This window comes from uncultured Marivita sp. (genome assembly GCF_947488135.1).
Taxonomy (GTDB): domain Bacteria; phylum Pseudomonadota; class Alphaproteobacteria; order Rhodobacterales; family Rhodobacteraceae; genus Marivita.
The window spans coordinates 1-113810 of sequence record NZ_CANKYW010000008.1; the positions used below are offsets into that span (position 1 = coordinate 1).

113 protein-coding genes (1 of these 113 running past the window's edge) are annotated in these 113810 nt (G+C 62.5%); 73 read left to right on the top strand and 40 right to left on the bottom strand.

Features of this window, described 5'->3' with window-relative positions:
• Positions 1–30: 30 nt before the first annotated feature.
• The 8 genes from denD to Q1B16_RS18395 all read left to right on the top strand — a co-directional run bounded on the left by denD (position 31) and on the right by Q1B16_RS18395 (position 7432).
• On the top strand, positions 31–996 hold the full coding sequence (gene denD, locus Q1B16_RS18360) for a D-erythronate dehydrogenase (RefSeq protein WP_299792869.1): 966 nt from the start codon (positions 31–33) through the stop codon (positions 994–996).
• 85 nt (positions 997–1081) lie between these two features.
• Positions 1082–2050, top strand: coding sequence for a TRAP transporter substrate-binding protein (locus Q1B16_RS18365; protein WP_299792362.1), 969 nt, complete (start codon positions 1082–1084; stop codon positions 2048–2050).
• Positions 2051–2116: 66 nt separating this feature from the next.
• Positions 2117–2623, top strand: a complete 507-nt coding sequence (locus Q1B16_RS18370) for a TRAP transporter small permease (protein WP_299792365.1) — start codon at positions 2117–2119, stop codon at positions 2621–2623.
• Positions 2620–3900 carry a TRAP transporter large permease gene (locus tag Q1B16_RS18375; protein ID WP_299792368.1) on the top strand — a complete coding sequence of 427 codons (1281 nt, stop codon included), beginning with the start codon at positions 2620–2622 and terminating at the stop codon, positions 3898–3900. Before Q1B16_RS18370 ends, Q1B16_RS18375 begins: the two co-directional genes overlap by 4 nt.
• Before the next feature lie 4 nt (positions 3901–3904).
• Positions 3905–4780 (top strand): L-threonate dehydrogenase, encoded by an 876-nt coding sequence (ltnD, locus tag Q1B16_RS18380; RefSeq protein WP_299792371.1) that lies wholly within the window; start codon positions 3905–3907, stop codon positions 4778–4780.
• Complete coding sequence (gene otnK / locus Q1B16_RS18385) at positions 4780–6009, top strand: 3-oxo-tetronate kinase (protein WP_299792375.1); 1230 nt, start codon at positions 4780–4782, stop codon at positions 6007–6009. Before ltnD ends, otnK begins: the two co-directional genes overlap by 1 nt.
• Positions 6006–6653 carry an aldolase gene (locus tag Q1B16_RS18390; protein WP_299792378.1) on the top strand — a complete coding sequence of 216 codons (648 nt, stop codon included), beginning with the start codon at positions 6006–6008 and terminating at the stop codon, positions 6651–6653. Before otnK ends, Q1B16_RS18390 begins: the two co-directional genes overlap by 4 nt.
• Positions 6653–7432 (top strand): TIM barrel protein, encoded by a 780-nt coding sequence (locus tag Q1B16_RS18395; RefSeq protein ID WP_299792872.1) that lies wholly within the window; start codon positions 6653–6655, stop codon positions 7430–7432. Before Q1B16_RS18390 ends, Q1B16_RS18395 begins: the two co-directional genes overlap by 1 nt.
• Positions 7433–7446: 14 nt before the next feature.
• On the opposite strand, the gene Q1B16_RS18400 is transcribed toward Q1B16_RS18395, so the two are convergent.
• The gene (locus tag Q1B16_RS18400) at positions 7447–9012 is read right to left on the bottom strand and encodes an inorganic phosphate transporter (protein ID WP_299792381.1); all 1566 of its coding nucleotides are present in this window, start codon (positions 9010–9012) and stop codon (positions 7447–7449) included.
• 65 nt (positions 9013–9077) lie between these two features.
• Between Q1B16_RS18400 and Q1B16_RS18405 the strand changes: the two genes are divergently transcribed.
• From Q1B16_RS18405 to Q1B16_RS18420, 4 genes are all read left to right on the top strand, one after another.
• Positions 9078–9215, top strand: coding sequence for a hypothetical protein (locus tag Q1B16_RS18405; RefSeq protein WP_299792384.1), 138 nt, complete (start codon positions 9078–9080; stop codon positions 9213–9215).
• Entirely contained in the window at positions 9212–11026 is a 1815-nt protein-coding gene (locus Q1B16_RS18410) for a Na/Pi symporter (RefSeq protein WP_299792387.1), read from the top strand. Before Q1B16_RS18405 ends, Q1B16_RS18410 begins: the two co-directional genes overlap by 4 nt.
• A gap of 70 nt (positions 11027–11096) precedes the next feature.
• Positions 11097–11345, top strand: coding sequence for a hypothetical protein (locus Q1B16_RS18415; protein WP_299792390.1), 249 nt, complete (start codon positions 11097–11099; stop codon positions 11343–11345).
• Positions 11346–11459: 114 nt separating this feature from the next.
• Positions 11460–12944: a fused MFS/spermidine synthase gene (locus tag Q1B16_RS18420; RefSeq protein WP_299792393.1), complete on the top strand. Its 1485-nt coding sequence runs from the start codon at positions 11460–11462 to the stop codon at positions 12942–12944.
• Between the two features lie 70 nt (positions 12945–13014).
• Here the strand turns inward: Q1B16_RS18420 and Q1B16_RS18425 are convergent, their stop codons facing one another.
• Both Q1B16_RS18425 and Q1B16_RS18430 read right to left on the bottom strand, forming a co-directional pair.
• Complete coding sequence (locus tag Q1B16_RS18425; protein WP_299792396.1) at positions 13015–13842, bottom strand: sulfite exporter TauE/SafE family protein; 828 nt, start codon at positions 13840–13842, stop codon at positions 13015–13017.
• Between the two features lie 142 nt (positions 13843–13984).
• On the bottom strand, positions 13985–14671 hold the full coding sequence (locus tag Q1B16_RS18430; RefSeq protein WP_299792399.1) for a fumarylacetoacetate hydrolase family protein: 687 nt from the start codon (positions 14669–14671) through the stop codon (positions 13985–13987).
• A gap of 179 nt (positions 14672–14850) precedes the next feature.
• Here Q1B16_RS18430 and Q1B16_RS18435 point away from each other — a divergent pair, with 179 nt between their 5' ends.
• The 10 genes from Q1B16_RS18435 (at position 14851) to Q1B16_RS18480 (ending at position 24972) form a co-directional block, all read left to right on the top strand.
• Positions 14851–15540, top strand: coding sequence for a FadR/GntR family transcriptional regulator (locus Q1B16_RS18435; RefSeq protein WP_299792403.1), 690 nt, complete (start codon positions 14851–14853; stop codon positions 15538–15540).
• Positions 15541–15729: 189 nt separating this feature from the next.
• The gene (locus Q1B16_RS18440; protein WP_299792406.1) at positions 15730–16722 is read left to right on the top strand and encodes a 4,5-dihydroxyphthalate decarboxylase; all 993 of its coding nucleotides are present in this window, start codon (positions 15730–15732) and stop codon (positions 16720–16722) included.
• A 1-nt stretch (position 16723) separates the two neighbouring features.
• Positions 16724–17509, top strand: coding sequence for a sulfite exporter TauE/SafE family protein (locus Q1B16_RS18445; RefSeq protein ID WP_299792409.1), 786 nt, complete (start codon positions 16724–16726; stop codon positions 17507–17509).
• Between the two features lie 84 nt (positions 17510–17593).
• Positions 17594–18589, top strand: a complete 996-nt coding sequence (locus Q1B16_RS18450; protein ID WP_299792412.1) for a tripartite tricarboxylate transporter substrate-binding protein — start codon at positions 17594–17596, stop codon at positions 18587–18589.
• Between the two features lie 74 nt (positions 18590–18663).
• Entirely contained in the window at positions 18664–19176 is a 513-nt protein-coding gene (locus Q1B16_RS18455) for a tripartite tricarboxylate transporter TctB family protein (protein ID WP_299792415.1), read from the top strand.
• Positions 19169–20683: a tripartite tricarboxylate transporter permease gene (locus tag Q1B16_RS18460; protein ID WP_299792418.1), complete on the top strand. Its 1515-nt coding sequence runs from the start codon at positions 19169–19171 to the stop codon at positions 20681–20683. Before Q1B16_RS18455 ends, Q1B16_RS18460 begins: the two co-directional genes overlap by 8 nt.
• Positions 20680–21939: a hypothetical protein gene (locus Q1B16_RS18465; protein WP_299792421.1), complete on the top strand. Its 1260-nt coding sequence runs from the start codon at positions 20680–20682 to the stop codon at positions 21937–21939. The genes Q1B16_RS18460 and Q1B16_RS18465 overlap by 4 nt, the downstream gene beginning before the upstream one ends.
• On the top strand, positions 21936–22415 hold the full coding sequence (locus Q1B16_RS18470) for an OsmC family protein (protein WP_299792424.1): 480 nt from the start codon (positions 21936–21938) through the stop codon (positions 22413–22415). The genes Q1B16_RS18465 and Q1B16_RS18470 overlap by 4 nt, the downstream gene beginning before the upstream one ends.
• Positions 22412–22867 carry a (2Fe-2S)-binding protein gene (locus tag Q1B16_RS18475; RefSeq protein WP_299792427.1) on the top strand — a complete coding sequence of 152 codons (456 nt, stop codon included), beginning with the start codon at positions 22412–22414 and terminating at the stop codon, positions 22865–22867. The genes Q1B16_RS18470 and Q1B16_RS18475 overlap by 4 nt, the downstream gene beginning before the upstream one ends.
• Positions 22864–24972 carry a molybdopterin cofactor-binding domain-containing protein gene (locus Q1B16_RS18480; RefSeq protein ID WP_299792430.1) on the top strand — a complete coding sequence of 703 codons (2109 nt, stop codon included), beginning with the start codon at positions 22864–22866 and terminating at the stop codon, positions 24970–24972. Before Q1B16_RS18475 ends, Q1B16_RS18480 begins: the two co-directional genes overlap by 4 nt.
• Before the next feature lie 9 nt (positions 24973–24981).
• On the opposite strand, the gene Q1B16_RS18485 is transcribed toward Q1B16_RS18480, so the two are convergent.
• The 4 genes from Q1B16_RS18485 to Q1B16_RS18500 are packed head-to-tail and all read right to left on the bottom strand — an operon-like array spanning position 24982 to position 28358.
• The gene (locus tag Q1B16_RS18485) at positions 24982–25371 is read right to left on the bottom strand and encodes a carboxymuconolactone decarboxylase family protein (RefSeq protein WP_299792433.1); all 390 of its coding nucleotides are present in this window, start codon (positions 25369–25371) and stop codon (positions 24982–24984) included.
• Between the two features lie 33 nt (positions 25372–25404).
• On the bottom strand, positions 25405–26922 hold the full coding sequence (locus Q1B16_RS18490) for a tripartite tricarboxylate transporter permease (RefSeq protein WP_299792436.1): 1518 nt from the start codon (positions 26920–26922) through the stop codon (positions 25405–25407).
• Between the two features lie 27 nt (positions 26923–26949).
• The gene (locus tag Q1B16_RS18495) at positions 26950–27381 is read right to left on the bottom strand and encodes a tripartite tricarboxylate transporter TctB family protein (protein ID WP_299792438.1); all 432 of its coding nucleotides are present in this window, start codon (positions 27379–27381) and stop codon (positions 26950–26952) included.
• The gene (locus Q1B16_RS18500; RefSeq protein WP_299792441.1) at positions 27378–28358 is read right to left on the bottom strand and encodes a tripartite tricarboxylate transporter substrate-binding protein; all 981 of its coding nucleotides are present in this window, start codon (positions 28356–28358) and stop codon (positions 27378–27380) included. Before Q1B16_RS18500 ends, Q1B16_RS18495 begins: the two co-directional genes overlap by 4 nt.
• A 173-nt stretch (positions 28359–28531) precedes the next feature.
• On the opposite strand from Q1B16_RS18500, the gene Q1B16_RS18505 reads away from it, so the two are divergent.
• Together Q1B16_RS18505 and Q1B16_RS18510 are read left to right on the top strand one after the other, a co-directional pair.
• On the top strand, positions 28532–29503 hold the full coding sequence (locus Q1B16_RS18505; protein ID WP_299792444.1) for a hydroxymethylglutaryl-CoA lyase: 972 nt from the start codon (positions 28532–28534) through the stop codon (positions 29501–29503).
• On the top strand, positions 29500–30687 hold the full coding sequence (locus tag Q1B16_RS18510; protein WP_299792447.1) for a CoA transferase: 1188 nt from the start codon (positions 29500–29502) through the stop codon (positions 30685–30687). Before Q1B16_RS18505 ends, Q1B16_RS18510 begins: the two co-directional genes overlap by 4 nt.
• A 9-nt stretch (positions 30688–30696) precedes the next feature.
• On the opposite strand, the gene Q1B16_RS18515 is transcribed toward Q1B16_RS18510, so the two are convergent.
• Entirely contained in the window at positions 30697–31581 is an 885-nt protein-coding gene (locus Q1B16_RS18515; protein WP_299792450.1) for a LysR family transcriptional regulator, read from the bottom strand.
• Between the two features lie 241 nt (positions 31582–31822).
• Here Q1B16_RS18515 and Q1B16_RS18520 point away from each other — a divergent pair, with 241 nt between their 5' ends.
• The 4 genes from Q1B16_RS18520 to Q1B16_RS18535 all read left to right on the top strand — a co-directional run bounded on the left by Q1B16_RS18520 (position 31823) and on the right by Q1B16_RS18535 (position 36204).
• On the top strand, positions 31823–32788 hold the full coding sequence (locus Q1B16_RS18520; RefSeq protein ID WP_299792453.1) for a glycine betaine ABC transporter substrate-binding protein: 966 nt from the start codon (positions 31823–31825) through the stop codon (positions 32786–32788).
• 73 nt (positions 32789–32861) lie between these two features.
• On the top strand, positions 32862–33917 hold the full coding sequence (locus Q1B16_RS18525) for a betaine/proline/choline family ABC transporter ATP-binding protein (protein WP_299792455.1): 1056 nt from the start codon (positions 32862–32864) through the stop codon (positions 33915–33917).
• Positions 33914–35455, top strand: a complete 1542-nt coding sequence (locus tag Q1B16_RS18530; RefSeq protein ID WP_299792458.1) for an ABC transporter permease subunit — start codon at positions 33914–33916, stop codon at positions 35453–35455. The genes Q1B16_RS18525 and Q1B16_RS18530 overlap by 4 nt, the downstream gene beginning before the upstream one ends.
• A complete protein-coding gene (locus Q1B16_RS18535; protein ID WP_299792461.1) occupies positions 35452–36204 on the top strand; it encodes an alpha/beta fold hydrolase in 753 nt (250 codons plus the stop codon). Before Q1B16_RS18530 ends, Q1B16_RS18535 begins: the two co-directional genes overlap by 4 nt.
• Before the next feature lie 11 nt (positions 36205–36215).
• On the opposite strand, the gene Q1B16_RS18540 is transcribed toward Q1B16_RS18535, so the two are convergent.
• Genes Q1B16_RS18540 through Q1B16_RS18550 form a run of 3 tightly spaced genes read right to left on the bottom strand, consistent with a single transcriptional unit; the run spans position 36216 to position 39401 of the window.
• Positions 36216–37733: a malonyl-CoA synthase gene (locus Q1B16_RS18540; RefSeq protein WP_299792464.1), complete on the bottom strand. Its 1518-nt coding sequence runs from the start codon at positions 37731–37733 to the stop codon at positions 36216–36218.
• A complete protein-coding gene (locus Q1B16_RS18545) occupies positions 37733–39010 on the bottom strand; it encodes a malonyl-CoA decarboxylase (RefSeq protein ID WP_299792467.1) in 1278 nt (425 codons plus the stop codon). Before Q1B16_RS18545 ends, Q1B16_RS18540 begins: the two co-directional genes overlap by 1 nt.
• A 4-nt stretch (positions 39011–39014) precedes the next feature.
• Complete coding sequence (locus Q1B16_RS18550) at positions 39015–39401, bottom strand: YciI family protein (RefSeq protein ID WP_299792469.1); 387 nt, start codon at positions 39399–39401, stop codon at positions 39015–39017.
• 92 nt (positions 39402–39493) lie between these two features.
• Between Q1B16_RS18550 and Q1B16_RS18555 the strand changes: the two genes are divergently transcribed.
• The 6 genes from Q1B16_RS18555 to Q1B16_RS18580 all read left to right on the top strand — a co-directional run bounded on the left by Q1B16_RS18555 (position 39494) and on the right by Q1B16_RS18580 (position 44991).
• Positions 39494–40378 carry a fumarylacetoacetate hydrolase family protein gene (locus Q1B16_RS18555; protein WP_299792472.1) on the top strand — a complete coding sequence of 295 codons (885 nt, stop codon included), beginning with the start codon at positions 39494–39496 and terminating at the stop codon, positions 40376–40378.
• Between the two features lie 20 nt (positions 40379–40398).
• Complete coding sequence (locus Q1B16_RS18560) at positions 40399–41040, top strand: malonic semialdehyde reductase (RefSeq protein WP_299792475.1); 642 nt, start codon at positions 40399–40401, stop codon at positions 41038–41040.
• Positions 41041–41151: 111 nt separating this feature from the next.
• The gene (locus Q1B16_RS18565; RefSeq protein ID WP_299792479.1) at positions 41152–42225 is read left to right on the top strand and encodes a C4-dicarboxylate TRAP transporter substrate-binding protein; all 1074 of its coding nucleotides are present in this window, start codon (positions 41152–41154) and stop codon (positions 42223–42225) included.
• Positions 42226–42257: 32 nt separating this feature from the next.
• A complete protein-coding gene (locus Q1B16_RS18570) occupies positions 42258–42809 on the top strand; it encodes a TRAP transporter small permease (RefSeq protein ID WP_299792482.1) in 552 nt (183 codons plus the stop codon).
• Positions 42806–44110, top strand: a complete 1305-nt coding sequence (locus Q1B16_RS18575) for a TRAP transporter large permease subunit (RefSeq protein ID WP_299792485.1) — start codon at positions 42806–42808, stop codon at positions 44108–44110. Before Q1B16_RS18570 ends, Q1B16_RS18575 begins: the two co-directional genes overlap by 4 nt.
• A gap of 11 nt (positions 44111–44121) precedes the next feature.
• Positions 44122–44991: a dioxygenase gene (locus Q1B16_RS18580; RefSeq protein WP_299792488.1), complete on the top strand. Its 870-nt coding sequence runs from the start codon at positions 44122–44124 to the stop codon at positions 44989–44991.
• Positions 44992–45009: 18 nt separating this feature from the next.
• On the opposite strand, the gene Q1B16_RS18585 is transcribed toward Q1B16_RS18580, so the two are convergent.
• The 3 genes from Q1B16_RS18585 to Q1B16_RS18595 all read right to left on the bottom strand — a co-directional run bounded on the left by Q1B16_RS18585 (position 45010) and on the right by Q1B16_RS18595 (position 47529).
• On the bottom strand, positions 45010–45690 hold the full coding sequence (locus Q1B16_RS18585; RefSeq protein ID WP_299792491.1) for a GntR family transcriptional regulator: 681 nt from the start codon (positions 45688–45690) through the stop codon (positions 45010–45012).
• Between the two features lie 283 nt (positions 45691–45973).
• Positions 45974–46657 (bottom strand): fumarylacetoacetate hydrolase family protein, encoded by a 684-nt coding sequence (locus Q1B16_RS18590; protein WP_299792494.1) that lies wholly within the window; start codon positions 46655–46657, stop codon positions 45974–45976.
• A gap of 158 nt (positions 46658–46815) precedes the next feature.
• Positions 46816–47529: an FCD domain-containing protein gene (locus Q1B16_RS18595; RefSeq protein WP_299792497.1), complete on the bottom strand. Its 714-nt coding sequence runs from the start codon at positions 47527–47529 to the stop codon at positions 46816–46818.
• A gap of 206 nt (positions 47530–47735) precedes the next feature.
• Between Q1B16_RS18595 and Q1B16_RS18600 the strand changes: the two genes are divergently transcribed.
• The 11 genes from Q1B16_RS18600 to Q1B16_RS18650 all read left to right on the top strand — a co-directional run bounded on the left by Q1B16_RS18600 (position 47736) and on the right by Q1B16_RS18650 (position 60770).
• On the top strand, positions 47736–48557 hold the full coding sequence (locus Q1B16_RS18600; RefSeq protein WP_299792500.1) for a fumarylacetoacetate hydrolase family protein: 822 nt from the start codon (positions 47736–47738) through the stop codon (positions 48555–48557).
• A gap of 60 nt (positions 48558–48617) precedes the next feature.
• Complete coding sequence (locus Q1B16_RS18605; RefSeq protein ID WP_299792503.1) at positions 48618–49646, top strand: ABC transporter substrate-binding protein; 1029 nt, start codon at positions 48618–48620, stop codon at positions 49644–49646.
• Positions 49643–50452 carry an ABC transporter ATP-binding protein gene (locus Q1B16_RS18610; RefSeq protein WP_299792506.1) on the top strand — a complete coding sequence of 270 codons (810 nt, stop codon included), beginning with the start codon at positions 49643–49645 and terminating at the stop codon, positions 50450–50452. Before Q1B16_RS18605 ends, Q1B16_RS18610 begins: the two co-directional genes overlap by 4 nt.
• On the top strand, positions 50449–51315 hold the full coding sequence (locus Q1B16_RS18615) for an ABC transporter permease (protein WP_299792509.1): 867 nt from the start codon (positions 50449–50451) through the stop codon (positions 51313–51315). The genes Q1B16_RS18610 and Q1B16_RS18615 overlap by 4 nt, the downstream gene beginning before the upstream one ends.
• Positions 51308–52381 (top strand): Ldh family oxidoreductase, encoded by a 1074-nt coding sequence (locus Q1B16_RS18620; protein ID WP_299792512.1) that lies wholly within the window; start codon positions 51308–51310, stop codon positions 52379–52381. The genes Q1B16_RS18615 and Q1B16_RS18620 overlap by 8 nt, the downstream gene beginning before the upstream one ends.
• Positions 52382–52730: 349 nt before the next feature.
• Complete coding sequence (locus Q1B16_RS18625; RefSeq protein ID WP_299792515.1) at positions 52731–56141, top strand: endonuclease/exonuclease/phosphatase family protein; 3411 nt, start codon at positions 52731–52733, stop codon at positions 56139–56141.
• A gap of 398 nt (positions 56142–56539) precedes the next feature.
• Positions 56540–57712, top strand: coding sequence for a plasmid partitioning protein RepA (gene repA / locus Q1B16_RS18630; protein ID WP_299792518.1), 1173 nt, complete (start codon positions 56540–56542; stop codon positions 57710–57712).
• Positions 57712–58665: a plasmid partitioning protein RepB gene (gene repB / locus Q1B16_RS18635; protein WP_299792521.1), complete on the top strand. Its 954-nt coding sequence runs from the start codon at positions 57712–57714 to the stop codon at positions 58663–58665. The genes repA and repB overlap by 1 nt, the downstream gene beginning before the upstream one ends.
• A gap of 180 nt (positions 58666–58845) precedes the next feature.
• Complete coding sequence (gene repC, locus Q1B16_RS18640) at positions 58846–59982, top strand: plasmid replication protein RepC (RefSeq protein WP_299792524.1); 1137 nt, start codon at positions 58846–58848, stop codon at positions 59980–59982.
• Positions 59983–60242: 260 nt separating this feature from the next.
• Positions 60243–60464, top strand: a complete 222-nt coding sequence (locus tag Q1B16_RS18645; RefSeq protein WP_299792527.1) for a type II toxin-antitoxin system CcdA family antitoxin — start codon at positions 60243–60245, stop codon at positions 60462–60464.
• Positions 60465–60476: 12 nt separating this feature from the next.
• Positions 60477–60770 (top strand): CcdB family protein, encoded by a 294-nt coding sequence (locus Q1B16_RS18650; protein WP_299792530.1) that lies wholly within the window; start codon positions 60477–60479, stop codon positions 60768–60770.
• A 31-nt stretch (positions 60771–60801) separates the two neighbouring features.
• Here Q1B16_RS18650 and uxuA read toward each other — a convergent pair whose 3' ends face one another.
• From uxuA to ugpC, 10 genes are all read right to left on the bottom strand, one after another.
• The gene (uxuA, locus tag Q1B16_RS18655; protein WP_299792534.1) at positions 60802–61950 is read right to left on the bottom strand and encodes a mannonate dehydratase; all 1149 of its coding nucleotides are present in this window, start codon (positions 61948–61950) and stop codon (positions 60802–60804) included.
• The gene (locus Q1B16_RS18660) at positions 61943–62686 is read right to left on the bottom strand and encodes a ribonuclease activity regulator RraA (RefSeq protein WP_299792537.1); all 744 of its coding nucleotides are present in this window, start codon (positions 62684–62686) and stop codon (positions 61943–61945) included. Before Q1B16_RS18660 ends, uxuA begins: the two co-directional genes overlap by 8 nt.
• A 4-nt stretch (positions 62687–62690) precedes the next feature.
• Positions 62691–63605: a sugar kinase gene (locus Q1B16_RS18665; protein WP_299792540.1), complete on the bottom strand. Its 915-nt coding sequence runs from the start codon at positions 63603–63605 to the stop codon at positions 62691–62693.
• Positions 63606–63615: 10 nt separating this feature from the next.
• Positions 63616–63927, bottom strand: a complete 312-nt coding sequence (locus tag Q1B16_RS18670) for a cupin domain-containing protein (RefSeq protein WP_299792542.1) — start codon at positions 63925–63927, stop codon at positions 63616–63618.
• Between the two features lie 12 nt (positions 63928–63939).
• Complete coding sequence (locus Q1B16_RS18675; RefSeq protein ID WP_299792545.1) at positions 63940–64683, bottom strand: glucose 1-dehydrogenase; 744 nt, start codon at positions 64681–64683, stop codon at positions 63940–63942.
• A gap of 18 nt (positions 64684–64701) precedes the next feature.
• Entirely contained in the window at positions 64702–67023 is a 2322-nt protein-coding gene (locus Q1B16_RS18680; protein ID WP_299792548.1) for a DUF4962 domain-containing protein, read from the bottom strand.
• Between the two features lie 82 nt (positions 67024–67105).
• Positions 67106–68668: an extracellular solute-binding protein gene (locus Q1B16_RS18685; RefSeq protein WP_299792551.1), complete on the bottom strand. Its 1563-nt coding sequence runs from the start codon at positions 68666–68668 to the stop codon at positions 67106–67108.
• Positions 68669–68697: 29 nt separating this feature from the next.
• Complete coding sequence (locus Q1B16_RS18690) at positions 68698–69579, bottom strand: carbohydrate ABC transporter permease (protein WP_299792554.1); 882 nt, start codon at positions 69577–69579, stop codon at positions 68698–68700.
• Positions 69580–69593: 14 nt separating this feature from the next.
• Positions 69594–70607 (bottom strand): sugar ABC transporter permease, encoded by a 1014-nt coding sequence (locus tag Q1B16_RS18695; RefSeq protein WP_299792557.1) that lies wholly within the window; start codon positions 70605–70607, stop codon positions 69594–69596.
• A gap of 4 nt (positions 70608–70611) precedes the next feature.
• Positions 70612–71688: a sn-glycerol-3-phosphate ABC transporter ATP-binding protein UgpC gene (gene ugpC, locus Q1B16_RS18700; protein WP_299792560.1), complete on the bottom strand. Its 1077-nt coding sequence runs from the start codon at positions 71686–71688 to the stop codon at positions 70612–70614.
• Positions 71689–71847: 159 nt separating this feature from the next.
• On the opposite strand from ugpC, the gene Q1B16_RS18705 reads away from it, so the two are divergent.
• From Q1B16_RS18705 to Q1B16_RS18750, 10 genes are all read left to right on the top strand, one after another.
• A complete protein-coding gene (locus Q1B16_RS18705) occupies positions 71848–72540 on the top strand; it encodes a GntR family transcriptional regulator (protein ID WP_299792563.1) in 693 nt (230 codons plus the stop codon).
• Between the two features lie 66 nt (positions 72541–72606).
• Complete coding sequence (locus Q1B16_RS18710) at positions 72607–73980, top strand: MATE family efflux transporter (RefSeq protein ID WP_299792566.1); 1374 nt, start codon at positions 72607–72609, stop codon at positions 73978–73980.
• Positions 73981–74020: 40 nt separating this feature from the next.
• A complete protein-coding gene (gene kduI, locus Q1B16_RS18715) occupies positions 74021–74851 on the top strand; it encodes a 5-dehydro-4-deoxy-D-glucuronate isomerase (RefSeq protein WP_299792569.1) in 831 nt (276 codons plus the stop codon).
• Positions 74848–75603 carry a 2-dehydro-3-deoxy-D-gluconate 5-dehydrogenase KduD gene (kduD, locus tag Q1B16_RS18720; protein ID WP_299792572.1) on the top strand — a complete coding sequence of 252 codons (756 nt, stop codon included), beginning with the start codon at positions 74848–74850 and terminating at the stop codon, positions 75601–75603. Before kduI ends, kduD begins: the two co-directional genes overlap by 4 nt.
• Positions 75600–76742: a Gfo/Idh/MocA family oxidoreductase gene (locus Q1B16_RS18725; protein WP_299792575.1), complete on the top strand. Its 1143-nt coding sequence runs from the start codon at positions 75600–75602 to the stop codon at positions 76740–76742. Before kduD ends, Q1B16_RS18725 begins: the two co-directional genes overlap by 4 nt.
• Entirely contained in the window at positions 76739–77965 is a 1227-nt protein-coding gene (manD, locus tag Q1B16_RS18730) for a D-mannonate dehydratase ManD (RefSeq protein WP_299792578.1), read from the top strand. Before Q1B16_RS18725 ends, manD begins: the two co-directional genes overlap by 4 nt.
• Positions 77965–79023: a Gfo/Idh/MocA family oxidoreductase gene (locus tag Q1B16_RS18735; RefSeq protein WP_299792581.1), complete on the top strand. Its 1059-nt coding sequence runs from the start codon at positions 77965–77967 to the stop codon at positions 79021–79023. Before manD ends, Q1B16_RS18735 begins: the two co-directional genes overlap by 1 nt.
• A gap of 314 nt (positions 79024–79337) precedes the next feature.
• Positions 79338–80582 (top strand): ATP-binding protein, encoded by a 1245-nt coding sequence (locus Q1B16_RS18740; protein WP_299792584.1) that lies wholly within the window; start codon positions 79338–79340, stop codon positions 80580–80582.
• Between the two features lie 63 nt (positions 80583–80645).
• Positions 80646–81713, top strand: coding sequence for a 2-oxoglutarate and iron-dependent oxygenase domain-containing protein (locus tag Q1B16_RS18745; RefSeq protein ID WP_299792587.1), 1068 nt, complete (start codon positions 80646–80648; stop codon positions 81711–81713).
• Between the two features lie 6 nt (positions 81714–81719).
• Positions 81720–82364 (top strand): LysE family translocator, encoded by a 645-nt coding sequence (locus tag Q1B16_RS18750; protein ID WP_299792590.1) that lies wholly within the window; start codon positions 81720–81722, stop codon positions 82362–82364.
• A gap of 50 nt (positions 82365–82414) precedes the next feature.
• On the opposite strand, the gene Q1B16_RS18755 is transcribed toward Q1B16_RS18750, so the two are convergent.
• The gene (locus Q1B16_RS18755; RefSeq protein WP_299792593.1) at positions 82415–83308 is read right to left on the bottom strand and encodes a LysR family transcriptional regulator; all 894 of its coding nucleotides are present in this window, start codon (positions 83306–83308) and stop codon (positions 82415–82417) included.
• Positions 83309–83413: 105 nt separating this feature from the next.
• Here Q1B16_RS18755 and Q1B16_RS18760 point away from each other — a divergent pair, with 105 nt between their 5' ends.
• From Q1B16_RS18760 to Q1B16_RS18785, 6 genes are all read left to right on the top strand, one after another.
• The gene (locus tag Q1B16_RS18760) at positions 83414–84439 is read left to right on the top strand and encodes a D-cysteine desulfhydrase (protein ID WP_299792596.1); all 1026 of its coding nucleotides are present in this window, start codon (positions 83414–83416) and stop codon (positions 84437–84439) included.
• 6 nt (positions 84440–84445) lie between these two features.
• Positions 84446–85648, top strand: coding sequence for an aminotransferase class I/II-fold pyridoxal phosphate-dependent enzyme (locus Q1B16_RS18765; protein ID WP_299792599.1), 1203 nt, complete (start codon positions 84446–84448; stop codon positions 85646–85648).
• Positions 85648–86388: an amino acid racemase gene (locus Q1B16_RS18770; protein ID WP_299792602.1), complete on the top strand. Its 741-nt coding sequence runs from the start codon at positions 85648–85650 to the stop codon at positions 86386–86388. Before Q1B16_RS18765 ends, Q1B16_RS18770 begins: the two co-directional genes overlap by 1 nt.
• Before the next feature lie 39 nt (positions 86389–86427).
• A complete protein-coding gene (locus tag Q1B16_RS18775) occupies positions 86428–87384 on the top strand; it encodes a glycine betaine ABC transporter substrate-binding protein (RefSeq protein WP_299792605.1) in 957 nt (318 codons plus the stop codon).
• 100 nt (positions 87385–87484) lie between these two features.
• Positions 87485–88522 carry a glycine betaine/L-proline ABC transporter ATP-binding protein gene (locus Q1B16_RS18780; RefSeq protein WP_299792609.1) on the top strand — a complete coding sequence of 346 codons (1038 nt, stop codon included), beginning with the start codon at positions 87485–87487 and terminating at the stop codon, positions 88520–88522.
• A complete protein-coding gene (locus Q1B16_RS18785; RefSeq protein WP_299792612.1) occupies positions 88515–90101 on the top strand; it encodes an ABC transporter permease subunit in 1587 nt (528 codons plus the stop codon). The genes Q1B16_RS18780 and Q1B16_RS18785 overlap by 8 nt, the downstream gene beginning before the upstream one ends.
• Positions 90102–90115: 14 nt before the next feature.
• Here Q1B16_RS18785 and Q1B16_RS18790 read toward each other — a convergent pair whose 3' ends face one another.
• Positions 90116–90847, bottom strand: a complete 732-nt coding sequence (locus Q1B16_RS18790; protein ID WP_299792615.1) for an AraC family transcriptional regulator — start codon at positions 90845–90847, stop codon at positions 90116–90118.
• Between the two features lie 87 nt (positions 90848–90934).
• Here Q1B16_RS18790 and Q1B16_RS18795 point away from each other — a divergent pair, with 87 nt between their 5' ends.
• Complete coding sequence (locus tag Q1B16_RS18795) at positions 90935–91471, top strand: peroxiredoxin-like family protein (protein ID WP_299792617.1); 537 nt, start codon at positions 90935–90937, stop codon at positions 91469–91471.
• Between the two features lie 69 nt (positions 91472–91540).
• On the opposite strand, the gene urtE is transcribed toward Q1B16_RS18795, so the two are convergent.
• The 7 genes from urtE to Q1B16_RS18830 all read right to left on the bottom strand — a co-directional run bounded on the left by urtE (position 91541) and on the right by Q1B16_RS18830 (position 99451).
• Positions 91541–92248 (bottom strand): urea ABC transporter ATP-binding subunit UrtE, encoded by a 708-nt coding sequence (urtE, locus tag Q1B16_RS18800; RefSeq protein WP_299792620.1) that lies wholly within the window; start codon positions 92246–92248, stop codon positions 91541–91543.
• Positions 92238–92978 carry an urea ABC transporter ATP-binding protein UrtD gene (urtD, locus tag Q1B16_RS18805; protein WP_299792623.1) on the bottom strand — a complete coding sequence of 247 codons (741 nt, stop codon included), beginning with the start codon at positions 92976–92978 and terminating at the stop codon, positions 92238–92240. Before urtD ends, urtE begins: the two co-directional genes overlap by 11 nt.
• A complete protein-coding gene (urtC, locus tag Q1B16_RS18810) occupies positions 92975–94231 on the bottom strand; it encodes an urea ABC transporter permease subunit UrtC (RefSeq protein ID WP_299792626.1) in 1257 nt (418 codons plus the stop codon). The genes urtD and urtC overlap by 4 nt, the downstream gene beginning before the upstream one ends.
• A 97-nt stretch (positions 94232–94328) precedes the next feature.
• Positions 94329–96287 carry an urea ABC transporter permease subunit UrtB gene (gene urtB / locus Q1B16_RS18815; RefSeq protein ID WP_299792629.1) on the bottom strand — a complete coding sequence of 653 codons (1959 nt, stop codon included), beginning with the start codon at positions 96285–96287 and terminating at the stop codon, positions 94329–94331.
• A gap of 88 nt (positions 96288–96375) precedes the next feature.
• Positions 96376–97662 (bottom strand): urea ABC transporter substrate-binding protein, encoded by a 1287-nt coding sequence (urtA, locus tag Q1B16_RS18820; protein ID WP_299792632.1) that lies wholly within the window; start codon positions 97660–97662, stop codon positions 96376–96378.
• 296 nt (positions 97663–97958) lie between these two features.
• Positions 97959–98426 (bottom strand): hypothetical protein, encoded by a 468-nt coding sequence (locus tag Q1B16_RS18825; RefSeq protein ID WP_299792635.1) that lies wholly within the window; start codon positions 98424–98426, stop codon positions 97959–97961.
• Between the two features lie 86 nt (positions 98427–98512).
• Positions 98513–99451 carry a hydrogen peroxide-inducible genes activator gene (locus tag Q1B16_RS18830; protein ID WP_299792638.1) on the bottom strand — a complete coding sequence of 313 codons (939 nt, stop codon included), beginning with the start codon at positions 99449–99451 and terminating at the stop codon, positions 98513–98515.
• A gap of 116 nt (positions 99452–99567) precedes the next feature.
• Here Q1B16_RS18830 and katG point away from each other — a divergent pair, with 116 nt between their 5' ends.
• Positions 99568–101745 (top strand): catalase/peroxidase HPI, encoded by a 2178-nt coding sequence (katG, locus tag Q1B16_RS18835; RefSeq protein ID WP_299792641.1) that lies wholly within the window; start codon positions 99568–99570, stop codon positions 101743–101745.
• 306 nt (positions 101746–102051) lie between these two features.
• Here the strand turns inward: katG and Q1B16_RS18840 are convergent, their stop codons facing one another.
• The 6 genes from Q1B16_RS18840 to Q1B16_RS18865 form a co-directional block, all read right to left on the bottom strand.
• A complete protein-coding gene (locus tag Q1B16_RS18840; protein WP_299792644.1) occupies positions 102052–102501 on the bottom strand; it encodes a DUF411 domain-containing protein in 450 nt (149 codons plus the stop codon).
• A 3-nt stretch (positions 102502–102504) separates the two neighbouring features.
• Positions 102505–103416, bottom strand: coding sequence for a sterol desaturase family protein (locus Q1B16_RS18845; protein ID WP_299792647.1), 912 nt, complete (start codon positions 103414–103416; stop codon positions 102505–102507).
• 48 nt (positions 103417–103464) lie between these two features.
• Positions 103465–104127, bottom strand: coding sequence for a VTT domain-containing protein (locus Q1B16_RS18850; RefSeq protein WP_299792650.1), 663 nt, complete (start codon positions 104125–104127; stop codon positions 103465–103467).
• Between the two features lie 3 nt (positions 104128–104130).
• Entirely contained in the window at positions 104131–104508 is a 378-nt protein-coding gene (locus Q1B16_RS18855; RefSeq protein WP_299792653.1) for a DUF6010 family protein, read from the bottom strand.
• A 169-nt stretch (positions 104509–104677) separates the two neighbouring features.
• Complete coding sequence (locus Q1B16_RS18860; RefSeq protein ID WP_299792656.1) at positions 104678–105106, bottom strand: ion channel; 429 nt, start codon at positions 105104–105106, stop codon at positions 104678–104680.
• A gap of 98 nt (positions 105107–105204) precedes the next feature.
• The gene (locus Q1B16_RS18865; protein WP_299792659.1) at positions 105205–105678 is read right to left on the bottom strand and encodes a rhodanese-like domain-containing protein; all 474 of its coding nucleotides are present in this window, start codon (positions 105676–105678) and stop codon (positions 105205–105207) included.
• A gap of 188 nt (positions 105679–105866) precedes the next feature.
• Here Q1B16_RS18865 and Q1B16_RS18870 point away from each other — a divergent pair, with 188 nt between their 5' ends.
• The 10 genes from Q1B16_RS18870 to Q1B16_RS18915 all read left to right on the top strand — a co-directional run bounded on the left by Q1B16_RS18870 (position 105867) and on the right by Q1B16_RS18915 (position 113662).
• Entirely contained in the window at positions 105867–106589 is a 723-nt protein-coding gene (locus Q1B16_RS18870) for a response regulator (protein ID WP_299792662.1), read from the top strand.
• Between the two features lie 11 nt (positions 106590–106600).
• A complete protein-coding gene (locus Q1B16_RS18875) occupies positions 106601–108055 on the top strand; it encodes an ATP-binding protein (RefSeq protein ID WP_299792665.1) in 1455 nt (484 codons plus the stop codon).
• Positions 107991–108296: an SHOCT domain-containing protein gene (locus Q1B16_RS18880; protein ID WP_299792670.1), complete on the top strand. Its 306-nt coding sequence runs from the start codon at positions 107991–107993 to the stop codon at positions 108294–108296. The genes Q1B16_RS18875 and Q1B16_RS18880 overlap by 65 nt, the downstream gene beginning before the upstream one ends.
• Before the next feature lie 370 nt (positions 108297–108666).
• A complete protein-coding gene (locus tag Q1B16_RS18885; protein WP_299792674.1) occupies positions 108667–109125 on the top strand; it encodes a cytochrome c in 459 nt (152 codons plus the stop codon).
• Entirely contained in the window at positions 109125–109454 is a 330-nt protein-coding gene (locus tag Q1B16_RS18890; RefSeq protein ID WP_299792678.1) for a hypothetical protein, read from the top strand. The genes Q1B16_RS18885 and Q1B16_RS18890 overlap by 1 nt, the downstream gene beginning before the upstream one ends.
• Before the next feature lie 43 nt (positions 109455–109497).
• Complete coding sequence (locus tag Q1B16_RS18895) at positions 109498–110091, top strand: cytochrome c (protein ID WP_299792681.1); 594 nt, start codon at positions 109498–109500, stop codon at positions 110089–110091.
• A 2-nt stretch (positions 110092–110093) separates the two neighbouring features.
• Positions 110094–111011, top strand: coding sequence for a cytochrome c (locus tag Q1B16_RS18900; protein WP_299792684.1), 918 nt, complete (start codon positions 110094–110096; stop codon positions 111009–111011).
• Positions 111012–111055: 44 nt separating this feature from the next.
• Positions 111056–112450, top strand: coding sequence for a multicopper oxidase family protein (locus tag Q1B16_RS18905; protein WP_299792687.1), 1395 nt, complete (start codon positions 111056–111058; stop codon positions 112448–112450).
• Positions 112447–112929, top strand: coding sequence for a cytochrome c (locus Q1B16_RS18910; RefSeq protein WP_299792690.1), 483 nt, complete (start codon positions 112447–112449; stop codon positions 112927–112929). The genes Q1B16_RS18905 and Q1B16_RS18910 overlap by 4 nt, the downstream gene beginning before the upstream one ends.
• A 1-nt stretch (position 112930) precedes the next feature.
• Entirely contained in the window at positions 112931–113662 is a 732-nt protein-coding gene (locus Q1B16_RS18915; RefSeq protein WP_299792693.1) for a DsbA family protein, read from the top strand.
• A gap of 41 nt (positions 113663–113703) precedes the next feature.
• Here the strand turns inward: Q1B16_RS18915 and Q1B16_RS18920 are convergent, their stop codons facing one another.
• Positions 113704–113810, bottom strand: partial view of a heavy-metal-associated domain-containing protein gene (locus Q1B16_RS18920; RefSeq protein ID WP_299792696.1) — the 3' portion only. It continues 94 nt past the right edge of the window; 107 of the gene's 201 nt are visible here — the last part of the coding sequence; the start codon falls outside the window, past its right edge — the gene reads right to left on this strand; it ends in the stop codon at positions 113704–113706.

Sequence of the window (113810 nt, forward strand, 5' to 3'; positions counted from 1 at the left end):
TCTGGCCGCGTCCAAATGAAAGATTCCGACATGCACGTTCTCATCATCGGCGCCGCTGGCATGATTGGACGCAAGCTGGCCGAACGCATCGCCGCAACGGGCGCGTTGGGCGGCAAACCGGTGAATGCGATGACGCTTGCGGATATCGCGGAGCCGCAGGTCGCGCCCGATTTCTCCGGCACGCGCACCGCGCTGGCAGCCGACTTGACGGACCCCGGCACCGCCGACAGCCTGATCGCGGACCGCCCCGACGTGATCGTGCATGTGGCCGCCATCGTGTCGGGCGAGGCGGAAGCCGATTTCGACAAGGGCTACAGCATCAACCTCGACGGCACGCGCGCCTTGTTCGACGCGATCCGCGCAATCGACGGCTACACGCCCCGTGTGATCTACGCGTCGTCGCTGGCGGTGTTCGGCGCGCCGTTCCCGCCGAAGATTCCCGACGATTACCACCTGACCCCGTTGACAAGCTACGGCACGCAAAAGGCGATCGGGGAACTGCTGCTCAACGACTATTCGCGGCGCGGGTTTCTCGACGGTGTTGGCATCCGCTTTCCCACCATCTGCATCCGCCCCGGCAAGCCGAACAAGGCGGCCTCCAGTTTTTACTCCGGCATCCTGCGCGAGCCTTTGAACGGGCAAGAGGCGGTGCTGCCCGTGGGCACCGATGTGCGGCATTGGTTCGCCAGCCCGCGGTCCGCTGTTGGTTATATCGACCATGCGGCGACACTGGACACGACGCAGTTGGGCGCACAGCGCAACATGACCATGCCGGGGGTGTCGGCCACCGTGGGCGATCAGATCGAAGCGTTGCGCGCCGTCGCCGGAAACGAAGCGGTGGCGCTGATTAGGCACGAACCCGACCCGATGGTATCCGCCATCATCTCGGGCTGGCCCCGCGATTTCGTCACCGCGCGCGCCTGCGATCTGGGCTTCCGCGCCGAAGAGAATTTCCGACAGATCATCGAGGTCTATCTGGAAGACGAGATGGGCTGACACGCCCTGCCCCGTGCCGGGCCTGACGGCACATCGAACATCCTGCGTTTCGCGCAGGCCGAAAACAAACTGGGAGGAGACCCAAATGAAACACACCTTTACCGCCCTCACCGGCGCCCTTGTCCTTGCGGCAGGCGTCGCATCGGCCCAGCAGAACATCGTCGTGGGCCATTCCCTGTCGCCCGAGTCGCATTACGGCGTCGGCGCGCAGGCGTTCATCGACACGCTGACCGAACTGTCGGGCGGCGAATTCACCGGCAGCCAGGCGCCCGCGGGTCAGCTTGGCGGCGAACGCGACATGATCGAAGGGCTGCAAATCGGTTCGATGGACGTGGTCATCACCTCCACCGGCCCGCTTGGCAACTTCGTGCCCGAGGTCTACGCGCTCGACCTGCCGTTCCTGTTCCGCGACTACGATCACGCGCGCAAGACGCTTGACGGAGAGATCGGCCAGGAGCTTCTCGAGAAGATCAACGAGAACCAGCTTGTCGGCCTTGCCTGGACGGAAAACGGCTTCCGCCACGTGACCAACTCGCAGCGCCCGGTGCGCACACCCGAGGACCTTGAGGGACTGAAGCTGCGCACGATGGAGAACCGCGTGCACATGGAAGCCTTCTCGGAAATGGGCGCGTCGCCCACCCCGATGGCCTTCCCCGAGCTTTTCACCGCGCTTCAGCAAGGCGTTGTCGACGGGCAGGAAAACCCCGTCACCGTCATCACCGCATCGAAGTTCTGGGAAGTTCAGGGCCATGTGTCGCTGACCGGCCACGTCTATTCCCCGGCAGTCGTTCTCGCCTCGCCGATCCTGATGGACGGCCTGACCGAGGAACAGCGCGGCTGGTTCTACGAAGCCGCCAAGGCATCCGCTGCCGCCACGCGCGCCGAGGTCAACCGCCTCGAGGATGCGGGCGTCGCGCTGCTGCGTGAAAACGGGATGGAGGTCATCACCGATATCGACAAGGCCCCCTTTGCCGCCCTCGCGGAGCCGGCCTACGCGGTCTACACCGACCAGTACGGCACCGAGATGGTCGATCGCATCAAGGCGGTCGAGTAAGGCATCCTTCGGCAGGCGGCCCACCCGCCTGCCGATCCTTTGCGGTCCTGACCAAAAGGCAGTTTCATGCGTCTTTTCCTGCGCTTCGAGGATTTCACCACGGGGCTTGCCCTGCGCCTGTCGATCACCTTCCTCGTGATTGCGGCGTCCCTCGCGCTGTTTCAGGTGATCACACGCTTCGTCTTCGGCGCGCCCTCGACATGGTCCGAGGTCATCACCCGCTCCGCGATGATCTGGTCGGTGTTCCTTGGCGTCGCGGTGGCGTTCCGGCACGGCGCGATGATCTCGGTCGACATCATCCAGAACAGCCTGCCGCCGCGCCTTGGTCTGGGCGTGTTCCTTTTTGCCAATCTCGGCTCTGTGATATTTTTCTCGATCCTCTTCTGGCAGGGCTACCTGATGACCCTGCGCGTGGTCCCGCAAAGCCTTGCCGCGCTGGAAATCTCCATCGCCTGGGTCTACGCCGCGCTGCCGGTCGGGTCGGTGTTCATCCTGATCGCCGTTCTGGCTTCCATGATCCGCGCCGTTCAGGGGGATTGGCTGATCGCCCGTAATGCCGAGGCAGAGCAATGAACGCCGCCCTCGGTCTCTCGCTCGCCCTCCTCTTCGTCATCGGCGTGCCCATCGCCGTGGCCATCGGCCTTGCCTCGGTCATCGGGATCGAGGCGCAGGGCCGCCTGCCGCTCTTGCTCGTGGCACAGCGCATGTTCACCGGCATCGACAGCTTCCCGCTCATGGCGATCCCGCTTTTCATCCTCGCGGGCAACCTCATGTCGGCGGGCGGCATCTCGCACCGCCTCGTTGAACTGGCGAAATCGCTGGTCGGCGGCATCCAGGGCGGGCTGGCCTGCACCTGCGTGCTGACCTGCATGCTCTTCGCGTCGGTCTCGGGCTCGTCCGTCGCCACCACATTCGCCATCGGCGCGATCCTCATTCCCGCGATGGTCAAGCACAACTACCCCCGCCCGCTTGCCGCGTCGATCCAGGCATCCTCGGCGGAACTGGGCGTGCTGATCCCGCCGTCGATCCCGCTCATCCTTTATGGCGTGTCCACCGACACCTCCATCGGCAAGCTCTTCATCGCGGGGCTTGGCCCCGGCTTCGTCGTCGCCGGATCGCTCATGGCGCTGGTGCTGGTGATCTGCCGCGTGCGCGGCATCGGCATGGAGGACGGACGCGACCGCGCGAGCGTCGGCAAGGCGTTTGTGTCGGCCATGCCCGCGCTGCTCATCCCCGTGGTGATCCTCGGCGGCATATACTCCGGCATCTTCACCCCGACCGAGGCCAGCGCCGCCGCCGTGGCCGCAGCCCTCATCGTCGGCATGGCGATGTACCGGGAAATCAAATTCGCGGACTTGCCGGAGATCCTCAAGAAGACCGTGATCTCGACCTCGGCGATCATGATCATCATCTCGGCTGCCGCGCTCTTTTCCTTCCTCATCGCACGGTCGGGTCTGCCGAACGAGATTGCGGCGTGGTTCAAGGATATGTTCGACAGCCGTATCGCGTTCCTGTTGGCCATCAACATCCTTCTGCTGATCGTCGGCATGTTCATCGAGACCTCTGCCGCGATCCTCGTGCTGGCGCCGATCCTAACCCCCATCGCCATCGCCTATGGCGTCGATCCGGTGCATTTCGGCCTGATCATCGTGGTCAACCTCGCGCTGGGGATGATCACCCCGCCCTTAGGCGTGAACCTCTTTGCCGCCTGCGCCGTGGCGAACCTGCGGGTCGAAAAGATCATCCCGCAGCTGATCTGGTTCGTCCTGACCGTCTTCGCGGCGCTGATGGTCATCACCTATGTCCCGGCGATCACGCTCTGGCCGGTCGAGCTTGTTTTTGGAGAATAATCGCATGAACGTCCTCTTTGCCGGATTGGGCTCGATGGGCCTTGGCATGGCGCAAAGCCTTTTGCGCGCGGACCACACAGTTCAGGGTGTCGATCCGAACAGCACCCGCGTCGACATGCTGTGCGCCGACGGTGGCGTTGATGATCTCGAACAGGCCGACGCGCTGGTCAGTGCCGTTCTCAACGCCGACCAGACCCGCGCGGTGCTGTTCGGCCCGGACGGACTGGCAGATCACCTACGCCCCGGCGGTGTGATCCTCTCCTGCGCCACCGTCGCCCCCGCGTTTGCCCGCGAGATGGAGGCCGAAGCGCAGGCGCGCGGTCTGCACTATCTCGACGCGCCGATTTCCGGAGGCGCGGCCAAGGCAGCCGAGGGTCGCTTGTCGATCATGGCCGCCGGGTCCGCCGATGCGTTCGAGGCGTCCGAACCCTTGCTCGACGCGATGGCCGAAACGGTGCACCGGCTGGGCGATAGCGCAGGCGCGGGATCGGCGATGAAGGCGGTCAACCAGCTTCTTGCCGGCGTGCATATCGCCGCGATGGGTGAGGCGATGGCCTTTGCCGCCTCGCAGGGGTTGGACCCAGCCAGGGTCGTCGATGTGATCTCGGTATCCGCCGGAACGTCGTGGATGTTCGAGAACCGTGCGCCGCATGTGGTCGACGCCGACTACGCACCCCGGTCCAAGGTCGACATCTGGCCGAAGGACCTCGGCATCGTTACCGACGTCGCTTCCGATGCGGCCCTTCCCCTTCCTGTCACGCAAACGGCGCTTTCCCAATTCCGCGCCACCTCGCAGGCTGGCATGGGCGACGAGGATGACGCGGCCATCGCGAAATACGTCGCGCGGCGGGGCGGCGTGAAATTACCGGGGGACGACTGATGCTTCTGGGCTGTATCGGCGACGATTTCACCGGCTCCAGCGATCTGGCCAATACGCTGGCCAAGCAGGGGATGCGTACGGTGCAATATACCGGCGTGCCGGATCGCCCTGCGGATGACGATGTGCAGGCCGGTGTCGTCGCGCTGAAATCGCGCTCCATCGACCCTGACGAGGCGGTTCGGCTCTCACTCAAGGCGCTCGACTGGCTGCGCGCGCAGGGATGTCAGCAGATTTTCTTCAAGTATTGCTCCACCTTCGACAGCACGCCCGAGGGCAATATCGGCCCCGTCGCCGACGCTCTGGCCGAGGCGTTGGATGCAGAAAAGGTCATCGTCTGTCCCGCCTTTCCGGGTGCGGGGCGTTCGGTTTATCAGGGCTATCTGTTCGTCAAGGACAGGCTGCTGAACGAAAGCGGGATGGAGAACCATCCGCTCACCCCGATGACCGACGCCGATTTGCGGCGTCTTATGGCGACACAGAGCCGTTATCCGGTGGGTCACATCCCGGCGGAGACGGTGTTCCAAGGGCGCGAGGCCATTGCCGACGCGATGCGCGCTGCGCCCGAGCGGATGTTGATCGTCGATGCCCTGCGCGACGCGGATCTCATGGAGATCGGCGCGGCGGCGAAGGGCCACCCACTTGTCACCGGCGGATCGGGCGTGGCGCTTGGCCTGCCCGCGAATTTCGGCTGCACGCCCGCGCCTGTTGAGTGGCATGGGCAAAGCGGCAAGGCGGCGATCCTGTCCGGCTCGTGCTCCACCGCCACGCGCGGGCAGATCGCGCATCACCTCAAGGCGCATCCGGGTCTGAAGATTGATGCCGCAGAAGTCATCGACGGCACGCAGACCGCTGAACAGGTGGCGCGATGGCTGGTGGAGACCGACGGCCTGCCGCTGGCCTATAGTTCCGCCGATCCGGACGAGGTACGCCGCACGCAAGAGGCGCATGGCCGGGAGGAATCCGCCCATGCGCTCGAGACCTTTTTCGGCGATGTCGCGCGGCATCTTGTGGAGATGGGCGTCACCCGCCTTCTGACCGCAGGCGGCGAAACCTCGGGCGCGGTGGTCGAGGCGCTGGCGCTCGACACGCTGCGCATCGGGCCCGAGATCGACCCCGGCGTGCCCGCCCTGCGCGCCAGCGACAATCTGGTTCTGGCGCTGAAATCCGGCAATTTCGGCAGCGAGGATTACTTCGAAAAAGCCGCGACCCTGTTGGAGCGGGACGCATGAGCGATACCAAACTCCGCGACCAGATCTGCCTGCTGGCGAAATCCCTGTTCGACCGGGGCCTGACCCACGGCAGCACCGGCAACATCTCGGCCCGTACCGAGGATGGCGGGCTGCTTGTCTCGCCCACCGGGACCAGTTTCGGCCGTCTCGATCCCGCGCGTTTGTCGCGGTTCGATGCGAACGGCACGCTGATCGACGGAGACCCGCCGACCAAGGAAATGCCGCTACACACCGCCTTTTACGACACCCGCAGCACCGCGGGCGCGGTGGTGCATCTTCATTCCTGCCATTCCGTCGCGTGGTCGATGATGCCCGATGCCGACGAGGACAATTTCCTGCCGCCGCTCACGCCCTATGCAATAATGAAGCTGGGCCGCGTGAAGCTCCTGCCGTTCTTCCTGCCGGGCGATCCCGCGATGGGCAAGGCGGTGCGCGGGCTTGCGGGCAAGCGCAGCGCGGTGATGCTGGCCAATCACGGGCCGGTGGTGGCGGGCAAGGATGTGGAAGCCGCCTGCAATGCGGTCGAAGAGCTCGAGGAGACCGCGCGCCTTGCGATGATGTTGCGCGGTGTGAACGCGCGGGGGCTGACCGACGCGCAGGTGCAGGCCGTCGTCACGAAATTCAACGTGGAGTGGGACGCATGATCCGCCTGTCCGCAAACCTTGGTTTTCTGTTCACCGAATTGCCCCTGCCCGACGCCATCCGCGCCGCCAAGCAGGCCGGGTTCGACGCGGTGGAGTGCCACTTTCCGTACGAAACGGACGCCGGAACCGTACGGTCCGCGCTTCTTGAGACCGGCTTGCCCATGCTTGGCCTCAACACATGGCCCGGCGACCGGGATGCGGGCGATTTCGGGCTGGCCGCCCTGCCCGACCGAATGGAAGAGGCGCGCACAGAGATCGCCCGCGCGGTGGACTATGCCGCGGCAACCGGCACCCGTGCGGTGCATGTCATGGCAGGCCGCACCGATGGGAGCGAGACCGCCGAAGCGTGCTTTCGCGACAATCTCGCCCACGCCTGTGATCTGGCAGCCAAGCATGAGATCACCATCCTAATCGAACCGATCAATACGCGCGACGTGACGGGCTATCATCTCTCGGGCACCGATCATGCCGAACGCATCCTCGACGCACTGGACCGGCCGAACCTCAAGATCATGTTCGATTGCTACCACATGCAGATCATGCAGGGCGATCTGGGCACCACGATCCAGCGACTGCTGCCGAAGATCGGCCATATCCAGATCGCCGCCGTCCCCGACCGGGGCGAACCCGACCGGGGCGAGGTCGATTACGGGTGGCTCCTGTCGGACCTCGCACGCTTGGGCTATGACGGCTTCGTCGGCGCAGAGTACCGCCCGCGCGGGGGAACGCGGGAGGGTCTGGGCTGGATGACCGCGTTGCGGGGGTCCGGCACGGCGTAAAACTGACCCGTGCGTCAGGGCAGCATCATGCCCCGGATCATGAAGAAGAACATGGCCGACAAGATCGCGGCGATGGGGACGGTGATGATCCACGCCGTCGCGATGCGCAGCAGCAGGTTGCGTTTCACCAGTTCGACACGGTGCACGCGCCCGAGGCCGCGTCGTTCCTGTTTGCCAAGCAACCGGTCCGCCGCAGCCTGCGCCTTCATCTCGCGCAGCATGTCGCCCTTGGTGGCGACATCCGCCGCTTCGAATTCCGCCAGAAACGCATCTACCGCGTCCGGGTCGCTGTCGGCATGATGGTCGCGGATATCGTCGAGCATGCGCGCGTAGCTCGACTTGATGTATTCGCGCAAGAAGCCGACGCCGAATACGCCACCCACGGCGATATGGGTCGAACTGACCGGCAGACCGAGCTGCGATGCGATGATGACGGTGATCGCGGCGGCCATGGCGATGCAGAAGGCGCGGGTCTTGTCGAGCTCGGTGATCTCGCTGCCGACGGTGCGGATCAGTTTCGGCCCGTAAAGCGCCAGCCCCAACGCGATCCCGATCGCGCCCACCGCCATGACCCAGATGGGAATCCCGGCCTTGGTCGAGATCTCTCCCTGGGTGATGGCTTCGTTGATCCCGGCAAGCGGCCCCACCGCATTTGCCACATCGTTCGCGCCATGCGCAAAGCTCAGAAGGGCTGCGGCGAAGATCAGGGGCACGGTGAAAAGGTCGTTCACACTGGCTTTGTGGTTTTCCAGCTTCGCCGTCGCGCGGGCGATGTGCGGTCGCATCACGACATAGACCGCAACGGCCACAACCACCCCGATCAGCAGAGCCATCGGGAAGGACACGGCGACGATCTTCTTGACGCCTTTCAGCATCAGGTAGGTCGAAAACGCCCAGGCCATGACCGCGACCAGCACCGGCACCATGCGGTTGGCCGCCGTCAACACATCGCGCTTGTAGGTGATCGTGCGCTTGATGAGAAACAGAAAGCCCGCCGCGATCAGTCCACCCATCAGGGGCGAAATCACCCAGCTTGCCGCGATCTGGCCCACCACGGACCAATCCGCGATATTCCAGCCCGCCGCTGCGATCCCGCCGCCAAGAACGCCTCCGACGATGGAATGCGTGGTGGAGACCGGCGCACCAACGGCGGTCGCGAAATTGAGCCAGACCGCCGCCGCCAGAAGTGCCGCGATCATGATCCAGATGAACGTGTCCCGATCCGCCACCAGATCGGGGTCGATGATCCCGCTCTTGATCGTTCCTACGACATCGCCACCCGCAACCAGCGCGCCGCCGGCCTCGAAGAAGGCGGCGATGAAGATCGCCCCGGTCAGGGTGATGGCGTGCGATCCGACGGCGGGACCGACATTGTTCGCCACGTCATTGGCGCCGATATTCATGGCCATGTAGCCGCCGATCATTGCGGCGGCGACCAGAAGGATGCCGTCGATACCCCCGTCCGTCCGGACGATGGTGAACAGCATGATGCCGACGATGAAAAGCAACGCCGTGCCAAAGCGGAACAATTCGTCCCGGTTCCGCTGCGCGGCGTTTTCGATTTTTTCCGTTCTCAACACGACATGGTCCCCCCGGGCTTTTGCGCGATCGAAGGCTGATCATCACAGACCGGCGAAAACCGCGAATGAGCCATGTCAAAGACAGCCCTTTCGACCGCCGGTATGTCATGGAATTGCAACACTCCGAGGATCCGGCAGAGGTGGCAGGACAAAGCGTAGAGATCGTCGCGCATAAACACGCCCGGGCGTTCCCGTCGCCATGACACGCATTTACCTGCCCATCGTCATCGGAGCGCTTTTGCTGACCTTCTGGGTCAGCCCCGACGCGCAGGAGATCGCGGCGGGGGTTGCGATCTTTCTTTTCGGGATGCTGATGCTCGAGGACGGGTTCAAGCTCTTCGGCGGTGGCGCGCTGGAGCGAATCCTCGAACGCGCCACCGGGTCGACGCTTCGGGCGATTTCGTTCGGGATCGCGTCGACCACGCTCTTGCAGTCCAGCTCTTTGGTGTCGGTCATCACCATCTCGTTTCTGAGCGCGGGTCTGATCTCGCTCATCGGCGGTGTCGGCATCATCTTCGGCGCCAATATCGGAACGACGACAGGCGCATGGCTGGTTGCGGGGCTTGGGCTGAAGATCGACATCGCGGCCTACGCGATGCCGATGATCGCGCTCAGCGTCATTCTGGTGTTTCAGAAATCCAAACCCCTGCGCGGCATCGGATATGCGCTGGCGGGGCTCGGTTTCCTGTTTCTCGGCATCCACCACATGAAAGAGGGCTTTGACGCCTTCAAGGACCAGATCGACCTGACACGGTTCGCGCTGACCGGGCTTCTGGGTCTCTTCGTCTATTCCCTTATCGGCACTGCCGCCACGGTGGTCATGCAATCGAGCCATGCCACGATGGTCCTGATCCTCACGGCGCTGTCCGCCGGGCAAATCAGTTACGAAAACGCGCTGGCGCTTGCCATCGGGGCGAATATCGGCACGACGATCACCGCGATCCTCGGCTCTCTCGGCGCGAATTTTCAGGGCAAGCGCTTGGCGCTCGCGCATCTGATCTTCAACACAGTGACCGCGCTGGTCGCGCTGGTGCTTATCGTCCCGCTGCGCGACGCGGTGGATTGGGTCAGCGATCTTGTCGGGATCGCGCCCGGCGACTACGCGATGAAACTCGCGGTGTTCCACACGATATTCAATGTGCTGGGCGTCGCGCTGATGCTGCCGGTGCTCAATCGGCTGATCACGTTTCTCGAACATCGCATCGTCGAACCCGTACCGGACGTGAGCCGCCCGCGTTACCTCAACGAGGCGGTGGACGAATTCCCGCAGACGCTCGAGATCGCGCTGCGCAAGGAAGTGTTGCACCTTTATGAAAACGCAGTCGAGTTGATCCTGCACGGTCTCAACCTGCATCGGGACGAGGTGTTCGCCACCGACAATGTCGCCGATCTGGTGCGGCACAGCCGAACGCCGTTCGAGCTCGATCTCGACGAAAGCTATGAGCGGCGCGTGAAAACGCTTTATGCGGGCATCGTGGAGTTCACGACGCGCGTGGGCGACAAGCGGGTCGATCAGGATATCGCCGAACGGGTCTACGCGCTTCGCGATGTGGCCAGCGATATCGTGCAGGCGGTGAAATCCGTGAAACATCTCCGCAAGAACATCCTGCGCTACACGGTGCGCCGCCAGGGCGCCACGACCGAGCTTTACGACGAATTGCGCACCGAGATCGCGCGCATCACCATCGAAATCCGGAAGCTTGGCCTGACCGAACCCGAGAACCGCAGCGCGCTCTGGCTCGATCAGGAGCGCGCGCAGATCGAGGACGACGCTCGCACAACGTCGCAGCGCGTCGATGCTCTGATCCGCAAGGGCGCGCTCAACGCCACCGCCGCCACGTCGTTCATGAACGATTCCGGCTACGCCTACGGCGCGATGCGTGATCTGATCGAAGCGGCGCGCAGCTACTACATCGAACGCGAAAGCGCGATGGCCGAGGTGGAACGCCTGCTGTCGCTCGACGAGGAAGAACTCAGCGAAGCGGTTACAGAACACGCGAAGGACCCGGGATGACGACCGGTGTCATGGCGATGTTGCGAAATATGTTCAAGCTGGCCGCGGCAACACGATTGGAGAAGCGAAGATGGGTCTGAAAAAGCTGGCCGCGAAAGTCGAGGACTACAACGCGCGTCTCGAAAGCGGGAAGGCGAGCAAGATCAAGCCAAGCCACGTGGAGAAGGTCTTGCAAAAGCTCCGCGTGAAGGCGGCGGAGTTGGAGGCCGAAATCGCCTCCGCCCCTTCTGCCGACAAGAAAGACCGGCTCGAGGGCAAGCTCGCCATCGCGCGAACCCATATCGACCGCGCGGAATGGTTGCTGAAAGAGCTGGCGTAGCACCAGTGATCCCCCGCCCCCGCTCCTGATCCACCTCGCAGAATAGTGCGTGGCATCTCGGCGCGAAGCGTGGCAGGCACAGCGCGACCCCGGGACGACGACAAGGAGAGTAGAATGCGGTTCTGGATCATCATCGGTCTGATCCTTGTGCTGTCCGCGCTCGGCCTCACCTACGAGATTGCCGCAGGCCGTGTTCTGGCGCCGTTCTTCGGCACGTCCCTGCTGACATGGACCACCGTCATCGCGACCATCCTTGCGGGGTTCTCGCTTGGCAGTGCGCTTGGCGGTCTCATCGCCGAACGGGAACGTCCGGCCGCCGCCAAGGCGGTGCGCAAGGCGCTGGTCGCGACGGCGATCCTGATGGCGTTGTCGCCCAGCGTTCTGGGGCTGATCTACGCCATGGGCGCGCGGAACACCGGCGGGATGCTTCTGGCGGTGTTTGTCGCCTTTTTCCCGGCGTCGGTCCTTGTCACCTTGCCCTCGCCGTTCCTCGCCAAGCTTGCGGTCGAGGCCAGACCGGGGCGGGAAGGGTCGTCGCTCGGGCTGGTTCTGGCTGCGGGATCGCTTGGCGCGATCGTGGGCGCGATCCTCGCGGGGTTCGTCGCGCTGCCGCTGGTCGGCTCGGTTGCCACTTTCGCCGGGTGCGGGGCCGCTGCGTTGCTTTGCGTGGCGTTGATCCGGGATGCGCCACCCGACGACGGAAGCCGTGGACAGCGCACGGATCGGCCCCGGCACACCGGACCGAACGTCCCCATCGGCGTGGCGGGGCTTGTGGTCGTGGCGAGCGTCGCCAGCGGTTCGGTCTGCCGCTACGAGTCGGGCCTATCCTGCATCGACGTCGTGACCCGGGGCAGCACCGTCTACCTCTATTCCGACCGCACCCAGCAAGCCGCCGAGCGGGCACGGCCGGACACGGACGCACCCGATGCGTCGCGACCGCTGGTGATGCCCTATACCAGATGGATCTGGGACCGCATGGACCGCGATCTGGATGCTGATCCGTCGGTCCTTTTCATCGGAGGCGGCGGCTACACCTTGCCGACCAAACTGTTGGAGACGCGTCCCGAGGCGCAGGCCATCGCGGTCGAGATCGACCCGCTGATCACGCGCGTGGTTCAGGAGAACCTGCCCTGGGCCGGCGCGATGATCGCGCGTGCGGGCTTTGACGCGACCACCGGAGGCGATGGTCGCCTGGGCATCGTTCACGCCGACGGGCGGGTGTATCTCAATGAAACGACACGACGCTTCGACGCCGCCGTGATGGACGCGTTCTCATCCGGGTCCGTTCCGGCACATCTGGCGACGATGGAGACCTATGAACGGCTCCATGCGATTGTCGACGGGCCTGTCTACGTGAACCTGATCGACGCGCCGGACGGTCCCCTCGTGCGTGGCATCCACGCGATCCTGAGTGACCTTTATCCCCATGTCGAAACCGTCCAAAGCCCGATCAGCCAGCGCGGTCTTGCCAATATCGTGCTGGCCGCATCTCCGACCCCGCTTGCCCCACTGGACGACCTGCCGACCGACTACGAAACGGTCGAGGTCACGCCGGACCGTGCCTTCACCGATGATCGCGGCTGGGTCGGCCATAGGTGAGGTGAGGCCGTCCAGGAACCGGCGTGACCCTTAGGACCGCCAATGCGGACACGACACGTCGTGCGATGCGTCATCCCGCAACGATGGCGTAGACGAACCGCAGGCAGACAATCGCGAGAAATGACCCGAAGGCGAGCTCGAGGGCCCTGCCGGACATGCCATGCGCCATGCGCACGCCGAGGTTGGCCGTCAGGATGGTCGTCGGCACGAAGAGGCTCACGCCAATCAGCGACACGAAACCGATGGCGTCGGGTGGCAGTCCGGGCTGTCCCCACCCCGCCAAAATATAGCCGATGGCACCAGGCACCGAGATCAGCACGCCGATCCCGGCCGAGGTGGCAACGGCCTGATGGATCGGGCGTCCGTGCAACGACATGATGATGTTGGAGATTTGCCCGCCGCCGATCCCCATAAGCGAGGCGAGAAACCCGATCAGCCCTCCGTATACCCGCAGCAGCGGCCCGGTCGGCAAGTCAGGGGCAAGGTCCCATAGCTTGGTGCCCGAGATCAGCTTGATTGCATTGATCCCCGCAACAAGGACAAAGACGATCTGAAACACCACCGCTGGCGCGTATCTCGCGATCACGGCGCCGACCAAGACGCCAAGCACGATCGGCACGGCCCAGGCCCGGAGCAGCGCATCGTCCACCGCGCCACGGGACCGGTGGCTGAGCCAGGATCGGATCGAGGTCGGGATGATGATCGCCAGAGAGGTGCCGACAGCAAGCGGCATCCGCGTTTCATCGGGCACGTCGAGCACGCCGAAGACCTCGTACAGGACCGGCACGATCAACGCACCTCCTCCGACCCCGAACAGCCCGGCGAGGATCCCGGTCAACGCACCGGCCACGAGAAGCGTCGCCGCGATGAGAAGAAAATCGGGGGAGAGGAGGTCCATCAGGAGCGTTCCTTGGTTTCGGAAAAAGATCGCACGACATGCGCCACGGGGCGCAATGCGTGACCGTATCTGGCGGCGCGACGTATGGGTGCCTCCGGCCGCAAGGCCGGGGGCTGTCCCAATCCGCGCGCGACGGGTTGTGTTACGTGACGGTGACGGTCAGGGTTCCCAGCCCGTCGATGCTCAGCTCCATCGTGTCGCCCTTGGACACGGGGCCGACGCCGGACGGTGTGCCGGACAGGATGACATCGCCGGGGGCCAGTTCGAAATATTCGGACAGGTAGGAGATCATTTCCGGCACCTTCCAGATCATCTGGTTCAGATCGCCTTCCTGACGAACCTCTCCGTTGACCTTGAACTCCAGATGACCCTCGCTCGGATGTCCGACTTCAGAGACCGGATGGATCGGACCACAGGGCGCGGAACGCTCGAACGCCTTGCCGATCTCCCACGGGCGACCCGCTTTTTTCGCGATCCCCTGAAGGTCGCGCCGCGTCATGTCGAGCGCGAGGCCGTAGCCGAACACATGATCCAAAGCCTTGTCGACCGGGATGTTGGTGCCGCCCGTCTTCAGCGCCACCAGCATCTCGGCCTCGTGGTGCACATCCGAGGTGTGCGGCGGGTACGGAAACCTGCCGGAGGTGTCGAGGTTGTTGGGGTTCTTCTGGAAGAAAAACGGATCTTCGCGGTCCGGATCATGCCCCATCTCGATCGCATGTGCAGCGTAGTTCCGGCCGATGCAATAGATGCGGCGCACCGGGAAAACCGCGTCCTGTCCGGCCACGGGCAAAGCCGTCACGGGCGGTGTTTCGATTGCGTATTGGGTCATGCGTCACTCCGGGTTCTTCGAACATTCAACCGTGCTGTAGCCCAGCCAAATCGGTAAATCAATCGCGACCAACATGGGGAATACAAGAAAATCGTTGATTGATCGCCCAATTTGGGCTTAATTATCGCATGTTTCGCGCCGCATTGGCGCATATTGGTATACCAATAAAAGGTTTGGTCATGTTGATGAATGCCGTATCGGTCGAAGCGGACGACGTCGTCGCCAAGCTTCGGTCCTATATCGAGGAAGGTGGCTACAAACCTGGCGACCGCCTTGAATCCGAACGCGACTTGATCGTGCGGCTTGACGTGACCCGCGCCCGGTTGCGCAAGGCATTGGACACTCTGGAACATGAAGGCGCGATCTGGCGGCACGTGGGCAAGGGCACGTTCATCGCGTCGCCCAATGCGGGATTCGGGCTGGGCGATCTGGCGGGGCTCAGTCAGGAAGTGACCCCGGTTCAGCTGATGCGCGCGCGTCAGGCGCTGGAGCCGGCGATCGCCCGCGAAGCCGCGCTGCACGCCACATGGGACGCGATACGCCAGTTGAAACAGTGCCGCGACCGCGCCGTAGACGCGCCCAACTGGGACGAATACGAGGCGCAGGACGACAACTTTCACAGGACCTTGGCCGAAGCGACGGACAATGTCCTGCTGCTGTCGCTGTTCGATCATCTGAATGCCGTGCGCCGGGCCGTGGCGTGGAACACCGTGGTGCGGAGTTCCGACCGCCCGGCCCGCACGCATTCAAGCTTTGCGGAACACGACGCCATCGTGGCGGCCATCGAAGCGCGCGATCCGACCGCAGCACATGCAGCGATGCGGACGCATCTGGGCTCGGTCGCCGCGCGGCTGTTCGGGGAGGCGTGAACTTACAACCAGTGTGACGGGGAAGAGGAAAGAGAAGCACACGCCATGTCGTAACAAACGTGTCTCGGGGAGGAGGACGATGTTGACCAAGAGTGTATCGGTTCAAGCGGCGTCACGGGGATCAGACATCTGGTCCCGGTCGGTCGGACTGCGAACAGCGTTGCACGCCGCCGAAGGAGACCCGCGGGCGTGAGCAACCTGAACCTGACACTTGCCACATGGGACCACGACCGCGTCATGGCGTTGCATGACGGGCGCGTGACCATTCCGGGTGTCACGCTGGAAAGCCACATCCATCCGACGTCCAAGCTTTTCCCTTGGGCCGTGCAGGAGGCGCGGTTCGACATCACCGAGATGTCGGTGTCGAGCTACGTTCTGCAACTGTCGCGCGGTGGGTCGGATTACACGGCGATCCCGGCGTTCGTCAGCCGCGCGTTCCGGCACAGCGGGTTCTTTGCCCGCGCCGGTTCAGGCATCGAAAGCCCGGCTGATTTCGCAGGACACAAGATCGGCGTGCCCGAATACCAGATGACCGCCGCCCTCTGGATGCGCGGTATTTTGGCGGATGAATACGGCGTGGCGTGCGACGACATCCACTGGCGCACCGGCGCGTTGGACGAAGGCGTGCGGCGCGAGCGGCTTGAACTTGCGCTGCCCGAAGGCATGGTGGTCGAACCGATCACCGAAGGCGACACGTTGCAGGACATGCTTCTGCGCGGTGAAATCGACGGGTTGCTCGCCCCGAAGCCGCCCAAGGCGTTTCTGGAGGGCAATCCCGATCTTGTGCGCCTCATCCCCGATTTCGAGGCTGCGGAACAGGCGTACCATCGCAAGACCGGGTTCTTTCCCATCATGCACCTGATCGGCATCCGCAAGACCATCGCCGAGGAAAACCCCGACCTGCCCCGCGCGCTGTACAATGCATTCGTCGAATCCCGCGATATCGCGATGGCGCGGCTCAGGTCGGTCTGGCTTGGCAATGCGAACCGCATGACGCTGCCGTGGCTCAATTCCGCGATGGAGCGGACGCTGGCCAGCATGGGGCCGGATTACTGGAGCTATGGCTGCACCGCCAACATGGCCGAGATCGACGCGATCTGCCGTTATTCGCTGGAGCAGCACCTGTCCGCCGCCCCGGTTGATCCGATATCATTGTTTCACCCATCGGTTCTGGACACCTGAGATGATGGAGATGTGGCACGCAGGACTGGGATGGCCGACCGCGACGACACTGCTCGCGGTCAGTTTCGCCAGCTCGTTCATCACCATCGCCTTCGGCATCGGCGGCGGTGCGGTGATGCTGGCGGTGCTGGCGACACTACTGCCTGCCGCGGCGATCATTCCGGTGCATGGGCTTGTGCAGCTTGGTTCCAACGCGGGCCGCGCCGTCATCATGACGCGCTACATGCGGTTCGACCTGCTGGGCCCTTTCGCGATCGGCGCGCTGATCGGGATCCTTTTGGGCGGATCGCTGGTGATCCAGCTCGAGGCGGGCTGGATCCAGGTCGGTGTGGGGCTCTTCATCCTGTGGTCCGTGGTGTCGAAACCACCCGAATTCCTGCGCCGGTCCGGCATGATCACCGGCGTGTTTTCTAGCTTTCTGACGATGTTCTTCGGCGGCACCGGGCCGTTCGTGGCCACCTATGTGCGGGCGCAGGATCTGGACCGTCACGCCCATGTCGCGACCCACGCGATGTTCATGACGCTGCAACATTTGCTCAAGACTGTGGCCTTCGGCATCCTTGGCTTTGCCTTCAGCGTCTGGGCCGGGCTGATCATCCTGCTGATCGCGGCCGGTGTTCTGGGAACGCTCGCCGGCAAGGTGATGCTGTCGCGGATCGACGACCGGCGGTTCCGGATCGTGCTGAAGATCGTGCTCACCATTCTGGCCGCCCGGCTGATCTATGCCGGGGCCACCGATATCTATTACGCCAGCGCCGCACCGGCGCCGACAGGAGGAGTTGACTAACCCGCCGGGAACCGCGCGATCCCTGCGGATGACCAATAGACGCGCAAGAGACCTTGAACATGAAACTGGGAGGAGACCATGTCCATGAAACCGATGATCACCCGCCGTACGCTGCTGGGAACCGGGGCTGCCGCAACGGCCCTGACCCTGGCCACACCCGGCCTTGTCCGGGCCAACACGTTCCCGGAACGCAATATCAACGTCTACGTCCCGACCTCTGAAGGCGGCGGGGCCGACCGGAACTTCCGCGCGTTTTCCAGCGTGTGGAAAGAAAAGCTCGGCACGGATTTCGAACCGGGCTTCTACCCGGGCGCTTCGGGCCGCGTCGGCTACGAGATCTACATGGGGAAAGCGGATCCTGACTGCTACAACCTGATCTTTGGCAACATGGGTCCGGAAGTCCTGAACTGGGCGATGCAGGCCCCGAGCTTTGACGTGAACGATTACTTCTACTTCGGTCAGGTCGACAAGGACCCCTGCTGTCTGTTCGTCGGTGCGGAAAGCCCGCTGCAAACGATGGACGACATCATCTCGGCCGCCAAGTCGCGCCGCCTGAATGTCGGAACCAGCCGCATGGCGCACCCGGCGTCCATCGGCCTGCTCGCGCTTGGCGACAAGCTGGGCATCGACTTCAACCTGATCCCGCTTCAGGGCGGCAAGGGCACCGTCGCCGGTGCCGTGACGGGCGAAGTGGATTTCTCGGTCCTGACATCGGGGTCGGTGATCGCGGCGGGCGACAGCGTCAAGACGCTGCTGGTCTTCGGCGACAATATCGTGGGCGAGGCGCTCGACAATGCGCCGAGCATCAACGACGCCTACGACATGGACCTGCCCGAAATGCTGTCGGCGCGCGCGTTCGGCATCCACCGGAAAGCGGCGGAGGACCATCCGGACCGGTTCGAGATCCTGACGACCACCTTCAAGGAGACCTTCGACGATCCGGCCCTGATGGAAGCCTATGTCGCCAACAACGGCACGCCGGAATACCTGCAATATGCAGGTGTCGAGGAATGCGAGGCGTTCAAACAGTCGATGCTCGAACTCGGTGAGCGCTACAAGTCGCTGCTCAGCGGCGCGTAACCGCCACCCGACCGGCAGCGCACAGGCCGCTGCCGGTCACACCGCATCCGAATTGCAGACAGGACGGCGCACTCATGGCTTCAGACCCTTACAAACCGCCACGTCAAATCGGCGGAGAGCTGGTTATTCCCATCATCGCGGTGGGCTTCACGTTGTATTTCTTCTCGACCATCTGGAACTCGCCCTGGACGGCGCAGGTCAGCGCCTTCATGGTCGGAGGCATCCTGCTTCTGGTCTGCGCCATCTTCTTCGTGCGCAGCATCATCTGGCTGCGGCGGGGTGAAGGCACACTCGGGTTCAGCAACCTTTTCACGATAGACGACATCCGCACCGGTCGCATCGGGCTTCTGGTCATGACGATCGCCTACGTGATGTTCATCGACTATCTGGGCTTTACGCTCATGACCTTCCTCTTTCTGGCGATCAGCATGTTGATCCTCGCCAAGGGTCGGAATCCGGTCTTCATCACGCTGATCTCGGGGGTGATGGCGTTGACCGGATGGGCGGTCTTCATCTGGGCCTTCGACACCCGCTTTCCACGCGGATGGTTCGAGACGACGATGAAAGCGGTGTTGACCAATGGATAGCAGCACAGCGTCGATCCTGACCGAGGTCTTTTTCGAGACCATCGGCTATTGGTACATCATCGTACCCACCATCTTTCTCGGGCTGATCGTCGGCGGGATTCCCGGCTTTTCGGCCGCGAACACCATCATCATCCTGATGCCTCTGACACTGGCGCTCGACCTGCAATCGGGGCTGGTGTTCATGATCTCTCTCTATTGCGCGGCGCGCATGGGGGCGGGCATTCCCGCGATCCTCGTGAACATCCCCGGCACCGCCGGAGCCGCCGCAACGCCGCTTGACGGCTATCCGATGGCCAAGCAGGGCAAGGGTCAGCAGGCGCTGGCGATCTCGTTTGTCGCGTCCTGTATCGGCGGTCTCCTGACCACGGTCGTGGCATTGGCGGCCATGCCGATCCTCGCGCGCGTCGGGTTCTACATGCACTCGGTCGAGATGATCGTGGTCATGCTTTTCGGCATCTCCCTGATCGCCTCCATCGCGGCGCAGGACATGGTGAAGGGCCTGATCGCGGGCTTTCTGGGGCTGATGATCGGCTCCATCGGCACGGACGTGGTCTATGCCACGCCGCGCGGCACGTTCGGGTTCCTCGAACTCTATGACGGGGTTCCGCTGATCCCCGCGCTTGTCGGCCTCTTCGCCGTGTCCGAGGCCTTCGTCATCATCGAAAAGCGCGTGATCGTGAACCACGACAACGAACCGAAAGCGCCCAACTGGACCGACACGTTCGATGGCGTCCGCATCGCGCTCAAGCGGTGGGTGCACATCGTCTGGACGTCGATCATCGGTCTGGTCATCGGCGTGATCCCCGGCGCGGGTGCGTCGATCGCGAGCTTCGTCGCCTACCAGCAGTCGCGCAGTTTCTCCAAGACACCCGAGCTTTACGGCACCGGCCACCCCGAGGGCCTGATCGCCCCGGAAGCGGCCAATAACGGCGTGACCTCCGGCACATTGGTGCCGCTTCTGGTGCTGGGTATCCCGGGCGGGGCCACGGCGGCGATCATGCTGGTGGTGATGCAGTTCCACGGCGTCAGCTTCGGCCCGTCGCTGTTCGAAAACCAGCCCAAGGTCGGGTACGGCATGTTCATGGCGATGGCGGTCAGCTACGTCATCATGTTCCTGACGATCCTGCCGCTCTCGCGCTACATGAGCCACGTCACCACGATCCCGACGATCTATCTTGCGCCCATGATCATCGCCTTCACGCTGGTCGGTGGTTTCGTGCCGCGCGAATACATGTTCGACATGTATCTCGCCCTGGCCTTCGGCGTGTTGGGCTACGTCGCACGGCGCACCGGATACCACGTCGCCGCGATCCTGATCGGGGTCATCCTTGGGCCGCTTCTGGAAAAGTACTTCCTCTGGTCGCTCAAGAAATCCGACGGCGACATCATGGTCCTGTTCTCGTCCACGCTGGGCAACATCCTTTGGGTGGCCTTCGCGATGTCGATCATCCTGCCCATCGTTTTCAACATGCGGCGTAAACGCAAACTCGAGGTCCCTGCCGAATGAAACGTGAAGTCGAATACGAACTGGCGCGCAATATCCGCCAAGTGGCCCATCTGGACATCGAGGGCGGCGGCGAAGTCACCGTGCAGGGTGGCTACGCCTTTGTCGGTCACATGAAGCCGCCGAAAGGCACGTCGATCATCGACATCTCCGACCCGGCCAATCCCAAGGTGGTGTCGCATGTCGAACCGCCCGATGAGTGGTCACACACCCACAAGGTCAAGGTGGTCGGCAACATCATGATCACCAATGTCGAACAGGACCGGCGGCATTTCCTGCGCAAGGGCGAGAAGATCGCGGGCTTGCGGGCCGAGGGTCTTTCGGATGCCGAGATCGCGGAGCGTCTGGGGGTCGAGATTTCGGACATCCCGGTTCTCGAAGAGGCGCTGGAGCGCGGCTATTCCAGCGGCGGCTTCCGTGTGTGGGATGTCTCTGACAAGACCGCGCCAAAGCTCTTGTCCTACGTCAAGACGCATGGTTTCGGGGTGCACCGCTTCGATATGGACGCCAACTACGCCTATATCTCGACCGAGATGGAAGGCTATGTCGGCAATATCCTCGTGATCTACGACCTGGCCGACCCGACCAACCCCACCGAAGTCTCGCGCTGGCATATGCCGGGGCAGCACGTGGCGAACGGCGAAACACCCACCGGCAAGGGCTACAGCCACCGTCTGCACCATGCGATGCGCTGCGGGGACGAGCTTTGGGCGGCGGTCTGGCATGCCGGGTTCCGGGTGCTCGACGCCAGCGACATCACCAAGCCGACCGTCAAGGGCACCTACCGCTTCCCCGAGGCCATTCCCGAGCCGACCCATACGGTGATGCCGCTCGAGCAGAAGATCGACGGCAAGCGGTTTGCCATCGCCATCGACGAAGAACACGGCCACCTTCCCGGACGGCTGCACGGCTTTCTCTGGGTCGTGGACGTCACTGACCTGTCCAAGATGGAACCGATCGCCGCCTGGGACCTGTCGGAACGGTTCTGCCCCTGGGTCAGCGAAGACGGCGTGCGCTTCGGCGCGCACCAGTTCCGCGAAAAGCTCGACAGCACGCTGATCTACGCGACGTGGTTCGCCGGCGGTCTGCGCGTGCTTGACGTGGCCGACCCTTACCTGCCTGTCGAAGTGGCGCATTACATGGTGCCCGGCGCCAGCGGTGCGGCCCCACAATCCAACGATGTCGATGTAGATGACAGAGGCCTGATCTACGTTCTCGACCGAAACCGTGGCATTGATATTCTGGAGATGACCCTGTGAGCGATACCGACCTTCTTCCCCCCAGCGTGGACCCGAACACCAAGGCCCTCGGCATCCGCCGCGTCAGCGCCCGGAACGAAGCCTCGACCCGGTCGGTCATGATGGTGCGGGATCACATCGTCATCACCGATGAGAAAGAGTCGAACACCGGGCCAACGCCACTGGAAATGACCTTGTCCTCCTTGCTGGGCTGCGAAGGCGTCATCATCAACCGCTGCGCAGAGGCGATGAAGTTCGAATACACCGCCGTCGACATGGACGCCGATGGTGAGGTCGACCAGCGCGGCAGCCGTGGTGTGCAGGGCGTGCGTCCGTATTTCAACTGGGTCAAGCTGCGCATCCGCGTCCACACCGAAGAAACGCAGGAACGGTTCGAACGGCTGACGCGCAATGTCGAATATCGCTGCCCGGTGATGAACCTGTTCAAATCGGCGGATGTGGACGTCCAGATCAAATGGGAGCGTGTCGCGCCGTGACGCTGTCGCTGACGATCAACGGAACACGGTACGACATTGCTTCTGACCCGGACACGCCTTTGGTCTTTGTCCTGCGCGACGAGCTGAAGCTCAAGGGCACCAAGCTGGGCTGCGGGTTGGAGCAATGTGGGGCCTGTGCGGTGATGGTCGACGGCAAGGTCGTCTTGTCCTGCGTGAGCCCGGTCGAGGTGTTCGAGAGTCAGGAGATCACCACCATCGAAGGCATCGCCGACACCGAGATCGGTCAGCGCGTGCAGCAGGCGTTTGTCGCGGAAACGGCTGCACAATGCGGCTACTGCACCTCTGGTCTGGTGGTGGCGGCCGCGGCGCTTCTGTCGGACGACCCGGCACCGGATAGCGACGCCACCAAAGAAGCACTGACTCCACATCTGTGCCGCTGCGGATCACACCCGCGCGTGCTGCGCGCCATCGAACGGGCCGCCACGACATGAGCCTCGATGCCTACCCTCTTGTCTCGGACTGGCTGACGCCGGAGGCGGATCGCCTGCTGATCCACACCGGGAAGGTCGATATCGGCCAGCGGATTTCGACCGCTCTCGTGCGGATCGTTCAGGAAGAACTGGCGCTGCCCCTGTCGCAGGTGGCGATTGCCCCCGTCCGCACCGGCCACGCGCCGGATGAAGGCATCACCTCGGGCAGCAATTCGGTCGAGCAATCGGGCCGCGCCGTGGCCTCTGCCGCCGCGACCTTGCGGGCGCGTGTGGTGGCGCTGGCGGTCGAACAGCAAGGCGGCGATGCGGCGGATTGGGTGCTGGAGGATGGCTTTGTCCATCGCCCCTGCACCAACATTCGCCTGAGCCTGATCGACCTTGCCCGCGACCTGCCGCCTGACCTGCCCATTGATCCCGACCTGCCGCGGCACATCCCCGAGCAACCGCCGAAACCGGACATGCGCGGCATCACCGAGATGGTGACTGGGCGCTTCACCTTCCTGCACGATCTTGACCTGCCCGGCATGTGGCACGCCCGCCGCATCAGCCCGCCCCACGCAAAGGCGACGCTGCAAGAGATCGACCGGGCAGCCATCGACAAGGCCGAAGCGAAAGGCATGAAGGTCGTTCGCGACGGTAGCTTCATCGCCGTGGCCGGTCCGCGCGAATGGGATGTCGTGAAGGCGGCACGCAGCCTTGGGCTGGCCTGCACCTGGGATTTGGGCGGAGGCTTCCCCGAAACCGATGTCTTTGCGCATTTGTCCGCTGAAAATGCCGAACGCTTCCCGGTGGTCGACGGCACGCCGCAAACCGCCCCCGTCCCTGCCCCGCTCGACGCGCCGGATCTGAGCGCACGGTTCGAGCGCCCCTACCAGATGCACGGCGCGCTGGCGCCGTCGGCGGCCTTGGCCGAGTGGACGGGCGAGCGGCTCATCCTCAAAAGCCACAGCCAGGGCATCTATCCGCTGCGCGAGGCCATCGCCGACAGCCTTGGCCTGTCCGCTGATCAGGTCGAAATCACCCATGTCCCCGGCTCTGGCTGCTACGGCCACAATGGCGCGGACGATGCTGCGTTCGAGGCGGCGCTGATCGCGATGGCGCAGCCGAACACGCCGATCCTGCTGAAATGGAGCCGCGAGGACGAGCACGCGTGGGAGCCGTTCGCCCCCGCGATGGCGGTTCAGGTCGATGTAAAACTGGCGGACGGGCGCATCGCCGCGTTCTCTGCCGAAGCGCATAGCGACACCCATCGCGGGCGACCCCGCCCCGGTCCGAACCGCGCGGGGCCTGCCAAATTACTTGCCAACCGGTTCCGCGCCGAGGCGATGGATCCTTACGTTTCGCCTCCGAACATGGGCACCCATGCGGGGATGCACCGCAATCTGGATCCGATCTACGCCTTCCCGGAAAAGCGGCTGGTCAAAAACCTCGTGCGGGGCTTGCCACACCGCACGTCGGCCATGCGTTGCCTTGGCGCCGTGACCAATGTCTTTGCCATCGAATGCTCGATGGACGACCTTGCCACGCAATGCGGGATGGACCCCATCGCGTTCCGGCAGGCGCATCTGACCGATCCCCGCGCCTCAGCCGTGTTGCAGGAACTCGCCCGCCGCCTTCAGGACCGCGGGCCAAAGCCTGACGGCACCGGGCGCGGCATCGCCTATGCCCAGTACAAGAACGCCATGACCCGCGTCGGTATCGCCGTCGACGTGATAGTGACCGACGCCGCCGAAGTCCGTCTGGACCATGCGATCATCGTCGCAGATTCAGGCCGCGTGGTCGATCCCGATGGCCTGAAAGCCCAACTCGAAGGCGGGTTCATGCAGGCGGCCAGTTGGGCGCTTTGCGAGGAGGTCACATGGGACCGCGACGGGATCACCTCGCGCGACTGGGACAGCTACCCGGTGCTCCGCTTCGACAATGTGCCGGTGATGGATGTTGTAATCCTCGAAGGACAGGACCACCCGTCCGTCGGGGCTGGAGAAGCCTCTCCCGGCCCGACTGTCGCCGCCATCGCGAACGCCATCCACGACGCCGCCGGTCTCAGGCTCAGGCGCATGCCGTTCAACGCCGACGCTTTGACGCAAGCGGCGCTTGAGATGTGAGACTGTGATCTAGAGCAATCCCTGCTCTGTCAGAACTTTGCGCGCGCTCCGCAGGCAGTCATGGGCCTGCGGAACACCGCAATAAATCGCCACGACATGACAGATGGCGCGGATTTCTTCAGCCGTGACGCCGTTATTGATCGCGCCACGGCAGTGCAGTTCCCATTCATGCATCTTGCCCAAAGCACCCAGCATGGCGAGGTTCATCATGCTGCGGGTCTTGGCGTCGATGGCGTCATCGCCCCAGCCGAACCCCCAACACCACGCGGTCATCGCCTCCTGGAACGGTCGCGTCAGATCGTCGGCGCTGTCGAGGCTTTGCTGCACATACTCCGCACCAAGCGTCGCTTTGCGCCGCTCCAGCCCCTTGTCGAAGAGATCCTCGTCAAACGTGCCCATGCGCTGTCCTTTCCTGTTGGGTCGCGCCGCGGATCAGCCCTCGGTCATGCGTTCCGCCTGCGCCTGCTTGTGGTCCCGCACCGCGAGCCAGACCGACAGGATGAGGAACCCGGCTGTCATGATATAAAGCGTGATCGAGATCGGGCTGGCGATCAGGATGCCCCAATCCCCGTCCGAGATCGACATGGCGCGGCGCAGGTTGCGCTCCATGTCGCCACCGAGCAGCAGGCCCAGGACCAAAGGCACAAGGCTCACATCGAGCTTGCGCAGCAGGTAGCCAAGCACACCGAAGAAGACCATCATCTCGAGATCGAAGACCGAGTTCGAAATGCCGTAAACCCCCACGAACGTCACCGCCGCCACGATGGGCATGAGCGCCCATGTCGGGGTCATCATCAGCCGGGTGAACACGCCGATCATTGGCAGGTTCAGTACCAGAAGCGCGATATTCGCCATGTAGAGCGACGCGACGAGGCCCCAGACCAACTCTGGCTGGCGTTCGAAGAGCAAGGGCCCGGGCTGCACGTTCAACGAAATCAGCATCGCCAGCAGAACCGCCGTCGTGCCCGACCCCGGCACGCCCAGCGACAGCATCGGGATCAAGGCGCCCCCGGCGGCGGCGTTGTTGCCCGATTCAGGCGCCGCTACGCCGCGTGGATCGCCCTTGCCAAAGGTGCCCTTCTTGTTCGATGTCTGCTTTTCGGTCACGTAGGCCATGAACGATCCGAGCGAAGCGCCCGCGCCCGGCAAGACTCCCGCGACGAAGCCGACGCCGGAGCCGCGCAGCATGGCCCAGCGGGTTTTCCAGATCACACCCCATTGCGGCAGCCAGCTTCCCACCGGGATCGCCTTGGTACGGTCCTTCACGGTTTTTTCCAGCAGCATCAGAATCTCGGAAATCGCGAAGAGGCCCACCAGCGCCACGATGGGTTCGATCCCGTCGAACAGGTGATAATTCTCGAAAGTATAACGCGGCACGCCGGAAATCGGGTCGATGCCCACGGTGGCCAGCAACAGCCCGATCAGCGCCGACAGCAACGTCTTGCGCGGATCGACGCCCGCGATGCCGCCGATGGTGGCGAAGGCGAGGATGTAGAGCGCGAAATAGTCCGCAGGCCCGAAATGGATCGCCGCACGCGCCAAGAGCGGCGCAAAGAGCGACAGGCCGATCACCGCGATGGTGGCGCCGACAAAGGACGCGACACCCGAGATCGCCAGCGCGTTCGCCGCCTGCCCCTGCACCGCCATTGGGTAGCCGTCGAGCGTAGTCATGATCGCCGGTTCGTCGCCCGGAATGTTGAGAAGGATGGAACTTATCCGCCCGCCATACATGCAGCCGAAATACACCGCCGAGAGCAGGATCATCGACGATGTCGGATCGAACCCGAAGGCGAAGGTCAGCGGGATCAACACCGCCACCCCGTTCACCGGACCAAGCCCCGGCAACGCCCCAAGAAGCGTACCGACGAAACAGCCCATGAGCAGCAAGCCGATATTGAGCGGCGTCATCGCGACGGCAAAACCACCGGCCAGAAGCGACAGGGTTTCCATGATGTCTCCTTATGTGCCCGTGCGGGGCTAGCCGAACAGCGTTCCGAGGAAATCGAGAGGCAATCCCAGCACCTGGTCGAACAGCGCCCAAAGCGCCGGTGCCATGAGGGCGCCCAGAAGCGTTGCCTTCCACGCAGCACCGCCCAGGATGATCCCGATCAGCGCGATCAAGGCGAAAGTGGCCAGCGGAAAGCCCAGCGGTTGCAGCAGGATCGTGTACCCCACCAGAACCGCCAGCGCCGCCGCCTGCCGCCACATCCGCTGCGGAGCAGGCCATTCGGCCTGCCCCGTCGGAAACACGACGAGCGATGCGGACAGGATCATCATCGGAATACCGACGATCACCGGAAAGACGGACGGGCCCAGCACATCACCGAAGGTGATGACATAGTCCCCCGCCTGCCAGGTGTAGAGCGCCGCGACCACGAAGATCACGACGCCCATGATCCGTGTGCTCATTGAATGATGCCGATATCGCGCGAGATGTCTTCCATGATCTGCGCCTGTTCACGCACGAAGGTCTCGAACTCGTCGCCACCGCGCCAGATCGGCACGAGACCGGATTCGGTCGCCGCTGTCTGCCACTCTTCGGAATTGTAGAGTGTTTCGAGCTTCTCGACCCAGGCCGCGTATTCTTCGTCGGTGACCTCACCGCCGGTGTAAAGCCCGCGCCAGTTGTAGCCGGTCACATCGATGCCCTGCGACGCGGCGGTCGGGATGTCCGGGAAGGCCGGGATCGGTTCGTCCGACAGAGCCGCGAGGATGCGGATGTCACCGGATTCCACGAAGCCCGCGATTTCGCCCATGTCGGTCGAGACAACGTCGATCTGTCCGCCCATCATCTGCGTGACCGCATCGGTGCCACCGTCGAACTGCACCCAGCGCAGGTCGGACAGGTTTTCGAGCCCGGCAGCATCGGCCACCATCAGCAGGCGGATGTGATCCCAGCCACCGGCACCGGACGATCCGGCAGTCACGATCGAGGTCGGGTCGTTGACCATGATCTCGTTCAGCTCGGCCAGGCTTTGGATCGGGCTTTCATCGTCCACCGCGATCACGCCGACATCGGCCCCCAGCATCGCCAGATAGCGCATCGAATCCAGCGGCGCGGGATAGCGGCCCTGTGCGATCTGCGTGATGCCCACTGTGGACGTCGCGACGATCAGCTCGGCATCGGCGGGACGCTCGGATGCGACCATCGCGAAGGTCACGGCCCCGACGCCGCCCGGCATGTTCGTGACCTGAACGTTGCCATCCACGAGATCGAGCTCGGTCAGGATACGGCCAATGGTGCGGCAGGTGAAATCCCAGCCGCCGCCGGGGTTCGAGGGCGCGATGCACTCGGTCGCCGTGGCCGGAGCGGCCGTCAGGGTCAGCGCCGTGGCTGTCACCATCGCGGCACCCAGCTTGGCGGAAATCAGTCTTTGAAAAAACATCGGTTTGTACCTCCCAGTTAAACCTCCACCGAAAGGATGCGATTTTCGCACCTTTTTCAAGGCCCTTGCGCGCGATCGTCCCGGTGCGCGAAAATCCGGCGTGCACGGGGCCCCTTGCAATGGCGAATTCCCTCGGGGCAGAGTGCCGCTTGCCGAAGACGAAAGGACAGGCCATGGCCAAGACCGCCCTCCCCGCGACCACGCCGGTGCCCGATGGCGCCCGCATCACTGTGTGCGAGGTCGGCCCGCGCGACGGGTTCCAGATCGAGTCCGCCTTCATCCCGACCGACCGCAAGATCGCCATCGTCAACGCGCTCTTCGCATCTGGCTTGCGGCACATGCAGGTCACGTCCTTCGTCAGCCCCCGCGCCGTGCCGCAACTGGCCGATGCCGAAGAGGTGCTGGCCGGGATCGACCGGCCCGAGGGTGCGGTGATCACCGCGCTGATCCCGAACTTGCGCGGGGCAGAGCGGGCGGCGGCCTGCGGCGTCGACGCGGTGCACACGGTCGTGTCGGCCTCCGAGACGCACAACCTCAAGAACGTGAACCGCTCCGTCGCCACATCGCTCAAGGATTTCGAGGCGGTGTTCACCTTGCTCGACAAGGCGGGCGTGGCCATCGAAGGCGGCATCGCCACCGCCTTCGGCTGTCCGTTCGAGGGCGAGGTGCCGCCGGAACAGGTCGCCCGGATCGCCAAGCGGTATCAGGAGCTTGGTGCGAAATCCGTGGGGCTTGGCGACACCACCGGCATGGCGACGCCCAAGACCGTGCGCGCCGCCATCCGTGCGATCCGGACCGAGGCACCGGGGCTTGGCATCGGGCTGCATTTCCACAACACGCGCGGCGTGGGCCTTGCCTGCGTCATGGCCGGTCTGGCCGAGGGTGTCACGCATTACGACGCCTCTGTCGGCGGTCTGGGCGGGTGTCCCTTTGCGGCGGGTGCCACCGGCAATATCTGCACCGAGGATCTGGTCTACCTGCTCAACGAAAGCGGCTATGACACGGGCATCGACCTCGACCGCCTGATCGACGCGGCAAAGCTGACGCAAGAGATCATCGGCCGCGACCTACCCGGTCAGGTCATCAAGTCCGGCCCCCGCCTGCGCCGCTTCGATCCCGGTCTGACGGCGACGGCCGCAGGATGACCGATTTGCCCCTGTCGGGCGTGCGGGTCATCGACCTCACGCGCATCCTCTCCGGTCCGTTTTGCTCCATGCTGCTGGGCGATCTGGGCGCGGATGTCATCAAGATCGAAGCCCCCGGCGGCGATCACGTGCGCGGCCAGGGTGAAAAGATCGACGGGTTGTCGTGGTATTTCGCCAGCTTCAACCGCAACAAACGCTCTGTCGTGCTCGACCTGCGCGACCCCCAGGGACGCGCGGTTCTGGAGCGGCTTTTGACCGATGCCGACATCCTGACCGAGAATTTCCGCCCCGGCGTGCTGAACGAGATGGGCCTCAGCGCAGAGCGTCTGGCCGAGATCAACCCGACCCTCATCGTGGTCAGCGTGAACGGCTACGGATCGACCGGGCCTTACGCGGATCGCCCCGCATTCGATTTCATCGCACAGGCCATGTCGGGCTACATGAGCACCAACGGCACGCTTGAATCGGGCCCCTTGCGCACCGCGCCGCCGATGACCGACCTGATCGCGGGGCTTTACGCCGCCCTTGGGGCCGTCGCCGCCCTGCGCGGGCGCGAGGCGGGCGGCCCGGCGCAGCGGGTCGAGGCGTCGATGATGATGTCCATGATGTCGATGCTGGCCTACCTGTCGGCCAACGCGCTGGCGACGGGCATCGATCCGGTGCCGACGGGCAATGACCATCCCATCGCGTCGCCCTACGGCCTCTTTCGTACGCAGGATGGGGATATCGCCGTCGCACCGTCGACCGTGCCGATCCTGCGGCGCTTCCTGACCGAGCTTGGGCTGGCCCACTTGCTGGACGAGCCGCGTTTTGCCGACAACGCCGCCCGCCTCGAGAACCGGACAGAGATGAACGCGCTGATCAATGCAGCACTCGCGAAGGACACGCAGGAAAACTGGATCAGCCGTTTGAACAGCGCGGGCGTGCCCAGTGGCAAGGTCCAAAGCCTGACCGAGGCCCTGGCCGATCCCCAAGTCGCCGCACAGGAGATGGTAATGGATGTGCCGCATCCGGGGCATGGCACGGTGCGCATGACCGGCTTTCCGATGAAGTTTTCGGAAACGCCGCTCGCCCTGCGCCACCCTGCCCCCGATCTGGGCGCGCAGACCGACGCCGTGCTGACCGATGCGGGGTTCGACGCCGACACCATCGCAACGCTGCGCCGGGATGGCGTGATCGGCTGACCGCGCGCTTTACAAGGCGTCCCAAAGCTTCACGGTCGACCGGTCGAATTGCGATGGGTTGGCATACGCGACGATTGACAAAGGCGTGCGCCAGGCATCGCCTCCGACGGGGACGACCTGCCCACTGGCCAGCTCTTGCTGGATCGCGGTTTCCGGCATCCAGGCAAAACCGCTTCCCGCCATGAGCCTGCGTTTTACCGCTTCGACCAAGCCATCGACATAAACGGTTTCCGCCGTGAACCGTTTGCGGCCGATCGTATGCTCCACGACCATGCCGAGAAAGCTGGAATGCTCATAGGCGAGGTACGGGATCGCGTCTTGGGAAGGGTCGTCCAAAGCCCATCCATGATCGCGGACCGCCTGCGCCGTCGCCACCGGGATGAGGTGATCGATCATCAGCTCTTTGCTGGCGAAGGCGGTCTCGTCGATCGTGGGCGACACGGAGCTGTGCGCATAGCACAGCATGATGTCCACCGCCCCTTCCATCAAAAGCTCGCAACAGGTGCTGAGCGAATCCGAGATCACCCGCGTGCGCAGGTCCGGCATGTCGGCCTGAAACGCGTCGATCCGATGCGCGAGGTAATGCACAGAAATCGTGTGCAGCACAGAAAAGCGGGTGAAGCGATGCTCCCCCCGGTCGGACTCGCGCAGCGTCTGCCGCGCCTCAGCCAGTTGCGAAATCGCCGCCTTGGCGATCGGCAGGAACTGCTGGCCCGCCTCGGTCAGCTGCACCGGATAGGTGGCGCGGTTGACCAAGGGCATCCCAACCCAGCTTTCCAGCGCCTTGATCCGACGGCTGAACGCCGATTGAGTGATGTTTCTTTCATCAGCCGCCCGCGTGAAGTTCTGCGACCGCGCAAGACAGTCGAAATCGCGCAACCAGTTCAGATCCATCTAACACCTCTGGAAACAAGGGCTTTTTCGGCACCTTACCCATAATCATGCAAAATCGGAATAGTTTGATGAAATGTTTGAATTGGCGCGGTGCGCGAATCTGTTCCTACGCTTGACGCATGGGCACCCGCGTACCGAACCCACCCTCATCGCGCGAGATGCCAGTGAAGCCGCGACAAGAACGGCGCACCGGAAAAATGACAGGCCACGGCACGTGGCCGGAACCAACAGAGGAAACACCATGAAAACCATATTGAAGTCTCTAAGCCTCGCCACGGCGGTCAGCGTCTTCGCCCTGCCCGCGCTTGCCTCCGAAGAGGTCAAGATCGGCGTCCCGTCCTGGACCGGCGCACAGGCAATCGCGCATGTTCTGGGCGAAGTCGTCACCTCGCGCATCGGCGGGCAGGTCGAATATGTCCCCGGCAACAACGCCACGATCTTTCAGGCGATGGACCAGGGCAAGGGCGATATCGACGTGCATCCCGATGTCTGGCTGCCGAACCAGGAGAGCTTTACCAAGCAATATGTCGATGAGGCGGGCACCGTGACGCTGTCGTCGAACCCCTACCAAGGCAACCAGGGGTTCTGTGTCTCCAAGCAGTTCGGCGAAGCCAACAACATCACCGACATCGCCGATCTTGGCCGTCCCGACATCGCCGCGCTGATGGACAGCGACGGCAACGGCAAGGGCGAGCTTTGGATCGGTGCGCCGGGCTGGGCCTCGGCCAACGTGAACGAGGTCAAGGTCCGCGACTACGGTCTGCTTGATTTCATCGAACCCATCCGCGCCGAGGAAGCGGTGAAGACCGCGCGCATCAAGGACAGTATCGCCAAGGGTGAAGGCTATGCCTTCTATTGCTACGAGCCGCACGCGGTGTGGTTCATGTTCGACGTGATGATGCTCACCGAACCGACATTCGACGAAGCGAAATACGTCATGGTGCAGCCGTCGGATGACCCCAACTGGTACGAAAATTCGATGGTCGCCACCAAGGACGCACTGAAGGACGTGCAAATCGCGTGGTCCAATTCGCTCGAAGAGCGGTCCCCGGCGATTGCGGAATTCTTCGCCAATTTCAGCCTGAACGCCGAGGACGTGAGCCAACTCGCTTTCGAGATCAGCGCGAACGGCCGTGACCCGGCAGAGGTGGCCGCCGAATGGGTCAACGCCAACAGCGACCGCGTCGACGGATGGCTCGGCCTCTGATCGCCCGGTCCTGACCAAAGGGGCATCGGTGAAACCGCCGATGCCCGCCAATCCCCTGACAAGGCGTGGGCTCATGAATGACGACACCGTCATAGAGATATCCAATGTCTGGAAGATTTTTGGCGCCAAGCCCGAGCTTGCGCTGAAAGCCATCCACGACCGCGGGCTGACCAAGGCCGAGGTGCTGGCCGAATTCAACGCGGTTGTCGGTGTGGCCGATGTCAGCCTCGACGTGAAGCGCGGTGAGATTTTCTGCATCATGGGGCTGTCGGGCAGCGGCAAGTCCACGCTTGTGCGCCACTTCAACCGCCTGCTCGAGCCGACCTCCGGCAAGATCGAGATCGAAGGCACCGACGTCATGGCGCTTGGGCCCAAAGAGTTGCAAACCTTCCGCAACCGCAAGATCGGCATGGTGTTCCAGAACTTTGCGCTGATGCCGCACCGATCGGTGCTCGACAACGTTGCCATGCCGCTGGAAATCCGGCAGGTCGCCAAGAACGAACGGATGCGCCAGGCGGCGGCGATCCTCGATATTGTCGAACTGGGCGCGTGGGGATCGAAATTCGCGCATGAACTTTCGGGCGGGATGCAGCAACGTGTGGGCCTTGCCCGCGCGCTTGCAGCGAACCCGGACGTGCTTTTGATGGACGAGCCGTTCTCGGCGCTCGACCCGTTGATCCGGCGGCAGTTGCAGGATGAATTCATCCGCCTGAGCAAGATCCTCAAGAAATCGACCGTCTTCATCACCCATGATCTGGACGAAGCCGTCCGCATCGGCGACCGCATCGCGATCATGCGCGATGGCAAGATGGTTCAGATGGGCACCGCCGAAGACATCGTGATGCACCCGGCGGATGATTACGTGGCCGATTTCGTCGCCGGCATTTCGCGGCTCAAGGTGGTGCATGCCCATGCGGTGATGCAGCCGTTGGCCCCCTATCTCGCCAAGAATGGCCCCCTGCCCGCAGATGCGCCGCGGGTGAGCGAAAAGGAAACGCTCAGCAACCTGATCACCCTCGCCATTAACTACACCAGCGCGATCCTTGTCGAGGACGCAGGTCAGGACGTGGGCGTGATCACCCGCGCCGATCTGTTGCGCACCGTGATCGAAGGGACGGAAGTGTCATGAACAAGATGGACATCAACCCGCTCGAAGACACCGAAAGCGATGCCGCCCTCGCCTACGCCGAGGAACGGCGCGAAAACATCCGTACCTTCGTCCGCACCAATCCGGACTACTATATCGCGAATTTCGACAAGATCGGCGCGTCCTCCCGCTTTACCCCAACGTTCAACCTCATGGCCGGGCTCTTCGGTCCGATCTGGTTCGGCGCGCGCGGGCTCTGGTCCTGGGCGCTGCCGTTCCTGATCCTTGAAGCCTTGGCCTTCGTGCAGATCGCACGCGGCCTCTTCGGCGATCTTGCGGCGGATGCGATGGCGCGCATCGCCTCCATCGAAGGCACGCTGGATCTGCGCCGCCAGCAGCTCGCCGCCGCGATCGAAAGCGGATCGGACCGGGTCGATGCGTTTCGCCGGACGGTGGAGTCGCTGGAAGCCAATATCGGCGGCATCCGCGACGAGGCTGACGCGCTGGCCGCGCAAGGCCCGACAATCGTGCTGACCGGCATCGTCATTCTGATCCTGGCCAAAGCGGCACAGGCAACCGTCGCCAATTGGGCGCTCGAAGCGCGGTTCTCCGAATGGATGTCGGATCGGTCGATCCGGTCGGGGCTGCCGGTCTCGCATATCGTCTTCAGCGCGATCTTCATGATCCTGATCGTGGCGACAGCCATGCTCCACTACAGCTTCCCGGGGCGCTATTCACTGCTCAGCGCCTTCCCGACCGATCCCGATATCCGCCTGACCAGCATCACATGGGTCGAGGATTTCATCGCGTGGTGCGTGCGCAACTCAGAAGCGTTCTTCGAAGGTCTGACCTTCGGCATCCGCACGCTTCTCGACGCGCTCGAGATCATTCTGGTGCAGACGCCGTGGATCGTGATCGCCAGCCTGATCATTCTGCTCACATGGCTTACCGCCGGGCTGCGAACGGCGATCTATTCCGGAGCATTCCTGGCGTACATGGGCCTGCTCGGTTTCTGGGAAGCCGCAATGACGACACTGGCCTTGCTGGGCACTGCCGCCTGCCTGTCCATCGCCATCGGCATCCCGCTTGGCATGTTCGCCGCGCGGCGGCCCCGGTTCTATGCGTTCATCCAGCCGATCATGGACTTCATGCAGACCATGCCCGCCTTCGTGTTCATGGTCCCGGTCATCGCCTTTTTCGGCGTCGGCAAACCCGCCGCCGTGGTCGTCACGATGATCTTCGGCGGCACGCCCGTGGTGCGTCTGACCGTGCTCGGCCTGCGCGGCGTGCCCGAAAGCGTGCGCGAGGCGGCGATCAGTTTCGGCGCGAACAAGTGGTATCTGCTGACCAAGGTGGACCTGCCGCTGGCCAGCCCGTCGATCCGGGCAGGCATCAACCAGACAATCATGCTGTCGCTCGCCATGGTGGTGGTCGCCTCGCTCATCGGCGCCAAGGGGTTGGGCGAGGACGTGCTGGAGGCGCTGCAATACGCGAATGTCGGTCAAGGCATCCTTGCCGGGTTCGCGATCCTCTTCTGCGCCATGATCCTGGACCGCATTGTGCAGGGCGCCCGAAAATGACGCCGGTGGTTTTCGTCCACGGCTTCATGGGCGGCAGCCGACAATGGACCGCACTCACCGCGTCCTTGCGCGGCACTGTCGATGTGATCGCGGTGGACCTGCCGGGGTTCGGAGAAAACGCCGACCTCGAAGCGCCCGACAGCATCGCGGGCTTCGCCCGCTGGGTGATCGACGCTCTCAGCGCGCAGGGCATCCACCGGTTCCACCTGCTCGGCCACTCGATGGGCGGCATGATCGCGCAGGAAATCGCGGCGACGGTGCCGGATCGAGTCTCGCGGTTGGTTCTTTATGGCACGGGGGCCACAGGCGTTCTGCCTGGCCGGTTCGAGACCATCGAGACGTCGAAATGGCGCGCGCAGTCGGATGGACCGCGCAAGACCGCGCGCCGCATTGCCGCCACCTGGTTTCTCGATCGCGAAGCCTCTCCCGCGTTCGAGGACTGCGCCGCCATCGCCGAACGCAGCAGCCTCCAGGCGATCACGGCGGGACTCGACGCGATGCAATCGTGGTGCGGCGTGTCCAATCTCGCATCCATCAAGGCCGCGACGCTGGTGGTCTGGGGCGACCATGATCGCACCTACCCGTGGCGACAGACCGAACAGCTCTGGATGTCGATCCGCAACAGCGGGCTGGCGGTGCTTCCCAATTGCGCCCACGCCGCGCATCTGGAAAAGCCCGAGATCTTCAACGGCATCCTGCGCGATTTCATGACCGCAGAGGTCGCCCAGCCCCAGCCCGTGGGTGGCTGATCGAAACGGAGCTACCCCGCCGCAACAGCCCCGGCGTAGTGATCCCGCAAGACGTTTTTTTGCACCTTGCCCATCGTGTTGCGCGGCAGGGCGTCGATGATTTCGTAACGGCGCGGGTGCTTGAACCGCGCCAGCTTATCCGCGACCTCGTTTTCCAGCGCCTCAACGGTCGGTGCATGCCCCGGCACCATCACCACGGCGGCGATGATGGCTTCGCCGAAATCGGCATCCGGGACGCCGAACACAGCCGATTCCTCGACCCCGTCGATGTCGTTCAGAACGTCCTCCACCTCTTTCGGGTAGACGTTGTAACCTCCGGTGATGATCAGGTCTTTGGACCGACCGACAATCGACAAATAGCCGTCCTCGCTGAACTGACCCAGATCGCCGGTAATGAAGAACCCGTTTTCGCGCAGCTCGGCGGCAGTCTTGTCGGGCATTTGCCAGTAACCCTTGAAGACGTTCGGCCCCCGCACCTCGATCATGCCGACCTCGCCCTGCGGAAGCGGCTGGCCCGTTTCGGGATCGGTCACGATCACCTCGACCCCCGGCAACGGCTTTCCAACCGTGCCCGCCCGGCGGTCGCCATCATAAGGGTTGGAGGTGTTCATGTTGGTTTCGGTCATGCCGTAGCGTTCGAGGATGCGATGCCCGGTGCGCTGGGTGAAGGCGATATGCGTCTCGGCCAGCAGCGGCGCACTGCCCGACACGAACAGGCGCATGTTCGACGTCATTTCTCTGGTCAGCCGGTGATCGGCCAGCAGACGGGTGTAGAAGGTCGGAACGCCCATGAGCATCGTCGCCTCGGGGACCGCCGCGAGGATCGCATCGGTGCTGAAACCGGGCATGAAATGCACGCAGGCCCCCGCATAAAGCGAAGTATTGAGCGCCACGAAAAGCCCATGCGTGTGAAAGATCGGCAGCGCGTGGATCAAGGTGTCGGCATCGGTGATGCGCCACAGCTCTGTCAGCGCCTTGGTGTTGGACAGCAGGTTGTCATGGGTCAGCATCGCGCCCTTCGACCGCCCCGTTGTCCCCGAGGTGTAGAGCAGCGCCGCCAAATCATCCGGCCCGCGCGGCACGGTGTCGAACGTGGTGGGCTTGTCCGGCACCGAGGCCATCAACGTCCCCTGCCCCGCCGCATCGAGCGTCAGGAGAATGGCCCCGGCCCTGTCGGCGATCCCGGTCAGCGTCTCCACCGAGGCCGGATCGCAGACCACGATCCGCGGCGTCGCGTCCTCCACGAAATAGGCCACCTCGTCCCGCTTGTAGGCGGTGTTGAGCGGTAGAAACACGCCCCCCGCCTGAAGCGTCGCGGCATAGAGTGCGACCATCTCAACGCATTTCGGCGCTTGCACCACCACGCGATCACCGGGTGTGAGGCCTGCGTCCCGCAACACATGCGCGATCTGGGCGACAAGACCCACAAAGGCGGCATAGCTGATCGCGGGGGCATCATCCCGCTTCAGGAAACAGGCGTCATTGTCCGCGTGACGGGCGATAAGATGATCGTAGACGTGGTTCGCCATCAGGCCTGGATCCTTCGTTTCTTCTGGGCCGCCGCCGTCTCGCCCTTGAAGCCCGGGCTTTTCGAGATGGCACGCTCCTGAACGAACCGCTCGTGGTTCTGCTCGATCAGGTTCAGATCGTATTCGTAATTCACCATCGCACCGGCCGATTGCCGAAGGCCGTTTTCCGACATATCGGCGGCACCGTGCACAGCGTAGATCTGCGCGCCATTGCCAAGGTGAAAGCGCGCTACCGGGTCACGCGGTGCGCCGTCCGGGGTTTTTGCCGACAGCAGATACCGCACTGCTGCCGTGCGGATCTCGTCGGGCGTGGCGGCGCCCTCGCGGATCGCGGCGTAATCCGGGGCGTCCTGTTCCTTGATCCACGCCATCAGGCCCGGAATCGGCGACAGCGTGACGTAGGTCTCCAGGCCCGGCAGTTCCTGCCGCAACTCGGCCACCACCTGTTTGATCAGAAGGTTGCCGAAGGATATCCCCTTGAGCCCCGCCTGGCAGTTCGAGATGGAATAGAAGACGGCGACCTTGGTGTCATGCGCCCGGCGCGTTTCACGGTCCTCGGTCAGCACGCTCTGGATCGACTCCGGCACCGATTGGGTGAGCGCCACTTCCACGAAGATCAGCGGCTCGTCCGGCATGGCCGGATGGAAGAACGCAAAGCAGCGCCGGTCGTCCGGGTAAAGGCGGCGGCGCAGGTCTTCCCAATCGCGGATGGCGTGGACCGCTTCGTATTTGACGATCTTCTCGAGGATACTGGCCGGGGTTTCCCAACTGATCTGCCGCAGGACAAGGAACCCCCTGTTGAACCAGCTGCGCAGAAGGTGCTGGAAATCCATATCGGTGCGGGCCAGATCGGGTTCGTCCTTCACCGCTTTCAAGAGGTCGGTCCGCATGTTCACGAGAGCCAGCGTCGCGCCGGGCGCCTGGTTCAACCGGCGCAACAGCTCCTGCCGCCGGGGTTCGGCTTGGGTGGCGATGGTTCTGTAATCCCGCGCGTCACCGCTTGTCTTGTAGGCGGTGATCGCCGCGTCCAGCGCATCGAGGTCGATCTCGAGCCCGTCGTTGAGGAACCGGAAGAACGCCAGCCGGTCCGCATCGGACATCCGCGTATAGCGATGGACGATGGCCTGCGCCAGAGTGATCCCGGACACCTCGCCCTCGGCGTCCAGAAGCGACGTGCACATCTCTTCGATCGACCGGTCATCGCTCACCCGGGACGTGGCCCGCCGCCGCTCGAACAGCGTGTTGAGCATGTCACCAAGGAAACTGCGTTCGGACATGATGTCAGTCGAACCTCACATTTTGCGCCGAAAGCGCCACGGAAAAGGTCAGCGACCCTTCGTTGATCAGCCAGCGGCGCAGCACGAAACTGCGCGCTCCGTTGGCGTGCATCGGATCGGCTTCGGCCAAGGCGCGGGCGTCGTCGATCGAAGCCGCACGGTAGATAATGAGACCGATGCCCTTCATCAACTCCCCCGTCTCGTCCGAAACCGGCCCGGCAAGGAACAAAGCCCCCCGCGCTTCAAGCTCGGCCTGATAGGCCAGATGCGCGGGCAGCGTTTCCTTGACCTTGGCCGGATCACCGCCAGGCGTCGAAAGAACCATGTAAAGCTCGTGGGCCAACGCCCCCCGCGCGCGGGCCTCGGCGGCGTATTCAGTCCAGCTGGGCATGTGGTTCTCCGGTGATTTTCAAAAATATCGATTTTATTTGACTTGATGCTTGTTTATCGTCAAAAATTGAGTCGATCAACAAGGAGTTTGATATGCGTTTTCTCGTTGGCACCGTCGGTGACGTGCAGAGTGTCTTCGCCATTGAGGGCGATCGGGCCACCAATCTCACCTCCGCCGTGGCCGGGATCGGGTGTGATCTGTCCGCGCTCGCTGCATCTCCTGACCTTGTGGCGCAGGCGAAAGCCGCGCTAGGCGCGGGCGACACCCTGTCCGTAGCCGACATCACGCCGGCGCTGCCGATCACGACTCCGGGCAAGTTCATCTGCCTTGGCCTGAACTATGTCGAGCATATCAAGGAAGGCGGATACGACATCCCCGATTATCCCGCGCTTTTCATGCGCGGCCACAATTCGCTGATGCCCGCCGGGGCACCGATGGTGCGTCCGTCCTGTTCCGAAAAGCTCGATTACGAGGCCGAGCTTTTGCTGATCATCGGCAAGGGCGGACGTCACATCCCCGAAGACAGGGCGCTCGATCACGTTTTCGGCTATACCGTGTTCAATGATGGCTCTGTCCGCGACTACCAGCGAAAGACGCACCAGTGGACGCCCGGCAAGAACTTCGATGACACCGGCGCCGTGGGACCGATCGTCGTTACACCGGAAGAACTGCCCGAGGGCGCCAGCGGGCTGAAGATCGAAAGCCGCGTCGGCAACGAGATCCTGCAATCGTCCAATACGTCGAACATGATCTGGGGCGCGGCGCGCTCCATCGCGATTATCTCGGAATACACGACGTTGCATCCGGGCGATCACATCGCGCTCGGTACGCCCCCGGGTGTCGGCCACGCCAAGAAGCCTGACCCGCGCTGGCTGCGCCCCGGCGAGACCATCGAGATCGAGATCGAAGGCATCGGCATTTGCGCCAGCCCGGTAATCGACGAAGACACCGTGGCCAGCAGAACGGCGGCCGAATGATGGCGGACGGACAGGACAATATGACTGACCTGCGCCGGCGCGCCCAACAGGCGGTGCGCGATCTGCGCGCGCGCAAGCCGCAACTGGATGACGCCTCCATCGACGTGATTCTGCGCGACGCCCGTTCGCACTACGCCTGGACCGACAAACCGGTCAGCGACGAGATGCTGCACACCCTTTTCGAGATCACGATTCAGGGGCCGACCAGCATGAACACCTGCCCCGCCCGCTTCGTCTTCGTGCGCAGCGACGCGGCCAAGGATCGTTTGGCGAAATCGCTCAAGGCCAAGAACATCGACAAGATGCGCGCGGCCCCCGTGACCGCGATCATCGCATGGGATCCGCTTTATTGGCAGCGGCTGGATTTCCTCTTCCCGCACGAGGACCGCAAACCGCTGTTCGAAGGCAAGAAAGAGTATGCCCACGACACCGCGTTCCGCAATTCCACGCTGCAAGGCGCGTATTTCATGATCGCCGCCCGCGCGATGGGGCTCGATGTGGGGGCGATGTCGGGGTTCTCCAACAAGATCGTGGACGAGGAGTTCTTTGCGGACAACGGATGGAAATCGAATTTTCTGTGTAACATCGGCTACGCGGACGAAACCGCGTTGTTCCAGAAACTTCCGCGTTTCGAATTCGATGACGTGTGCAAGGTGATCTGAAGCAAGACAACGCCGGGGAGGGCGGTACGACCACGCTCATCCGAAACGGGATGATGCCTGACTGAACAAATACGATCCGGGCGAAAAGCCCAACTTTCTGGGAGGAAATACATGAAACATACGACGAAACGCAGCCTGATGGGCGCGGCACTGGCGACCGTGATGGCGCTGCCCGCCGTGGCACAGGAAAAAATCTCGGCGGTCGTGATCGACGGCTATCCGGCCCGCGCGCTCTGGGTTGAGGAGTTCACCAACTTCTTCATCCCCGAAGTCAATCGCCGCCTGTCCGAGACCGGCAATTACGAGATCGAATGGCAGGAAAACTACGGCGGTTCCATCGTGAAGCCGCGCGGCGTGCTGGAAGGCATCCAGCTCGGTCTCGGCGATATCGGCATCGTCACCACGATCTTCCATTCGTCCAAGCTGCCCAGCCAGGGGATCGCCGGATCGACACCGTTCGTGTCCTCCGATGCGCGCGCCGTGGCCAAGGCCGTTGACGAAATCGCCCGCGAATTTCCGGCCATGAACAACGAGTTCAACGCGCAGAACCAGGTCTATCTGGCCACCGGCGTCGTGCTCGACACCTATCAGGTGTTCTGTTCGTCCGAAGTGTCCTCGGTCGCGGACCTCGAAGGCAAGAAGATCGCCGGTGCGGGCGTGAACCTGCGCTACCTCGAAGGCATCGAAGGCGCCGCGGGCGTGCGCGGGGGTCTCACCGATTTTTACAACATGGTGCAGACCGGCCTCGTGGATTGCGCGATGCTGTGGCCCGAAGCGGCCTCGACATTCAAGATCGCCGAAGTGGCGCCCTACATGCTCGAAGCCGATCTGGGCGCGGTGAACACCAAGACCGTGACCGTGAACGCCGATTACTGGGAGAACCTCCCGGATGAGGTCAAAGAGGTGCTGCAAGCCGTCGCCATCGACTACCGCGACCACGTGGCCGGCATCGCCATGGATCTCGCCCAAACGTCGCGCAACACCTATGTCGAGCAAGGCGGCACGATTGTCGAACTCTCGGACGAAGACCGCGCGGCCTGGGCCAACGGTATGCCGAACATCGCGCAGGAATGGGCCGAAACGCTGAACAACAGCGGTGAACCCGGCACCGAGATGCTGGCGGCCTATCTGGGCAAGCTGTCCGAAGCCGGCTTTGACGGCGTTCGTGACTGGACAGCCGAATAAAGCCAAGCGGCGATCCGAAAGAGGTCACACCCATGCTGAAGTCTGCCGTTGCTGGCGTATCTCGGGTCGCCAATACCCTTGCCATCGCGTCCAACGCCCTGGGCACCCTCGTGGTGCTGGCGTTGGTCGTCATCCTGAACGTCGACGTGATCGCCCGCGGGGTGTTCTCGGCCCCGATCAAGGGCACGTATGAGATGGTGCAGTTTTCCGTCGTATTGATCGTGTTCCTGCAACTGGCCGACGTGGTCCGGGTGGACCGGCTGACCCGGTCCGACGGTTTTCTGAACGTGGTACACAAAAGACGCCCCCGGATCGCCGCGAACATGCGGCGGATCATCAACGCGATCTCGGCCATCTTCATGGGTTTGATCGCCTACATCACCTTCCCCGAGTTTCTGCACATGTGGGACACGCAGGATTACTTTGGCGTGCCGGGCCTGTTCACCCTGCCCTGGTGGCCGGTGAAGCTCGTCATCACATTGGGCACGGCGCTGTCCTGCCTGATCTTCGTGCTCAAGGTGATCGCGGGCAAAGACCGCTCGGAGCTGGTGCGCACGCCCGAACATGACGAGTCCTCGCAATGACCCCTATCGAGATCGGCCTCATCTCGGTCGTCGCCATCGTCTTCCTGATCTATTCGGGCGTCTACATCCCCGTCGCGCTTGGCATGGTGTCTTTCGTGTCGATCTGGCTGATGCGGGACAACTTCACGCTGGCGCTGAACCTGCTCAAAGTGGCGGTCGGCGACAGCGCGATGGAGTACAGCTTCGCCACCATCCCGCTATTCACCTTCATGGGACTGATCGTCTCCAAAGCCGGGCTGGGTCGCGATATCTACGAGGTCATGACCATGCGCTTCCGCAAGGTCAAAGGCGGGATCGGCATGGCGACCGTGGGCGCAAACGCGGTGTTCGCGGCCGTGACCGGATCATCCATCGCGTCGGCCTCGGTCTTTACCAAGGTGTCGGTGCCGCAGATGATGGCGCAGGACTACAACCCGCGCTTCGCGGTCGGGGTCGTGGCCGGATCGTCGGTGCTGGGCATGATCATTCCGCCGTCGGCGATGCTCATCATCTATTCCTTCGTGGCCGAACAATCGGTCGGCGACATGTTCCTGGCCGGTGTCATCCCGGGCATCCTGCTGGCCATCGCCTATGTCGCCGCGATCTGGTTCATGGGCCGCTTCACGCCGGGCTTCGTCGGCGGACGGGTGGTCGAAGACACCGAGTGGATGACAGGCCGCGAGATTGCGTCCAAGACGTTGCCGACCCTGTTCCTGATCACCGTGGTTCTGGGCGGCATCTACACAGGCTGGCTCACCGCGGTCGAGGCTGGCGCCGCCGGGGCGCTTGTTGCGCTGATCATCGCGTTCTTCCGCAAGTCCATGACGCCCAAGGCGTTCTGGCACGCGCTGCTCGAAACCGGTCACATCACCGCAGCGATCCTCTTCCTGATCACCGCCGCGTCGATCTACAGCCGGATGCTGGGACTTGCCGGGTTGCCGAACCAGCTCGAAGACCTGCTTGCGGGCAGTTCGGCATCATTCTGGACGGTCATGCTGCTTTACGTGCTGCTGATGCTCTTTCTCGGCACGCTTCTAGATACCGCGTCGATCATCCTGATTGTTGTTCCGCTGTTCCTGCCGCTGGCCGAGGCGCTGGATATGTCGCTGATCTGGTTCGGGATCATCACCGTGGTCGGCGCGGAAATCGGACTGCTGACGCCCCCGCTGGGCATATCGTGTTTCGTCATCAAATCGACCATCGACGATGACCGCATCTCACTCAAGGACGTGTTCATGGGCGCCCTGCCCTTCGCCTTCGTGATGCTGATCGTCCTCTTCATCCTGATCGAATTTCCGATCCTCAGCCTTGCCCTCATCTAAGGAGTGATCTCATGCGCGACGTCACCAAGGACAACATCACCGACGTCTTCATGGGCTATATGGGCCCCGACATGGACCCGCGCCTGCGCGAGGTTCTGAGCAGCCTCGTCCGCCACCTGCACGACTTTGCCCGCGAGGTGAACCTGACGCACGAGGAATGGAACAAAGGCATCGCGTTCCTCGAAGCCGCCGGTGAGATCTCGGACAAGGAGCGGCACGAATTCGTACTGCTTTCGGATGTGCTGGGCCTGTCGTCACTGGTCGATATGCTGCATTCCAACCCAGAGGGCACGTCATCCTCGGTGCTGGGGCCGTTTCACATCACCGGCTCTCCGCCGCTGCCGCTGGGTGGCGATCTGCGCAAGGATTTCGACGACACGGTGCTGCTGGTCGAAGGCATGATCCGCGACACCGACGGCAAGCCCATCCCGGGTGCGACGCTCGACATCTGGCAGACCGCCCCGAACGGGCTTTATTCCAGCCAGGATCCCGATCAGGACACCTACTCCTTCCACGGCATCCAAACCGTCGGCGATGATGGCCGCTACCGGTTCACCTCGGTGCGCCCGGTGGAATACACCGTGCCCTCCGATGGTCCGGTTGGCGACATCCTGCGGGCCTGCGGCCGCCACCCGTGGCGTCCGTCACACCTGCATTTCATCGTGGAAGCCGACGGCTTCAAACCGTTGGTGACAGAAGTGTTCGCCGCCGATGATCCCTATCTCGATCAGGATACGGTCTTCGGCGTGCGCAAGGACCTTGTCATGTCCTATGAACACATGCCCGCAGGCAGTTTCCCGGATCAGGGGTTCGAGCTTTCCGGCAAGGTCGATGACCCCTACCTCAGGGTCGAATTCGACCTGACGCTCGTTAAGCAATAATCGCCGTAACCGCCCGGTTCAGGACAACACGCCGTCGCCCATGAGACCGGACAGGAACGCACCGGTCGTCCGGTAGTGGTTCAACAAGTCGGTGCTGGCCTCTTCCGCATTGCGCGCGATGGCCGCGTTCAGGATGCGGGTATGCTCGTCGCTCACATCCCGGCGTTGGTAGTTCAACGCGTTCCCGGCCAGAAACCTGTAGCGGATGTTCAGATCGTAAAGCTGCGAACAGAATTTCAGCAGGATCGGCGACTTCGCACCGGCGAGCAACGCCATGTGAAACGCCTTGTGATGTGCCTCGAACGTGGCTGCATCCGTCTCGCGTGCGCGGTGCATCCTGTGATGCGCCAGAACGATCCCCTCTTCCCAGGCCTCGGTGGCGTTGGCGATGCTCTCGCGCAAAGCCAGGTCTTCGAGGTTGCAGCGCAACATCAGGATCTCGTCGAAATTCGCCTTGCTCACCTCGGCGGTGCGGAACCCGCGCTGGTCGATGCGTTCAACAAGGTTGTCTGATGTCAGAAGGCTCAGCGCCTCGCGGATGGGCGATGCCCCGGTATCAAGACGTTTGCGCAGCCCGTCGATCTTGAGCTTTTCGCCCGGCTTCAATTCGCCCGTCACGATCATGTTGCGCAAAGAGACATAGGCGCGATGGGTGGCGGAACCCTCTTCTGTCTCGACGTCCAGATTGACGATGTTCATGGTCGACACGTTCCCGGATTAGCACAAAACCCCCGCCGTGAGGCGAAAGTAGCGCGGTCAATGCAAGTCGCAAAGCGAATGCCCGGTCAACTGCATCAACAGGCTCATTCATTTCCTTTTTCTAGATATAAAGACGATACGTCAATAATAATCGATATTTTCCGTACGCCACGGACGCGTCTACCCGGAGCGGGCCAAACCCGATCCAGGATTACTCAGACACCAAACAAAAAAGCCGGAGCACTGCGCGCTGCACTGCCCCGGCTTCCGATGTCTTGCGACCTTACACGACCTTGACGGTCAGCGATCCAACGCCCTCGATGGTCGCTTCCATCACGTCGCCCTTGACCACCGCGTTCACGCCCGACGGTGTGCCGGCCATGATGACGTCGCCTGCGGCCAGTTCGAAATACTCCGACAGGTAGGAAATCATTTCCGGAACCTTCCAGATCATCTGGTTCAGGTCGCCCTCCTGACGCAGCTCCCCGTTCACGTTCAGCGCGATGCGTCCCTGATCCGGATGCCCGACCTCGGACACCGGCAGCAAGGGGCCAACCGGGCCGGAGCGTTCGAAGGCTTTGCCGATCTCCCACGGGCGGCCCATCTTCTTCATCTCGCCCTGCAAATCGCGCCGCGTCATGTCGAGCGACACGCCATACCCCCAGACATGATCGAGCGCCTTGTCGAGCGGGATGTCGGTGCCGCCGGATTTCAGGCCGACCAGCAACTCCACCTCGTGATGCACATCGGACGTGTGCGGCGGATAGGGAAATTCGCCCGACGCATCGAGGTTGTTGGGGTTCTTCTGGAAGAAAAACGGCGGCTCGCGATCGGGATCGTGGCCCATTTCCACGGCGTGCGCCGCGAAGTTGCGGCCGATGCAATAGACGCGCCTGACGGGGAATGTGCCTCCGCCCTGCGTTGGAATGGTGTGCACCTGCGGCGCGGGAATGACATGATCGGACATCGCTTTCCTCCTCAAGCGTTTCGTTGCAAAGGGACCGGGTCAAACGCGCTCTGCGTCACACTCAGAATCCCTCACGGCCCGACCAACCCGGCGCAGCCGTCACCCATTTAATCACGAACTTCCCGCGGAATTTGCAAGGTTTCCACGCTGCAACCCGTTCAACCATTTCCCGAATTGGTTGGATTTTGGCGCGTCATCTCGTGCGGTGCGCCGTTCGGCAGAACCCGCGAATAAACCGATTTGAGATGCGTGAGCATCGCCTGCGCCGCAAGCTCGGCGTCACCGGCACCGATGGCCGAGACGATGACATCGTGCTCATAGAAGCTGGTATATTCCTCGGGCGGTTTGCGCGTCATGCGTGGCTGGCCCCAGACGATCGACCGGCGCACCGCGTTCAGCGTTTCGAAGAAGTAGAGAAACAGCTGATTCCGCGTCGCGCGGGCGATGGCGTGGTGCAGATTGTTGTCCCACGCCTCGTAAGACCGCCAGTCTTCGGCCTCCCGGCAGCGTTGGGCGCAAAGCCGCATTTGTTCGCGATCCGAACGCGTTGCCTGAAGCGCGGCCATGCGGCACAGCTGCGGTTCGATGGTAAAACGCACGGCCACCACCTGCTCTGGTTTGATCTGGTCGCCAAGATAGGTGACGTCCTGCAAATTCAGCACCGGGCGCGAGCCAACGAAGGTGCCCCGCCCCACGTGCCGCCAGATGCGCCCCTGCGCCTCGAGCTCATCAAGGGCCTTGCGCAGTTGGTTCCGTGTCGTGCCCAGCATCTTGCACAATTCCCGCTCCGGCGGCACCCGATCATTGTGCCGGTATCCCGCCGTGTCGATCAATTCCCGCAACTTGTGCGCCAGATCGGTATTCGAGGTCATATTCCGCCCAATTTGATGATTGGTTGATTGATCGAAACCGTAAGACGACGAAACATGGATGGAAAGGGGAGAGGTGTCAGTGAGTCGCGCATCACGTCGCGCGGCAATCACGTGACACCAACACGAGGGAGGATCGCCGGGTGCGATTGGCAACCATTTCTGTGGATGGAGACCCCATCTGCGTTGCGTATCTGTCAGACGGCAGCATGTTGAACATTTCCGAAGCCGCAGGCTCGATGCAGGCGTTGATCGAGGGCGGGAAACCGGCGCTTGATGCCGCCCGCAAGCTCGTGTCCGAAGCCGAGGACGGCCAGCACCAGGATAAGGTGATCCGGCAGAACGCCACGCTGATGGCGCCGATTCCAAAGCCGCTGAAGAACGTCTTTTGCGTCGGCCGCAACTATGCCGAGCACATTGCCGAAGGCGACCGGGCGCAAAACCAGAAGGTCGGCGTGACGGAACATCCCGTCTTCTTCACCAAGCCGCCGACCGCGGTTGTCGCACCCGATGGCGATGTCCTGCTCTTTCCCGAAGTGTCCACTTCCATCGACTACGAGGTCGAATTGACCGTGGTGATCGGCACGCCGGGCCGCAACATTTCCAAAGCGGATGCGATGGATCACATCTTCGGGTATACGATCCTCAACGACATCACCGCACGCGACATCCAGCGCCGCCACGGTGGGCAGTATTTCAAGGGCAAGGGGCTCGATGGCTCCTGCCCCATCGGTCCGGTCATCGTGACCGCCGACGAAATCGACGACCCGCACGCCCTGTCCATCGGCCTCACGGTCAATGGCGAACAGCGTCAGGACGGGAACACGAAGGACATGATCTTCGACATTCCGACGCTCATCGCATCCCTGTCCGAGGGGCTGACGCTCGAACCCGGCGACATGATCGCCACCGGCACACCGTCGGGCGTGGGCTATGCGATGGATCCGCCGCAGTTCCTCAAGGACGGCGACACTGTGATATGTAAAGTTTCCGGAATCGGCACGCTCAGCAACACTGTACGCGCCGTATAAAGGCCCCGCCGCTGCGGAAAGCGGCCAAAAGGGTCAGACACGATTGGGAGGAGAACCATCATGATCAACAGAAGAACATTCACCGCCTCATTGCTCGCCGCCGTCCCGGCGACGGGCCTGATGGGCACATCGGTACTGGCGCAAGACCTGCGCGACATCACCTTCGTGCAGCCAAGCCCGTCGGCCATCAACTCGTTCCCGGTCTTCGTCGCCATCGGCGAGGGCTTCTTCGAGGAAGAGGGCCTGAACGTCACCGTCGAGGCGATCAACGGCTCGGGCGCGGTGCTGCAAGCGCTGTCCGCAGGCCAGGCGCATTTCGGCCGTCCCGGCCCCGGTCCGATGATCGCGGCCAAGACGCGCGGCGTCGATGCGGTCCACATCTACAACGTTGCAGCACGCAGCAACTTCGGCATCGCGGTGCAGCAGGACAGCGACATCCAGAGCGTCGAAGACCTGCGCGGCAAGGTGATCGGCACAGGCACAGCCGACGGCGCGGAAGTGGGCTTTGCCCGCAACGTGATGTCCGGCGCGGGCATGACCGAAGGCGAGGATTACCAATTCCTCACCGTTGGTGACGGCGGCCCGGCAACGGCGGCGTTCCTGAACGGCGAAATCGACGCCTACTCCGCATCTACAGCGGACACCGCCATCCTGAACCAACGCGGCATGGCCGTGCGCGACATCACCCCGGCCGAGTTCGGCCGCTTCTTCGGCAACGGCATCGCGACGATGGCCGACACCATCGCCAATGACCGCGAGCTGGTCGAAGCCTGGAGCCGCGCCTTCGCCAAGGGTCACGCTTTTGCTTTGGACGACGCCAACCGGGAAGCAGTGCTTCAGCATCTTGCAGACGGCAACCCGCAGGAAGGTGAAGACAAGGAGTTCCAGTCCGCGCTCTTCGATGCGGTCCGTTCCAAGACCATTCCGTCCGACGACGCCCCGCATCTGGGCTGGTATCCGGCCGAGGTCTGGCAGGAATGGGAAGATGCGCTGGTCGCAGGCGGAGAGATCGAGGCACCGCTCGAGGATCTGAGCGCTGTCTGGACCAACGAATTCGCCGCCATCGGCGCGGAGGCGGCAGGCGGATGAACACAGCCGTCGCACACGACTATTCCGGCGCGCCTCTTGGCGCGCCGGTCTACGAGTTGACACAGGTCAGCAAGACCTATGCGCGCAACCGTGTGGTCGCGCTTGAAAATGTCAGCCTCACCCTGCGCAAGGGCAGCTTTACCTCGGTCATCGGGTCCAGCGGCTGCGGGAAGTCGACGCTGCTCAAGATCATGGCCGGACTCATCCCGCCCACCAAGGGCCGGGTGATCCTTCAGAACCAGCCCGTCAAGGGCCCCCGTCGGGACATCGGCATGATGTTCCAGCAGGCGACGCTCTTCCCGTGGAAGACCGCCGTGGAAAACATCGTGCTGCCCATCGAAATCCGCGATGGAAAGGCCGCCGCCAAGAAGGCGATGGACAAGGCCCACGAACTGCTCGAGATCGTCGGCCTCAAGGGCTTTGAAAACGTCTACCCGAACGAGCTTTCGGGCGGCATGGCGCAACGCGCGTCGATCTGCCGGATGCTCATCACCGAACCGGCGGTCCTGCTGCTGGACGAACCGTTCAGCGCGCTCGATGAACTATCGCGCGACATGATGAACATGGAGCTTCAGCGGATCTGCCGCGAACAGGATGCAACGGCCTTCCTCGTCACCCACTCCATTCAGGAAGCCGTGATCCTGTCGGACGACATCGTCGTGATGAAACCGCGCCCCGGCCGCATCGCCGAGGTCGTGAGCGTCGATCTTCCGCGCCCACGGACACTCGAGATGATGACGACGCCGAAATTCGGCGAAATCGTCGACCACATTCGGGGCATGCTGGACAAGGGAGAGGACATGTGACCGAGTATCAGACAAACGCGCCCACCGACGCCGAGACGATCCAGGACACCGTGTGGGAACAGGAAATCGCCTTCATTGACTCGGTGCCGCGCTGGATCGCCATGACCTTTGTTTTCGTGGTGTTCATCGGCACCTGGCAACTGGTGACAAGCTTCGGGCTCGTCTCGCCGATCATCCTGCCGACACCGATGGAAACCCTCAAGGACATGATCTTCGTCGGTCAGAACCTGGCCACGGGCGGCTACATGCTCGTCTCGCTCTGGATCACGATTCAAGAGGTGATCTACGGCTTCGCCCTCGCCATCGCCATCGGGTTCTCGCTCGGCGTGCTCGTCGGGGAAACCGCGTTCGGGGAAAAGGCGGTCATGCCCTACCTCGTCGCCATCGACACCATGCCAAAGGTGGCGTTCGCGCCGCTATTCGTGGCGTGGCTGGGGTTCGGCATCGAATCCAAAGTGGCCCTCGCCGCATTCATCGCGACCTTCCCCATCGTCGTGGGCACGGCTGCCGGCCTGCACGCCGCCGATGAGAACGCGCGGATGCTGTTCAAGACCATGGGCGCAAGCCGGATGCAGACGCTCATCAAGATGAAGCTGCCCACCGGCCTGCCCCAGATTTTCACCGGTCTCAAGATCGGCGCGGTCGGCGTCATGGCGGGTGCGATCACCGGCGAATTCCTCGGTGGCGGCAAGGGCTTTGGCGAGCTGATCCGCGTTGCAGCGTCACAGCTCAACACACCACGTGTGTTCTCGCTGATCCTCTATCTCAGCGTGGTGGGTCTCGTGCTCTACCTCATCGTGCAGTGGACGCAGCGCCGTGTCGTCTTCTGGCAAAAGGAAACCGTGGGATCCTACGATGGCTGACGGCTCTGCGATCGCGGTCGCGGACTTGCGCGACTTCGTCTCCCGCGCGCTCATGGCGCGCGGGGTGCCGGACACCGACGCGGCCAAGGTCGCGGGCTTCATGGTCGAGTCGGACATCTACGGCTACGGCACCCACGGCGTGTTCCGCCTGCGCCAATACCTCGCGCGGCTGGACGGCGGCGGGTGCAACCCGACCCCGAATATCTCCATCGCGCAGCAGACCGTCGCCACAGGCCTGATCGACGGTGATAATGGGCTTGGGCATCTCGCAATGGCCGCCGCCCGCGATCTGGCGATCGACAAGGCGCGCGAGGCCGGGATCGGCTGGGTCGGCGTACGAAACGGCAACCATGCGGGCCCACTGGCGCTCTACGTGCGCCCACAGGCCGAAGCCGGGCTTCTGGGCATGGCCGCCGCCGTCGGCAGCGCCAACCACGTGCCCCCCTATGGCGGCACCGACCTGCTGCTTGGCACCAACCCCATCGCTTTCTCCGCCCCCGCGGCGGGGCCCGATCCCTTCGTGTTCGACATGGCCACCACGGTGGCGGCGATGGGCAAGATCAAGACGCTCCTGCAACAGGGCGAACCGATGCCCGAGGGCTGGATGGTCGGGCGCGACGGCAAACCCCTGACCGATCCCGCGAAGAAGTCCGAAGGCTTCCTCCTGCCCATCGGCGGGCCCAAGGGCTTCGGCCTGTCCGTCGCCATCGGGCTGATGGCTGGCGTGATGAACGGCGCGGCGTTTGGCTCTGACGTGGTGGATTTCACCAAGGACACCACCTCGCCCACCAATACGGGCCAGTTCGTCGTGGCGATCGACCCCGCCGCTTTCGGCATCGGTGCTGGGTTCGCTGAAGAGGCCGCCCGCGTCTTCTCCGAGATGCGCGCCTCCCCTCCCCTGCCCGGTCACGACCCGGTGCGCCTGCCCGGTGACGGCAAGACCGCCGCCGCAGAGGCCCGCCGCAAGGACGGGCTGACGCTGAAAGCCGCCCTGCGCCGCGATCTCAACGCGCTTGCCGCAGATTGCGGCCTCGACGCGCCTTTCCCGGACGACGGGACCGCGTAACGCGGTCCCACCCGGACCACTCCTTCCGATAGCGGATCCATTCAGGCCTTGAGCTCGCCTAGCGAGCCCCCGGATCGGCTCCCAAGCGACTTCAAAAGCCCTAAAAATCCGCACCCTGCCCGCGCTCTGCGATTTTCTGCTCATACGGCGGCGATAAACCGCCACGTCGCTCCGCAGGCGCACAATTTCTGGATGACTCCGAAAAACAAGGGATAGCCTCAAAGATGTGGAATCGCGGCTGGACCGGCCCGAGTCCGGCAGGGCCATTTGCGCCCTGACAGGGCGTGCGCAACGCCCCGCAAGACAAGCGCGGCCCAAGTCGCGATGACAACAGGAAGGATCGACAAAAATGAGCTTGATGATAACCGGAGTGATCGACGGCCCGCTGAGCGGCGGCGTCCCCAAGGCGATACAGCTTTACGCGCTCGCTGATATTCCCGATCTGTCGATCTACGGCGTCGGGTCAGCGAACAACGGCGGCGGATCGGATAACGAAGAATTCACCTTCCCGGCGGTCGCGCTGGCCGCTGGATCAACCCTCTATGTCGCGTCCGAAATTCCGGGATTTACCGATTTCTTCGGCTTCGCACCCGATTACACAAGTTCCAGCGCCAGCATCAACGGCAACGACGCGATCGAGCTGTTCCAGATCGGCGCGGTGATCGACGTTTTCGGAGACATCAATGTCGACGGTTCGGGTGAGGTTTGGGATTACATGGACGGCTGGGCCTCCCGCACGCCATCCGAAGGGCCAAACCCCATCTTCGATCCCGCCGAATGGACCTTCAGCGGCGCAAACGCTCTGGATGGCGAGACCAGCAACGCCACTGCCGCAACGCCCTTTCCCTTCCCCGATAGCGGCGGAACGGGCAGCCCCGATATCGTCATCAACGAAGTCCGCATCTCGCAATCCGGCCCGGACACGGACGATTTTGTCGAACTGTTCACGACACCCGGCGCGTCTTTCGACGGCAAGACGCTGGTCGTGCTGTCCGGCGAATTTGCACCCGGCCAGATCGACTTTGCCATAAGCCTCGACGGCGCGGTGGCCGACGAAGACGGCTTTCTGCTCATCGCCAATAGCGAGAATCCGAACCTTGATGCGGGTGATGTCGGTGTTTTGGGCCTCGATTTCTTCGGCTCTCCGCAGACCTTCCTAGTGGTCGACGGGTTCTCCGACCTTCCTGGGGCCGATCTGGACACCGACGATGACGGCACGCTCGACACGACGCCGTGGACCGAGGTGATCGCGAGCCTGTCCTTCGAGGATGGCGATACCACCCCGGATGTCAGCTATTCCGACATGGTCATCCCCCCTGACGGCACGTTTACCGCAGCCGGGGCCGCGCGGGACACGGACGGAACCGGGGCTTTTACCCCCCTTCCCTTCAACGACCTGTCCGCCGACACGCCGGGCAGCACGAACACCCCCGTGATCGCCCCCGACCGCGTCACCATCATGGAAATTCAGGGCGCGGGCCATGTCTCGGGCCTCGTCAGCGCGACGCCACTTGATCCGACCACCGGCGCAAATGGTCCGCGTGTCACCACGACCGGCATCGTCACAGCGGTGGATTCCAACGGATTCTACATGCAGGACGCCACCGGCGACGGCGATATCGCCACCTCCGACGCCATTTTCGTCTTCACCGGCAGCACCCCCACCGTAAGCACCGGGGATGAGGTGGACGTGACCGGCACAGTCTCCGAATTCTATCCCGGAGGCGCATCCAGCGGCAATCTGAGCACGACGCAGCTTGCCGGTTCGCCCGAGGTCACGGTCCTGTCCACGGGCAACGCGCTGCCAAGCGCGGTGATCCTCGGCGCGGGCGGGCGGCCCCTGCCCGACCAGAACATCGACGATGACGCCTTCGCGTCCTTCGACGTGGACACCGACGGTATCGACTATTTCGAAAGCCTCGAAGCGATGCTCGTCACCGTCCCGCAACCCGTCGCCATTTCCGGCACCAACGCCTTTGGCGAGGTCTTCGTTGCGGTCGATGGCGGTGCCGGGGCCACCGGCCTGTCGGAACGCGGCACGCTCAATATCTCACCCGACGATTTCAACCCCGAGAAGGTGCAGATCGACTGGGATTCCACCGTCAGCCCGGGCGATGTCGCCTCGGTCAGCGTCGGCGCGGCGTTCGACGACATCATGGGCGTCGTGTCCTACAGCTTCGGCAATTACGAGATCGTGCCGACCGAAACCGTTGTCGTGATCGAACCCTCCGCGCTCGAGGCGGAAATGACCGATCTGACGGGATCCGACACCGATCTGAGCATCGCGACCTACAACGTGCTCAATCTCGACACAAACGATGCTGACGGAGACACCGACGTGGCCGATGGCCGTTTCGATGCGATCGCCGAACAGATCATCACCAACCTCAACAGCCCCGACATCATCGCGCTGCAAGAGGTGCAGGACAATTCCGGCTCGGTCGATGATGGTGTGATTTCCGCCTCGGCCACCTATGAGGCCCTGATCGACGCGATCGACCTTGCCGATGACGGCGTGTTGAACGACAGCACCGGCTATGCCTTCATCGACAACACCTTCATCGGCAACAACACCAGCGGCGGCCAGCCGGGCGGCAACATCCGCACCGGGTTCCTCTACAACGAAACCCGCGTGACGCTGATCGAAGGCTCGGTGCAGACCATCGGCAGCCAGGCACCCGGTGGTGCCTTCGAGGGCGCGCGCCTGCCCCTTATCGCGAGTTTCGACTTCAACGGCGAAGAGATCACAGTGGTCAACAACCACTTCTCCTCCAAAGGCGGCAGCGCGCCGATCTTCGGGGTCGAACAGGACTTCGCGGACCGTCAGGAAGACGTCACCGTAAACGGCTCGCTCGACGAACGTCAGGCGCAATCGGCGGCGGTCAGCAGCTTTGTTTCAGGAGCCTTGGCAGAGAATGCAGAGGCCAATGTGGTCGTTCTGGGCGATCTCAACGAGTTCGAATTCGTCTCTCCCGTCACCGGGCTCGAAGACGCCGGTCTGACCAACCTGACCAACACGCTTGATCCCGATGAACGCTACACGTTCAACTTTCAGGGCAACAGCCAATCGCTGGATCATATCCTCGTCTCCGATGCCCTGCTCGGCGGCGCGCAGTTCGACGTGGTGCACACCAACTCCGAATTCGCCGCCACCGACAGCAGCGCCAGCGACCACGACCCCCTCCTCGCATTGCTGAGCTTCGACGCCCCGGAACCTGACACGATCACCGTCGCGGTCACGTTCGACACCTTCGGCTTCTTCGGCTCTCGGGCGACCGAGACCGTGGAGGACGCCGTGGTCGACACCGGCCGCGTGCCGACGATCCGCAACAGCCTCGATTTCGACGGGGTCGATATCGAACTCGGCGCCAGTGCCGGGGGCGTTGAATATGTGACCAGCTACAAGGGCGAAATCGGGGTCTTCTCGTTCGGCGACAGGGTCTTCCGCGGCGAGGCAGGATTGGTCAACGATGACGAAACCCTGATCTTCGACATCGAAGACGGCGCATTTGGCGATGCGCTCATGGCGATGTTCGATTTTGCCACCGTGAAAGGGTCTGGCAATGTCGAAATCGCGTTCTTCAACGACGGGGTAGAGATCGGATCGCAGGTCGCGTCCGCCGCAAGCGGCTCTGTCACGGCGGAACTCGACGGTCAGAGCTTCGACAGCGTTGAGCTTTCCGCCCTCGGCAACACCGCGTTTTCGCTGGTCGGGTTTTCCTTCGAGCGAACTGCGATGGATGATTTCCTGATCGTGTAAACGGGCGCGAAATCTCCTCGATTGACTTCGCTAACTCCGGAAACAGTCTCTAACCGCCGCGTTAGAGACTGTTTTTTCGTTCTGCTGCGCCCGGATACAACTCGATTCGGCCGGAAGCCACCGCAAGTGTGCCCTCGCTGGCACCACCTGTCATGGGGTCTGAGAGCGACTTATTTCGCACCAGAGCCACGCAAATGTGGAATTTCCCAGATAAATGACAATATTTTCAGTGAGTTACAAACTTCCTTGCGTTGGCCGACAGAAAAATATCAACATCTGGACGCAGCCCGTGCAGGCGACCCTGCGAAGAAAGCTTGCCAAACGGCCCCTCGCTTGCCTAAAAGAAACGATAAATAAAGCGCTGACGCAAAACAGCGTTACTGAGCAGAGGCAATGAGATGGACGCGATCCACATCAATCGGCGTATCCGCGAGAACGCCGAGAACCTGAGCGATGCGCTGGAAAGCCACATGCTCAAGGTCTTCGCCCCCGACGCCCGCAAGGAGCTGCGACGCTTCAATGCCCGTGAAGTGGCGGACCTTCTCGGGATTTCCACCTCTTTCCTGCGAAAGCTGCATTTCGACGACCGTATCCCGGACGTGCATACCACGCCCGGAGGCCGGCGCCACTATACCGCCGCCGATATCCAGGTGGTGCGCGAGGCGCTGGAGCAGACCGCCAAGACCAAGGGCGCCTACATGCGCGGGCGGCGGCCCGGTGACAAGTTGCAGGTGCTGTCCTTCCTGAACTTCAAGGGCGGATCCGGCAAGACCACGTCTTCGGTCCACACCGCGCAGCGACTGGCACTCAAGGGCTACCGCGTTCTGTGTGTCGATATCGACCCGCAAGCGTCTCTAACCACGCTGTTCGGCTATAGACCGGAGTATGATTTCCTTCACTCCGGCACCGTTTACGACGCCATCCGCTACGATGACCCCCTGCCCTTGTCAGCCGTCATCCAGCAGACCTATTTCACCGGAATCGACCTCGCCCCCGGCGGGCTGTTGTTGCAGGAATTCGAACACGAAACCCCGCAGGCACTGCGCCACAACATCCAGCCGCCGTTCTTTTCGCGTATGGCCACCGCCCTGCAAGAGGTCGAGGACCGCTATGACGTGGTGATCTTCGATTGCCCGCCGCAGCTTGGCTATCTCACCATGTCGGCGCTTTGTGCCTCCACCGGCGTGCTGATCACCGTCATTCCCAACATGCTCGATATCGCGTCCATGTCGCAATTCCTGCAAATGAGCGCCGATCTTCTGGATGTCGTCTCTAACGCAGGCGCAAGCATGGAATTCGACTTCCTGCGCTTCCTCATCAACCGCTACGAGGCCAATGACGGACCGCAGCAACAGGTGGTCGCCTTCCTGCGTCAGCTCTTCGGCGACGAGGTGATGGTGGCCCCCGTTCTCAAATCCACCGCGATCTCGGATGCGGGGCTGACGCACCAGACCGTTTACGAGGTGGACCGGTCACAATTCCACCGCAACACCTACGACCGTGCGGTGGATTCACTAAACCTTGTGAACGATGAAATCGAGTTGCTGATGCAAAACGCATGGGGGCGCTGATGGCACGTAAAGGCATTTTAACCACTGAACCGAACACCTCACCGAAACGGCGGGCACCCGAACCGGTCGCACCGCGCGGAGCCGTGGGCGCGCTGCAAAGCTCGCTGACCAAGCTCCAGGAAAACGCGGTGCAGGACATCGCGGCGCATTTGATCGACGACGCGGGCATCGAAGACCGGCTGGCAATCGACCCGGACTCACAGGCACAGCTCAAGGCAAGCCTGAAAACCTATGGTCAGCAGGTTCCGGTGCTCTTGCGCCCCAACCTCGACAAGCCGGGCCGCTACGAGATCGTCTATGGCCGCCGCCGTCTGGCCGCGCTGCGCGATCTCGGAATGCCGGTCAAGGCGATGGTGCGCAATCTGGACGATCACGCGTTGGTGCTGGCCCAGGGCCAGGAAAACACCGCCCGGCAGGACCTGAGCTTTATCGAAAAGGCCAGTTTTGCCACCCAGCTCGCGCAATCCGACTATGACCGGCAAACCATCGCCGCGGCGCTCTCGATCGACCTGCCGATGGTCAGCCGTTTGCTCAAGATCGGCACCGAACTTCCGCTGGAGTTTCTCCGCCGCATCGGGTCGGCCCCGGGCATCGGGCGCGACCGCTGGACCGCGCTTGTCAAGATGTTCAACGACGACCCGAACGCCCGTCGTCGTGCCTACGAGACGTCGCGCAGCGCGGGCTTCGACGAACTGCCTTCGGATGACCGGTTTGAAAAGACCTTTACCGCCGCCGCCAACAAGCGCCGTCCGGCTGACACGCCGCCGACCCCGAAGGCCCGCACGCTGCGCGGCAGGGATGGCACGGCGATTGCCGACATCCGCAGCACACGGCGCGGTGTGACGCTGAACATCCCGGCGCGCGACGGCTTCGATGCCTGGATCGCAGAACACGCCGAGACCCTGATTTCCGACCTTCACGACCGCTGGCAAAAAGAGCGGACGGAAGACTGAGGCACCGAAAACCAGACCTAAGGAGGCACGAGCAGAAGCCGACAAAAGAAAAGCCCCCCAGGAGTCTCCCGGAAGGCCCTTCTCAATCTTCGCACCTTTGAGATAGCAACCGGACTCCAACCCTGTCAACTCCATGTCGCGGCATGGGGGCAGGATTTTGTTGTCTTTCGTGAAAATTTGATGAGCTATGCGTTCCAGACACCCGTCGGGCGGCCGGTCGAGGCTTGCCTGACGGCTGACAACCCCGCCATCGGCCCCGACAAGTGGCAGATCCTGTCCGCTTTGACCGACGCCGCCGACCGCTTTGGCCTGAGCCACAGACCGCTCTGCGTGCTCCGCGCCTTGCTGACCTTCCTGCCCGAACGCCACATCCCCGAGGGCCACCGCGCCATCGTCTTTCCCGCAAACCGAACTCTCTCGGATCGGCTGGGCGGAATGCCGGAAAGCACGCTGCGGCGGCATCTGGCGACATTGGTCAAGGCCGGGATTGTCAGCCGTCACGACAGCCCGAACCGCAAACGATACGCAAAACGTATCAAAGGCGGGATCGCGCTGGCCTTCGGCATCGACCTCGCACCGCTGGTGAAAAAGGCGCGCGCTATTCTGAACGCAGCTCAAGAGGCACAGGAGCGCGCCGAGAGGCTTCAGGTGCTTCGCGCCCGTCTCATCTCTTTGCGCCACGAGCTGCGCGTCTCGGATAGGGCAGGGGAGGCGGAGGCGCTTTGCGAAGATGTCGCCCGTGCGCTGCGGCGCAAACTCTCCGAGGCGGACCTGCGAGACTGGCTGAGCCGTCTGGAACACGCTTTGAAAAACAGCATCAACGCAGAAGAAATGAGCGCCAGCGACATCCAGAATGAGCGGCACATACAGGGTAAAAAAAGATTAAACTCTGACTCTGAAGCACCCGACCAACCCGCGATTGTCAGCCGGACAGAAATTGCTGAGAAAGACAGGCGCACCGGTCCGAAGCAAACCGAGATCAGCCTTCGCCAGGTGATTGACCGATACCCCGGTTTTCAGTGCTTCTTCCCCGATCCGGTTCGGTCCTGGAGAGACCTCGAAGAGATTGCCAGCCGTCTCGCCCCGATGATGGGGATCGATCAACCTGTCTACGCCGAAGCGCGGCAGCGCATGGGCCCGGTCGCCAACATTGTCACCGTGCTTTACATCCACGACCGGTTGGCAGAGATCAAAAACCCGGGCGCGTATCTGCGGCGCCTCAGTCAGACCGCACCTCGGCATGGGTTTGACGTGATGGCCCTGCTGCACGGCGGGAAATCGGGAAAATTGTCAGCTGACAATCCAGAAACCGTATGAAAAACAATGGGTTGTCTGTTTTGAACCGTCTGACAATCGGTCGATATGGGTGTTTTGAGCGCCAAAAGGCTGTGGGAAGCCACTCAGTGTCTGGATCGGACGTCCATAGCATCAGTTCTCGGCAAATAGACGGGGCAGGGCAACTGCGTCGCACCGACCTTGCCAAAAACTCGGACAATACCGTGACCACGGCCCTCACTTGCCAGAAATCCGCGCATATCCTATCTTCCCATGTCATACGCATGATCCATGGGTGCAAGATGGGACGCATCAAGGTGAACCTGACGCTCGACGCGGACGTGGCCAACGCGGCGCGGGAGCTTGGGCTGAACATGTCGCGCCTCGCCGAAGCCGCGATTTCCGACGCTGCCAAGCTGGAACGCAACCGCGTGTGGCGGGAAAAGAACAAGGCCGCCATCGACACCTATGCCAAGGAAGTCGAACGCGAGGGTCTGGCGCTGTCGCGATTCCGCAGCTTCTAGGCGGGGCAGGGGATGGCGCAGTTCGATCTTTTTCGCCTTGGCAACGGGCAACTGGTCGTGGACCTGCAAACCGACCTGATCGGCATTGACGCCACCCGCATCGTCGCACCGCTGCGCGACGCTGGCCGCTACGCCGCGTTCCCGGGCCTCACGCCCCAGGTCGAGGTGGACGGCACCACATGGATCGTCCGCACGCAGGAGCTCGCTGCGGTGCCGGGTTCGGAGTTGCGCGATTGCGTGGGGTCACTTGCCGATCATCGCGACGCGCTGAAACGGGCGCTGGACATTCTGATCGACGGGGTTTGAACGGCTGACACATCGGTGCGGCCAGATCCCCTCACGACATCGCCGCAATGACCCCACGCAGTTCTGCGAGGCCGCGCAGGCGGCCGATGAGGGTGTAGCCCGGCTGGACCGGGCGGCTGGCATCCGAAAGAAGCGCGTGGCCGTGATCGGCGCGGAAGGGCAGGTCGACGGCGCGGTTGGCTTCGGTTTCCAGAAACTCGTCGATGACGGCGACCATGTCGACATCGCCACCCAGATGCGCGCTTTCCGAGAAAGAGCCATCGGGGTCCTTGGTGACATTGCGCAGATGGACGAAATGGATACGCGGACCAAAGCGCCGGGCGATGGCCGTCACGTCATTGTCGGGATGCGACCCGAGCGATCCGGTGCACAGCGTCAGCCCGTTTTCCGGCGCGTCGACTGCGTTGAGAATCCACTCGATATCCGCCTCTGTCGATACGATCCGGGGCAGGCCAAGGATGTCGCGGGGCGGATCGTCGGGGTGGATGCAGAGCTTGACACCAAGCTCCGCCGCCGTCGGGACGACCTCTTGCAGAAAGCGGCGCAGGTTCGCGCGCAGATCGTTAGGGGTGAGGCCGTCATAGCTCTGCAAGACACCCCGCAGCCCGGCGATGTCATAGCGGTCCACGGCACCGGGCAGGCCGGACATGCCAGCGTGCAAAAGCGCTGTGCGGTCCTCCTCGGTGCTGTCCGAGAACCACGCATCCCCGATGGCAATCGCCTCGGGATGGTATTCGTCCCGCGCCGCCTCACGGCCCAGCATGTGCACCTCGAAAGCGGCCATGTGCGCGGCGGAAAACCGAAGGCAGGTGCCGCCGGTTGCCACGGGAAAGGCGAGGTCGGTGCGCGTCCAATCGAGGATCGGCATGAAGTTGTAGCACACTGTCCCGATCCCTTCCGCCGCGAGGTTGGCGAGAGACTGGCGGTAGGCCGCAAAGAGCGGAGCAAGATCGCCGGTGCCGCGTTTGATATCCTCGTGAACGGGAAGGCTCTCGACCACGTCCCAGGACAGCCCTGCGGCTTCGATCTCGCGGCGGCGGGCGGCGATGGTCTCTTGCGGCCAGATTTCGCCGTAGGGAAGGGCGTGCAGGGCGCTGACGATGCCGGTGGCGCCGGTCTGACCCACCTCTGACAGGGCGATGGGGTCGAATTCGCCGAACCAGCGCCAGGTTTCACGCATCGCGACTGGCCTTCCAGGTCTCGAACGCCTCCAGCGTCTTGGGCTCGGTCGGCGGATAGAGCCCCCGGATCGACGCGCCACCTTCGACCTGTTCCAGAACGAACGCCTCGAAAAGCTCCATGCCCGTGGTCTCGGCGGCGATTTCGTCGGCCAAATGGCGCGGGATGACCATGACCCCGTCGGCATCGCCCAAGAGGATATCGCCGGGATAGACCGCAACGCCGCCGCAGGCGATGGGCAGACCGATATCGACCGCATGATGCTTGGTCAGGTTCGTCGGAGCCGAGGGTTTGGCGGCGAAAACCGGCATGTCGAGCGCGGCGGCCCCGGCGGCATCGCGGATGCCCCCATCACTGACCACACCGGCCACGCCGCGCCTCTGGCAGCGCGTGAGCAGGATGGTGCCGGCAGAGGCGGCTGAGGCGTCCTGACGGCAGTCCATCACGAGCACCGCGCCCGGCGGACAATCCTCGACCGCGACACGCTGCGGATGATCCGGTTCGCGGAACGCCTCGAGCGGATCGGTGTCGGGACGCGCCGGGATATGGCGCAGCGTGTAGGCTGGCCCGACCATCGTGCCCGTGTCGCGGCCCAGGGGCAGCACGCCCTGAATATAGGCGTTGTGATAGCCGCGTTTGAACAGGAGCGTCGCCACACTGGCGGTGCTTGCCTGTTTTAGCCGGTCCAGCGTGTCGGGGGCCAGATCGATGGTCGCGGCGTCGGGTGGGTTCGGCATGGGCCTATCCTTTGGGAAGAGGGGGCAGGTCGGCATCGACCAGAGCGCCCCTGTGCTGCACGACCTCGCGCGACAGGGCGCAGGCATAGGTGATCCCGTCCGCAAGGCTTTGCCCGGTGGCGTGGCCTGCAAAGAACCCCGCGTTGAAGCTGTCGCCGGCGGCGGTGGTGTCGGTGACGCGATCGAGCGCGGTCACGGGGACTTCTCCGAACCGCTCGCCCTCGGCATAGAGCACGGGCGAGGGGCCATTCTTGACGACGACAGTCATCACCCCGGCGTCGAGATACCGTTGGGCGGTGGCCCTTGGCGTGGCGTCGGCGAACCAGCTGGCCTCGTCCTCGAAAGAGGGCAGGGCGATGTCACTGACGGCGGCGCCCTGCATGATGGTGTTTCGCATGACGTCCGGCGATTCCCAAAGCCTGGGGCGCAGGTTCGGATCGAAAGCGATGGTCCTGCCCTGCGCACGCGCCTCGCGGAGCGCCTTGAGGAGGGTTGCGCGTTTGTCGGGGGCCAGAATGGCGAGGGTGATGCCGGAAAAGTAGATCAGATCGGCGTCAGACATGGCCCGCGCCAGCCTCTCCGGGTCATCGGCCAATGTCCGGGCAGCGGACTGGCCGCGCCAGTAGGAGAAGCTGCGTTCGCCATTGTCGAGAGAGATCAGGTAAAGACCGACGGTCCGATCCGCGTTGGTCTGCACTGCGCGCGTATCGATCCCCGAAGCCTGCATGAACTCTGTCAGGCTTTGTGACAGCCTGTCTTCGCCGACCGCCGTCAGATAGGCGACGGAGACCTGCGGCGCGACCCGCGCCATGTACCACGCGGTGTTGAACGTATCGCCCGCAAAGCCCAACCGATACTCGCCGGGCGCATCGGACGGGGCCAGTTCGGCCATACATTCGCCAATCGCGAGAAAGCGCATCTCCGGGGCCTTACAGGAAATCGTCGCGGCGCGGGGTGAAGCAATCCACGAGCGTGCCCGGCTCGAGGCACACGCAGCCGTGCATCATCTCGGACGGGATGACGAAACTGTCCCCCGGACCCACCTCGCGTTCCTCGTCGCCCAGCGTAAACCGGAAGCGGCCGCTTTCCACGTAGGTGGACTGGATATGCGGATGGTTGTGCATCGCGCCGATGGATCCTTCCGCGTCAAAGCGGAAGGCCACCACCATGAGGTCGGGATGATCGGCGAGAACCTGACGGGTCACGTTCTCGCCGGTCGAGACAACGGGGAATTCAGACATGGCCACCTCCGGTTACGAGAACAGCATACCGCCGTTGATATCGATATTGGTCCCGGTGATGAAGGCACTGTCGGCGCAGGCAAGAAACAGCACCAGGTTCGCGGCATCGTCCACATGCCCCTGACGCTTGAGCGGCGCGTTGGCTTCGAACCCGCGGCGTCCGGCGTCGGGGGTGTGGATGTTGTGGAAATCGGTGTCGATCATGCCGGGGCAGAGCGCGTTGACACGGATATCGGGGCCAAGCTCCTTGGCCAGACCACGCGTCATGGTCATGATCGCCCCTTTCGAGGTCGCGTAGGCCACCGCTCCGGGGCCACCGCCGTCGCGCCCGGCCTGTGAGGCAAGGTTCACGATCGTGCCGCTTTTCATGTGCGCGAGGCACGCCTTGGTCATCATGAAGGTGGAGGTGAGGTTCAGCGTCATCACCGCCTCCCAATGGGACAGCTCCATCTCGGCGATCTTCTTGCGGGCGATCAGGCCGCCGGCATTGTTCACGAGGATATCCACCCCGCCGAACGCATCGACGGCGGCGTTGACGAGCTTGTCCACGCCCGCTTGCGTGTTCAGATCGGCCTGCACGGCAATGGCTTTGCCGCCTGCGCCTTCGATCTCGGCTACAACGGCATCGGCGCCCTTGGAGCTTTCGAAATAGCTGATGGCCACGTTCGCGCCCTCGGCGGCGAGTTTCCTGGCGACGGCGGCGCCGATATCCCGGCCACCGCCGGTGATGATGGCGGTTTGTCCTGCGAGTTTCATATCAATCCTTCCCCTGACTTAGGTATTGGCGAGTTTTTTCATGACGACCTTGAACGTGTTTTCGTCGGGGTCGGTGAAATAGAGATCGGCGTCGTAGCCCTGATCATCCATGAAGTTGAACACCCGCTTCGGCGCGTCGAGCTTGTAGGGCACAAGCAGCGTGGCGATGCGGTGGCGGGTTGCGGCGGGATACCGGGCCGTCAGGCATGTGCTGACGGGCAGGCCTTCGTAATCGGCGGGGTCCACATCGGTGAATTCGGTCTTCTGCGTGATCTCGGGCTTGCCGCCTTCGGACCATACGACCTGACCGTAAAAGCCCGCGCGGTCCTGCGTGTTGCGGAACGACGACTTGCCAAGCTCGTAGGGGTTGTTGGCATGGAGCAGCCATTCGACCGTCACGGGTTCGTCCGCATCGACCTTGTCGACGATGACGAAATACGAGTTGCGCACGAAATAGATCTCGCGCTCGGCGCGCGTGACCTCGGGTGACAGGCTTTGATAGGCCGGGGTGGCGTCGCCGTGGATGAAGATATGGTCCTCGCGCTCTTCGGCGGCGAGGATCCTGCCCGTGGCGCTCAGCGCCTTGGCCTTGTCCTTTTCGGCGTATTGCCCCTTGCCGTTGATCAGGATCGCGTTCTTCGATCGGGTCTGATGCCGCCAGTTGCGGTGCATGGAGGAATTGAAGGCGACGTAATAGCCGGACTGGATCGCCATGTCCTCGCCATAGGCGGCAAGGCAAAAGGCGTTCTGATCGCCGTGGCTGTGGCTGACAGAGCCGAATTTGGACGATTTGAACACGAACTGGATGTGGTTGTCTGGATCGTCCATCGCGTGCTGCACGCCGACCCAGCCGATGCCCTTGAAGTGCCGCAGCCCGCCTTTCGGCGGTGTGGCCTCGACCACCGGAAAATCGGTGCGGAAGACCATTTCGTCGAAATTGGTGTCCCACCAGCCCCAATTGTAGAACGCCATCTCGGTGCCGGGGTTGGTGCGCAGGTTCTCGTCGCAATACCACTGGTATTCGCCCTTGCCGGTGACGCCCGCGAACTGGCGCATGTTGAGCCCGGTCTTGATGGCGGGCAGATCGCCAAGTGCGCTGTTGTCGCCAAAGGACGCCCGGCGCGTGTTGGGGGCGTTGCAGAACAGAGGGAAATCGCCGGTGTTTTGCAGGAACGGACGCTTGTAGATGTCGATGCCGGTATAGCTCTTGAGGCGATTGGCCGCGTCGATGAGATAGGCCATGCCCATCATCCAATATTGCGTGCCCTCGGCCCAGCCGCCGTCGCCATCGCCCCAGGGGGAATAGACGGTCGACAGAAACTCGATGCTGTAATTCAGCCACTCGCGGGCTTCGTCGGCGTCGTCATCCCCGAGCAAGGCGATGCAGGCGGGCACGATGCAAAGCGACACGGAGCGCACGGCGTGGCTGTCATAGGGGAAGAGGTGGATCTTGGCGTTCAGGATCGCGTGCTCGGCGATGTCGCGGGTGCGGGCGAGCAGGGCGGCGCGGACCGTATCGCGCTCGTCCTCGGACAGATCGTCATAGAGCCAGTCATAGCCCCACGCGATCGCGTTGCAGACGCGGTAGGCCCATTCGTCGGTATAGGCGCGCGAGGTGACGCCCATCGGGTCCCAGGAGGCCGCCTCGAGCAGCCACTCCTTGGCGCGGGCGGTCATCTTGGCGTCGTCGGTGACCTTGCCGCCGATGGCGAGATGGCGGATGGCGTACCAGAGCTCTTGAAGCTCGATATAGGTTTTCCGCCAGACCGGCGCGGTGCGCGTGTGATTGGGGTAGCCCTCGGGTTCGCGCATGACCTCGCGGTCCATCCAAGGCAGGACGGATTTTTCGTAGAAGGTCGACCAGGCGCAATGGGTCGGGTCGGCCTTGACCGCTTTCTTGAACTCGGCCAGCCGGTCCTGCGTCATCCAGAGCCGCGGATGGTCCGTGGCGACCTTGGCCAGCCGCGTGGCGCGGGCGGGCAGGGGGGTTTCGGGCAGGTCCTCGGCAAGGGTAAAGCTGCGGGTGCTGCTCCAGGTGCTCGACGGCGCGCCCTTGGCGGCGTCCCATGTCGCGTAGGACCAATGGTAGTCACCGGGCGCCAGCGCCGTGTCGGGGGTAAAGAAATTGAGCGGGAGGTCCGAGAACACCTGCGTCCTGGCCTTGGGAAACTCGGGGTCGGACGAGATGCGCAGCACGTAGCGCGTGTCGTCGTCGATCACCGGGATCCATGTGAACCGGGGCGGGTTTTCGACGATTTCGGAGTCGGCAACCGGGCCATACTGGATGGTCAATCGGCCTGCTTTGGGTTCGTCGAGCATAGGAAGGGCTGGTGCCGGCATCGGTTCGTTTCCGCTGAGACTTTTGGGAAGGGATGAATGTGCCGGAGGCAACCGCCTGGGCCGCCCCCGGTCCGAGGGACGTTTAGTTGCCGTACTGGCGTTCGTAGGCGGACTGCATCACTTCGAGCACGTCCTGAAGGCCAAGGCTGTCGAGCTGGGCGAGGTAATCGTCCCACTCTTCCTCGATATCCGCGGAGCCGAGAATCCAGGCCTGCTGACGTTCCAGCATGTAGTCGCGGACCGATCCCCAGTGCTTGTCATAGATGCGCTGTTCGTCGGCGTTGAAGGACACGCCAAGGAAGTCCGGGATCAGGTAATCGCCCTGTTCGTAAAGCTCGATTCCTTCCAGCGCGATCTCGTTGGTCCACTGGACCTCGTAATCGTAATCCTGGAAGTAACCACGCCCCTGAAGCTGGGCACCGATCTGGTAGAGCGACCGGTTGACCGGACCTGCATCGAGGAACTCCTGTTTGAAGATCGGCTTGCCGTCGACCATGTCGTAATGCATGCCCTCGACGCCGAAATTGGCAAGGCGGCGACCTTCCTCGGTGAACCAGAAGTCGAAATACTTGATGGTTTCGACCGGGTGTTCGTTGGTGTGGCCGATGGCCCAGCCATCCGGCTTCACCAGGATGCGGCGATGTTCTTCGATCTGCTTGCCCGAGACCGAGGCCGGCGGCACCATGGCCTTGAATTCGAACCCTTCGATTTCGCTTGCGAGGCTGTTGTAACCGCCGGTCGAGGCGAACCAGTCATGTGTCGCGCCGCCGAGGTTCTCGGACAACAGGAAGTCACGGGCCGAGCTGCCGCGGGTGAAAATCTCGGCGTCGATCAGGCCGTCGGCATACCAGCGGGCCAGGTTCTTCATGCCCTCGCGATAGCCTTCGCCGATATAGCCGTGCGTGATCTGGCCGTCGTCGACGTAGAAGTCGTGATAGGTGTCGGAGCCGTGCGCGCGACCGTCCCAGAGCGTGACGAGGCGGATCAGTTCGGGCCACTGACGCGCGAAGAAGGGCACTTCGTCCGCTTCGCCGTTGCCGTTGGGATCCTGCGTCTTGAAGGCGCGCAGGACGGCTTCGTATTCATCCACCGTCTCGGGCATGTCGAGGCCGAGCGCATCGAGCCAATCGGTGCGGATCCAGTAGGCGCGGCCGTATTTGCCGTCGGGCAGGTAGGGGATGTAATACATCTGGCCGTCCGCCGCCTTGACCGAGGCCGCGATGTCGGGGCGTTCGGCGTAGAAGGCCTTGATGTTCGGTGCGTGTTCGTCGATCAGATCGTTGAGCGGGTAGAACGCGCCTTCCGGGCCGTACTGGTTGACGAAATCCTTGATGCGGCTGGAACCCACGATGTCGGGGATCGTTCCGGAGGCCAGCATCAGGTTGAGCGCCTCGGTGTTGCCGGTGTTTTCGGAATCGGTCCGCATATTGGCCCCGACGGTCACATCCTTGAGGTGGATGTTGGTCAGGGCACGCGCCGCCTGTTCCACCGGCCAGTCTTCTTCGTAGATCGGATAGGCGCGGTGGTTCATCTGGATCGTCAGTTCCAGCGGTTCGTCCACGATTTGCAGATGACCTTCTGCAAAGGCGGGCGTGGTGATGGCGCTTCCTGCAAGCAATGCTGCGGCCAGGCTAAGTTTACGCATTGGTTCTCCTCCCATTTGCGATCTTCTTGTCATTCCTTGACACCCCCGAGCAGGATGCCCTTTTCAAAGTATTTCTGGATGAACGGGTAGACGATCAGCACCGGGATGATCGAACAGACGATGATGGCTGCGGTCACGGTTTCGGCGCTGAAGCCTGCGGCGGTCTGGACGATGGCGAATTCATCGTCGTCGCTCAGGTTCGAGATGGTGTGCCGCAGGAACACCTGAAGCGGGATTTTCTCTTCGCTTTGCAGCAGGACCATGGCCCAGAAAAACCCGTTCCATCGCGACACGATGCAAAAGAGCGTGATCGTCGCGATGGCCGGTTTCGAAAGCGGGACAAACACCTTCCAGAGCACCTGGAAATCGTTTGCGCCGTCCATGCGTGCCGCCTCTTCAAAGCTCTGCGGGATCGCTTCGAAGAAGTTGCGCAGCAGGATGATGTTGAAGGCGTTGACCGCGAAGGCGAGGATGATGCCGAACATGCTGTCCAGAAGGCCGAGGTCGCGCATGTTCAGGAAGAAGGGGATCAGTCCGGCGTTGAACCACATCGTGAAGGCGACGAAGAGGTTGAAGAACCGACGCCCCTTGAGCTGCGGACGCGACAGGGCGTAGGCGCCGGGGATGATGAACGCGAGGCTCATCAGCGTGCCGCCGATCGTGTAGATGAACGTGTTGCGGTAGCTGATCCAGAACTGCGGGTCTTTGAGGATGTAGCCATACGCTTCGAGCGTGAAGTTGATCGGCGTCAGCACCACCTTTCCCGCCTGCGCTGCGAAGCCCGAGCTGAACGACACCGCCGCGATGTAGATGAAGGGGTAGAGGGTGGCGATGGTGAACATGCCGATCAGGATCGACACGACGATCGCGAATATCTTGTCGCCGCGCGAATAGAGGTTCCAATTCATCATGGGTCAGTCCCCCCTTACCAGAGTGACGTGCGCGAGAAGCGGCGCGACAGGGTGTTGGCGGTCATGACCAGGACGAAGGCGACCACGGCGTTGAAGAGACCCGCAGCAGCGGCGAGGTCGTACTGTCCGGACTGGAGACCCTGGCGGTAGACCCAGGTGTTCACCACGTCGGCGGTCTCGTAGGTGGACGGCTGGTAGAGCAGGATCACCAGTTCAAAGGACACTTCCATCACGTTGCCGATGCGGATGATCAGCATGATCAGGATCGTCGGCAGGATCGACGGAATGGTGATCTTCCACATCATCTGCCAGCGGTTCGCCCCATCGACCACGGCGCTTTCGTAGAGCGACGGGTTCACACCGGCGATGGCGGCCAGAAAGACGATGGAGCCGAAGCCTGCCTCTTGCCAGATGCCGGTGCCCACGAAGATCGGACGGAACCATTCCGGTTGGGTCAGGAAGTAGATCGGCTCGAACCCGAGCCAGCTGATGAAGGTGTTGACGATCCCGGCCGAGGGCGAAAACGCGGTGATGACGATACCGGCGATGATCACGGACGAGATGAAGTGCGGCAGGTAGACGATGGTCTGCGCAGTACGCTTGTAGGTCGCGTGCATGACCTCGTTGAACATCAGCGCCAGAATGATCGGGGCGGGAAAGCCGAAGAGCAGGTTCAGCGCCGAGATGTAGATGGTGTTTCGGACCGCGCGCAGGAACTGGTCATTGGTGAACAGGGTCTCGAAATGCTCCCAGCCGATCCAGGGGCTGCCCGCGACGCCGCGGAAGATCGAGTAGTCCTTGAACGCGATCTGAAGCCCGTACATCGGTTTGTAGAGAAACACGACGAACCAGATCAGCGTCGGCAGCAGCATCGCGTAGATCTGCCATTCGCGCTTGAAGTGGTCGAGCACCTTGACCCAGTTCTTGTCCGGGACACGGGTTTGGGACCGGTCGCGCAGGGCTTCCTGCGCCTCCACGACAACTTCCTCGATGGGAATGCCGCCTACGTCGGAATTGCGATCTGACATCTGTTCACGCTCCGAGGTTCAGGGCGCGGCCGGTTTCGGCATCGAACAGCTTGATGAGATGCGCCGGGACATGGACCGTGCCGACGCCGTAGAGATGGTTGATGTCTCCGTTGGTGTCGGCTTTGAAAACGAGGTTGTCCTCGCCGTGATGGGCGTGAAGCAGCGCTTCGGACCCCAGCGGTTCCACGAGGTCGAGATTGATGGGCAGGGCCGTGGTGCCTTCGGATTCGGCCAGCGTCACATGCTCGGGGCGGACGCCCACGATCACGTCGCGGCCCTGATGGCCGTTGATGGCGCCGTGCAGCCGAAGTTCGGTATTGCCGATTTTCGCGCCGGTTTCCGTAAGGACGCCCTTCATCTGGTTCATCGGCGGTGAGCCGAGAAAGCCGGCGACGAAGGTGTTGGCCGGGTTGTTGAACAACTCCATCGGGGTGCCGATCTGTTCGATGCGGCCGTCATTCATCACGACGATCCGGTCGGCGAGGGTCATCGCCTCGACCTGGTCGTGGGTGACGTAGACCGAGGTCACGCCAAGACGGTTGTGCAGGCGCTTGATCTCGGCGCGCATCTGGGTCCGCAGCTTGGCATCGAGGTTTGAGAGCGGTTCATCGAAGAGAAACACCTTGGGGTGACGCACGATGGCGCGGCCCATGGCGACGCGTTGGCGCTGACCGCCCGACAGGTCCGCCGGGCGGCGGTCGAGGTACGGCGTGAGGCCCAGAATCTCGGCCACATCGTCGATGGTGGTCTTGATCTGGTCTTTCGGCATCTTCCGGATGCGCAGGCCGAAGGCCATGTTCTCTGCCACGTTCAGGTGTGGGTAGAGCGCGTAGTTCTGGAACACCATGGCGACGTCACGGTCTTTCGGTGCGACCCGGTTCATGCGGCGGCCGTCGATCATCAGATCGCCGTCGGTGATTTCCTCCAGGCCCGCGATCATCCGCAGCGTCGTCGATTTCCCGCAGCCCGACGGGCCCACGAGGACGACGAATTCCTTTTCCGCAACGTTCAGATCAATGCCGTGGACGACCTGCAAAGCGCCGTATGCCTTGACGATCCCACTCAGATTCACTCCGGACATTGTCCCCTCCCAATGGTGTGGTTGCTCCTCATCGCCGACCAAATGGCGAATCAACCATGCAGACTGGTATACTAGTCAAAAAACAAGAATACTAGTCTGGTATACTAGTTTGATTTCTGATACCGGTGTTTCTAAGTATCCGCTCGAAAGGAGCATCCTATGACATTGGCGACAGCCCTTACGGAGCGACGCACCGCCGTCGACGACGTCTACGATTACCTGCACGAGCAAATCTCGACGTTGCAGCTCAAGCCGGGCGACCGCATCTCGGAAGCGGAGATCGCGGCGCAATTCGGCATTTCGCGGCAGCCCGTGCGCGACGCGTTCAGCCGCCTTGCCAATCTCGACCTGCTCTTGATTCGCCCGCAGCGCGCGACCGAGGTGCGTCGGTTTTCCATGCGGGCCATCGAAAAGGCGCGGTTCGTCAGGGCGGCCATCGAGAAAGAGGTGCTGTTTCGCGCGGCGGCGCATTGCGATGCCGAAGGCGCGCGGATGCTGGAGGAGTCGTTGCAGAAACAGGCCGACGTGGTCGATTTCGGCCGCTATGAGGATTTCGGCCCCGAGGATTACGGGTTCCATCGCAAGCTGTGCGTCATCGCCCGCGCCGAGTTCGCGTTCGATGTCATCCTCGAGGAAAAGGCCAAGGTGGATCGCCTGTGCATGCTTGGCATGGATAAGGAACAGCGCCTGCCCGATCTTCTGGACGATCACCGCAAGATCGCCGAGGCTGTGACGCAGCGCGACGCGCCCGCCGCGATTGCCGCCGGCATGGCGCATCTGTCCCGTCTCGATGAAACCATCGAACGGATTAGGGCCACCAATGCCAACTACTTTGAACGCGAAGACAGCTGACACCCGCGCGGGGGCTGTCCGAGGCACGGGCCGACCGACCGGCGGCACCCGAACCGGATCTGATCCATGACCGAGACCACATCGCCCACCTCCCTGTCGCCGTCCCCCGGCGCGCGCGACGTGTTCGCGCTGGCCTGGCCGATGACGCTCAAGGCGATCTTCTTGCACGGGACGGTGGTGATCGACGGGTTGCTGCTGTCGTCACTGGGCGAATCCGCGCTGGCGGCAATGGGTCTGGCGGCGGCCCTGGGCGGGATGGTGCTGGGGGTGATTTTCGCGTTCTCGCACGCGATGCAGATCCGCACGGCGCAGGCGTTCGGCGGCGGCGACCCGGTGTTCCTGAAATCGGTTTTGGGCTCGGGCCTGACCGTGAGCCTGAGCATCGGGGTGGCCGGGATCGGCCTGATCTTCCTCTTCGGCGGTATGCTGATCGCCACGCTCGCCCCAAGCGCCGAGATCGCGGCGCAGGCGGAAACCTATCTCAAGATTTTCAGCATCGTGATCTTCGGCGAGGCGATCGGCCAATGTATCGCCAGTTTCTTCAACGGGTGCAGCCGCAGCAAGCTGCCGCTTTACGGCTATCTGCTGTCGGTGCCGATCAACGTCATCAGCAGCGTCGGACTGATCCACGGGCTGTGGGGTCTGCCCGCGCTTGGCATCGCCGGGGCGGCGATGGGCAGCGCTATCGCGATCAGTGTCCAGACCGCGTTCTGGAGCGTTCTTTTGCTGCGCACGAACGGGCATCTCCGCCACGTCGCGGGCTGGCACAACGGTGCGTTTCTGCCGACGATCCGGCGTCATGTCGGGTTCTCCCTGCCCATCGCCGCAACCTTCGTCAGCGCCACGATGGCCACCCATGTCTGTTCGCTGATCTACGCGAACATGTCGCTCAACGGCTTTGCGGCGATGACATTGATCGCGCCGTGGAACCTGTTGGCGGGGCAGGTCGCGATGCAGTGGACACAGGCGACGGGCATCCTCGTGGCGCAGCTTTTGGGAAGGCGCACGCCCGAAGACATCCTCGACCGGTTCCTGTCGCGGGCCTGGGCGGGGGCCTTTGCGGCGGCGGGGATCGTGTCGCTGGTCTTTCTCGTCATGTGCCTGTCGCTCGATTGGGTCTATCCCGATCTGGAGCCGGAAACCCGCGCGATCCTGTTCGGCTTTCTGCCGATCCTGCTGGTGATCCAGTTCCCCCGCGCCACCAACGCGATCTGTGGCAACACGCTGCGCGCGGCCGGGGACACTGTGTACGTCATGCACATCTTCATCTGGAGCCAGTGGGCCTTTCGCGTGCCCGCGACGGCGCTCTTCGTTCTCTATCTCGATCTGTCGCCGTTCTGGATCCTGTCGCTTTTCCTCTGGGAGGAAGTGATCAAATTCCCCGCCTTCCACCGCCGCCTCTGGCGCGGCGACTGGAAGCGCTCCGACGTTGCCGCGTGATCCGCGCGGCCATCCACACTCGCATCCCAGGGAGGAAAAGATGCTCAAAACCAACCTTCGCCGCGCCATTGATCCGCGCCACGCCAAGACCTTCGACACGACCGAACTGCGCAACGAGTTCCTCATCGACACGCTGTGGCAGGATGACGAGGTCTGCCTGACCTATTCGCAATACGACCGCATGATCGTCGGGGGGGCGACGCCGAAGTCGGGCCCGCTGACCATCGACGCGGTGGATCAGACCGGGACGCCCTCTTGGCTCGACCGGCGCGAGGCGGTTCTGGTGAGCCTTGGCACCTCCGGCACCGTCGAAGCCGGGGGCGAGACCTACGAGATGGGGCGCTGCGACATGCTCTATCTCGGGATGGGCACCGGTGCCGTGACGCTGAGCGGATCGGACGACGCGCATTTCTACATCATCTCGGCACCCGCGCACCGGGAGATCGCGGCGCGGCTGGTCACGATCGACGATGCGGCGCAGGTGCCGCTGGGGGACCGGGACACCAGCAACGAGCGGGTGATCTACCAGTTCGTGCATCCGGCCGTGATGGAAAGCTGCCAGATCGTCATGGGCATGACCAAGCTCGGCACGGGATCGGTCTGGAACACCATGCCCGCGCATTACCACGAGCGGCGTTCCGAGGCGTATCTCTACCTCGATCTAGAAGAGGGGCAGAACATCGTGCACCTGATGGGGGAGCCCGACGAGACCCGCCATCTGATCGTGCGCAACGAACAGGCGGTGCTGTCACCGCCGTGGTCGATCCATAGCGGGGCGGGCACGTCCTCCTATGCGTTCATCTGGGCGATGGCCGGGGACAATGTCGACTACACCGATGTCGACATGGTCGCGATGGAGGACCTGCGGTGAGTCGGTTCTCACTGGCAGGCACGCGCGCTTTCGTGACCGGGGCCAATACCGGCATCGGTCAGGCGATTGCGGTCGACCTCGCGCAAGCGGGGGCGCATGTGATCGCGGTGGGGCGGTCGTCCATGGATGACACTTTGGCCAAGGTGGCGGCGGTGGGTGGCACGGCCGATCCGCTCACGGCTGACCTTGGCACCGTCGCGGGCGCGCAAGCGGCCTTTGCCGAGGCCGAGGACAAATTCGGCCCGATCGACACGCTGGTGAACAACGCCGGGATCATCCGCCGCGACGACAGTCTCACCTTCTCGGAAGAGGATTGGGACGCGGTGATGGAGATCAACCTGAAGGTCGTCTTCTTCCTCAGCCAGGCTTTCGCCAAGGCGCGGATCGCAACGGGGCAGGGCGGCAGCATCATCAACATCGCCTCGCTCCTGTCCTTTCAGGGCGGCATCCGCATCCCGTCCTACACGGCCTCCAAGAGCGGGGTCGCGGGGCTTACCAAGACGCTTTCGAACGAATGGTCCGGCAGTGGGATTACCGTGAATGCGGTGGCTCCGGGATATGTGGTCAGCAACAACACCGAAGCGCTGCGCGCCGACCCCGAGCGGAACAAGGCCATCCTGGACCGCATCCCGCTGGGGCGTTGGGCCGAGCCCGAGGACATCGCGGGCGCCGTGACCTTCCTCGCCTCTCCGGCGGCGCGATACGTGACCGGGATCACGCTGCCCGTCGATGGCGGTTGGCTGGGCCGATGAGCCTGCGGGTGCTGGTCGCAGGCACAGGGTTTGCGGGGCGGGGGCACACCGCCGCCTTTCGCGCCGCGGGCTGCGAGGTGGTGGGCATGGTCGGCCGGACAGAGCATGTCGTGCGAGAGATCACCGACACGCTGTCGATCCCCTTCGGCGGTTGCGATTGGGATGCGGCGCTGGCAAAGTTTAAGCCCGACCTTGTCGCCATCGCCACGCCGGGCGGCGCGCATTACGGTCCGATCAAAGCGGCCATCGCGGCGGGCTGTCATGTCTTCTGCGACAAGCCGATGACGACCGAGGGCGCGACCGCGACAGAACTGCGTGACCTGGCGGCGGCGCGTGGGATCAAGACCGCCTATGCGGCGAGCTTCCAATACACGCCGAGCGTTCAGCACGCCAAGCGGCTGATCGCAGAGGGCGCGATTGGGGAGCCGACGGAGATCGAGAGCATCTCTCATTTCAACCTCGAACGCGGCATCCCGTTCGGCTGGTCGCACCGCGCGGAGGCGGGGGGCGGGCGGCTCAACAACAATTTCACCCATTCGCTGGCCATCGCGCAGACGCTGATCGACGGGGTCATCACCCAGATCGCCGGTGACGTGCGCGACGATCTGGGGCGCGCGCCCATCGTGGACGGTGTGCATGACTTCACCACGCGCCGCGCGTTCATCCCCGAAGACCTGACCGACCCCGCGCTGGAGTGGGGCGAGAGCAATGTGGAATGGTCCTACACGGTGATGGCGCGAATGGCCTCTGCGATGGCGCGGCAACCCGTGTCGGTTCTGTTCAAGCATGGCGGGCTGGTGCCCCGGTTCCACGAGGACCACATCGCGATCTACGGAACGACGGGCGCGATCTACCTCAAGGGGCATTACGGCTCTGGCGCGCTGTTGCTGCACGACGGGTCCGATTGGACCGAACAGACCACGCCCGAGGACATTGCCGCCACCGTGCCCGATGGGCTGGGCGAGACCGAGCAGTGCTGGCACGTTCTGGCGGACCTCTTCGTGCGCGACATCCGGGGCGAGACGGTGCCGCCTTATCCGACCTTCGCGCAAGGGGCACAGTACCAGACCATCATCGACATCCTACGCCGGTCGGGCCCGTGGGTGGATGTCTCGGACCTAAGCGGGGGGACCGCATGAAAATCACCGATGCACGGGTCTTTGTCGGCGGGCCGGGGAAGAATTACGTCACGCTCAAGATCATGACCGATCAGGGCGTCTACGGTCTGGGCGATGCGACGCTCAACAACCGCGAAACGCTGCCCGCCGCGTATCTACGCGACTACTTGATCCCGAACCTGATCGGGAAGGACCCGCGCAACTCAGAGGATATCTGGCAGTTTTTCTACCGGGGTGCGTATTTCCGGCGCGGGCCCATCGCCATGGCCGCTTTCGGGGCGATCGATATGGCGCTTTGGGACATCAAGGCAAAGCTGGCCGGGATGCCCTTGTACCAGTTGTTCGGCGGCAAGAGCCGGGACGGCGCGCTGGTCTATGCCCATGCCACCGGTGCCGATCTGGACGATCTGATGGAGAGCGTCGCGCGCTACGTGGCGCTGGGTTACAAGGCGGTGCGCGTGCAATGCGGCATTCCCGGTATGCCGACGGCCAGCTATGCGGTGCCCGAGCAAAAGAGCGCCGGCAAGGACCACATCACCGACTTCAGCGGCATCATCCCCAAGACCGAGATCTGGGACACCGATCGCTACATGCGCTTCATGCCGGGCGCTTTGGCCGAGGTGCGGGACCGGTTCGGGCCGGAACTCAAGATCCTGCATGACGTCCACCACCGCCTTCTGCCCCGCGAGGCTGCGGAATTCGCCAAGGCCGTCGAACCGGTGGGGCTCTACTGGTTGGAGGATCCGACCCCGGCCGAGGATCAGTCCGCGTTGCGGCTCATCCGTCAGCATGCGACTACGCCGATCGCGATTGGTGAGGTTTTCAATTCGATCTGGGACTGCAACGCGCTGATCGAGAATGAACTGATCGATTTCATCCGCGTTGCCGTGACCTATGCGGGTGGGATCACCCACGTCAAACGCATCGTCGATCTGGCCGCGCTGCACCACGTCCGCACCGGGTTTCATGGCGCGCCGAGCCATTCGCCCATCTCCATGGCGGCGCAGCATCACCTGAACGCGTGGGCGCCGAATTTCGGCATCCAGGAATATCTCGTGCTCGGCACCCCCGCATGTGATGCGCTTTTTCCATCTGATCACGCCCTGCGCGACGGCCTTTTCCATGTCAGCGACGCGCCCGGGCTTGGGGTCGATTTCGACGAGGACGAGGCCGCGCGATACGAATATGCGCCGGGCAGCCATCCGGTTGTGCGGCTCGAGGACGGGACGATGTGGAATTACTGATGACCAAGGTGGATACGAATCTTCCCATCGGTGTCGCCCTGATCGGGGCGGGGATGATCGCGAAAACTCATGTCGCCGCGTTGTCGGCGGCACGGGATGTGGCGCAGCTGCGGAAGGTCATTTCGCGCAGACCGGACCGCGCGCGGTATCTTGCGGAGCTTTACGATGGGCCTGTGCCCGTATTCTCGGACGATGTTGCTGCGGTCGCGGCGGACCCGTCGATCCCGGTGGCCATCGTCGCGACCCCGCCAAGCGTCCGCAAGGAGGTGATCGACACCCTCGCGCGGGCGGGCACGCATATCCTTCTGGAAAAGCCGGTAGGCCGGACCCCGGAAGAGGCGCTGGAGGTTGTCGAGATTTGCGAGCGCGAGAACGTGATACTTGGCGTGCTGTTCCAGCACCGGATGCGCGCGCCCGCGATTGCCGCCGCGCGTCATGTCGCGAGCGGGGCGCTTGGCAAGCTCGGGCTGGTGGAGATCGACGTGCCGCTCTGGCGTGATCAGTCCTATTACGATGAACTGGGTCGGGGCACCTATGCCCGCGATGGCGGCGGGGTGATGATCACCAACGCCATCCACTCCCTCGACCTTGCGATGAGCCTGGCCGGTCCGGTGACGGGTGTGCAGGCCATGACGGCCACGACGTCGCTGCACCGGATGGAGGCAGAGGATTTTGCCGTCGCCGGATTGCGTTTCGCCTGCGGGGCCGTTGGCTCTCTCGTCGCGAGCACGGCAATGTTCCCGCACCGGACCGAGATCATCCGCCTGCATTTCGAGCATGGCAGCCTAAGGATCGACAAGGACGCGCTGGAGATCTCTTGGCGGGACGGGCGCAGGAGCGTCGAAGCCCAGAGCGCGGCTGCGGGCGAGGTCAAACCCCTATCGGGTGGCAAACACGAATGGCACCAGGCCGTGATCGAGGATTTCATCGACGCCATCCGGTCGGGGCGGAAGCCGATGGTCAGCGGACGCGAGGCGCTGCTGTCGCAGGAGGTGATTGCCGCGATCGAGCGATCGTCGCGGACCGGGAGCGCTGTTGATATCGGGGCGGCACTTTGAGCCTCGAAAGGTGCTTCACCCGTGCAGCCGTCTGTTTGCGTGGGCGCGTGGCGCCGCAACTGCCGCGTCATATTATCGACGACATTCAGCGCTAATTTCACTGATCTTTCCACCGCCTCACTGGCGTGAGGTCATGTCCGTCAACCATTCAGACAAAAGTTGCTTGAAACATACACAATAACAGATACAACTTCTGCGAGTGCAGATAAGAGGTTCGTCTAATGAGAAATGTGGCTGCAAATCAGTTGGAAGCGATGTTGGACGATGGAGATCCTCGCTCCCTGCGGACGCTGAACAAATTTGCAGTGGACCTCATGTCGATCCCGAACGAAGCGGATTTGTTCTGGTACGTCGCGCAGAATGTGGTTGGTCGGCTCGGATTCGTTGACTGCGTGATCTACACGGCGGATGTGGAGCGTCAGGAGTTGACGCAGGTTGCAGCGCTCGGAGACAAGAATCCCTACGGCCGAACGATACTGAACCCACTGATCATTCCGTTTGGCGAAGGAATCACGGGGAAAACCGCAATGGCGGCGGAACCCACAATCGTGAACGATCTGCTGCAAAACACGAATTACATCCCAGATGCGCAGCCCGCACGATCGGAAATCTGTGTTCCGCTTCTGGCAGGTGGACAGGTTGTCGGCGTGATCGACAGCGAGCATCCTGACGCAAATGCCTTTGGCACCGCGGAATTGGAAATCCTCACGACTGTGGCTGCCATGACGAGCGCGAAGCTGGAACTGCTCAGCGAGGCCGAAAGATCGAAGCAGCGTTACAACGACCTTGTCAAAACCCACGCAAAGCTTTCGGAAGAGATTTGCAGTCGCCAGGCTCTCGAAGCCGAATTGCACGAATCGCGCAAACTCGAAGCGCTTGGGCATCTGACGGGCCGGTTGGCGCATGATTTCAACAACCTGCTGACTGTCATTTCCGGAAATCTCGAACTGGCCGAAGCCTATTACGGTGAACCCGGCAGCCGACGCTACGTGCAAGAGGCGAATCTTGCGTCACAACGTGGAACGCAGCTCGTGTCTGATCTTCTGGCTTTCGCGCAGCGGTCGCGACTTGTTCTGAGCGAAACAGACATGAACAGGCTTGTCGGCGATCTTTGCAAGGTATCGGTCATGCCGACCGATGTGGATCTCGTGGTCGAACTCTGTCCGATTGAAAGCCGCGCGTTCGTCGATCCGGGCGCCACCAAGTCGGCGATCAACGCCGTGATGACAAATGCGCTCGAGGCGATGCCGCAGGGCGGGGTGCTGACCGTGACGACAGATATCGTCGGGCGCAGTCCGACATCGCGTGCGGCGCTTCCACCCGAGCTTTCGCCGGGGAACTATTATACGATTTCGATTGCCGATACCGGCGTGGGACTGGCGCCCGAAAGGGTCCAACAGGTTTTCGACCCTTTTTATTCGACAAAGCCAGCCACAGCCGGAAATGGACTTGGGCTGTCCATCGTGCGCGGCATCATGCTGCAATCCGGTGGCACCGTTGTTGCATCACGCAACGAACCGACTGGCGCGGTGATCGAGCTCTTCTTTCCGGTTCATTAGGAACCGTTCCCGGGCCAGTGTTCACCTTGTCAGACCGTGTCTTCTGACACGCAGGGAGGTCACATGACAATGTTTTCCGACATCCAAGAAGACACACAAGCCTTGCCCCTGATCAAAGTGGCAGGGCTCAGATCGGGCGATCCGGAGATTGTGGCGTCCGTTGCGCAAGAGATCGGGATGGCCTGTGAAACGTTCGGGTTTTTCCGGATTTGCGATCACGGCATCTCGCTGAACCTCATCGAATCCGTCTACCTCGCCGCCGAGGAGTTCTTTGCGCTCTCCGACGACGTGAAGATGGCCTGCTATATCGGCGACAGTCCCAATCACCGGGGATACGTGCCGTTCACCGAAAAGGGCGACTATCCTGACGAGGTGAATCGCAGCTATGAAGCGTTCGATCTGGGGCTTGATCTGCCCGCCGACGACCCCGATTTCCTGGCCGGCAACCGGATTCTGGGGCCGAACAATTGGCCCGCGCTTGCCGGGTTCCGGGAAACGGTCGGACGCTATTACGACGAGGTCGCCGCGCTGGGGCGATTGATCTGCTCGGCGCTCGAGATGTATCTCGGACTGCCCGAGGGCGCGATGACCCGTCATATGACCAAGCCGATCTCGCAATTGCGGCTGCTGCATTACGTGCGCAAGGCGACTGTCACCGACACGAAATCGGTGAACATGGGCGCGCATACGGATTACGAATGTCTGACCCTGCTGCACACGCGCAACAAGGGCCTTCAGGTGATGTTACAGGACAACACCTGGATCGACGTGCCGGTCGATCCCTCCGCGCTGGTCGTGAATATCGGTGACATGATGGAGGCCTGGACCAACGGGCGCCTCCAGTCGACGCCGCATCGTGTTCTCAACCTGCGGCCCGAACGGTTTTCGCTGCCGTATTTCGTTGCAGCAAACCACGACACGCTGATCGAGCCGTTTCCCGAACTGGTGCCCAAGGGAACCGTGCCGAAGTATGAACCATTCCTTGCCGGGGCGCATCTTGAACGGATGCTGATCCGCGATTTCCCTTATTTGAAAGTATTGATTGCCAAGCAGGCCCGGTCCTCTGCGGCCGATACAGCGGACTTTCACGTAGACAATCCCTTCGAGACCAGACTGAAAAGCAGTAACTGACCACCCATGCCAAATCTTGACGCGATACTTGCCGTGGCTTTCGCCGGATTCGTTCTGAGTGCCACGCCCGGACCCTCCATGCTTTACGTTCTGTCGCGCAGTGTCGGGCAAAGCCGCGCCGCGGGCTATGCCTCGGCCCTTGGACTGGGGCTTGGGGGCATGCTTCTTGCGATTGCCACGGCGTTTGGACTGGCGGCGCTGTTTCGGCAGTTCGACTGGCTGATGACGGGGTTGCGGGTTCTGGGATCGGGGTATCTTGTCTATCTCGCCGTCGGTCTCATCCGGGATTCCTATGTCCCGATCGATCTGACGCCGACAGACACGCCTCCCATGCACCAATCCTTTTTCCAGATCGTGTGGCAGGGCATCTGGGTCGAGTTGCTCAATCCCAAGACGGTCCTGTTTTTTGCGCTGTTCCTGCCGCCCTTCGTGGATCCGACCGTGACGGAAAGCGCTTTGCAGTTTCAGTTGATGGTGCTCGGCATTCTGGTTCCCCTGACGGCCATTCCATCCGACATCGCAGTGGCCTGGCTCGGGTCCACCGTGTCCAAATCGGTGGCACGCAATCCGGGCACCCGCAAAGCGCTGGCCTGGGCCGGTGGCCTGGCGATCATGTTTATTGCGGTGAACATCCATCTGTCCGTGATCTGACGGGGTCAGGCAGAGAGGATCCCGTCGAGACCGATCCTCGTGATTGTCCATCACCCCTCTGCCGTCAGCCGCGCCCAGGCGTCGAGCGTGGCGCTGTTGGCGGTGGTGGACCATCGTTGCGCGACGAGGTCCATGTCGATCCCGCCAAGCCTGTCGGTCAGCGCGACAAGCTCTCCGCGCGACAGGGCCGGGCGGGCGAGGGTTTCGGGCACCCAGGCGACGCCGAGACCGGACTGCGCCAGTTGCAGAGCGGCGGTGGACAGGCCGGTTTCCGTCACCACGCTGATGCTGCACGTCCCGTCGAGCGCGGGCAGGACGTGGCGGGTGATCGCGGCGCCGAGGAACACGTCGGCGGGGTAGCCGATGATCCGCAGGACACCGGACTCGCACCCGGCGATCAGGCCGCCCGCATGGGTCGTGCCGCAGACCGGGATGAGCATGTCCGACCCGATCACCGCCTCGGTCAGGAAAGACGGCAGTTCCGAGACCGGTTCGGATCGGATCCGATAGGTCACGGAAATCGCCGCCTGACGGCGGATGAGCAGGGTTTCGCATTCGTCCCGGTTGGCCGAGCGCAGGCGGATATGGGTGCGGCTGGGTTCTGCGACCGAATTGATGATCTGCGTGCCCATCGACGTGGTGATGGCGTGCTGGCTGGCGATGACAAGCTGCCGCAGCCCGGTCCGGTGTTCCTGCCGCATGTCGGCCAGCAACAGCCGTTGTTCCGCCGCCAGTTTGCGCAGTTCGGTTTCGCGGTCGCGCAGAATCGTGGAGGGGCCACTGGGTTTGACGCTGCGGTCGATGACCTCGATCCCGAGCACCTCTTCCAGAACTTTGATGCGGCGCGAAAAGGCGGGTTGTGTTACATTGCGCAGGCGGGCTGCATCCGCCACGCCGCCGCTGTCGAGGAGGGCCACCAGGTCTTCGATCCAGTCAATGCGCATTTCGGGCCTCTTTATGCCAGTTGCGCATAATATCACCCGTTTTTCTATTTGACGAGGGCGGTAACATGCACAACTGTCCGCGTCGAACAGTCGAAAGGACGCCCGATGCATTTCTCCCGATTCCCCCGCGTAAACCTTGCCCATCTGCCCACCGCGCTTGAACCAATGGACCGTCTGTCCAAAGAGCTGGGCGGGCCCCGCATCTGGATCAAGCGGGATGATTGCACCGGCATGTCCACCGGGGGCAACAAGACCCGCAAGCTCGAATTCCTCATGGCCGAGGCACAGGCGCAGGGGGCCGATCTGGTCATCACGCAGGGGGCCACGCAATCCAACCACGCGCGCCAGACCGCGGCCTGTGCGGCGAAGCTGGGGATGGATTGCCATATCCTGCTGGAGGATCGCACCGGGTCGAACGATCCGAACTACAACATGAACGGCAACGTGTTTCTGGATTTCCTGCACGGGGCCACGGCGGAAAAGCGTCCCGGTTCGGGGCTCGACATGAATGCCGAGATGGAATCGGTGGCCGAGAAATTCCGCGCCGAGGGGCGCAACGTCTACACCATTCCCGGTGGCGGGTCGAACGCGACGGGCGCCCTGGGTTATGCCAACGCCGCGATGGAGCTGGTCACGCAGGCGAACAACATGGGGCTCAAGATCGACCGGATCGTGCACGCGACGGGCAGTGCAGGCACGCAGGCGGGGCTGATCGTGGGCCTGAAGGCGATCAATGCGAATATTCCGCTTCTGGGGATCGGCGTGCGCGCGCCGAAGCCGAAGCAGGAAGAGAACGTGTATAACCTCGCCGTGAAGACCGCCGAAAAGCTGGGCTGCCCCGGCGTGGTGCAGCGCGAGGATGTGGAGGCGAACACCGATTACGTGGGCGAGGGCTATGGCATCCCGACGAAGGACGGTCTGGCCGCCATCGAGATGTTCGCGCGTCTGGAAGGCATCCTCCTTGATCCGGTCTATTCCGGCAAAGGGGCTGCGGGTCTGATCGACCTGATCCGCAAGGGCGCGTTCAAGGGCGACGAGAATATCGTCTTTGTGCATACCGGCGGCGGTGTGGCGCTCTTTGGCTACACGGCGGCATTCGACTATGACGCGCCGAGCATGGCGGCAGAGTAGGGCGTGATGCAGCCTTTCACCGGCAGCTTCACGCAGCAGGAACCGATCGCCGAAGACGCGATCGCGGCCGCTGTCGAGGTGCTGCGCAGTGGGCGGCTGCATCGCTACAACACGGTCGCGGACGAGCTTGGCCCGGTGGCCGAGCTAGAACGAGCTTATGCGGCGTATCAAGGGTCGGACTATTGCCTGGCCTGCACATCCGGCGGCTATGCGATGGCCACCGCGTTGCGGGCGCTGGGTGTCGGGGCGGGGGACCGGGTGCTGACCAACGGGTTCACGCTGGCCCCGGTGCCGGGCGCGATTGCCGCCGTGGGGGCCGAGGCGGTGCTGGTGGAGATCACGCCGGACCTCGTGCTGGACCTTGAGGATCTCGAGGCAAAAATACAGGCGACCCATCCGAAGGTTTTGCTTCTGTCCAACATGCGCGGGCATCTGTGCGACATGGAGGCACTCGTGGCGCTTTTGGATCGGTACGATGTGCCGCTGATCGAGGATTGCGCGCATACGATGGGGGCGTCCTGGAACGGGCGCAAATCCGGCAGTTTCGGCATTGCCGGGTGTTTCTCGACCCAGACCTACAAGCATATGAACAGCGGGGAAGGGGGGTTGCTGACCTCGGATGACCCGGAGTTCATGGCCCGCGCGATCATGCTGTCGGGGTCTTACATGATGTACGAACGGCACGGCGCGGCACCGCCTGCCGAGGTGTTCCACGACATTCGGCTGGATACGCCGAATATGTCGGGGCGGATGGACAACCTGCGTGCGGCGATCCTGCTGACCCAATTGGGTGCTTTGGAGACGAATATAGACCGCTGGAACGCGCGGCATGATCTGATCGCGGATCGGATGCGCGGTGTCGCGGGCGTCTACGTTCCGCACCGGCCCGCGCAGGAACGCTATGTCGGATCGTCTTTCCAGTTTCTGATGCCCGAGGCGGATGCGAAGACCATGCGAGCCATCGTGGCCAGCGCCAAGGAGCTCGGGGTCGAGCTCAAGTGGTTCGGGGCCGACAGCCCGGTGGGCTTTACCTCGAACCATCAAAGCTGGCGCTACATTCCCCGGCAGGATCTGCCCAAAACGGATGCACTTCTTGCCGGATTGCTGGATATGCGCATTCCCCTGACGTTCAGCCTTGAGGATTGCGCCCATGTGGCGGACATCCTTGTTCATGTGGTGGGCCAAGCCCTGCAAAAAGGAGCGGCGTGATGCGGAAAATCGGTGTTCTGGGCGGCATGGGGCCGGAAGCGACGATCTATTTCATGCAGCAGGTCGTGGACGCCGTTCAGGCGCGCGACGATGCCGATCACATCCCCCTGCTGGTGGACAACAACACGCAGGTGCCGTCGCGGATCAAGGCGATCCTCGAAGGCGGCGGGGAAGACCCCGGCCCGGTTTTGGCGCAAATGGCGCGCGGGTTGGTCGGGGCCGGGGCAGAGGCCTTGGTGATGCCCTGCAACACCGCGCATTACTATGCCGGGCAGGTGGCAGCGGCGACCGACATGCCGTTCCTGAACATGATCGATCTGTCCTGTGCCGAAGCCGCGCGCATCGCGCCGGGGGGCAAGGTCGGGCTGTTGGGATCACCGGCGCTGCAACAGGTGGGCGTGTTCGAGACCGCGCTGGCAGGCGCGGGTCTGACGCCGGTCTATGCCGCCGAACAGGGCAGGGCGCTCGCCACCATCCGGTCGATCAAGGCGCAAGGCCCGTCCGAGTTCGCGGCGCATACGCTCATCGACATCTGCACCCGGATGGTGACGGACGGCGCGGATGTCATCTGCATCTGCTGCACGGAATTTTCGCTTTTGGCTGCCGAAATTGACGCTAAGGTGCCAATGTTCGATGCGCTACAGGTGCTTGTGAACGCCACAGTGGAGTATTCGCGGTCGGGTGTGTCCTCACCCGGCGTGAACCAGAGTGACGATGTGAAGATTGCCACGTCCCTCTGATAATAAATCAATCAACAGGGAAAGGACGACACTATGAAGATGACCAAGACAAAGGCACTGACGACCTCGGCCATCGTTGCACTTGGGGCCGCCGGGTCGGCCCAGGCCGCGGATATCGTGATCGGTGTGCCGAACTGGGCGTCGGTGAATGCCACCGCGCATGTTCTGGAAGTGGTGATCGAGGATAACCTCGGTCTGGATGTGGAATTGCAGAACGGCACCAACCCGATCGTGTTCGAAGCGATGGACAGCGGGTCGATGCACGTACACCCCGAAGTCTGGATGCCGAACCAGCAGAACCTGCACGACACCTACGTGAAGGACAAAGGGTCCGTGGTGATGAACACCAACCCGGTGCAGGCCGAGCAGGGCATGTGCGTGCCGACCTACATCGCCGAAGAATACGACATCACCCATATCGACGACCTCAGCGATCCCGACAAGATCGCGATCTTCGACACCGATGGCAACGGCACGCCGGAAGTCTGGGTCGGTGCGCCCGGCTGGGCCTCGACCGTGGTCGAGAAAGTGCGCGCGAAGTCCTATGGCTACGACCAGATGTTCGAACTCACCGAGTATGAAGAGACCATCGCCTACGCCAACCTCGCCAACGCGACGACGGCAGGCGAGCCGTGGATCGGGTTCTGCTACAGCCCGCACTATATCTTCGTGACGCAGGATCTGACCGTGCTCGAAGAGCCGGCGCATGATCCGTCGACCTGGAACATCGTTCAGCCCACCGATGATCCGGATTGGCTCGAAAAGTCGTCTGCCTCGACCGCGTGGAACGGCGCGACCTTGCACCTGCACTACGCGAAAGAACTGGAAGAGGCGTATCCCGAGGTCGCGTCGCTGTTCCAGAATTACCAGATGTCCGGTGACGATCTGAGCGCGATGGGCAAAGCCCTTGCCGTGGATGGCGTCGAAGCGGCCGATTTCGCCCGTCAGTGGGTGGCCGAGAACGAAGACACCGTGATCAACTGGCTCACCAACTAAGCCTCTCGCATCAGGGCCGCTGCCACATCGCGGCGGCCCTTTTCCTATGTGCCCCGCGCCGGTGCGCTGGCGGGGAACGTGTATCCCGAGGGAGAGGCCCATGGACGATCCTGTCGTAAAACTCGAAAACGTCTGGAAAATCTTCGGCGAACGCAGCGACGAGGCCATGAAGGCCGTGCGAGAGAAAGGGCTGACCAAGCCCGAGGTGCTTGAGCAATTCCGCTGTGTGGTGGGTGTTCAGGACGCCAGTTTCGAAGTCTCGCGCGGCGAGATTTTCTGCATCATGGGTCTGTCCGGGTCGGGGAAATCGACCCTCGTGCGTCACGTGAACCGATTGATCGAACCGACGGCGGGCAAGATCGAAATCCTTGGGCAGGACGTATCGACCATGTCCGCCACCGAATTGCGCCGCATCCGCGCGCAGCAGATCGGGATGGTGTTTCAACATATGGCGCTGTTGCCGCACAGGTCGGTGCGGGACAACGTGGCCTATCCTCTGGAAATCCGCAAAGTGCCGAAATCGCGCCGTTGGGCGATCTCGGATCACGCGCTGGGGCTGGTTGACCTGACGGGCTACGAAGACCGCCTGCCGCGCGAATTGTCCGGCGGGATGCAGCAGCGTGTGGGGATCGCCCGTGCATTGGCGTCGGACCCCGAGATCCTTCTCATGGACGAGCCGTTCTCGGCGCTTGACCCTCTTATCCGCTTGCAGCTTCAGGACCAGTTCAAGGCGCTTGTGGCGCAGCTCAAGAAAACCACGCTGTTCATCACGCACGACCTGGACGAGGCGATCCGCATTGGCCACCGCATCGCCATCATGAAGGACGGGGTGATCGTGCAGATCGGCACGCCCGAGGATATCGTGATGAACCCCGCCGACGATTACGTGCGCGAATTCGTGCAAGGCATTTCCAAGCTCAAGCTGGTGAAGGCGCATTCGATCATGGAACCGATGGAGCGCTTCAAAGGCTCTCTCGACGGTGCGCCGCGTGCCGATGAAGGGGCCGATCTGGACCAGTTGATCGATCTCGCGGTGGAGACGGATATGCCCGTCGTCATCACGCAGGATGGGGCGGATATCGGGATCGTCACCAAGCCGCGTTTGCTGCGCGGAATCCAGGGGGGCAAAGATGAGTGATGCAACCACAGACATGAAGGTCACGGCGGCGTCGGATGTCGAGGTCGACCGCGACGCGCTGGACCGGTCGATCAAGGAGTTCGCGGGCCCGAATGGCGACTACTACGTCAATGCGTTTCATACGATCCACGACAACACCGGCTTCGTGCCGCGCACGTTCAACTTGGCAGCGGCGCTGCTTGGCCCGCTCTGGGCGTCGTCGCGGGCGCTCTGGGGGATGTTCTGGACCTTCCTGATTCTCGAAATCATCGCTTGGGTGCAGATCGGACGCGGGCTCTGGGGCAATCTGGGGGCCGACTTCATCGCGCGCGCCGACCAGCAGCGCGAACGTATGCAGGAACGACTGGATCAGGCGGCGGCTGCGGCGGATGACGAGACGCGACAGCGGTTCGAGCAATTGGCCGAGAACATGCAGCGCGCCATCGACCAGAACCTCGAACGCGCCGAGGCGGCGCAGGCCGAGGGGCTTGGCATCCTGCTCATCGGTCTGGTGCTTCTGGTGGGCTTCAAGCTGGTGCAGGGGGTCTACGCCAATATCGCCTACGAAAAGCAGTATTCGCGTTGGCGCATCGACCCGACCGGAACAGAGAGCGGGCGGTCCACGACCAACCTGCTGTTGGGTGTGGTTCTGACCGCGCTGATCGCGCCGCTGATCGTCTACAAGTTCACCGTAAGCAACTCGCTTGCGCTTTTGAACGAATTTCCGGAACGTGAAGTGTCCACCCTCGTCTTGGGCGACGGAGGCGGAACCCTGTTCGGCGCGGTGGCGTCCTGGATGGAGGCACGGATCGACGCTGCCGCCACTGCGGGAGGCGACGTGTTCGACGGCATCGTCCTTGGCGTGCGGACGGTTCTGGACGGGCTGACGCTGGCGCTCAACGGGTCGCCCTGGCCGGTGGTGATGCTGGTGATCGCGGTCACGGCCTATCGCGCGGCAGGCCCGCGCGTGGCGATCTTTACCGTGGCGGCAATGGCCTATACCGCGCTCTTGGGCTACTGGGCGCTGGCGATGGAGACCGTGGCGCTGGTGGGCGCGGCGGTGATCCTGTGCGTTCTGATCGGGATTCCGCTTGGCATCTGGTTCGGCAAATCGACCCGCGCCTACAAGATGGCGGAACCCGTGCTCGACCTGATGCAGACACTGCCCGCCTTTGTCTACCTGATCCCGATCATCGCCTTTTTCGGCACCGGTAACCCGCCGGGAATTTTGGCCACGATCATCTTCGGCATGCCGCCGGTGATCCGCCTCACCGCGCTTGGCATGCGCGGTGTGCCCGAGAGCATCAAGGAAGCGGCCGTCGCCTTCGGCGCGTCGAAATGGCAGTTGCTCAAGGACGTGGAGATCCCGCTGGCGCTGCCGTCGATCATGGCGGGGGTGAACCAGACGATCCTGATGTGCCTGTCGATGGTCGTCATCATCTCGCTCATCGGCGGGGGTGGTCTGGGACAGGAGATCCTCGAGGCGTTGCAATTCGCGGCCAAGGGGCCGGGGTTGCTTGGTGGCTTCGCCATCCTGTTCCTCGCGATGGTCATGGACCGCATCGTGCAAGGCGCGTTCAAGCGGGCGGATCAGAAGTAGGTCAGGGACCGGCGCTAAAGCCGTTGCGAGATCGGTGTCATGCCGTAGCGCTTCTTGAACGCGCGCGTGAACCCTTCGGGCGACGAAAAGCCATAGCGCCGGGCCACCGCATCGATCCGGTCGCCTTTCGTGACGTCCTGTCGCGCAAGCACAAGCCGCCATCGCCGCAGATAGGCCGCAGGGGTTTCCCCGACCGTCTCCAGGAACAGTTCGGCAAATCGGCTGAGCGACAACCCTGCGACCTGCGCGAGGTCTTCGTTGCGCCAGTTGTGCCCCGGTCGATCATGCATCGCGACGATTGCCCGGCTGAGGCGGGGATCGGACAGGCCCGCGAGGAGCCCCGGACGTGTCGATCCCGCTTCGATCTGTTGGCGCAGGATGCGCACGATCAGAACTTCACCCAACCGGTTGAGGACCGACCCCACGCCACATCGCTGGGACGTCATTTCACTCAACATGAGCGTGATCAGCCCGATGGTATCCGGGTCCTGGCCGAGGTCGATCTCGATCTGCGGCGGAAGTGCTGCGACAAGCGGGTTGGTCGGCCCGTTCCAATCCACATGCGCGGCGAACAGAACGGTGTCCTCGTCCACGGCCGCAGTTTCTCCGGTCGGGAGAAACACGACGCGGGCCGGTGTACCGTCGCCGTCCCCGAGAACGAGAAGCGTTGCCTGATCCAATGGCGCGGGCGCGACCGTCAGTTTGAAGCGGTCGATCAGCGTTGTCAGCCTGTCAAAGCGATCCATTTCGGTCTTTCGGTCAGATTAATCAGATTTACTTGACAATAAATGCGTTAAGATGCGCGCACAATCCCTTAGCACAGAAAGACTCTCATGCTTATTCCAAGACAGAAAACGCCCGATCTGACCCTGCCGACGCTGGACAACGGAACCTTCGATCTGTCGTCCGAGACATCCGAACGGGGAACCGTGATCTGCTTTTACCGTGGGCTGCACTGCCCGATCTGTGCGAAATATCTCACGGAGTTCCAGAAACGGGTCGCCGACTTCGCGGAGCGTGGCGTGGGAACCATCGCGATCAGCTCCGACGGAGAAGACCGGACCCGTGAGATGGCCGAGAAAATCGGCGCCGACACACTCCGGTTCGCCTATGATCTGCCCTTGGCGAAAGCCCGCGAATGGGGGCTCTACATCTCGACCTCTCGCGGGAAAACGTCCATCGGGATCGAAGAGCCGGAGCTGTTTTCCGAACCCGGGCTGTTCATGGTGAACCCCGATCAGACCCTCTATTTCGGCTCGGTTCAGACGATGCCGTTCGTGAGGCCGCATTTCTCGGAACTGGTGGGCGCGGTGGATTTCGCGATCGAGAAGAATTACCCCGCCCGCGGTGAATACACCGGCGAGGTCTAAAACACTCGGAGTGGGTCGCGGCTGTTGGGGCAGCGACCCGCTGTGATGGTTCGGCTCGCGACGGTCACGTCAGACCGACACGCCTGCAAGCAGCGCGTCCCGATCCAGTTCCGCCTTCGGCCCGCTCATCTTCACAGCGCCGCGTTCGAGCACGTAGAACCGATCGCCGAGGTCGTAGGCAAAGCTGAAATACTGCTCCACCAGCACGATTGCCATGTCGGCCTGTTCGCGCAGCAGGGCGATGACGCGGCCAATCTGTTGGATGATGTTGGGCTGGATGCCCTCGGTCGGCTCATCAAGCAGCAGGAGTTTCGGCTTGGTGATCAGCGCGCGGGCGATGGCGAGTTGCTGTTGCTGCCCACCGGACAGGTCGCCGCCGCGACGGTTGAGGAAGTCCTTGAGGATCGGGAACAGCTCGAAGATGTGGTCGGGGATGTGATGCTCCGACTTGGGCAGGCAGGCAAAGCCGGTTTCGAGGTTCTCGCGCACGGTGAGCAGGGGGAAGATGTCACGCCCCTGCGGCACGTAGGCCACGCCCTTCTGCGCCAGCGTGTGGGCCGAAGCATGGGCGATCGGTTCGCCGTTCAGGGACAGCGTGCCGCCGGAATAGGCGTGGGTGCCCGAGATCGCCTTGAGCAGGCTGGTCTTGCCGACGCCATTGGTGCCCATGACGCAGGTGATCTCGCCACGGGCGGCGGCCATGTCGATCCCGTTTAGGATCTGGGAGCCGCCGTAATGCAGGGTCAGGCCCTCGGTGCGCAGAACTTCATCGGCCAAGATACACCTCGATCACCTGTTCGTTCTTCGTGACATGATCCAGCGACCCTTCGGCCAGCACGGACCCTTCGTGCAGCACCGTGACCTTGCAGTTCAGGCGGCGCACGAATTCCATGTCGTGTTCGACCACCACAACCGCGCGGGTCTTTGCCGCCTCGCGCAGGATGTCGGTGGTGTGTTCGCGTTCCGCCGGAGTCATCCCGGCGGCGGGTTCATCGACCAGCAACAGGCGCGGGTCCTGCGCCAGCAACATCCCGATCTCGAGCCATTGCTTCTGGCCATGGCTCAACTCGCCCGACTTGCGGTGCAGCGCGGCAGAGAGGCCGATCTCGGAGGCCAGTTGGGCCACCTTGTCTTCGTCCTCGGGCGTTGGTTTGAAGAACAGAACGGCCAGCGGTCCGCGCGTTTTCCTGAGCGCCATCATCAGGTTGTCAAAGACGCTCTGATCCTCGAACACGGTGGGGCGCTGGAATTTGCGCCCGATGCCGGCCTGCGCGATCTTGCTCTCGCTCATCTTGAGAAGACTGTCGCCGCGATCGCCGTAGACGACCCGGCCTTCGTCGGGTTTCGTCTTGCCGGTGATGATGTCCATAAAGGTCGTCTTGCCCGCTCCGTTCGGCCCGATCACCGCGCGCAGTTCGGCGTCGGCGATCTGGAAGGACAGGTTGTTGATCGCCTTGAACCCGTCGAACGACACCGACACGCCGGAGACTTCCAAAAGCGTGCTCATTTCTCGGCCTCCTGTTCGCGCAGAGCGCCCTGGTCGGGGCCAAGGTCAGCCCCGTGGCGGTTGGGGCTCCGGCGGTCCACGATCAAATCGACCAAGCCGCCAATGCCCTTGGGCGCATAGAGCGTGACGCAGACAAAGCTGAGGCCCAGAAGCACGGTCCACCAATCCACCCAGCTGATCGTGTAAAACCCAAGGTTGATGTCGGGCGCCTGTCCCCCGGTGAACCACGTGGAGACGAGCGAAACGAAAGCCGCACCGATCACCGCGCCATAGAGCCTGCCACGCCCGCCGATGGCGACCCAGACCGCAAGGTATATCGACGCGATGGGGGCGATCTCGGCCGGGTTGATGATGCCCGCTTGCGGATAATACAGCGCCCCCGCGATGCCCGCGATCACGGCGGTCAGGGTAAAGATCACCAGCTTGAACGCCTCGACCGGGTAGCCGAGAAACCGCACCCGCGCCTCGTCGTCACGGATGGCGCGGATGACGGACCCGAACTTGCCCGACACCACCCAGGCGCAGAGCAGGTAGCCCAGACCCAGCGCCAGCGCCGAGGCCCAGAAGAACCACATCGACACGATGGATTGCGGCACGTCCGACAGGCCCGGCAGGTTTTGCAAGCCCGAGAGGCCATTGTTGCCGCGCAGGCCGCTGTCGTTCTGGAAGAGGTGCAGCGACAGGGCGAGGGTCATCGCCTGCGTCAGGATCGACAGGTACACGCCTGTGACCCGGCTGCGGAACGCCAGCCAGCCAAAGACCAGCGCCAGAAGGCCCGGCACGATGACAACTGCGGCCAGTTGCAGCGGTAGCGAATGGGCGAAGACCCAGATCGGCGGAAACTCGGACGCGCCGACGACGCCGAAGATCTGGCTGGCGATGCCGTCGGATACCTCCTGCGGCGTCGGGGGTAGGGGGGCGGCGGCGAGGCTTTCCAGAACGATGATCTCGGTCCGGGCATACATCAGCCACATGCCGATGGCGTAGCCACCCAGCCCGAAGAACGCCATGTGCCCCAGTGACAGGATCCCGCAATACCCCCAGACGAGATCCATCGCGAGCGCGACGAGACACAGGCACAGCGTCTTGCCCAGTGTCTTGACGAAGCTCGTCGAGATCACGCCGATGCCGAACCCTTCGGACAGGATCGTGACCCCGAGGGTGAACAAGGCGAGGATCGCAAGAAACACCATCACAGACGGAAAGCGCAGCGCGAACGGCTGCCTACGGCTCCCAAGCGCAACATCACTCATGTGACCCACCCTGTGCTTCTTTGGGCTCCAAATACCTCGGGGGTGTGGGGGCAGAGCCCCCACGCGAGTCGATGCCGCAGGCAGCGAAACTCCATGATCACGCCTCCGCCGCGCGGCCCTTGAGGGCGATGATGCCCTTGGGCCGGAATTGAATGAACAGGATGATAAAGAGGATCATGTAGGTCTGCGCCGCCAGCGTGTTGGACGGGTTGAGGAACTCGATGCCCTTTTGCAGCGACCCGACCATCGTCGCGCCCAGCAGTGTCCCCCAGATATTGCCGACACCGCCGACCACCACGGTCATGAAGCTTTGCACGATGTAATCGCTGCCCATTTCGGACGTGACCTTGGCGTATAGCCCGATAGCGACACCGGCGATGCCCGCGATGCCCGAGCCGAAGCCGAAGGTCAGCATGTTGATCTTGTCGGGATTGATCCCCATCGACGCCGCCATGCGCGGGTTCTGCGTGACGGCGCGCACCTCCAGCCCCAGCCGGGTGCGGTTCATCACGAAGAGGAACAGCGCGAGAAACAAGAGCGCCAGCACGAAGATCGCGATGCGGATAAAGCTGATCGACACGATGTCGTTGATCACCAGCGACCCGTCGAGCCAGCCCGGCGCTGTCAGCGGGCGGGCTTGCGTGCCGAAGATATTTTTGGCGATCTGTTGCAGCGCGATGGAGATGCCGAAGGTGGCCAACAAGGTTTCCAAAGGGCGGTGATAAAGCCAGCGGATCACCAGCCGTTCCATCGCCACACCCGCGCCGAAAGTCACCGCAAAGGCGAGCGGGATCGCGACGAGGATCGACAGGGTGTAGTCGGGGATGAAGAGCTGCACGACATAGCCGGTGTAAGCGCCCATCATGATGAACTCGCCATGTGCCATGTTGATGACGCCCATCACGCCGAATGTGATGGCAAGGCCGATGGCGGCAAGGAAATAGATCGAGGCCAGCGACAGTGCGTCGAGCCCCAGATCGAACGCCTGGTTGAGCGCGACCTTGTTCTCGATCGCCCGCAGCGCCAGTTGCGCGGCGGCGACGACTTCGGGCGGGGCGCCGATGTAGCGTTCGTAGAAAACGTGGTTGGCAAGGCGGTCATCAACCTCGGCCTCGGTGGCGACGGCGCTCACGGTGCCTTGGTCGGCCAGGGCCGCATAGGCCATGTCGCGTGCCGCCTGGCTGTCGAGCGTGGCGACCTGAATACCCGCGACGGAGCCGTTGTCGATATTGGCGATCAGCGCGTTGCGCTGGTCCTCGCGGCTGATGCGCGGTTTGGCAAGATCCGCACGCACCAGAAGCGCGTAGGCGTCGTCGCGGGTCAGGGCCTCGCTGCCCGGTTTCAGAACGCGACCGATGTCGTCGGCGTCGGGCAGGGTTTCGGCGGCCTCGACGCGCGTCGCCACCAGCGGGTTCAGCGCGGCGCGCACATCGACGCTCAAATCGCCGGCAAAGCTCTCAATCGCCGCGATCCGTTCCGCATCCGTCTCGCCATAAGCGATGGTCAGCAGGCGTTCGAGGCGCTGCTTGCGGGCGAGGATCGTGGCGTCCTCCTCTGTCGGGATGCTGGCGCGCAGAGCGGCGAGGTGGCTTTCCTCGGCCCCACGTTCGATGGCATCCAGCGCGCGTTGGCGGGTCGCCCGGTTCGGGTCGCTGAGCTGGAATTGCACCAGCGCGGTGCCGATCATGCCGCGAATGCCGGAATTGGGTTTGAGTTGATCGAAGCCGTCATCCGGCACGGTGCCGATTTCGGACCCATCGGCGAAGTCGAAGATGCGCAGCGTGTCGCGATCGACCTCTTCGGCGTAGACGAAAAGCCCTGTCTCTTCGTTCACCCACATCTCGCGGGCTTGCCACTTGTCCATCACCACCTGCGCCTCGGGCAGGCCGCTGTTGGCGAGCGCGTCGATCGCAGGCGCGATGGTGCGGCGCGAGCTTTCGAGGATCAGATCGCTTTGTGATTGGAGTAATTGCTGAATCGGGGCGTCGGCCTGCTGGGCAAAGGCGGGCAGGGCCAGCGTCAGGCAAACGAAAAGAGAGGCGACAAAGCGCAGCATGAGGGCGTCCGGTCTGTTCGGTGCGTGCAAGCACACACCCTACAATGGGGAGGGTAGGGTGCGTGGTTTCCCACGCACCGCTCTGGGCTTAGTAGTTGGACTTGATCTGCACGCAGGTCTCGGTCTGGGTGTTGTACATCCCGCAACCCAGCTCTGCCCAATCCGAGGTCAGAACCGCCGATTCCGGCAGGAAGTCGGTCCAGGCATCGCCGGGCACTTCTTCGGTCTGGCTGATGATGTCGAACTGACCGTCCTCGGTGATCTCGCCGATCAGCACCGGCTTGGCGAGGTGGTGGTTCGGCAGCATGACGGCGGTGCCGCCGGTGAGGTTCGGGAATTCCTGCCCGTACATCGCGGTGCGGACCGCATCGACATCGGTGGTGCCTGCGTCGGTGACAGCGTTCACCCACATGTTGAAGCCGATGTAATGCGCCTCCATCGGGTCGTTGGTCACGCGGTCATCGCCCATGCGCTCTTTCCACGCGGCGACCCATTCTTCGTTCGCCGGGGTGTCGGCGGACTGAAAATAGTTCCACGCGGCGAGGTGGCCGACGAGGTTGGTGGTGTCGAGGCCCGACAGCTCTTCTTCGCCGACCGAGAAGGCGACAACCGGGATGTCATCGGCGGAAATGCCTGCGGCGGCCAGTTCCTTGTAGAAGCCGATATTGGCGTCGCCGTTGATCGTGGAAATGACGCCGACCTTCTTGCCGTCCGCACCCAGCGCCACAACATCCGCGACGATCTTGGACCAGTCGGAATGGCCGAAGGGCGTGTAGTTCACGAAGATGTCTTCTTCCGCGATGCCCTTGTCCTTGAGGTAGGCCTCAAGAATGTTGTTCGTCGTGCGCGGATAGACATAGTCGGTGCCCAGAAGCGCGAATTTCTCGACGCCCAGCTCTTCGAGGAAATAATCCGTGGCCGGGATCGCCTGCTGGTTCGGGGCGGCGCCGGTGTAGAAGACGTTTTTGGAGCTTTCTTCGCCTTCATACTGCACCGGATAGAACATCAGACCGTTGAGTTCTTCCAGGACCGGCAGCGCGGATTTGCGGCTGACCGAGGTCCAGGACCCGAAGATCACGTCGACATTCTGAACCGTCAGAAGCTCGCGCGCCTTTTCGGCGAAGAGCGGCCAGTCAGAGGCCGGATCGACGACGACAGCTTCGAGTTCGCAGCCCAGAAGGCCGCCTTTGTCGTTCTGAATATCAACCAGCATCTCCATCGTGTCTTTGAGCGTGGTTTCGGAAATGGCCATGGTGCCGGAAAGGGAATGCAGCACACCCACCTTGATCGGGCAGCTCACGTCTTGCGCCAGTGCGGGCAACGTGGAAGCGATGAGCGCGGCGGCAGCCGTGGTGCTGAGGAATTTGATCGACATCGTGCAAACGTCCTTTGTACGTTTTGCGTCGCGATGGTTGCCAAGAGCAGAGCAAGGCCCCAGATATCGCCGACGCAAGTCTATTGCGGAGTGCGGTGGAGCCTGGAGTTGAACGCCGGCTTCATCGCACGTGATCGGCTGATGCAAATCACCAGCCGTCGGTATCTAGGCGGCGGATTTTCCTGAGAGGAACAGATGCGTCCCTCGCAGGGGTTGCTGCCGACGGGAACGCTCAAGTTTTAATCGAATTATTCGGATATGGCGAAAATCTGTGCGTTTTCGCGCGGCGGGACCGTCTATTGCGACGCGTTCCACGCCTTCTGATTCACCAAGGCCGGTGGGTCTGCGTCATCCGTCACGCGGGTCGGAGGGGCCTGTGGCGCGTCCGGCAAGAGAATGTCGTCACATTGCGCGATGGCGGAATGAACGCGGCGTTCCGCCCAAAGTGCCCGCCTTGGGTCGGATCCGAAGGCGGCCTGCGTGAGCAGCGAGGCATGGGCGATCTTGGCGTCGATGCGCGCGGCGAGGATCCGGGTCGCGATGTCCGGTGTGACCATCGTATCCAGTATCTCGATCAGATGCGCGCGGTTGCGTTCGATCCGTGTGGTGGGTTGGTCGGAGAGAAGCCAGTGATGCTCCATCTGTGCAGAGAGGCGTCCGACACATTCGGTCACACGATCCAGAAGGCTTTGTTCGGACAGCCCGGCGGTTGCTGTCAAACAGGTCAGCGTGAAGGCAGATCCAACTGTTTTCAAAACGCCCATAATTTAAGCATGTCGGGCAAAACTCTATCGAACAAGTTAAGGCTGCCGACACGGACTCTTTCAAACTTGATTGAGTCATTAATGCCTCAGCCCCGGCTTTGGTTGCCGCTCGCCGGTTTTGTCGTGCGATCTGTCTCGCGTGTCCCGACGCCCCTCACGATGGCACCGACCTGCATGAGCTGATCCGCCAAGGGGTTCGATTTGCGCCACACCATGCCGATGGTGCGTGTGGGGCGGGGGTGGGGAAACCGCACCACCGACACATTGGCTGACCGGGTTTCCAACGGCACCGCCATGTCCGGGATCAGCGTCACCCCCATGCCCGCGCCGACCATCTGGACCAGCGTGGACAGCGAACTGCCTTCCATCAACTGACGCGGCTGGGTCTTGGTGATTTCGCAGAACGACAGGGCCTGATCGCGGAAGCAATGGCCTTCTTCGAGCAGCAAGAGGCGCATGGATCTGAGCATGTCCGGGCTTGGCACCGGCTTGGCCGCGTCCTGAAGCGGGCGGACCAGAACGAAGTCTTCCTGGAACAGCGCAAATTCCCGCAGGGCGGGTTCGGATATGGGCAAGGCCACGATGGCGGCGTCAAGGCGTGAATCCAGAAGATCGGCGACGAGCGATTTCGTGACCGACTCGCGCAGTTCCAGGTCGATCTCGGGGAACCGTGCCGACAAGGCGGTGATCGTGGCGGGCAAAAGGTACGGTGCCACGGTCGGGATGACTCCCAGCCGAAACCGCCCCGAAAGCGGGCCCTTGGAGGCGCGCATCAGGTCCTCAAGCTCGTCCACCGCCACAAGCACCTCGCGCGCCTTGAGCACGAAATCCTCACCGACGCCGGTGAGGCGCAGATTGCGCGAACTGCGTTCGATAAGGGGCGCGCCCGCCAATTGCTCGAGCTCCTTGATCTGCAAGGACAGGGCAGGTTGCGAGATCGAGGACGCCTCGGCGGCCCGTCCGAAGTGAAGATGCCGGGCCAGCGCGTCGAAATATCTGAGCTGTTTGATGGTCAGTCCTATCATTTGAAAAACTTATCACAGTCTTTTAATTATCCAATTGGAATTTATCGCTCCCTCCGATTAGAACCGTTCTAGAACGAGCGGCCCGCTCGACTGATTCACTGCGAGGGAGAACGATCATGGACGGCAACAATCTCGACAAGCAAGGCGCGTGCCCGGTCATGCACGGTGGCAACACCGGCACCGGTAACAGCGTCACCAAATGGTGGCCGAGTGCCTTGAACCTGGGCATCCTGCACCAGCACGGCGCGCGCACCAATCCGATGGACCCGGACTACAACCACCGCGAGGCCGTCAAGGCGCTCGATTTCGACGCGGTGAAGAAAGACGTCGAAGCGCTGCTGACCGAAAGCCAGGAATGGTGGCCTGCGGACTGGGGTCACTACGGGGGCCTGATGATCCGTCTCGCCTGGCACTCTGCCGGGTCCTACCGCATGGGCGACGGGCGCGGTGGTGCTGCGACCGGAAACATCCGGTTTGCGCCGCTCAACTCCTGGCCGGACAACGCCAGCCTCGACAAGGCGCGGCGTCTGCTGTGGCCGGTGAAGAAGAAATACGGCAATGCCCTGAGCTGGGGCGACCTGATCATCCTGTCTGGCACGGTTGCTTACGAATCCATGGGGCTCAAGACCTACGGCTTCGCGTTTGGCCGCGAAGATATCTGGGCGCCCGAGGAAGACGTGAACTGGGGTGTGGAAAGCGAATGGCTGGCCCCGTCCGAAGAGCGCTATGGCGATCTTGATGAACCGGCGACGATGTACAACCCGCTGGCCGCTGTTCACATGGGTCTCATCTACGTGAACCCCGAAGGCGTGAACGGCCAGCCCGATCCGGCGAAGACAGCGCTGCATGTCCGCGAGACCTTCAAGCGCATGGCGATGAACGACGAGGAAACCGCGGCGCTGACCTGCGGTGGACACACCGTCGGCAAGGCGCATGGCAACGCCGATGGCACGACGATCGGCGACGCTCCTGAAGGGTGCCCGGTCTACAGCCAGGGCTTCGGCTGGGACAATCCGGGGCAGGGCGGAGTGGCGTCAAAGGCGTTCACCTCGGGCATCGAGGGCGCGTGGACGCAGCACCCGACCCAGTGGGACATGGGCTATTTCGACTACCTCTTCGGGTACGAGTGGAAGCTTGCCAAATCCCCCGCGGGCGCATGGCAGTGGGAACCGGTCGATATGCCGGAAGACAAGAAGCCGGTCGACGCGTCCGATCCGACGACCCACCGCAACCCGATCATGACCGATGCCGACATGGCGATGAAGGTCGATCCGATCTACAACGAGATCTGCCAGAAGTTCCGCGCCGATCCCGAATACTTCGCCGACACCTTCGCCCGCGCGTGGTTCAAGCTGACCCACCGCGATATGGGTCCGAAGGCCAACTATTACGGTCCCTTCGTGCCGCAGGAAGACCTGATCTGGCAGGATCCGATCCCGGCAGGCAGCACGTCCTACGATGTGGATGCCGTCAAGGCCAAGATCGCCGACAGTGGTCTGACCGCCGCCGAGATGATCGCCACCGCCTGGGACAGCGCGCGCACCTACCGCCAGTCCGACAAGCGCGGCGGGGCCAACGGTGCCCGTATCCGGCTTGCCCCGCAGAAGGACTGGGTGGCGAACGAACCGGAGCGTCTGGCCAAGGTGCTCGGCATCCTCGAGCCCATCGCGGCCGAGACCGGGGCCTCCGTGGCCGATGTGATCGTGCTGGCGGGCAACGTGGGTCTGGAGCAGGCGCTCAAGGCGGCGGGCCATGACATCGAGGTGCCCTTCGCACCGGGCCGGGGCGATGCCACCGACGAGATGACGGATCACGAGAGCTTTGAGGTGCTTGAGCCGCTGGTCGATGGGTTCCGTAACTTCCAGAAAGAGAAGTACGCGGTGTCGATGGAAGAGCTGATGCTCGACAAGACACAGCTTCTTGGTCTGACCGCGGGCGAGATGACCGTTCTGGTCGGCGGCATGCGGATGCTGGGCACCAACCATGGTGGCAACAAGCACGGCGTGTTCACGGATCGCGAAGGCCAGCTGACGAATGACTTTTTCGTCAACCTGACCGACATGAGCTACAGCTGGCACCCGATGGACGACGGCACCTACGAAATCCGCAACCGCAAGACGGGTGAGGTCAAGTGGACCGCCACGAGCGTGGATCTGGTGCTTGGCTCCAACTCGATCCTGCGGGCCTATGCCGAGGTCTACGCGCAGGACGACAACGCCGAGAAGTTCGCCCGCGATTTCGTTGCGGCCTGGACCAAGGTGATGAACGCCGACCGCTTCGATCTGGTCGCGTAAGCCACGTATCACACCCCGGGCGGTTCGGATCGCCCGGGGTTTCTGTTTCTTGCCGCCTCGGGGCGGGGATCGGCGCGAATGCATGGTTTGCGATCCGCAAGCGATAACAGGCTGTGGACGTAACTACCCAGATCAATTGGTTCAGCACCATTGATGGGATGCCGGACCCGTTGCGCGGGAGCGCCGTGATCTCGGTCACGGCGACACAGGCTGATCCGGCTGACGCAAAAGGCCAGCTAACGCGCTGCGGGCGCTTGTCGAGGCGGGTCGGGTCATCAACCGGTCCCGCGCGACGTACCGATTGGCCTAGCTGTGGCTGGCATAGACCGATGTCGTGCCATCCGGCCCGACGAGGAGCGTATCGAACGTGTCCCCGGCCCCGGGACCGCCCATGCCGGGGGAACTCATCGGCATACCCGGCACGGTGAGCCCGCGCGCCGCCGGTTGCTCTGAGAGAAGCCGGGCGATGTCTTCTGCCGGCACATGGCCCTCAATGAAATAATCGCCCACCACGGCGGTGTGACACCCGGCCAGTTCCGGCGCGATCTGGAGCCTGTCTTTCAGCGCATAGAGGGCGTCCTGCTCGACATCCTGGACCTTGACCTGGAATCCGGCCTGCCGGACATGATCGACCCAGGCGGTACAGCATCCGCAGGTCGGGGATTTGACAACCTTGATGGCCGGTGCGGTATCGGCCATGGCCGGAAGCGCGATTGTGGCGGCAGCGCCGGTCAGTAGAAAGGTGCGTCGTTTCATTCATCAATCCTTTTCTTCGGTATCTGGAATATTGGTCTTATCGGACTGGGAGTCGAGCGCGTGTTCGGACTGCGGTTCGCTATTCCCGGACATATCGAGCGCATATCCGCTTGCGGGTCCCCGGATCGGCTGAACCAGCATTCTGTCGATCCACAAATCTCGCGTCGTCCGAAATTGCTCGATACCTATTTCCATGCCGGTGTGTCCCTTCGCAGGTTGCGCGACATAGGTCCCGAGAAGCCGATCCCACCAAGGCAGGTTGAAACCGTAATTCGAGTTCGTTTCCCGCGGATCGACCGAATGGTGGACGCGGTGCATATCGGGGGTGACGATAATCCACCTCAGCCAGCGGTCGACGGACGGCGGCAGACTGATATTGGCGTGGTTGAACAGGGCCGTGGCGTTCAGGATCACCTCGAACAACAAAACCGCGACGGCAGGGGGTCCCAGGGCAGCGACGACTGCGAGCTTGAACACCATCGAGATCAGGATCTCGATTGGATGAAAGCGCAGGCCGGTCGTTGCATCGAATTCGAGGTCCGCATGATGCATGCGGTGTAGGCGCCAGAGCGCAGGAATGGCGTGAAACATCACATGCTGCAGGTAGATCGCGATGTCGAGCAGCAGCATTGAGACGAGCACAGCCGCCCAGAACGGGACCTCCAAGGTATTGAACAAACCCCAGCCACGGTCTTCGGCGGTGACCGCGAGGCCCACTGCCAGAATCGGAAAGGTCAGACGCAGGATTGCCGTATCGATCACGACAAGCGCGATGTTGTTGGTCCACCGGATGACACGCGGAATGTCGCGCCGACGACGAGGAGCGGCGCTTTCCCACAGCGCCATGGCCGCAAGGACGCCGAGGAACGCCGTCAGACGAATGGCCGGTTCCGAACCAAGGATCGTCTCGGTCATGTTTCGACCTCGTATGTTTTCAAAGCCACTTGAGAATGACTGGCCATGTCAACTCTCCTTCCGTTGCCTGCCGGTCTTTCGCGTCGCGGCGAAGAGAACCGACAGGCCGGTAAAGGCACCGAGGGCAAGCGCGGTCCAGGTGGCGGTGCGGGCATCTCCGTTCATCGCCTGGCTGCCCATGTGAGCGAGGAGAAAGCTCGCCGGGATAATCCCGGCCATTGTGGCCAGCGCGAACCTCCAAAGGTGCAGCTTGCTCAGACCGGCGGCGTAACTGATCATGTCGAAGGACAGAAATGGCAGCAGGCGGCTGCCGAAGACCAGAAATGTCAGCATGTTCTGTGACCCGAACAGTCCCGTGTTTATCTTCTGACCGAGATGACGCTCAACGAACGGTCGGCCCAGGCTGCGCGCCAGTCCAAAGGCGATCAGCGCACCGAGTTCTGCGCCAAGAACGACGAGGATCGTTCCAAAGGTATGTCCATAGGCGGCTCCGGCAGCGAGAGCGATGGGCGCGGAGGGCAGGGGGCTCGCCACGATAGCGAGTGTCATAAGAGCGACGATGACAATTGGACCGGCAAGACCTGCGGCCTCGATCCAGCGGTCGATTTCCGCGCGAGAGGGCAGGCGAATGTCAATGCCGAAGACATCCGGAAATGCCAAGGCGACAGTTCCGACAAGGATTATCGCAAGAAGAAGTACACGCCACTTCATGGTTCAAAACACACCATAAAGCAGGATGAAAAAAGCCGCTGCGAGAAGGTCAAAGGCAACGCAAAACGGAATGTACCAGTTCGGAACACTGGCGAGACGGCGAGACTTGTGGTGCAAGATGTCCCACAAGGCGTGCAGGGCCAATCCCAAAGGGAGGAAGGCCCAATGCCATATCAGCCCCAAGAACGCCGCCAGGGCGAACAAAAGAGCGACGGCGAACTCTGCCCAAAACACACGCGCATTGCCGTCCGCGGCGCCAAAGCCGATATAGGCGCCACCGATCAAGGCAAGCGTGATCGAAGCAAGAGCCACCGAGGTTCTCTCATCCAGAAACAGGTGAGCCGGCAATGACAGCAGGACCAGGAACGCGCCGATCCGCACGGGAAATTTCACGATATCGCTGTGGCGATGTCGGGATGCGGGATCGCCGGTTTTTTCGATTATCTGTGCCATAGCTTGGTACCTAGGGATTCCAGCTACTGGAAGGTCAAGGGGTATTCGGACAGGCGCGCATTGAGGCGCGCGCTTACCCGCACAACTCGGGTGGCTGTCATCGGTTATCTTTCGCCTGCTGCCAGACTTGCTGGCAGGCAGAATAAAGAAACGTCGCCGACCAGGTCAGCAACATGAAGCCCAAAAGCGATTGCAGCATCAGCAATAGCCGAAAGGGCCCCGACACCTCGAGGGACGAATAGCCAAGAGTCGAAAAGGAGATGCCTGTCACATAGAGAATATCCTCAAACAGCGCCGGGCTATTGCCGAACGATTGCGGCAGTAAGTTTTCCACCACCATCGCGTTGAACACGGCAAGCGTGACGAGTTCCAGAACGTGGAGCAGCAACAGAGCGGAAAATGTGAGGATGATCCGCAATCCCGAGCCCTCTGACCGGTGCGGAGAAAACCTCAGGATGCCCGACAGCGCGTAATGATGGACAATTCCCATCAGGACCGCCGCGCATGTTCCAACAAGCATCGCCATCGATACGGTCATTCGACTAGACCCGCCTTACTGCTCAACCAGACCAATTTGACCATATATCAGGCTCTTGTCACAACCGGGCGTCAGGCCTTCGCGGCTCAGGCCAATTCGGCGGGCAGCCCCTTCAGGGCGACAGTGATCTGAACGGTTGGCAAGCCCGATGCGATCCAGCCCTTTCCGTCGCCTGAACCCAGCATCCCCTCCGAGATATCAGCGTAGCCTGAGTAACCAGCTTGTCTCAAAGCCCGAAGCAGGGATGCAGAGCGTCCGCCCGTCGCGCAGATCAGTCCAACGATACGATCACCGCTTAATTCCTTTGCCTTGAACAAGCGGTCCGGAAAGCCGGTCTCGTGCATGCTGATCGGCCAGACCCCGGCACCTATACCGGTTTCTTGCCACTCGTCGCGCGTTCTGACATCGATGATCCGCACCGTGTCCGCCTGAAGCGCGTCAAAGGCAGTCTCTGCCGACCAAACGGATCGGATCTGAGACATTACCGGCGACGCCGTGACGGTCAACATCGTCATCTGAGCACCCAGAACGAAGCGGCGCCGGTTCAAATCAAGAGCCATGTTCGAAAACCTCATCGTTTGATCGGTTGCGGTTCTATGCGTCACAGACCACATGCGCGACGCTATCCGGGAGTGTGGCGCGGTGCAGGTGCAGATTTGTATCCATGTGTAGCAAGGGACTGACCTGATACAAACGGCTACAATTCTGCCCCTGAAACACGACGCGGGTATGATTTAGGAAGGACGCAATGGGACCGCCACCGCATATCCTTATCGTGGACGATCACGCTCAGATCCGCGAAAGCGTCGCGCGCTTTCTGGAGAAGAACGGGATGCGGACCACGGTCGCCAAAGACGCCGTGGAGATGGATGCGAAACTCGCGACCGGCCATTTCGACCTGCTCGTGCTCGACGTCATGATGCCTGGAGAGGATGGCCTGTCGGTCTGCCGACGCCTTGCGCCAAAGGGTGATCTTCCGATTATCATGCTCACGGCGCTTGGTGAGGAAACAGATCGTATTGTGGGTCTGGAAATCGGCGCGGATGATTATCTGGCCAAGCCTTTCAATCCGCGAGAGCTGCTCGCCCGGATCAAATCGGTTCTCAGAAGAAGCAACCGCGACGAACCCGTGGCCGGACGTCTGGCTGGACGGAAAGTCAGTTTTGCGCATTGGATCCTGGATACCGACCGGCAGGTCCTGATCGACGCGTCCGCCACCGAGACGCCATTGACGACATCCGAGTTCAAATTGCTGGCGGTCCTGCTTGAAAGAGCGAGGATGGTGCTCAGTCGTGAGCAGTTGCTTGACCTGACCGCCGGTCGGAGCGCCGGTCCGATGGATCGCACGATCGACAATCAAATCAGCCGACTTCGCCGTAAGATCGAGCCGGATGTGTTAAGACCGAGCGTCATCAAGACGGTGCGAAATGGTGGGTACTGTCTGGCTGCCGATGTCGAGGATGCGACATGAGGCGCCGTGCGATGGCATCTCTGAGCGGACAGTTGATCCTGCTTGTGGTTGCCGCGCTTGTCGTGGCCCAGGCAATCAGCCTTTTCCTCTTCGCCGATGAACGCAGCCTGGCTATCCGGGCAGCTTTGGGTTTTGAAGCCGCCGGTCGAGCGGCAAATGTCGCACGGCTGATCGAGGAGGCGCCGCGGGATCTGCATCAATCGATCCTTCGGGCGGCGAACTCACCGCTTATCCGTTTTGATCTATCGCGCATCCCGAGTGTCGATCACAGCGGCCATTCCGATGGCGGCATCGTCGAAGGACGCATACGCGCGCTGATGGATGACAGCTACAGCCGGGATATTCGGGTTGAATTGCATGAGGTCGAGGGCGAGTTGCGGCCCTTGCCCAATCTCTCTGATGAGATGACGGAAATGCATCTCGCAATGATGCGGGGAGAGTTGACAGCGGTTGAAATGAACTTGTCGATTGCGATTGATGGAGGACAGTGGCTGAATGTCGGAACGCGGTTCGAGCGCCCGCCGATCCAGTGGCCCTTCTACTCGATGCTGACCTTCGGGATCTCCGCTGGACTGCTTTTGGTGGCGATCATCTGGTTCGTCATGACGCGCCTCACGCGTCCGCTTCGGAATTTGTCCGAAGCCGCCGACCATCTTGGCCGGGGCGAGGATGTGCCGGAACTGGACATCGCAGGGCCGACCGAGGTCAGGGACCTGACCGTCGCCTTCAATCGCATGCAAAGCCGGCTGACCCGGTTTGTCAGTGATCGGACACGGATGCTCGCAGCCCTCGGGCACGATTTGCGCTCGCCGCTCACCGCCATGCGGGTCCGCGCGGAGCTGGTTGACGAAGAAGAGACGCGGGACAGCCTCATCGCCTCGGTCGAAGAGATGCAGAGCATGGTCGATGCGACACTCACCTTTGCACGGGGCCTTACCGGGTCCGAAGACTCCGAGGTGGTCGATCTGCGCACCTTTCTGGACAGCCTGTGCAGCGATATGGCGGCACACTGCGCATTTGTGCCGAGCGAGGATATTGCCGTGCGGCTTCGACCGAACGCGTTTCGCAGGGCGCTCAGAAACTTGCTTGAGAACGCCGTTCGGTACGGTGGGTCCGCACATATCAGTTGGGCGATCCACGGCTCAAACCTCGTGCTCAACATCGACGACAACGGGCCGGGCATTCCGGTCGACCAGTTGGAAAAGGTCTTTGATCCATTCTACCGCCTTGAGCAATCGAGGTCTCTGGAAACCGGTGGTTACGGGCTTGGGCTCTCGATCGCGCGAACGATCATCCAGTCCCACGGCGGCGATATCCAGTTGGTCAATCGGAACGGCGCGGGTCTGCGCGCCGTTGTCACCCTCCCTCTGGATGAAAACGAACTGATCGAAGGAGACACAGATGAAACTGAAAAAGTTGATCCTGCCGTCGCTGGCCAGCTTGCCCGCCAGCATGGCGCAGGCTGATGGTCCAGGCTCCTGGACGGGGCACATGTGGGGCGGCGGCTATGGTTTCATGGGCGGCTTCATGATGCTTTTGTTCTGGGGCGCCGTGATCGCATTGATCGTCTTTCTGGTGGTCAGGATGCGAGGCAATGAAACGCGTCCGTCGGAACCGGACGCGCAGGAAACGCTGAGGCGCCGCTATGCAAACGGTGAAATCAATGAAGAAGAGTATCGCCGACTGAAGGCGACGCTCGACGAATAGACCCGACCGACGAGCTTCGTCGACTGATTTGACCCCGGGAAAGTCTGGCAGGACAGAATGCGGTTTCGTCCCGAGTTGACGCCGACGGCGCGCGCAAGCAGTCGTCAGTGGCGGTCGTTACATTCGAGTGTGACGGCATTTGCGACACTCCTGCGGAGTAAGGTCAAGGATACAAATGGTTACACTTCTCGCGGCCTTGTCAGGTTGCCTGATGCCAGGCCTCGCGTAAAAAGTCATGTGACCAAATCGAAGTCAGGGTTCTGTCATGACTGCTCTGCGAAACAATACGGTCGATCAAGTCTTCAAGCGGGCACCTGTCGGCACCCGGATCAAACTCATCTGACCAACCAGGCAAGGCGGAAGATAAGGCATGGATAAACTGACCGCGCTCATTGGAGCCGTTTTTATCGTCGGCGCGGGCTTTGCCGTTTGGCAGTTCGCTGGTTCAGGGAATACGGCAGTGGGCCACTCCATGACACCGCCGGACACGGGTGAGATCGCTGAAGGCGACCCGATTGTTCAGGTCCAACTACCTGACGACCTCTCGCAGCAGGCGGTGCTCGGAAAGACCATATTCGAGGCAAAGTGTTCTGAGTGTCATGGCGAAAATGCCGCCGGTCGCAACGGTATTGCGCCGCCTCTGGTGCACAAGATTTACGAACCAAGCCACCATTCGGACATGGCCTTTGTGTTGGCCGCCCAAAACGGCGTGCGCGCGCATCACTGGAATTTCGGAAACATGCCAAGGATCGAGGGGCTGACCCAAGGGGACGTCAAGATGGTGGCCGCCTACGTTCGCGAATTGCAACGGGCAAATGGGATCAACTGATGCGCTGGTCGAAGGCGAAGAGATGGGCTTTGTCGACCGTTTTCGGCCTTTTCGTCGTCCTGCTCGGTGTGCCCGAGGCACCCGCGTTTCCTGTCGAAGCGTCCTTGTCGCAAGACATACACCGTCATGATGATCTTGGCGCGTCGGGCGGCAAAGCCTCTGGCCACTGTCATCCGGGCCTGGATTGTTCTGTCCCGGCCGCATTGTTGCTTCAGCCGGGCGCGGTTTACGAGCCTCACTTCCTGAAGGCCGTCATGCAAGTCGGCGCGACCGAACGAACCGAATTGCAGCCCAACAACGATCCTCCACCGCCCCGACGACGGGTCTGATTTCACATCGCTTGAAAAGCAGACCCAAAGTAGGATCGAAGACATGAAAAAGACAACTATCGCAGCGGCAGTGGTGATTGCCGGTACAGCGGTCACGGCATTCGCGCACAGCGGCGCGACCGGCATCGTCAAAGAACGCATGGACGCCATGCTGGCAATGGGGAAGGCGGTGAAAACCGTGGCGCCCATGATGCAAGGTGAAACGCCTTACGACGCAGAGACCGTGCGTGACGCTGCGCGCCTGTTCCAGCAGCACGCAGGTGAGAGCATGACGAGACTGTTCCCCGAAGGCACCGGGGGCGCGCCCTCGGAAGCCAAAAACGAGGTTTGGACCGAATGGGACCGCTTCGCAGCGTTGGCGACCCAGCTTGAGGAATATTCCGAAGGCTTGGAACGCGCGGCCGGAAACGGGTTGGGCGGCATGAACGGCAATGCCTCAATGGGTGGCGCGACGATGATGGGTGGCGGATCCATGATGGGAAGCGCCAACGGCATGATGGGCGGAAGCACGATGATGGGTGGCAGTAACATGATGGATGCTGCCGCCATTGCCGAAATGCCCGCCGACGCGGCGTTTGCGATGACGACGCAGGTTTGTTCCACGTGTCATGAACGCTTCCGGGCGGAAAAAGACTGACCATGCGACGGTTCTTGACGTTCGTCAGCGGGATCGCCGTTCTGGGCGCGGCCGGTCTCGGGGCGGTGATCGCCTGGCCGGTCGGCAGTGCGGTGACCCCGATCACGATGCAGGGCAATGTCGACCGGGGCGCGTATCTGGCGCGCGCCAGTGGGTGTATTGCCTGCCATACCAACTTTGAAACGGGAGGCGCGCCACTTGCCGGAGGCGCGCCGCTCGAAACCCCCTTCGGAACATTCTACCCTTCCAATCTGACAACCGACCCAGAACATGGCATGGGCGACTGGACGGCAGAGCAATTCGCGAAAGCCGTCCGGCAGGGTATCGGTCCGGATGGAACCCCGTACTACCCGTCCTTCCCATACACGTTTTACGCGGATTTCTCGGATCAGGATGTCGCGGATCTCTGGGCGGCGTTTCAAACGGTGCCGCCCGTAGCGGAACCTGCTTTGAACCACGGTGTCGGCTTTCCGTTCGACCAACGCTGGGGACTCAAGCTCTGGCGGGCCGCATTCTTCTACGATCCGAAGACCGAACCGGTTGCGGGTCGAAGCGATCTTTGGAACCGCGGACGGGAATTGGTGCGCGGCGCAGCGCATTGCGGCGCGTGCCACACACCCCGGAACCTCGCGGGCGGGCGCGACATCGGTGCCTCCTTTGCCGGCAACGACCAACTCCCGGGTGGAAGCAAGGCACCTTCGATACGTCCGAAAGACCTCGAGGCTAAAGACTGGACGGTTTCAAATCTCGCTTATGCCTTGCAAACCGGCATTACACCGTCGGGTGACGCCTTCAGCGGCAGCATGGCTGAGGTCGTTCGAGAGGGAACCCGGTTTCTGACGGCTGACGACCGCCAGGCAATGGCGCTTTTCCTGCTGGATAAAGACACGGTCGAGGCCGCAGAGGCCCGGTCGAACTAAATTCACGCGGGGGCGCTGAGCCCTCGCATTCTCAAGGACGAAAAATGAAACAAACACGTCGGGAATTCTTGCGCCATGCATCACTAGCGACCTGCGCGGTGGCGATCCCGCGGTCGGCTTATGCAGAGGCCCCTTTCGAGGATGTGGTTGCCAAGGTTGCACGTCGACAGCTTCTTCCGGACAGCTACCCGGAAACAGAGATCTGGGGCTATGGCGGCCTTGTCCCGGCCCCGGAAATCCGGGTCGCACAGGGTGATCGGGTGCGTCGTCGGTTCCGCAATGAGGTCCCGGATCCCAGTTCGGTTCATTGGCATGGAATCCGGATCGACAACGCGATGGATGGCGTCTCCGGGCTGACACAAGAGGCCGTGGGGACAGGTGAGACCTTCGACTACGATTTCATCGCACCGGACGCCGGCACCTATTGGTACCACGCGCATAATCGCTCATACGAGCAGGTCGCACGTGGTTTGCGCGGTGCTTTGATCGTTGAAGAGGCCGATAAGCCGGACATCGACCGAGAGGAAGTTCTTGTTCTTGAGGACTGGTTGCTCGACCCGGAAAGTGGGCAGCTGTTCGACAATTTCGATCAACCCATGATGATGAGCCACGGGGGGCGCATCGGCAACTTCATCACGGTGAACGGGCGCTTTGATCTGACCTTGCCCGCAAAGCGCAACGAACGCATCCGGTTGCGCGTCATCAACGCGGCGAGCGCGCGGATATTCCCGCTGCGGCTTTCCGGGATGAGCGGCTGGACGATGGCGTTAGATGGAATGCCGATCGGTCAACCCCAGCCGGTTGACGGCGAGGTGATCCTCGGCCCTGCACAGCGCGTGGATTTGATTGTCGATGTGACCGAGGACGAAGGCGGCACCGCCCAATTGCTTCGCATCGGCGATGACGATCAACTGACCCCGCTAGTACGGTTAAGCGTTGACGGCACAGCCAGCTCTGTTTCGAGGGACACGCCATCGCCGCTGCCGCCCAATCCCGCCGCACACACCCCAGACCTTTCCGAAGCGCGTGATCTGCGGCTAGTCATGTCCGGTGGGGCAATGGGGCGAATGCAGTCGGCATTGCTCGGTGGGGAACGGCTTGGCTTCCGCCAGCTTGCGCAAGCGGGAAAGTTCTGGGCTTTGAATGACGTCGCCGAAATGACGGACACACCATTGGCCGATCTATCGCTGAACGAACCGGTGCGCCTGAAGATCGAGAACCAGACGGTTTTCCCACATGCGATGCACCTGCACGGCATGCATTTCCGCGAGGTGCGCCCGGACGGCGCGTTCGGGCCAATGCGGGACACGATCCTGTTGGGTGGCAACGAGTCCCGAGAGATTGCCTTCATAGCCGACAATCCCGGCAAGTGGCTGTTCCATTGTCACATGCTCAGCCACGCAGCGTCCGGCATGACAACCTGGCTGCGTGTGACATGAAGTATCTCTTTTGGTCAATGCCGCTCACGGTCGTCGCAGCCGCTTTCACGTATTGGCTCTCGACCAATGCCTTATTGAATGGTGGCAGCGCGACTGATGCGGACAGCTACGACATTGAAGAAGGCGCGCTGCTATACGCAGAGAACTGCGCGTCTTGTCATGGAGCAGATCTGGAAGGCCAGCCAGATTGGCGAACGCCCGGTGCGGATGGGCGCCTGCCAGCGCCACCGCATGATGAGACGGGTCACACCTGGCATCATCCTGACAGCCTGCTTTTCGACTACACAAAACTGGGGGGTGCGGCGCTTCTGGCGCGTCAGGGCGTCGAATACGACAGTGGAATGCCGGGTTTCGGAGACGTGCTGACGGACCAGGAAATTCACAACATCCTGGCCTTCATCCGGTCCACCTGGCCGGACCGCGTTCGCGAAGTTCAGGCAGCACGGACAGACGCCGACAGACAACGAGGAGATAACTAAGATGCGTTTCAGACAAGCATTCACGACAGTGGCGATAGCTGCCCTGCTTCCGATACCGGCAATCGCCGACGAACTGTCAGAGGCTCGGGTCAAGGAGCTCGTGCTCGAGGCAATCCGCGAGAATCCCGAGATTGTCATGGAGGCCGTGGCAATCCTTGAGCAACGGCAGGCGCAAGCGCAGGAGCTCAGCCAGGCCCAGGTTCTGAAGGACCAGCGCGATCTGATCGAGAACGATCCGAATGCGCCGGTTCTCGGCAACCCGGAAGGTGACGTCACCGTGGTGGAATTCTTCGATTACAACTGTCCCTATTGTCGCCGGGTCAAGCCCGAGGTGCGTGCCTTGATCGAAGACGATCCCGACATTCGGCTTGTTTACCGTGAGTGGCCCATTCTCGGAGATGGATCGGTGTTCGCCGCCAAAGCGGCTTTGGCGGCCCGCAAACAGGACAAGTACGAAGAGTTCCACTGGGCCATGATGGGGCTGCAAGGGCGTGCCGAAGAAGTTTCCGTGCTACGCGTTGCCGAGGAGATCGGCCTTGATGTCGCGCAGTTGCGCAAGGACATGGAGGCTCCGGAGGTTGCAGAGCACATCGCGACTTCCATGCAACTGACGCAAGCCTTGGGGTTTAATGGCACGCCGTCTTTCGTGATCGGCGATGCGCTCGTTCCGGGCTTCGTGGAAAAGGCGCAGCTGGCCGATCTGGTCGAGAATGCCCGTAAGACCGAAGATTGAACTGGTGTTCCCGGACCACATTTGGGTGGTCCGGGATTGCATTAAGCGATTACCGGATCGGCGTCGTAGCCTGCGCCCTTGATGGCGGCTTTCAGTTGATCCGCCGTTAGCGCGCTGTCGACACGAACTTGTCGTTCGGAAAGGTCGC

Coding starts and splice junctions, on each gene's coding strand:
- Q1B16_RS18535 (WP_299792461.1), top strand. CDS start 35,452: ATGACGCCGGTGGTTTTCGTCCACGGCTTCATGGGCGGCAGCCGACAA.
- Q1B16_RS18865 (WP_299792659.1), bottom strand. CDS start 105,678: ATGGCTCTTGATTTGAACCGGCGCCGCTTCGTTCTGGGTGCTCAGATG.
- Q1B16_RS18625 (WP_299792515.1), top strand. CDS start 52,731: ATGAGCTTGATGATAACCGGAGTGATCGACGGCCCGCTGAGCGGCGGC.
- Q1B16_RS18390 (WP_299792378.1), top strand. CDS start 6,006: ATGAGCGATACCAAACTCCGCGACCAGATCTGCCTGCTGGCGAAATCC.
- Q1B16_RS18735 (WP_299792581.1), top strand. CDS start 77,965: ATGACCAAGGTGGATACGAATCTTCCCATCGGTGTCGCCCTGATCGGG.
- repB (WP_299792521.1), top strand. CDS start 57,712: ATGGCACGTAAAGGCATTTTAACCACTGAACCGAACACCTCACCGAAA.
- Q1B16_RS18900 (WP_299792684.1), top strand. CDS start 110,094: ATGCGACGGTTCTTGACGTTCGTCAGCGGGATCGCCGTTCTGGGCGCG.
- Q1B16_RS18450 (WP_299792412.1), top strand. CDS start 17,594: ATGAAACCGATGATCACCCGCCGTACGCTGCTGGGAACCGGGGCTGCC.
- uxuA (WP_299792534.1), bottom strand. CDS start 61,950: ATGCGTGAAACCTGGCGCTGGTTCGGCGAATTCGACCCCATCGCCCTG.
- Q1B16_RS18370 (WP_299792365.1), top strand. CDS start 2,117: ATGCGTCTTTTCCTGCGCTTCGAGGATTTCACCACGGGGCTTGCCCTG.
- Q1B16_RS18725 (WP_299792575.1), top strand. CDS start 75,600: ATGAGCCTGCGGGTGCTGGTCGCAGGCACAGGGTTTGCGGGGCGGGGG.
- Q1B16_RS18915 (WP_299792693.1), top strand. CDS start 112,931: ATGCGTTTCAGACAAGCATTCACGACAGTGGCGATAGCTGCCCTGCTT.
- Q1B16_RS18495 (WP_299792438.1), bottom strand. CDS start 27,381: ATGAGCACACGGATCATGGGCGTCGTGATCTTCGTGGTCGCGGCGCTC.
- Q1B16_RS18750 (WP_299792590.1), top strand. CDS start 81,720: ATGCCAAATCTTGACGCGATACTTGCCGTGGCTTTCGCCGGATTCGTT.
- Q1B16_RS18845 (WP_299792647.1), bottom strand. CDS start 103,416: ATGACCGAGACGATCCTTGGTTCGGAACCGGCCATTCGTCTGACGGCG.
- Q1B16_RS18480 (WP_299792430.1), top strand. CDS start 22,864: ATGAGCCTCGATGCCTACCCTCTTGTCTCGGACTGGCTGACGCCGGAG.
- Q1B16_RS18890 (WP_299792678.1), top strand. CDS start 109,125: ATGCGCTGGTCGAAGGCGAAGAGATGGGCTTTGTCGACCGTTTTCGGC.
- urtA (WP_299792632.1), bottom strand. CDS start 97,662: ATGTCGATCAAATTCCTCAGCACCACGGCTGCCGCCGCGCTCATCGCT.
- Q1B16_RS18600 (WP_299792500.1), top strand. CDS start 47,736: ATGTTGAACATTTCCGAAGCCGCAGGCTCGATGCAGGCGTTGATCGAG.
- Q1B16_RS18455 (WP_299792415.1), top strand. CDS start 18,664: ATGGCTTCAGACCCTTACAAACCGCCACGTCAAATCGGCGGAGAGCTG.
- Q1B16_RS18740 (WP_299792584.1), top strand. CDS start 79,338: ATGTCGATCCCGAACGAAGCGGATTTGTTCTGGTACGTCGCGCAGAAT.
- Q1B16_RS18585 (WP_299792491.1), bottom strand. CDS start 45,690: ATGAACATCGTCAATCTGGACGTCGAGACAGAAGAGGGTTCCGCCACC.
- urtC (WP_299792626.1), bottom strand. CDS start 94,231: ATGAGTGATGTTGCGCTTGGGAGCCGTAGGCAGCCGTTCGCGCTGCGC.
- ugpC (WP_299792560.1), bottom strand. CDS start 71,688: ATGTCCGGAGTGAATCTGAGTGGGATCGTCAAGGCATACGGCGCTTTG.
- Q1B16_RS18570 (WP_299792482.1), top strand. CDS start 42,258: ATGCTGAAGTCTGCCGTTGCTGGCGTATCTCGGGTCGCCAATACCCTT.
- urtD (WP_299792623.1), bottom strand. CDS start 92,978: ATGAGCACGCTTTTGGAAGTCTCCGGCGTGTCGGTGTCGTTCGACGGG.
- Q1B16_RS18410 (WP_299792387.1), top strand. CDS start 9,212: ATGACACGCATTTACCTGCCCATCGTCATCGGAGCGCTTTTGCTGACC.
- manD (WP_299792578.1), top strand. CDS start 76,739: ATGAAAATCACCGATGCACGGGTCTTTGTCGGCGGGCCGGGGAAGAAT.
- Q1B16_RS18550 (WP_299792469.1), bottom strand. CDS start 39,401: ATGCCCAGCTGGACTGAATACGCCGCCGAGGCCCGCGCGCGGGGGGCG.
- Q1B16_RS18790 (WP_299792615.1), bottom strand. CDS start 90,847: ATGGATCGCTTTGACAGGCTGACAACGCTGATCGACCGCTTCAAACTG.
- Q1B16_RS18680 (WP_299792548.1), bottom strand. CDS start 67,023: ATGCCGGCACCAGCCCTTCCTATGCTCGACGAACCCAAAGCAGGCCGA.
- Q1B16_RS18415 (WP_299792390.1), top strand. CDS start 11,097: ATGGGTCTGAAAAAGCTGGCCGCGAAAGTCGAGGACTACAACGCGCGT.
- Q1B16_RS18590 (WP_299792494.1), bottom strand. CDS start 46,657: ATGTCCGATCATGTCATTCCCGCGCCGCAGGTGCACACCATTCCAACG.
- Q1B16_RS18500 (WP_299792441.1), bottom strand. CDS start 28,358: ATGTTTTTTCAAAGACTGATTTCCGCCAAGCTGGGTGCCGCGATGGTG.
- Q1B16_RS18785 (WP_299792612.1), top strand. CDS start 88,515: ATGAGTGATGCAACCACAGACATGAAGGTCACGGCGGCGTCGGATGTC.
- Q1B16_RS18880 (WP_299792670.1), top strand. CDS start 107,991: ATGAAACTGAAAAAGTTGATCCTGCCGTCGCTGGCCAGCTTGCCCGCC.
- Q1B16_RS18545 (WP_299792467.1), bottom strand. CDS start 39,010: ATGTCCGAACGCAGTTTCCTTGGTGACATGCTCAACACGCTGTTCGAG.
- Q1B16_RS18870 (WP_299792662.1), top strand. CDS start 105,867: ATGGGACCGCCACCGCATATCCTTATCGTGGACGATCACGCTCAGATC.
- Q1B16_RS18375 (WP_299792368.1), top strand. CDS start 2,620: ATGAACGCCGCCCTCGGTCTCTCGCTCGCCCTCCTCTTCGTCATCGGC.
- Q1B16_RS18510 (WP_299792447.1), top strand. CDS start 29,500: ATGACCGATTTGCCCCTGTCGGGCGTGCGGGTCATCGACCTCACGCGC.
- Q1B16_RS18670 (WP_299792542.1), bottom strand. CDS start 63,927: ATGTCTGAATTCCCCGTTGTCTCGACCGGCGAGAACGTGACCCGTCAG.
- Q1B16_RS18830 (WP_299792638.1), bottom strand. CDS start 99,451: ATGATAGGACTGACCATCAAACAGCTCAGATATTTCGACGCGCTGGCC.
- Q1B16_RS18685 (WP_299792551.1), bottom strand. CDS start 68,668: ATGCGTAAACTTAGCCTGGCCGCAGCATTGCTTGCAGGAAGCGCCATC.
- Q1B16_RS18775 (WP_299792605.1), top strand. CDS start 86,428: ATGACCAAGACAAAGGCACTGACGACCTCGGCCATCGTTGCACTTGGG.
- Q1B16_RS18795 (WP_299792617.1), top strand. CDS start 90,935: ATGCTTATTCCAAGACAGAAAACGCCCGATCTGACCCTGCCGACGCTG.
- Q1B16_RS18770 (WP_299792602.1), top strand. CDS start 85,648: ATGCGGAAAATCGGTGTTCTGGGCGGCATGGGGCCGGAAGCGACGATC.
- Q1B16_RS18710 (WP_299792566.1), top strand. CDS start 72,607: ATGACCGAGACCACATCGCCCACCTCCCTGTCGCCGTCCCCCGGCGCG.
- Q1B16_RS18525 (WP_299792455.1), top strand. CDS start 32,862: ATGAATGACGACACCGTCATAGAGATATCCAATGTCTGGAAGATTTTT.
- Q1B16_RS18620 (WP_299792512.1), top strand. CDS start 51,308: ATGGCTGACGGCTCTGCGATCGCGGTCGCGGACTTGCGCGACTTCGTC.
- Q1B16_RS18690 (WP_299792554.1), bottom strand. CDS start 69,579: ATGATGAATTGGAACCTCTATTCGCGCGGCGACAAGATATTCGCGATC.
- Q1B16_RS18675 (WP_299792545.1), bottom strand. CDS start 64,683: ATGAAACTCGCAGGACAAACCGCCATCATCACCGGCGGTGGCCGGGAT.
- Q1B16_RS18430 (WP_299792399.1), bottom strand. CDS start 14,671: ATGACCCAATACGCAATCGAAACACCGCCCGTGACGGCTTTGCCCGTG.
- Q1B16_RS18765 (WP_299792599.1), top strand. CDS start 84,446: ATGCAGCCTTTCACCGGCAGCTTCACGCAGCAGGAACCGATCGCCGAA.
- Q1B16_RS18575 (WP_299792485.1), top strand. CDS start 42,806: ATGACCCCTATCGAGATCGGCCTCATCTCGGTCGTCGCCATCGTCTTC.
- Q1B16_RS18595 (WP_299792497.1), bottom strand. CDS start 47,529: ATGACCTCGAATACCGATCTGGCGCACAAGTTGCGGGAATTGATCGAC.
- Q1B16_RS18405 (WP_299792384.1), top strand. CDS start 9,078: ATGAGCCATGTCAAAGACAGCCCTTTCGACCGCCGGTATGTCATGGAA.
- Q1B16_RS18660 (WP_299792537.1), bottom strand. CDS start 62,686: ATGCCGAACCCACCCGACGCCGCGACCATCGATCTGGCCCCCGACACG.
- Q1B16_RS18490 (WP_299792436.1), bottom strand. CDS start 26,922: ATGGAAACCCTGTCGCTTCTGGCCGGTGGTTTTGCCGTCGCGATGACG.
- Q1B16_RS18560 (WP_299792475.1), top strand. CDS start 40,399: ATGACTGACCTGCGCCGGCGCGCCCAACAGGCGGTGCGCGATCTGCGC.
- otnK (WP_299792375.1), top strand. CDS start 4,780: ATGCTTCTGGGCTGTATCGGCGACGATTTCACCGGCTCCAGCGATCTG.
- Q1B16_RS18760 (WP_299792596.1), top strand. CDS start 83,414: ATGCATTTCTCCCGATTCCCCCGCGTAAACCTTGCCCATCTGCCCACC.
- Q1B16_RS18485 (WP_299792433.1), bottom strand. CDS start 25,371: ATGGGCACGTTTGACGAGGATCTCTTCGACAAGGGGCTGGAGCGGCGC.
- repA (WP_299792518.1), top strand. CDS start 56,540: ATGGACGCGATCCACATCAATCGGCGTATCCGCGAGAACGCCGAGAAC.
- Q1B16_RS18705 (WP_299792563.1), top strand. CDS start 71,848: ATGACATTGGCGACAGCCCTTACGGAGCGACGCACCGCCGTCGACGAC.
- denD (WP_299792869.1), top strand. CDS start 31: ATGCACGTTCTCATCATCGGCGCCGCTGGCATGATTGGACGCAAGCTG.
- Q1B16_RS18645 (WP_299792527.1), top strand. CDS start 60,243: ATGGGACGCATCAAGGTGAACCTGACGCTCGACGCGGACGTGGCCAAC.
- Q1B16_RS18365 (WP_299792362.1), top strand. CDS start 1,082: ATGAAACACACCTTTACCGCCCTCACCGGCGCCCTTGTCCTTGCGGCA.
- Q1B16_RS18460 (WP_299792418.1), top strand. CDS start 19,169: ATGGATAGCAGCACAGCGTCGATCCTGACCGAGGTCTTTTTCGAGACC.
- Q1B16_RS18540 (WP_299792464.1), bottom strand. CDS start 37,733: ATGGCGAACCACGTCTACGATCATCTTATCGCCCGTCACGCGGACAAT.
- Q1B16_RS18435 (WP_299792403.1), top strand. CDS start 14,851: ATGTTGATGAATGCCGTATCGGTCGAAGCGGACGACGTCGTCGCCAAG.
- Q1B16_RS18420 (WP_299792393.1), top strand. CDS start 11,460: ATGCGGTTCTGGATCATCATCGGTCTGATCCTTGTGCTGTCCGCGCTC.
- Q1B16_RS18745 (WP_299792587.1), top strand. CDS start 80,646: ATGACAATGTTTTCCGACATCCAAGAAGACACACAAGCCTTGCCCCTG.
- Q1B16_RS18910 (WP_299792690.1), top strand. CDS start 112,447: ATGAAGTATCTCTTTTGGTCAATGCCGCTCACGGTCGTCGCAGCCGCT.
- Q1B16_RS18695 (WP_299792557.1), bottom strand. CDS start 70,607: ATGTCAGATCGCAATTCCGACGTAGGCGGCATTCCCATCGAGGAAGTT.
- ltnD (WP_299792371.1), top strand. CDS start 3,905: ATGAACGTCCTCTTTGCCGGATTGGGCTCGATGGGCCTTGGCATGGCG.
- Q1B16_RS18555 (WP_299792472.1), top strand. CDS start 39,494: ATGCGTTTTCTCGTTGGCACCGTCGGTGACGTGCAGAGTGTCTTCGCC.
- Q1B16_RS18825 (WP_299792635.1), bottom strand. CDS start 98,426: ATGGGCGTTTTGAAAACAGTTGGATCTGCCTTCACGCTGACCTGTTTG.
- Q1B16_RS18565 (WP_299792479.1), top strand. CDS start 41,152: ATGAAACATACGACGAAACGCAGCCTGATGGGCGCGGCACTGGCGACC.
- Q1B16_RS18650 (WP_299792530.1), top strand. CDS start 60,477: ATGGCGCAGTTCGATCTTTTTCGCCTTGGCAACGGGCAACTGGTCGTG.
- katG (WP_299792641.1), top strand. CDS start 99,568: ATGGACGGCAACAATCTCGACAAGCAAGGCGCGTGCCCGGTCATGCAC.
- Q1B16_RS18850 (WP_299792650.1), bottom strand. CDS start 104,127: ATGAAGTGGCGTGTACTTCTTCTTGCGATAATCCTTGTCGGAACTGTC.
- repC (WP_299792524.1), top strand. CDS start 58,846: ATGAGCTATGCGTTCCAGACACCCGTCGGGCGGCCGGTCGAGGCTTGC.
- Q1B16_RS18875 (WP_299792665.1), top strand. CDS start 106,601: ATGGCATCTCTGAGCGGACAGTTGATCCTGCTTGTGGTTGCCGCGCTT.
- Q1B16_RS18425 (WP_299792396.1), bottom strand. CDS start 13,842: ATGGACCTCCTCTCCCCCGATTTTCTTCTCATCGCGGCGACGCTTCTC.
- Q1B16_RS18445 (WP_299792409.1), top strand. CDS start 16,724: ATGATGGAGATGTGGCACGCAGGACTGGGATGGCCGACCGCGACGACA.
- Q1B16_RS18515 (WP_299792450.1), bottom strand. CDS start 31,581: ATGGATCTGAACTGGTTGCGCGATTTCGACTGTCTTGCGCGGTCGCAG.
- Q1B16_RS18905 (WP_299792687.1), top strand. CDS start 111,056: ATGAAACAAACACGTCGGGAATTCTTGCGCCATGCATCACTAGCGACC.
- Q1B16_RS18780 (WP_299792609.1), top strand. CDS start 87,485: ATGGACGATCCTGTCGTAAAACTCGAAAACGTCTGGAAAATCTTCGGC.
- Q1B16_RS18520 (WP_299792453.1), top strand. CDS start 31,823: ATGAAAACCATATTGAAGTCTCTAAGCCTCGCCACGGCGGTCAGCGTC.
- Q1B16_RS18530 (WP_299792458.1), top strand. CDS start 33,914: ATGAACAAGATGGACATCAACCCGCTCGAAGACACCGAAAGCGATGCC.
- Q1B16_RS18840 (WP_299792644.1), bottom strand. CDS start 102,501: ATGAAACGACGCACCTTTCTACTGACCGGCGCTGCCGCCACAATCGCG.
- Q1B16_RS18465 (WP_299792421.1), top strand. CDS start 20,680: ATGAAACGTGAAGTCGAATACGAACTGGCGCGCAATATCCGCCAAGTG.
- kduI (WP_299792569.1), top strand. CDS start 74,021: ATGCTCAAAACCAACCTTCGCCGCGCCATTGATCCGCGCCACGCCAAG.
- Q1B16_RS18885 (WP_299792674.1), top strand. CDS start 108,667: ATGGATAAACTGACCGCGCTCATTGGAGCCGTTTTTATCGTCGGCGCG.
- Q1B16_RS18605 (WP_299792503.1), top strand. CDS start 48,618: ATGATCAACAGAAGAACATTCACCGCCTCATTGCTCGCCGCCGTCCCG.
- Q1B16_RS18665 (WP_299792540.1), bottom strand. CDS start 63,605: ATGCGCTTTCTCGCGATTGGCGAATGTATGGCCGAACTGGCCCCGTCC.
- Q1B16_RS18580 (WP_299792488.1), top strand. CDS start 44,122: ATGCGCGACGTCACCAAGGACAACATCACCGACGTCTTCATGGGCTAT.
- Q1B16_RS18755 (WP_299792593.1), bottom strand. CDS start 83,308: ATGCGCATTGACTGGATCGAAGACCTGGTGGCCCTCCTCGACAGCGGC.
- Q1B16_RS18610 (WP_299792506.1), top strand. CDS start 49,643: ATGAACACAGCCGTCGCACACGACTATTCCGGCGCGCCTCTTGGCGCG.
- Q1B16_RS18505 (WP_299792444.1), top strand. CDS start 28,532: ATGGCCAAGACCGCCCTCCCCGCGACCACGCCGGTGCCCGATGGCGCC.
- urtB (WP_299792629.1), bottom strand. CDS start 96,287: ATGCTGCGCTTTGTCGCCTCTCTTTTCGTTTGCCTGACGCTGGCCCTG.
- Q1B16_RS18895 (WP_299792681.1), top strand. CDS start 109,498: ATGAAAAAGACAACTATCGCAGCGGCAGTGGTGATTGCCGGTACAGCG.
- Q1B16_RS18860 (WP_299792656.1), bottom strand. CDS start 105,106: ATGGCGATGCTTGTTGGAACATGCGCGGCGGTCCTGATGGGAATTGTC.